Here is a 115,343-nt window from a genome sequence, read left to right as displayed (position 1 = left end):
GCTCGATGCCGAGGCGCGCGGCGATCTCGGGCCCCGCCACGTCCTGTTCGCTGCTGGACTGCCACGTCCCCCGCATGCCGTCCGCCGCCTGTTCCTGGCGGAAGGGGCTGGAGCCGCTGGGCGGCCGGTAGCCGGAGCGGGAGATGCGGCGCGGGACCGGGCGCTCGCGCACATACGTCCCCGACCCGGAGCGGCCCTCCACCAGCCCCTCGGCCATCAGCACCTTGCGCGCCTCCAGCGCGACCGTGTCGGAGACTCCGTACTCCTCGCGGATCCGGGCCTGCGAGGGCAGTCTGGTGCGGGGCGGCAGCGCGCCGTTGGCGATCTTCTTGCGGAGATCGCCGGCGACACGCAGATAGGCAGGCTGCTCACCAAAAGCCATTGACCACTCCCAACGGGTTGACAGACAGCAACAGCCTGGCAACCGTGGGTTGTTATCCGCAAGCATGGGCCAGGGTTTCACCCGAAGTGATGATTTGTACTTACGGAAGGCTTACGACGCGGACGAATGATCCGGACGTACCGGCGCCTTCCCGGCCATCGCCCCAAATCCCCTCTTGACCTCAATGGTCCAGACCAATACCTTTCCTGCCCATGAGCCTCACGCTGAGCAGCGCTCGAAGCGCAGGAACTCCCCGGAACACCCGAAGAACCCTTGGCAGGCTGGCCGTTGCCGCCTGCTCCCTGTCCCTCCTCGCCACGCTCTCGCCCGCGGCCTCGGCGGTCACCACCGCCTCGGCCACGTCGGCGTCCTCGGCGAAGCACGACGGCGGCAAGAGTGGCCGTGAGTACAAGCGTGTCGGCTACTTCACCCAATGGGGCGTCTACGGACGCAACTTCCAGGTCAAGGATCTGGACACCAGCGGGCAGGCGGCCAAGCTGAGCCACATCAACTACGCCTTCGGCAACGTGAACGCCGAGGGCAAGTGCTTCACGGGCAACGTCGCCGGCGAGGCCGACGCGTGGGCCGACTACGCGCGCCCGCTCGACGCGGCCGGTTCGGTGGACGGCGTGGCCGACACCGCCGAGCAGCCCCTCGCGGGCAACTTCAACCAGCTGCGTGAGCTGAAGGCCAAGCACCCCGGCCTCAAGGTGCTGATCTCCCTGGGCGGTTGGAGCTGGTCCACCCACTTCTCGGACGCGGCCCGCACGCCCGCCTCGCGCAAGGCGCTGGTCTCCTCCTGCATCGACCTGTACATCAAGGGCAACCTGCCCGTCGACGGCACGCGCGGGGGCGCGGGCGCGGCGGCCGGCCTCTTCGACGGGGTCGACATCGACTGGGAGTGGCCCGGTTCGGAGGGCGACACGGACACCGTCTTCCGGCCGGAGGACAAGCGGAACTTCACCGCGCTGGTGCACGAGTTCCGTACGCAGCTCGACGCCTACGCGAAGAGCCAGGCCCCGCGCAGGACGAAGCCGAAGCACTACGACCTGTCGGCCTTCGTGCCCGCCGCCCCCGCCAAGATCGACGCGGGCTTCGACGTCCCCCGGATCATGCGGGACTTCGACTTCGTGAACCTCCAGGGGTACGACTTCCACGTCTCGGGCGAGAAGACGACGTCCCAGCAGTCGGCGCTGTACGCGGCGCGCGGTGACTTCAGCGTCGACCAGACCGTCCGGGACTGGGAGCGCCGTGGCGCCCCGGCCCGCAAGCTGGTCGTGGGCCTGCCCTTCTACGGACAGGGCTGGACCGGGGTGACGGGTGGCGGCGACGGCCTCGGCCAGCCGGCCGCGGCGCCGGCGCCCGGGGTGTGGGCGCCCGGCACGGAGGACTACAAGGTCCTCAAGGGGCTTGCCGCCGCGGGGACGTACAAGGTCCACCGTGACGTCAAGAATGGCAGCGCGTGGCTGTTCGACGGCACCACGCTGTGGACGTACGACGACCCGCAGGTGCTGCGCGCCAAGACCGCGTACATCCGGCACAAGGGTCTGGGCGGCGCCATGGTCTGGTCCATGGACGGCGACACGGCGGACGGCGAACTGACAACGGCGATCGACCGCGGTCTGTCGGGTCGCTGAACCCGGCCGTCTCTGTCGGGGGTCGCGCGGCTTTCGGGCCGCGCGGCCCCTCGGCGGGTGGCTGTGTACGTGCCGTTGGCCTCGCCTCCCATGGGGATGACGGGGAGCGGTGAGCGGGAGCGCGCGGCGCGGCCGGCGACACGGGCCGTACAGGCGGTCAACGGCCTCACCGAGCGCTGGGCGGCGGAGCCGACGCTCTTCGATGTCGACGCGCCGGACGGGCCCTAGGGAGGGCGTGCGCTCCGGGATTCAGCCGTTCACCCCGCGCGCCCCGCACCTCCACTCCGGCCTCGCGTCCATACGGTCGTACGGTGAGCCTCTCGCGTACGCATCTCGCCGCCCCGCTGATCGCGGCGGCCCTCGTCGCCGCCGTACCGCCGCTCTCGTACGCGGAGACCGCGCGGACTGTCCCGTACCCACTCCCCCGCTCCGCCGCCCTCTGCGGCGAGGAGCGGGACCCCGGCTGGGCGCCCGCCGCCACGCGCCTCCCCGAACCCGCCGACAGTCACCACGCCTACACCGGCAACGGCTATCTCGGGACACGTGTGCCGCCCCTCGGCGCCGGGTACGACGAGCGCGGCGGCGCGACGGGCTGGCCGCTGTTCACGCCCCGCTACGACGGCGCCTTCGTCGCCGGGCTGTACGCGCACGAGCCCGCCACCACCGCCGACCGCCAGGTCCTCGCCGCCCTGCCGTCCTGGACGACGCTGGACGTACGGATCGGCGGGGAGACCCTGGGCCCGGAGAGCCGCGTCTCCCGCTACCGCCAGAGCGTCCTGCTGCGCTGCGGAGTGGTCCGTACGGCGCTGCGCTGGACCACGGCCGACGGCCGCGTCACCGACCTGACGTACGAGATCCTCACCGACCGCTCCGACCCGCACGCGGGCGCCGTGCGGCTGCGCCTCACCCCGCGCTGGAGCGGCGAGGCGACCATCTCCCCCGGTCTGGACTGGCGCGGCGCGCGCCGCCTCACGCGGACGGGCGGGGAAGCCGGGGGCACGGAGACGTTCCGCACGCTCGGCACGGACACGGCGGGCGCCGTCGCGACGACGCTGCGGCCGGACGTCCGTGGACCGGTCCAGGTCGAGGCGGACCGTACGTACACGCTCGTGAAGTACGTCGGCGTCGACACCGCCCTCACCGCCCCCGATCCGCGCGCCGCCGCGCGCGCCGCGTCCCGGCGGGCGGCCGCGCGCGGCTGGCGGGGGCTCTTCGCCGCCAACGCGGGCGCCTGGGCGCCCCTCTGGGACGCCGACGTCTCCGTACCGGGGCAGCCTGACCTCCAGGCGTGGCTGCGCGCGGCCCAGTACGGCCTGCTGACGAGCGCACGGGAAGGCGGCGGCGACAGCATCGCGCCGACCGGGCTGAGCAGCGACAACTACGCGGGCCTCATCTTCTGGGACGCCGAGACCTGGATGTTTCCCGGCCTGCTCGTCACCCGCCCCGAACTGGCCCGCCCGGTGGTCGAGTACCGCCACCGCACGCGCGCCGGCGCCGCCGCGAACGCCGAGAAGCTCGGCTTCAAGGGGCTGTTCCACTCCTGGACCAGCGGGGGGCGCGGCGAGCTGTGGACGGAATGCCAGAGCTGGAACCCGCCGCACTGCGTGACGCAGAACCACCTCCAAGGAGACATCGCGCTCGCGGTATGGCAGTACTACCTCGCGACCGGGGACCGCGGGTGGCTGCGTGAGCGGGGGTGGCCGCTGCTGAAGGGGAGCGCGGAGTTCTGGGCGTCGCGGGTCACCGCCAACACGGACGGCAGCTACTCGGTGAAGGAGGTGGCGGGCCCCGACGAGTACAGCAACGGCGTCACGGACGGCGTCTTCACCAACGCGGGCGCGGCGACGGCGCTGCGCAACGCCACCCGCGCCGCCGCGCTCGTCGGGGAGGCCGCTCCCGCGCGCTGGTCGGAGATCGCCGACCACATCCGTATCCCGTACGACGCGAAGCGGAAGATCTACCTCCAGTACGCGGGCTACACCGGCTCGCGGATCAAACAGGCGGACACCGTGCTGCTGACGTACCCGCTGGAATGGCCGATGCCGGCGGGGGCGGCCGCGGCCACCTTGGACTACTACGCGGAACGGACCGACCCGGACGGCCCGGCGATGACGGACTCGGTGCACGCGATCGACGCGGCGGCGATCGGGGAGCCGGGCTGCGCGGCGTACACGTACCTCCAGCGCTCGATCAGACCGTTCGTACGGGGCCCTTTCGCGCTCTTCTCCGAGGCCAAGGGCGACAAGGCAGGCGCGGACGATCCCCTGTCGGGCTCCCCCGCACAGGACTTCCTGACAGGCAAGGGCGGCTTCCTCCAGGTCTTCACGCACGGGCTGACGGGCCTGCGGCTGCGGGAGGACGGCGTACGGCTCGACCCGACGCTGCCGCCCCAACTGGCGGCCGGGGCCGACGTGCGGGGGCTGCGCTGGCAGGGCCGTACGTACGACGTCCTGATCGGCGCCCGGGAGACGACGGTACGGCTGACCTCGGGCGCCCCCTTCACCCTCCACACCCCCACGGGCCCGAGGCGCCTGACCTCAGCCCTCACCCTCCCGACCCGCCGCCCGGACCTCACCCCGACGACCAACGCGGCCCGCTGCCACCCGGCGACGGCATCCTCGGAGGAGCCGGGCCTGTACGCGAACGCGGCGGTGGACGGCAGCCGGGCCACCTCCTGGGTCCCCACCACGGCCACCGCGACCCTGACGGTGGACCTGACCCACCCGACCACGATCGCGGCGGTCACCCCGCACTGGACGACGCCGACCCCGCCGTCGTACCAAGTGGAGACGTCCACGGACGCCACGCACTGGCAGCCCCTCCACCCGGGCGCACGGACGCGACACATCCGCCTGAAGCTGACCCAAAGGCCCACATCGGAGCCAACCAGAACAGGTGTCAGGGAACTGACCGTCACCCGCACCGCACGTCCCTGAAGCCGGCGTGTGACGCACCGTACGAACGGCTGTGTGCGAACGCCCAGTTCGAGGGGCGAACAGTCGACGGGTCGCCTCGATGGGTGTTAAATGATCGACTTGGCCATCGAGGAGTCAGGGGTGAGCCAGTCGCTGACGGGCCATGAGTTGACGGGTGAGCGACAGGGGAGCGTGTAGCCGTGGCTGGAAACTACTCGGCCGACATCCAGGCGATCCTCGCCGGATCGAAGCACATCGCCGCCGCCGTCTCGTACGGCGAGAGGATGGTGCCCAACTTCGAGCAGGACAGCGAGGGGTACTCGGGCTGGTGGGGTGACGAAGGTGGCGACGACCTCTTCGCCAATCAGGTCGGCGAGCAGGTCAGGGACGAGCAGGAACGTGTGATCACGACGGCCAACGCCATCACCGAGGGGTTCCTTGCCCTGGTCGACGCGGTTGCCGGAGAGGCCCAGAACGTGCAGAGGCCGCAGGAGTTGGCGCTGGACGACATCACCACGCACGGTACGGAAAGCGAATCAAGGCGCTGAATGGCGATCATGTTCCCTCCCGCTCTGCGGGAGTTCATCGAGATCTGGGTGGGCGCCAACGTCGCCACCGGTAATGAGGACAGGGGCTACGACAGCCGCAGTGCCTACAGCCGGCTGGCCGACGACATCGAGGCGCTCTCGGATGCGATGAAGTCCGCCGTCGCCACGGCGGGGGACTCGCTTCCGCCCAGGATCGCCTCGGAGTTCGTCGCCGCGGTGAAGACCTTCGTGGACGACGGGGGGCGGAACCACCTCCAGGACTTCTCGACCGAGATCCGGGCGACCGGGCGCCGTCAGGTGGACCGCTCGATCCAGCTCTCGGAGAGCAAGTACCAGATCCTCCTCGAGTTCATCTTCATGAATCTCGAACTCGCCCTGATCGCCGCGCTCGCCGTGTTCACCGGCGGCACCTCGGTGACCCAGATCGCCGTGGTCAAGGCCCGCAGCGCGCTCGCCATCCTGCTGGTCCTCCAGAGACTGGGACGGGCCGTCCCCACGCCGCTGTCGGCGCTGTTCGAGGCGATCCAGGAAGCGTTCATCACCTTCGCCGCGCAGGTGATGTCCATGACGCTGCCCGACGTGCCCGACCGGCGGCGCAAGGGCTTCGACTGGGGGGACATCGGGCAGTCGGCGGTTCTCGGCGCGCTGGCGGGGGCGTTCGGCGGCTTCTTCTCCCAGGCGACCGCGCCGTTCTTCAAGGACTTCTTCAAGAGGAACCCGGGATGGAAGGAGGTGTACGAACTTCCTCACACCTTCATCAACGAGGGCCAGGCCGAGACCTTCGCGACGACGTTCACCAACCTCTTCTTCCTCGGGACGTTCGCCGTCAATCCCGCGACGTTCGTGAGCGCCGGACTCAGCGGGGTTTTGTTCGAGGGCGCTTCCGACGTCGCGGGGTACGGCGGGAAGTGGGTCAACAAGACGTTCTTCCCGGAGCTCAACTGGGGCCGGGGTGACGTCAATTACGGGGCGGACGGCGGTGGGGGCGGGCGCGGTGCGGACAACGACCCGCCGGCCGGCCACTCTTTCGACCCCCTGCCCCGCCCCTACACGGTCTCTGCGTACGAGAACCCCGAGAACTGGGACGCTCCCGATCCCGTCGGGACGGCGAACGGACCTGGGACGGGTCCCTACGTGGCGCCGTATCGGTCCGACCCGGACTACGACGACGACACCGCGTCGTTCGTCAGCGATCTTTCGTCCAGTTCCAGTTCCAGTTCCGCTTTCGATTCCGGTTTCGATTCCGATGTGGACTTCGGTCCCTACAGCTCCTACAGCGACACCTCGTCCGTAAGTGACTACGGCTCCGACTTCGCCGCCTATCCACCGCCGGGGCCGTTCTCCACCACGGGCCCGGGTGCGACGACCGGACTCGGCATGGGCGGTGCGGTCAAGCACTCCCTCCCTCAAGACGCCGCCGTCAGAGACGTGTGGGGGGATTCCAGCAGCGAGTCCATCGCCTCCGTGCTCAACCCTCCGGGCGTTCTGGGGGACTCCGGGAACAACCCGTACGCCGACGTGTTGTCGAACTTCCCCTCCACCGCGGGCTCTTCGACCCCCTCGGCCACGGAGTTCGTGAGCGAGCGGACGGCGGACGTCGACATGGGCGAGGACGCGGACGCGGATGCGCTCTCCGGTCTTCCCTCCGATGCTGAACGCGCCGCTCAGGACCCGGCGGACCGGCAGTCGCCGGATCTCCCCACGCAGGCGAAGGGCCAGCAGGCCGGCGACAGCACCACCCCTGCCCCGCGGACCGGATCGAGCCCCGGTACGGAGGAGCAGGCCGCATCGGACCTCGCTGCCGAGGAGGACGCCTCGGCCGACGCCGCCGTGGCTCCGGCGGTGCACGCCACGCCGACCGACCTCGCCTCCGCCCCGCACCGTCCCCTGGCCGGGGCACAGCAGCCGGGAGCCGGCCCGGGCGCCACAACCACCCAGGGCGACACGCTCCCTGATGAGGCATCAGGCCTTGTCCCGGAATCGGAGGAGTCGGCCCCTACGACGTCGGGTGACGTCGGCACCACCACCGGCATACCCGACGGCGGCTCCAGTACGGTCGACGCGCAGGCCACAGCCCCGCAGGGCCGGGAGGAAACACCGCCGCCGTATCGGGCCGTGCCGACCGAGTCCGAGGCGCCCCCGACCGTACCGACCATATCCACGGCTTCCGCCGACGCGACCGTGACGGGGTCGGAAGAGGCCGGCGGGGCCCTCGGGGCGTCGCCCGTCCCACCGCTTTCCGACGACGCGAAGCTGGATGTCGGCCGCGGGTTCAGCGCCGTCATGCGGGAGATCGGGCATCCCGTCGTTCTCGCGGGCGAGGACCTGGGCAGGGTGCAGTTCGAGAACCCGCGCCCCCTCGGCACCCTGGAGTTCCAACTCCCGGCAGGGGCAGGCCCGTTCGCCGATGACATCCACCAGGCCATCGCCCAGCGGTTGCCCGGGGTGTCGCCGGACGCCCTGCGCGTGGGCGCGGACGGGCGGTCGCTGACCGGAGTGGTCCAGGGTGCGGAGATCAGCGTCGGCACCGCCCCGCACTCCTTCGCCGACACCACCGAGACCGACGGCTTCACCGTCCCCGCCGTCACCGAGTCGCTGGCGGACATTGCGTACGCGCTGGCCCTCGCCACCGACGAGCGGCAGCGTGCGAGGGACCTGTTCGATCTGCTGTGGGGGCTGTCGCACGCCCCGGCCGGCCACCCGCTCCCGGCCGCCCGGCTGGAGGCCCGGCACGGCGACGCCTACCGTGCCGCACGCCCCGCCGGGGCCGCCCCCACACTGACCGCCCGGCTCAGCGAGTTGCTCGACGGGGTCGCGCGGAACGCCGACACCCGGTCGGTGTACGAGGCGGCGTGGTCGGCCCTCGGCGCCGTACCGAACGACCTGACGCTGCTCAACGACCAACTCACCACCCTCGCCGACGCCTTGCGCGCCTCCGAGGCGACGGCCTCCGGCCCGGTGGCCTCCGACGCGGTCGCCCCCGAAACGATGGCCCCCGACGAGTCCGCCGTACGGGAGGCCGAAGCGGAGCTGGCCCGTGCCGAACAGGCCCTCCGGGAAGCGGAGTTGCTGCCGACCGCTGAGCAGGTGCGGCAGGCGCGGCTGGCGTGGAGGCAGGCGCGCGCCGAGGCCCGGAGCATCGAGCGGACGGCCACGGAGAGCGGTCCCCAGCCGGGCCTGGAGGACGCTGAGAACGCTGCGGACGCTCAGGAGCGTGCCGCCATCGCCCATGAGCAGTTCCTCGGCCTCCAGCGGCGGTACGAGGGCGGCGCGGCGGCCCTCAGCGACGCACGGGCCGCGCTTTCCACGGCTCGTACGGCGGTGGACACCGCACGGGCGGCCCAGGAGGAGGGCCGTCCGGAGACCGACCGCGCCGTGGCCGAGGAGCGGCGCAGGGCCAGGGTGGTGTCGAGCCGGGCACGGTTCCGCGACGACAACCCGAACGGGTTGAGCGACGGCCGGCAACCGACCCCGGCCATTCCGACCACCCCTGTCAGCCTGGCCCTTCCGGCCACCCCGAACGGCCCGGCCACCCCGGTCGGCCCGGCCGGCCAGGACGAGACGGACGAGCTCCTCGTCTTCGCGCCGCCCGCCGGGCCGCCCGCCGTCTCTTCCACGGGGCCCGCTCCCACCCCCACCCCCACGCCCGCTCCCCGGACCACATCGGGTGCTTTCACCGGTGCGTCCGACCCGTTGCTGTCCGCGCAGACCTTGATGGCAGGCCCGTCGGCCGCGCGCCAGGGGCGGAACTGGACGGGGAAGCCGGTGGGTCGGGTACGGCCCGATCGGCTACGGGTCATCGAGACGCGGCCGGCAGTGCTGGCGAAGATCGTGTCCGAGGAGGACGCGCCCTGGCCCGATTCGACGTACGTCATCACGGCGGACGGCGACCCCGGCGGGATGCGCGTGTCCGACGGCCGGGTGCTGGACACGGAGACCCTGGCCGAAGTGCTCCTCGCCGACCCCGAGTTGGCCCGGCTGCCGAAAAGCGTACCGCTGCTCCTGGCCGTACCCTTCGCCCAGCGCTCCCTCGATCTCCAGCAGTTGGCGACCAGGCTGGACCGGCGCGTGGTCGGCCCCAGCGGTGACGGACGCCTGGTCCGTGACGGGTCGAAGAACGAACACCTCCCCGTGCTGGTCGACCGCGCCGCCGACAAACCGGTCGGCCTCTGGGCACCCTTCGATCCCCTGGGCACAACGCTGCCGTACGAGGACCGTCAGTGGACGGCCCTGGACGGGACCACGTTCCGGGACAGCGACGTGGACAGCCGGCCCCTGGTCTCCGGCGGGCACAAACAGCGATTCGGCCGGATCTCGGTGCAGGGCGGACACCTGCGGGAGTTCGAGCACCGGTTCAAGTCGTACCTCGACATGCGGCGCCTCGTGCACAAGATTCCGGCCGGCGCCGACCACCAGGACGGCGAGATCGAGGAGCTGACCCCCGATCCGGCGGTCTACGTCTACGCCGCTCACGGGAGTCCGGGCCGTATGACGCTCGCCCTCCGCGACGGCAGGACCGTGTGGTTGGGCAAGCAGGACGCCTCGCGTTACGTCGCCGGGCTGCGCGAGGTGCGCCAACTGCCCCCGGGCCACCGGCTGCACCTGGAGATCTGCTGGAGCGCGTCGGACGGCGACCCCCGGCAACAGCAGCCTCATCACGGTCCGCGGCCTCACGTCGACGACCCCTGGGCCGACGTTCCGTTCGGTCAGTACGCCGCCAACGAGAGCAGGCTGGAGACCACTTCGGCGACGAGACAGACCGGCATGACGAGCAAGGACCGCGTGCTGATCGCCGGGGCCGACGGGGAAAGAGGCCGTCGCGTCACGTTCCCGCCCGAGCCGCTCGAACACGAGCTGGACGGGCCGGCACGTGACGCCGGTCTGCACACGGGCCCGGGTCCCGTACCGGCGGAGACGCGCGCCACCACCCTGCGGTTGATACGGGGACTCCGCAGCCTCTTCGGCAACAGCGTCGAGCAAGACCGCGGCGTGCCGGGCGGACGGTACGAACGGCTGCTCAGCGGCATCGGCGCCCTGGAAACGATGCGTGCGAACGACCCGGCACTCGGCGGGGTCACCCCGCTGCGGGAGGACATGTTCACCTTCTACGCCCAGCAGCACAGCGGGGGAATCGCGGACACCGCCGCCTTCGAATCCCTCCTGGACTTCGCCCGCGACCGCGTCCTCGCGAACCCCGGCGCACAGCTCAGCACGGAAATACCAGCACCCGCCCTGAACGTAACCCTCAACGAACTCGGCACCTCCGGCGAAGCCCTGCTGCGTACCGTCCAGTCACTCCCCACAGCGGCGGCGGCGACCCCCGGCCAAGTGGCCTCCACCCTCTGGGCGATGGTCCGGGCCGGGAAGACGCTCTTCAACGAGATCCCCCCGGCCGACCGGGAAGCACACGGCCGCAGCGTCCTCCACCTCGACAACACCGACCCGTGGGACCTGCCGAAACAGAAATCACTCTGGGCCCTGACCGCCAAGGCCCTCACCGAGGGTCTGGACGTCACCGACCCCCACCTGCTGGCCGCCTACCACTTGCGGCAGACCGGTGCGTTCGGCCCGGCCGCGCTGCTGTGGCAAGGGGAGAACGTCCAAGGCGTCTATTGGAGCGACACTCCCGCGCCTGCGGGGATCAACTGGCGCACCGTGCGCCAAATGACAAACGGGACCAGCGGGACCAACGGGACCAACGAAACCGGCGGAACCACCACCCAACAGGTCGTACCGGAGTGGGCCGGCCCGGGCATGCCCAACCCCCTCCTGAACCTGATCAACGTGGACCAGGCCGGGACCATCGTCCTGCACCTGCCCGGCCGCCCTCCGCTCCCGGTGTCCGACGACGAGTTCCTGGCACTGCTGGACCTGGACCCGGCACTCCATACCACCCCGTTGGCCACTCCCGTCCTCTTCCTGACCTCCGGCCCCGGCACCCTGAGACCAGAGCTGGTACAGCGATTCGCCCAGCGCACCGGCCGCCCCGCCTTCAGCTACAGCGCACCCCTCACCCTCACCGCCCCCGACCCGTCGGCCCCGCTCACCATCGTCGCCCCCCTCGACCCGGCCACCCAGGCCCCCGGCCACTGGACCAAGGCCACCCGCCAGCCGGCCAACCCGTCCGGGGAGTCCACCGCGCCCTCGGGCTCCATCAGCATCCTGGGCCCCACCGATCCGCCCGATCCGCTGCTGGCGGCCGAGACCCTGATGCCTGGGCCGTCGGGCGCGCGACAGGGCCGTAACTGGACGGGCAAGCCCGTGAGCCGCGTGCGGCCCGGCCGGGTGCGGCTGTACGAGGTCCGCCCCGGTCGGACGCCGCTCATCGTGTCCGAGGAGGACGCGCCGTGGCCCGATTCGGCGTACGTCGTCGCGGGCCAGGGCGAGAACGGGGGTGTGCGGGTCCCCGACGGCCGGGTGCTGGACGCGGAGGCGCTGGCCGACGTGCTGGCCGCCGACCCCGAGTTGGCGTCGCTGCCGGCGGACGTACCCGTGGTGCTGGCCGTCCCGGACATGGGCCGCCAGTATCTGGACGGGGTGGCCCGCCGACTCGGCCGGAAGGTGTGGGCACCCAGTGGTGAGGGACGTCTGATCCCCGACGGCACGGGTGACGGGCATGTTCTGGGGCTGGTCGACCGTGACGCGGACCTGCCGTACGGCGCGTGGGTGCCGTTCGATCCGACACCCAGGACGGCGGCGCCGTTCGAGGACCGTGAGTGGACGGCACTGGACGGCACGAAGTTCCGTGACAGTGACGTGTATACGCGGCCGTTGGTCTCGAAGGACCACGAGCGGTACGGCGTGATCTCGATCCCGGACCGCGACGCGCTGCGGCGGCGGGAACAGCGGTTCAAGACGTTCCGGGAGATGCGGCGACTCGTCCATCTGGTGCCGGCCGGTGGCGACCGGCACCACGGGGAGTCCGAGGAGGTGACCCCGGATCCCGCGATCTACGTGTTCGCGGGTCATGGGAAGCCCGGTCTGCTGGCGCTCGCGCTCCGCGACGGCCGGATGGTACGGCTGGGCAAGCGGGACGCCGCGCGTTACATCGCCGGGCTGCGCGAAGTGCGTGAGCTGCCGCCGGGGCACCGGCTGCACGCGGAGGTGTGCTGGGGCGCCTCGGACGGCGACCCGGCGCGGCCTCCCCTGGACACCGCTCCCGCGCCGCATGTCGATGATCCGCTGGAGGACATTCCGTTCGGTCATGTCCTGGCGAACGAGAGCCACATGGAGACGTCGGCGGCCACCCGGTCGACGGGCCTGAACGACGATGCCCGGGTGGTGCTGGACGGCGCCGGCGGTGAGCGGGGGCGCCGGGTCACCTTCCGTTTCGACCCGTCGGATCCCCAGTTGGACCAGCTGGCCCGCGACATGGATCTGCACCAGGGGCCGGGTGAGGTGGCGCCGGAGACACGCACGACCACGCTGCGGCTGGTACGGGCCCTGCGGACCACGTTGGGCAACAGGTTCGAGGACAATCCGTTCCGGTACCGGCAGGCGCTCAAGGGCATCGGCGCGCTGGAGACGATGCGCGCGAACGACCCCGACCTGAGGAACCGCACCCCGATCCGTCTGGACATGCTCGATTTCCTGACCGAGGCGTACACCGGGAAGGCTCCGGACGCGGCCGGCCATCTGGCACTGCTCACCTTCGCCCGCCAGCAGATCGCGGCGGATCCGCGTGCCGAGCTGAGCAAGAAGATCGACTCACGTGCCCTGCGACTGGCTCTGGGCCAGTTCGCCACCAGCGGTGAAGCGGTGGTGCGTGCCGTGAAGGCCCTGCCGGGCCATGCGCCGGTACGCCCCCGAGAGGTCGCGTCCGCCCTGTGGGCGACCGTCCGTGCCGCGCAGCGGATCGGGCAGGTGCCGGTGCCGGACCGGGAGGCGTTCGGCCGCAAGGTGCTGCATCTGCCCGGCACCGAGACCTGGGACCGGGCGGCGCAGCAGACGCTGTGGGAGCTGACGGCCAAGGCCGTCGCCGAGGGCACGGACGTCACCGACCCCGACCTGCTGGCCGCCTACCACCTGGAGCAGACCAGCGCGTTCGGCCCGGCCGCGCTGCTGTGGCAGGGGCAGAACGTCCAGGGCGTCAACTGGAGCGGCACGCCCGCGCCCGCGGGGGTCAATTGGGGCAGCGTGCGGCGGATGACGCTGGGGCCGGGCGGGACCACCGTTCAGCAGATCGTGCCGGAATGGGCCGGCCCGGGGAGGCCCGCCCCCCTCCTGAACCTGATCCACGTGGACCAGGCCGGGAACATCGTCCTGCACCTGCCGGGCCGCACCCCGCTCCCGGTGTCCGACGACGAGTTCCTGGCACTGCTGGACCTGGACCCGGCACTCCGTACCACCCCCTTGGCCACTCCCGTCCTGTTCCTGACGTCCGGCCCCGGCACCCTGAGGCCGGAGTTGGTACAGCGGTTCGCCCGGCGCACCGGCCGTCCCGCCTTCGGCTACAGCGCGCCGCTGATGCTGACCGCGCCCGATCCGTCGGCCCCGCTCAACATCCTCGCCATCCTGGACCCGGCCACGAAGACCCCCGGCCGGTGGACCGGAGCCACCCGGCAACCGCCCTCGTCCACGCCACCTGCGGCCTCGTCCGAGGCCGACATCTTCGCCCCCACCGAAGAACCCACCGAACCTGCCGACCCGCAGCCGGTCGACCCGTTGCTGTCGGAGCGGACCCTGATGGCGGGTCCGTCGGGTCCGCGGCAGGGGCGGAACTGGACGGGCAAGCCGGTGGGCCGGATGCGGCCCGATCGGCTACGGGTCATCGAGACGCGGCCGGGCGTGCTGGCGAAGATCGTGTCCGAGGAGGACGCGCCGTGGCCCGATTCGGCGTACGTCGTCGCGGCGGACGGTGACTCCGACGGGGTACGGGTCCCTGACGGCCGGGTGCTGGACACGGAAGCGCTGGCCGAGGTGCTCCTCGCCGACCCCGAGTTGGCGCGGCTGCCGAAAAACGTACCGCTGCTGCTGGCCGTACCCTTCGCCCAGCGGTCTCTTGATCTCCAGCTGCTGGCGACCCGGCTGGACCGGCGCGTGATCGGCCCCAGCGGTGAAGGGCGTCTGGTCCGTGACGGGTCGGGGAACGAACACCTTCCCGTGCTGGTCGACCGTGACGCGAAGAAGGCGTTCGGTCTCTGGGTGCCGTTCGATCCCCTGGCGACGACGCTGCCGTTCGAGGACCGGGAGTGGACGTCGCTGGAGGGGATCACGTTCCGGGACAGCGACGTGGACACCCGCCCCCTGGTCTCCGAGGACCACGAGCGGTTCGGCCGGATCTCGATGCGGGACGGCGAGAGCCTGCGGAGGTCGGAGCAGCGGTTCAAGTCGTACCTCGACATACGGCGGATCCTGCACAAGGTCCCCGCCGGCGCCGGCCTTCAGGACGGCGAGATCGAGGAGATAACCCCTGATCCGGCGGTCTACATCTTCGCCGCACACGCGAAACCCGGCCGGATGGCGCTCGCCCTCCGCGACGGCAGGACCGTGCGGTTGGCCAAGCGGGACGCCTCGCGTTACATCGCCGGGCTGCCCGAGGTACGCCAACTGCCCCCGGGCCACCGGCTGGGCCTGGAGATCTGCTGGAGCGGAGCGGACGGCGACCCGCGTCACAATCATCCCTCGACCCTGCCGGTGCCCCACGTCGACGACCCCTGGAGCGACGTACCGTTCGGTCAGTACGCCGCCAACGAGAGCAGGCTGGAGACCGATTCGGTCACCACGCAGACCGGTATGGACGGCATCCGGCGCCTGGTCGTCGCCCCGGCCGACGGGGAGAAGGGCCGCCGCGTCAGGTTCCCGCCCGAGCCGCTGGAACACGAGCTGGACGGGCTGGCGCGTGACGCCGGTCTGCATACGGGCCCGGGTCCCGTACCGGCGGAGACGCGCGCCACCATGCTCCGGCTGGTACGGGGACTCCGCGGCCTCTTCGGCAACGGCGTCGAGGCGGACCGGGGCGTGCCGGGCGGGCGGTACGAACGGCTGCTCAAGGGTATGGGCGCACTGGAAACGATGCGGGCGAACGATCCCGCGCTCAGCGGGGTCACGCCCCTGCGCGAGGACATGGTCACCTTCTACGCGCAGGAACACAGTGACGGCATCGCCGACACGGCCGCCTTCGAAGCCCTCCTGGACTTCGCCCGCGACCGCGTCCTCGCCGACTCCGACGCGGAACTCAGCACGGAGATACCGACACCGGCTCTGAAGGTGACCCTCGCCGAACTCGCCACGTCGGGCGAGGCCCTGCTGCGTTCCGTCCAGTCACTCCCCTCAGCGGCGGCGGCAACCCCGGGGCAGGTGGCCTCCACCCTCTGGGCGATGGTCCGCGCGGGAAAGCTGCTGTTCAACGAGATCCCCCCGGCCGACCGGGAGGCACACGGCCGCAGCGTCCTCCACCTGACCGACGCGGACCCGTGGGACCTGTCGAAGCAGAAGAAGATCTGGGCCCTGGCCGCCAAGGGCCTCGCCGAGGGGCACGACGTCACCGACCGCGACGTGCTGGCCGCGCACCACCTGAGGGGTTTTGCCTTCGTCAAGGTCAATCTGCTGCGGCAGGGGCAGGTGATCCAGGGCGTCAACTGGAGCGACAAGCCCGCGCCCGGGGGGATCAACTGGCGCAGCGTGGACCGGATGACGCGAGGTCCGGGCGGGAGCTCCGTCGAACAGGTCGTACCGGAGTGGGCCGGACCGGACATGCCCGCCCCCGTCCTCATCCTGATCCATGTGAACCAGGCCGGGAACGTGGTCCTGCACCTGCCCGGCGGGCCCCCGATCGAGGTGTCCGACGACGAGTTCCTGGAGCTGCTGAGGCTGGACCCGGCGCTGCGGACCACGGCCCTGGGCACTCCCGCGCTGTTCCTGACCTCCGGCCCCGGGGCCCTGAGGCCGGAACTGGTGCAGCGGTTCGCCCAGCGCACCGGCCGCCCCGCCTTCAGCTACAGCGCGCCCCTCGGCCTGACCGGCGCCGATCCGTCGGCCCCGCTCACCATCGTGGCTCCCCTGGAACCGGCCACCCAGGCCCCCGGCGAGTGGACCAGGGCCACCCGGCAGCCGGCCAACCCGTCCGGGGAGTCCACCGCGTCCTCGGGCCCCGCGACCATCTTCGGCCTGTCGGACCCGGAGGACCCGGCGGAGTGGGCGGAGTGGGCGAAGTGGGCGGAGTGGGCACAGACGCCGGACGTCTGGGCACGGGAGAACGCTACGGAGTGGGACGCGCGGACCGGTATCGCCTATCCGGCGCCGGTCCTGATCAACATGACCCCCGTCTCCGCCGACGACCGGGCGGACGACCGGCCGGACGCCCCCGACACCACCGGCACCACGGATGATCCGGGCTGGTCGGTCTCGTCCTGGCGCCCCGCCGGATCGCCGGACCGGACGCGCTTCGAGAGCCTGTACCGGGACCGTGAGTGGCGCCGCCGCAGTGTGGCGCTGGAGTTCGTGTTCGCCGGGCTGATGAGCCAGGTCGTCCCCTTCACCGAATCGGCCCGTGACGGGCTGTTCCGCATGTACGAGGGGCTGGCCGCGCGTCACGGCGAGGCGGCGGCGAGGCGCGCCTTCTTCGCCCCGGACGCGGCTCCGGCCGATCCCGCCGCCGCGCTGGAGCGGCTGCGCACCCTGCCGCCCGGTCCGCTCACGCTGGACGAGCTGATGACCGCGCTCACGTACGCGGCGTACGCGGGTGCGGAGTTGCCGGGCCCGCTGGCCGAGGCGCTGTCGCGTCCGGCCGGCCGTCGTGCCCGTTACGCACCCGGCAGTGCCTACCGCTCGGTGCACGACAGCCGTGGTTTCCGCCGGGTGGGCGGTGAGGACGGTCCCGCGTCGCGGCTGCTGCGTACCTACGCCGCCCTCGGCGCCTCGCCCGCCCAGCTGCTCGCGTTCCGCGGCGCGCTCGTCGCCTGGACGGTCCCGGCCGACCTCCAGTCGCTGCACGAGGTCCTGCGCGCCTCCCACCCGTTCGGGGTGGGGAACGCGGAGGAACGCGGCACGGTGCTGCGTGACGGGGCGGGGCTGCACAACTGGGTGGCGGACTCGGCGCGGAGCGCCGGCTTCCAGAGGTTCGATCCGTACGGTCATCTGATCCCGCCGCACCGCCGGCTGTACGGCGAGCGGATGACGTACGGGGCGGACGTCACCGCCGGCGAGCTGGATCTCCCGGGCGACCTCGTGGGGCTGACCGGTGCCGCGCTCGCCGGGACCCTCCCGTCCGCCACCCGCAGGGAGCGGGCGCTCCACGCGTGGCTCCGTACATACGGTGACGTGGGCATGCGCGCGCTGTCGCGCCTGGCACCGGCCCACCTGACCGCCGTCCATCTCTACGGCGGGCCCGACTACCGGCTGATGAAGGCGTTCCTCAACGGTGAGCGGCTGGGCTCGGGGATGGGCCGCCGCCTGGTACGGCTGAACGTCTGGTCGCTGACCAGGAACGCGGTGGAGCTCGACGCGCCCGCGTTCCTGCCGACGATGCTCCGCGCCCACCCCGACCTCGACGAGCTCTTCGACGACCTGCGGGCCGGGCCGGACCTGGAGACCCCGGGCCCCGAGGCGGACGAACTGCGGGGCCGTTCGGACGTGATCGCGGACTGGCTGTACGCGCGGATGCCGCTGCACGTCGACATGGCGATCGAGGCGCTGGAGATCCTGCCGCCGGTGAACGCCGACGTCTGGTGGGGCGACCGCGGGATACGGGGTCCGCTGGACGGGCCGCCGGTGGACGGGCCGGTCTACGGCCGGTCCACGATCACGATGCCGTTCTTCCGCAGCACGTCGCTGGTGCGCGACCGGGCGCACGAGTTCATGACGTGGAGCAAGCAACCGCCCGCCGGTTCCCACCCCGGTCTGGTGCACGTCCCGCGCTCGACGGCGCGGGAGATCACTCCCTTCGTGGCGTCCCTGTCGGAGGCGGAGGTCACGTATCCGCCCGGTGCCTTCTTCCGCGTCGCGGGCCGGGGCGTCGTCCGGGACGGCGAGGGGACGGTGCCGTACGAGTCGATCACCGCCCAGGAGGCCTCCTGGGGCGAGGTCCCGCGTCCCGCGCCGGCGCTGCGGGAGATTCGCGGGGAGGACGGCCGGGTTGTCGGTGCCGCGTCGTTCGACGACGCGGACTGGGCGGTCCGGCGGGACGCGTACGCGCGGCTGGACGGCGCGACGGGGTTCGTGTCGTGGGAGCGTGACGCGCGGGGCCGTCCGGTGGCGACGCTCAAGGCGCTGCCCGGTGGCGGGACCGCGGGGGGGACGTTCTTCTTCGCTTCGCACGGCGGCGCCGAGGGGCTGGCGCTCGCCGAGGACGGCGGCGGCGTCCTGCGGGACGACGGGGCTTACGCGGGGCGGCTGTTGGCGGGCGTACGGAACCGTGGTTTCCGTAGCGTGACCGTGCTGGCGTGCGGTCCCGGCGACACGCCCGGGAGCATGGCGGAGGCCACGGCGCGGGCCGAGCGGCTGGCGGACACGGTGGGCCTGCCGGTTCACCTGGAGGTGGGCCGTACCGCGGTGACGGTCGGCCGCGACGGCGGTCCGGCGCTGATCCACGCGCTGGAGGACTCCGAGGGGCGGGCCACGGGGTGGGTGACGGCGTATCCGGGCCGCGGGCGGACCACCGGCGCACCGGCCCCGGACACCGGGCGTCCGGTCGAGACCGGCTACCCGGCCTCCGGCCTGATCAACTCCGACACCGCCATGGACATGGACCTCGATCCCTTCGCCAGCTCGGCGTCGGAGCCCGAAGCCGAACTCGAACCCCCCTACGACGCGTCCGAGTCCGGCGAAGTGTCCGACGCCGACTCCTTCAACTCCGCCGACTCCGAGGACAACTCGTACCTTCAGATCCCGTCCTGGCGGATCACCGGCGCGCCCGACACCCCCCGTTTCATGGGCTACTACGGGAATCCCCACTGGGGCCAGAAGAGCCTCGACTTCGAGTTCACGCTCGCGCAACTCCTCGCCGCGCAGCCCGAGGTGACCACCGCGGTCCGCCAGACCGTGGGCCGCGCGCACCGGTTCCTCGTCGAGCGGTACGGGGAGGAGGCGGCCGCCCAGGCGTTCTTCCCGCCGGACGACCCGAGGTGGGCGGCACCGGGCGGCCCTCTCGCCCAACTCGTCGGACCGGACGCAACGGCCCCCCTTCCCCACCTGATGGGGGCGTACGCCAACGCGGTCTTCGCCAACACCGGCAGCCCCGCGACCGTCAGCCGCGCCCTGCCCGGCCGGATCCGGCACGCCGGACAGCCGCTGCGGAGGCTGAACTCCGCCGACCCCGCGAGCTGGCGGCGGCACGACGCCCTGGGCTTCCGTCAGGTGGCGGGGGTGAACGGCCCCGCGCTGTGGCTGCTCCAGGCCACCCAGGAGCTCGGAGCCACCCCCGCCGAGATGGCGACCTTCCGTACGGCGCTGATCGCCTGGACGGTCCTGGAGGGCATCCAGTCCCTCCACGAGGTCCTGCGCGCCTCGCACCTGATCGGTATGGGCGGCCCGGACGAGCGCGTCGCGACGCGGCGGGACGCCGCCCGTACGCACGGGTGGGCCAGGGACCACCTCGTCCCCTGGCAGCGCATCCCGGAGACCCCCCAGGGCCTCGTGGTCCGCGACCGGCTGCGCGCCCCCCACGTGGCGCTGTACAGCGAGGGCGTGCGCTACCCCCGCCAGGCGACCGACGGCCTCGCCGTCCCCGACGATCTGCAGACGATGGTCGACGTCCTTCTCTCCGGCGCCCCTCCGACGTCCCCCGACGACGAACGCATGGAGATGGCACGGGAGTGGCTGGCACGGTACGGCGAGGAGGGCCGGGCCGCGCTGCTGAAGATGTCCCCCGCCCACATCACCGCCCTGTTCATCTACAGCATGCCCGACTACCGGCTCATGAAGGCGCTCCTGAACGGCGAGCGGTTCGGACAGCACGCGAGCCGGTGGCTGGTGCGTTCCGTCGCCTGGACGCTGGTCTCGCGCGCCGTCTACGTCGTCTGGTCGCCCGGCTCGGGGCCATGGGAGAGCCACGTTCCCCTGACGCTGCGGACCCAGCCCGGTTTCCAGGAGATCCTGCAGGAGTTGGTGGACCTGCCCGATCTGGAACCCGGCCCCGAGCTGTCGCGGCTGCGCCGCAGGCTCGACGTGATCGGCGACAGCCTCCACGGTCAGCTGAAGGTGCACATCGAGATGGCCGTCGAAGCCCTCGAACTGCTCCCCCCGGTGCGGCGCACCGTCTGGTGGGGCGACCGTGGCGTACCCGGGTCACTGGCCCGGCCGTCGGCCAACTCGCCGTTGTACAACGGCGTGGTGATCTCGGTGCCGTTCTTCCGCAGCACCTCCACGGATTCCGGCGCGGCCATCGCCTTCGCGGTGGCCAGGGGCAGCGGGCCGTCGCACACCCACCAGGGGGTGTTCGAGATCCCCGAATCCCTGGGCAAGGAGATCGCCATGTTCTCCGCCTTCGGCGGCGAGTCGGAGGTCCTCTATCCGCCCGGTTCGTACTTCCTCTCCCAGAACCGGACCATCCGTACGTACGACGAGGGCTCGACGAGGCACACCTACGCGTACTCCGTGGTCGCGGACGCCACCGCCGCCCGGCCGCCGGCGCTGCCGAGGCCCACGGCCGACCCGGCCGACCCGGCCGACGGCGAGATCCTCCGTACCTTCTACGCGGATCCCCGCTGGTGGACGGTGAGCCGGGAGTACGAGAAGGCCCTCGGCGAGGTGCTGGCCCACGAGCCCGCGGTGATGGACGCGGCGCGTGCGGCTGTCCGCGTCCTGTTCACGTATCTGTCGCACCACCTCGGCGCCCCGACGGCGGCGCGCGCCTTCTTCCCCGACATGTCCGAGACGGACGACCCGCAGGCCGAGATGGACCTGCTGCTCGACGAGGACATGGCGGTGAGCCTACGGACGTTCGTGCTCGCGCTCGTCGACGCCGGCTACGCGTCCGCGACCCAGGGGGCGGGGCCCTCGCTCAGCCGGCTGTGGGCGGACCGCCCCGAGCTGAACGTCCAGCACCAGCTCACCCTGATCGAGGACGCGACCCCGCACCGGCGTTCCGGCCCCTGGTACCTGGACCGGCACGACCGGCTGGGTCACCCCGTCGGCAACGGCCGCGCGACGGGCGTCGCCTGGCTGCTCCGGGCCTTCGGGAACCTGCCCGGCACCGACCCCGCCCTGCTGCTGGGACTGCGGAACGCCCTGCTGGCGGACCGGCTGATGTTCGGCGAGCACTCGCTGGCCGAGGTGCTGGAGGCCGCGCAGTCGGCCGGGGTACGCGACGAGGCCGAGCCCGAGCCCAAGGACGTCGAAGCGGCCCGGCTGTACGCCTGGGCGGACGCCGTCTTCGCGCCCGCACGGCGCATCGAGTCCGAGCCCGAACTGCGCACGGCGTACGCGGGCGACAGCACTCTGCGCGAGCGGCTGCGCCTGCCCCACCAGCGCATGTACCAGCAGCGCACCACCTGGCTCGCGCCCTGGATCACCGGCAACGCGGCCGAGCCCGCCGCCATCACCCAGCTCGCCGGTCTGGCGGGAAGCACCTGGAGCGCCGAGGATCTGCGGACGCTGCCGTGGCCCACGGGCCCGGCGGCCAGGGAACGGCGTTCCGCGCTGCGTGACTGGCTGCTGCGGCACGAGAGCCAGGCGCTCCTGCGCAACGTCACGGCGGCGCACGTGCCCGCGCTCTATCTGCTCAGCGGCGCGGACGCCGCACTGACCGACCCGCGGCTGACGACGGGCCCCGAGTCGCTGGACCGGCTGCGCCGGACGGCGGGCGCGCTGGTCGGCAGGCGCGTCGCCCAGGCCGCTCCGGACCAGGTGTTCCCGCTGACGCTGCTGCGCGACACCCGCTTGCGGGCCCTGGTGCGGCAGGCCAGGAACGTACCGCCGACGACCCCGCACCGACCCGCCGTACTGGCCCAGTTCGGTCAGCGGGCGGCGGCGCTCGCCGCCGAGCTGGCGCCCGGGATACGCGAGGATCTCGTCCTCCTGCGGCGCATGGGGCGCGAAGCCCTGCACCTGCTGCCGCCGGTGGACGCGCCGGTGTACTGGTCCGCCTGGGAGGCCGGGACCCTGGAGGAGGCCCAGGACGGGCCCATGGCGGGACTCTCCTTCACCGGTCCGCCCTTCCACACCGCCTCGACCTCGCGGAACGTCGGGCTGCGCATGCTGCCGGGGCCCCCGCCGCAGGGGGACAGCCATCCGGTCCTGTACGAGGTACGCCGGTCCTCCGCGCGGGACATCGCGCCGTTCAGCCGGACGCCCGCGGCGCGGCAGGCGATGTTCCCGGAGGAGACCCGTTTCGAGGAGGAGTCCCGCGAGGTCCGGTACGACGCCTCGCTGGGCCGCAGCCACATGCGGGTGGTCCTGCGCGAGGTGGCGGCTCCGGCGCCGGAGTTGTGGGACCGGGAGATCCTCACCCGTCCCGTCATCGCTCCCGACGGCACCTGGTCCGGCGTCACCAGCTATACGGCGCAGGAGTGGTCGGAGCGCCAGGACGCGATCGCCCATCTGCCCGGGCTCACCTACTTCAAGTACTACGACACCGAGGCCGAGACGTGGGAGAAGGACCGGGTCCCCGTGCCCTGGAGCCGGGGCTCCCTGTTCTTCGCCGCGCCCGGCGACGGCCGGCTGGTCCAGGTGGGCTCCCCGTACGGGTCCAAGCTCGCCACCGCCGGAGAGGTCGGCGGCTTCCTGCGCGAGCTGCTGCGGGACTCCCCCGCCGGGGGGCGCGCCGCGCTCGTCGTCTTCGGCTCGCCCGCCGGGGCCGGGCCGCTGGCCCAGCGGATGGCCGACCGCACCGGGCGCGACACCGCCGGCTCCACGGTTCCCGCCGAGACCTTCGAGCGGGGCAAGGACGCGGACCCGCGGTACGGACTGGAACTCGAACGGGATCCGGAACTCCCCGCTCCGCGGTTCCTGATCCGCACCCCGCGCGACCAGGACGGCACCGAGGACGAGGCATCCCGTGATCCGTCACGGCACGCGGAGCGTTTCGCCGCGGTGTACGCCGATCCGCGCTGGCCGGAGGCCGCCCGCGGCTGGGAGCGGGCGCTGGGCCGCGCCCTGGCGGGCGATCCGCGGGTCACCGCCGCCGCTCGCGCGGCGCTGGGGGCCGTCCACCGGTTCAGCGTCGGCCAGTTCGGTGAGGCGGGGGCCGCGTCGGCGTTCTTCCCGGTCGCCGACGACGACGCGGGCGTGGACCTCGACGCCGCCCTGCGACGGCTGCTGGACCCCGAAGGGGGTGCCGGGCTGCCGGAGCTGATGGAGGCGTACGCGCGGGGTGTGGGGCTCACCGTATGGTTCACGCCTCCGGCGCCGGTGGACCGGGAGGGCAACTGGTACCGGGAGTTCCACCACGACCGGGGCTTCCCGTTGGGCCACGGCCCGGCCGATGCCGCCCGCGAGGCGCTGTCGCGCTACTCGCGGCTGGCCGGCGTGCGGCGGGCGGACGTCCTGGCCTTCCGGGAGGCCGTCATCGGCTGGCAGTTGTCCCTGGACCGCCACTCCCTGATCGAGGTCCTTCTCGCCTCCCACGTCCTCGGCCTCGGGGACACCGCCGAGCGGGCCGCGGCTCTCGGCGACGCGGTCCACCTCTACCAATGGGCGGACGACGCCCTGACCCCTCGTACCCGTTCCGACCCGGCCGGGCAGGACGGCGGTCTGCGGCTGCCGCACCGGCGGCTGTACGGCACCGGCGTCGGCCGGTTTCCCCCGGAGGCCACCGGGGCCGGTACGGTGCCCGACGGTCTTGTCCTCGCCGTACAGCGCGGGGAGAGGCTGCTGGGCGGGGAGTACGACCCCGACGAGCTGCCGGGACGCGAGGAGGCGCTGCTCGACTGGCGGCGGCGGCACGGCGGTTCACCGCTCGACGGTCTTGACCGCGCCCACGTCACCGCCCTCCACCTGCTGGGCGGTCCGGACGCCGCGCTGCTGGGCACGCCCGACCCGGTGGGGCGGGCCGGGTCCCTCGTCGCCGGCGAACTCCGCGGCGGTGGCTTCGCGTTCCCCGTCCTGCTGATGAACGACCCCGGCTTCCGCGGCCTCGCCGAGCAGGCCGAGGCGATCGAGGAGTCCGCTCCCGACCGCTCGGAGCGGCTGGCCGCGCTGCTCGTCGCCCTGGGGCGGCGGATCGGCGAACTGGCCCCCCGCATCCGGGCGGAGGTGTCCCAGCACAGCGCGTTCGGAGCCGAGGCGCTGGACCGGCTGCCTGCCGTGAACGCTCCGGTGTGGTGGGCGGGCTGGCTGCCGGGGGACCTGCCGGCTGGTCCCGAGGGCACGGAACCGTCCGATCCCGACGGCATGGAGCCGTCCGATCCTGACGGCACGGAACCATCCGATCCTGACGGCACGGAACCATCCGGTCCGCTGGACGGGGTCTCCACCTCCTCGTTCCACGTGGCGCGGCGCACCGAGGAGACCGCGCTGGACCTGCTGGCGTCCGGCGGCGATGCGCCGGCGGGCAGGCACCCGGTGCTCTTCACGGTGGAGCGCTCCTCGGGCCGCGATGTCTCGGTCTTCGCCAGGGACCCGGAGGACGAGCCGGTGGTCTACCCCGAACCGGCCGACTTCACGGTGCTGCGCCGCTCCCTCCGTACCCATCCGGAGACGGGGCGTCGGTACGAACACGTCGTGCTCGCCGAGACCGCCGCCACCCGCCGGGCCCTCACCGCCCCGCCCATGTCGTCCGGAGCCGAAGCCCCGGCCTCCGTGGCCGGAGCCGGGGCCGTGGCCTACCCAGAGCCGGACTTCTGGAACGCGCCCTGGGAGGGACACAACACCGCCCGGTCCCTGGACGGGACCGTGGTCCAGGAGATCCGCGCCGACGGGCGGACGGTCGGCAAGGCGTCGTTCTCGCGGCACGACTGGTCGTTGCGTGAGCGCCCGTACGGCCGGCTGCCCGAGGCCACCGCGTACACGGAGTGGAGCCGTGGCCCCGACGGGGAACGGGTGGCCCGCCGCCGCCCGCTGCCCGCCACGGGCCGTACCGGTACGTTCTTCTGGACGTCCCACGGCAAGGACAGCGGCTACGCCGTCGTCGGCCAGGACGACCTGCCCGTCGGCGCCGACAGCGAGAGGGTGGGGCGGCTCCTCGGCCCCGACCTGGCCGCGGCCGGCTTCACCAGCGTCACGGTCCTCGCGTGCGCCCCCGACGTTCCGGGCGACCCCGGCACGCTGGCGCGCGCCGTCGAGCGGGCGCGGGGTGTCGCGGACACCACCGGCCTGGACGTGTACATCAACTCCGGCGGGGTGGCGGTCACCCCCGGCGAGGACGAGGACGGCGGCGCCACGGCCGACATCCACCTCCTGGAGTCGGCCGACGGCAGCCCGACGGCCTGGCTGCGGGTCCCCCCGCGGACCGGCGGGGACATCGGCGAGGACGGGGCACGCGAGACTCCGGCCTCGGTTGTCGGCCCCGACGAACGTGCGCCGCGCGGCACTTACCGGCGCACCGGACCGTACGCCGCCGAACTCGACGGCACTGTCTTCGCGTTGCACGAGTCGCCCGGGCACGAGTCGCCAGGGGAGGGCGACCGGTCCGCCGACGGCGCCCTTCTGCTGGCCCTCCGGTACGCGGCGCCCGAGGCGCTGGCGAACGCTGGAATCGACACGCCCGCCGCCCTCCACGAGTGGCTGGGGCAGAACGTCACCGACGACGGCCTGTCGCGGGAGACGCCGCTTCCGCTGGACGCGGGCCGGATGATCCCGCTGACCCTGCTGGACGAGATCGGAGCGCGGACCAACGCCTCCCAGCGCATGGAAGCGGTCCTCCTCGGCAGTCAGCTCCCGGCCCCGGACGTCGACCTGAGCCCGGCCGAGCGTTTCCGGCTGCTGCTGCGGGACCCGTCGTACGGAGGTGAGAACGGCACGGGAGCGCTGGCGGACGCGGTGATGGCGGCGGCCCCCCGCGCGCTCGGCGTCGGGCTGGCCGTGGTGGGCGCGGACGGACAGGTGACGTTCCACGGCGGCGCCCGGGACGGCGTCACCGCGGAAGGCGGCACCCCGGACGACCACACCGCCGTGGACGCGCCGCCCGCCCTCCTCGTCCGCGACGGCGACCGATACCTCGCCGGGCTTCCGCACGGACCGGGCGACACCACCGCCGCGAGCGAGGCACGGGTGCGCCGGGTGGTGGAGGCCGTGTCCTCCGCGCCGGTGTCCGTACGGCGGCGGCTGGCGACCCGGCAGGCACCGGCCTGGATCGGGGCGCGGATCCGCTTCATGGAGGAGGCCGAGCGCTTCGAGGAGCGGCTCGGCCGGTACCTCGGCGACCACGAAGCCGCCAACGCCCAGCTCGGCGTGATGGTACGCGAGGTGTGGCAGCGTGCCGTGGCGGCCGGCCGCTGGGCGGAGCTGGGCTCGGCCGATCCCACCACCGACGGCGCCGTGGGCACCGACCGGGACCGTATCGAGGCCGTGGTGGAGTCGGGCAACCTGCGGGAGCGCATGGGCCTGCTGTGGATCGGCGCCCCGCATCCGGCCGGGGGGCTGATCTCCGACCTGCTCGGCACCCCCGCGCCGATGCCGCGGTCGATCATCGAGGAGTACGGCGAGCGGCTGCCGTCGGGCGCGATCAACGCCTACCGGGCGGTGCGCGCACAGACGCAGGGCATGCCGCCCGAGGAGCGGGCGCGCCTGCTCGCCGAGGCCGAGCGGCCGCTGCGGACGGCGGTGCGCCCCGATGCCGTACGGCCGCCGCTGAGCGAGGCCGAACGGGCGCTGATGCCGGACGAGGACCTCGCGTGGATTCCGGGGAGGAACCGCTGGGACTACGCCATGAGCAGCCGGTTCCAGGCCGCGACCGAGCCGACCGGCGGCCTGGTCCTGGCCGGCACGTCCGGCTCGTCGCAGCGGCTGATGACCCAGGCCGTGGCGATGCGCGACGTGTGGGGTCTGGACCTCGACCTGAGCCTGGTGCGGATCGCGTTGCTGGCGGAGATGCTGACGGCGGAACACCACTCCCTGCACGAGATCATGCGGGGCTGCCAACTGGTCTTCGACCAGCTGCGGGAGCGCGGCACCCCGGAGTCGCCGGATCTCGACTACATCGACAACTGGGGCCGCTACTGGCACATCGCCCCGCTGACCGAGGCCGAGCTGCGGGACCACGTGGCTGTCGACGGGAGGTTCCCGGACGAGCACGCCCTGGAGGCGACGGGATGGCCCGCCGGCGCCGGGCCGGACGGGCTCGACGACCAGGACAACCAGGACAACCAGGAAGCGGAATGGCTGGCGGCCTACGGTGACACCCTGGAGGACATACGGAATGCCCTGCTGACACTGGCTCCCGACTCCGTAACCGACTTCGCACCCGGCTCCGTACCGGGCTCCGTACCCGACTCCGACGACGGGCCCCTGACACCCGATCCGCTGGAGCGCCTGATCGACGACTGGTTCCGCGCGCGGAACCTGGAACCCGTCGGCTCCCTGGCCGAGAAGCTCAGCCAGATACTGAACGACCGCACGTAACACCCCCGACGAGGAGCCCATGAACGACAACCCCGCCACCGGAACCACCACCACCGCCGACGCCCCGCCCGTCCCCGAGGAGATCAAGGAGGCGGCCCGGCTCGCCCCCGACCACTGGCTGGGCATGGTCGACCCGGCGTGGTCGGGGAAGGGCGATCCGCCGAACTGGGCGGTGGTGGGCCAGTGGAGGTCCGGCCTGGACGGGGAGATCGAGGAGTGGCGCGCCAACGAGGAGTACCGCCCCTCGCCCCAGGCACTCGGCTGGCCCGCGCCGACCGACGCGGTGGACGAGGCGGTCCAGCTCGCGGCCACCGGTTACGGCCCGGGGGACGCCGTACCACGGTCACTCGCCGGCGCGGAGGTGGCGGTACTGCTCGCTCCCGACGGTGCCCCCCTGTCGGCCACCTCCCCCGACGGCACGTCGGTGGTCCCCGTCTTCACCTCCCCCACGTACCTGCACGCGGCGGGCCGCTTCGGATACGAGCTGATGCCGGTGACCGAGCTGGCGGACCGAATACCGGACGGACACGTGCTCTACCTCAACCCCTCGGGCCCGGTGAGCATGACGGTGGAGACGGAGGCGCTGCGCCGGGCGGCCGAGGAGAAGACGCGGGCGGAGGACGGCCCCCAGGAAGCCGCTGGGAAGACCGCCGGAGAATCGACCACCTGAGCGCAGAACTCCGCAAGCCACCCCCTCCTCCACCCCGCACATCGACGGAGTCTCACCCCATGACGACCCCCATGACGAGCCCTTCCGGCACCCCGGCCGACGAGCAACAGAACACCGCGCAGGCGGATTCCACGGGCGACCCCGCCGACGGACACTCGGACCCGCCGGGGACCCAGGGCGGCCCCGACGCGGTACTCAAGGGCCAGGAGGGCTTCCGGGAGCCGCCCGAGGATTACGTCAAAGCAGCCAGGGTGGCCCCCAACCACTGGCTGTCCGTCATCGACCGCCACTGGAACGGCGAGGAGGACGAACCCCCGCCGCCCTGGGCGAGCCTGGGGCGCTGGCGCAGCGACGAGAGCGGCGAGATCGTCGAGTGGGAGGCGAACGCCGACTACCGCCCCTCCCCCGACGCGTACGGCTGGGCCCCACCGGTCAGCCCCGTGGACGCCGCCGTACAACTGGTAGCCACCGGTTACGCCTCGGAGGAACTCTTCGCCCTGATGCTCGCCGACGCCGAGGTGGCCGTCTGCGTGGACGAGACCGGCGCCTTGTCGGTCACCGAAGCCCAGGACGGCACGGCGGCAGTCCCCGTCTTCTCCTCATCACCAAGCCTGGCGGAGGACAAACTGCCCCCGCACGAGGTGATGTCGATACCCGCCCTACTGGAAAGACTCCCGGACGGAAAAGAGGTCCTGTTCCTCAGCTCCTCCGCCCCGGTGGGCCAACTGGTCACAGCAACCGCCCTACGAGAGAGCAAGGCCGACCTGGAACGATACGAGCCAGAAACCGTCAACGACGCCCCGTAGACCGGCAACCGGCGACTGGGAAGCCGAGGACCGCGCCCTGTGGCCCGACGGTGGCCCGACGACCGCTCGGTGCTCTGCTGGTGGCTCCCCCACTTTCCGGCGACGGGATCACGCATGACTACCCACATCGAGAAACTCATCCAGCAGCTCGATGATTCGACCGGCCCGTCGTACGACGCCCGCGCAGAACTGATCGGCATCGGCTCCGACGCCATCCCCGCGATCATCGACGGACTGCCTTCCCTCGGCGGCTTCGGTCAGCTGACCGCCATCGAGGTCTTCGAGGAGGTGGGGGACCCACGCTGCGGCTCCGCTCTGATCGCACTGCTGGGCAGCGACGACCCAACCATCCGGGAATGGGCGGCGATGGCCCTGGCGGGCCTGGAGATCGGCGACGCGATCGAGCCCGTGCGCCAGGCCTATCGTGCCTGCCTGGAACGGGCGACCCCACCGGACTGGAGCGAGCCCGTCGGCATCCGCTGGGCCCTGACGGAACTCGGCGCACGCACCCCCGTCATACCTCCGCTCACCGCCCGCCTGGGCAACACCGCTGATCCCTCCAGCCCCGGCTGGCCCTCGGCACACTTCGAGGAAGTGATCAACGACCTCGCCGACCACGGCCAGGTGAACCTCTACTCCCAGTTCTGGCGGGTGGCCGGAGGCCGCACGTACGGCATCTCCGACACCGGCCTGGACTGGCAACTCGACTGGACCGCACCCTGGGCGCACCTGGTCGAAGAGGCGCGCACATGGTCCCTGCTGGAAGCCTCCGAGGACCCCGTTGGCGACGACATCTTCGTCACCCCCATCTGGATCGACCGTACCGACCTACACCCCGAGAGGTGACCGGTGCCGTTCCAGCACCCCGAGAGGACACACGCCGAACGCTTCGCCCGGCACCTCATCGGCGGCGAGGCGGCATACGTCCTTGGCGAGCTCGTCACAGGCCGACGAAGAGGCGTATCCGCTCCCCCGTGTCGGATTCATCCCGCATGCTGCGGACTCTGTGCGGACCGTAAAGGCCGCCCGACCCGCTCCGCCGCAGGTCAGACGGCCTTTCGCCGAACCTGTCAGACGTTGAAGCGGAACTCCACCACGTCGCCGTCCTGCATCACGTACTCCTTGCCTTCCATGCGGGCCTTGCCCGCCGCGCGGGCTTCGGCCACTGAGCCTGTCGTGACCAGGTCGTCGAAGGAGATGACCTCCGCCTTGATGAAGCCCTTCTGGAAGTCCGTGTGGATCACGCCGGCCGCTTCGGGGGCCGTGGCGCCCTTCTTGATCGTCCAGGCCCGGGACTCCTTGGGGCCCGCCGTCAGGTAGGTCTGGAGGCCCAGGGTGCGGAAGCCCACGTGGGCGAGGGTGGCCAGGCCCGGTTCTTCCTGGCCCACCGACTGGAGGAGTTCAAGGGCTTCGTCGTCGTCCAGTTCCGCCAGGTCCGACTCCAGCTTGGCGTTGAGGAAGATGGCCTCGGCGGGGGCGACCAGGGCGCGCTGGGCGTCCTTGAAGGTGTCGTCCGTCAGCTCCTCCTCGTCCACGTTGAAGACGTAGAGGAACGGCTTGGCCGTGAGGAGGTGCAGGTCGTGGAGGGGCTCCGCCTTCTCCGTGCCCTGGACCAGGCCCGCCGAGAACAGCGTCTCGCCCTTCTCCAGGATGGCCTGCGCCTCCTCGATGGCCTTGACCTTCGGCAGGACGTCCTTCTTGATGCGCGACTCGCGCTGGAGGCGCGGGAGGACCTTCTCCACCGTCTGGAGGTCGGCGAGGATCAGCTCGGTGTTGATCGTCTCGATGTCGTCCTTGGGCGAGACCTTGCCGTCGACATGGACCACGTTCTCGTCCTTGAAGGCCCGGATGACCTGGCAGATGGCGTCGGACTCGCGGATGTTCGCCAGGAACTTGTTGCCCAGGCCCTCCCCCTCCGAGGCGCCGCGGACGATGCCCGCGATGTCCACGAAGTCCACCGTCGCCGGGAGGATCTTCTGGGAGCTGAAGACCTCGGCGAGCTTGGTCAGGCGCGGGTCGGGTACGCCGACCACCCCGACGTTCGGCTCGATGGTGGCGAACGGGTAGTTGGCCGCCAGCACGTCGTTCTTGGTCAGGGCGTTGAACAGGGTCGACTTGCCGACATTCGGCAGGCCGACGATTCCGATCGTGAGCGACACGTTGGCGACTTCCTGGGGAGAGGGGAGAGAGTGCGGGGAGAGAGTGGGTGGAGCGTGGGAAGCCCAGTTTACGGGCGGCGGTTCGCGCTCCACGACGGGTTCCGGCGCCCCTCGGCCCGCCCGTACGCCTCGAACGCAACGCCAAGCTCGCCCAAAGGGCGTGTCCTGTGCCGGATTCGTCCCCCTCTGCCACCTACGTTGGTCCGGTGGACCAGCACAGGACACGTCAGCCCCAGCGCCGGATCAGGCCGGGGACACCCCCTTCGCCCCGGGGCGCCGTCGCGGAGGCCGCGAGCGTCCACCGGGTGCCGCCCGCGCCGGTACGGCGGGTTCCGCCGGTCGTCGTCACCCTGCGCGGTCTGCCCAACCCCCGGTTCACCGGGATCGGCGCCGGACTGTTCGCCGCCGCCGTCATGCTGTTCGTCGCGTTCGTGGACGAGCTGCTGTTCGACGGGGCGCCCTTCCCGTACGGATTCATGTTCCTGCTGGTGAGCGCCGTGACCGCGCTCTGGGTGCGGGAGGCCGACCTGGTGACCGCCCCGATCGGCGTACCGATCGCCTTCGCCGTCGGCACGATCCCGATCGCCGGCGGTACGGGTGGGTTCGGCGGGAACCTCATGGCGGTCGTCACCGCGCTGGCCGTACACGCGGGCTGGCTGTACGGCGGCACACTCATCGCCGGGCTCATCGCGTCCGTACGCAAGATCCGCCAGATGGGGCGCCGCCAGCTCGCCCGCGACGTGGCGGCCGCCGCCGCGAACCGGGCCGCCGGCAAAGGGGCGGGTGCCGTTCCTCGCAGGGCCGTACCGCGCGGGTAGCCGGCGGGCCTCCCACGCCGGTACGGCCCCGCCCGCCTACCTGCCCGCCGCCGCCATCGCCGCGCCCACGATCCCCGCGTTGTTCTGGAGCTCCGCCGGGACGATCTCGGCCTTGATGCCCTCGATCAGCGGAATGAACTTCTCCGCCTTGCGGCTCACCCCGCCGCCGATGATGAACAGCTCGGGCGAGAACAGCATCTCCACGTGCGCCAGGTACTTCTGGACCCGGTGCGCCCAGTGGTGCCAGCTCAGGTCCTCGTCCTCCTTGGCCTTCGTCGACGCGTGCTTCTCCGCGTCGTGGCCGTGCAGCTCCAGGTGGCCCAGCTCGGTGTTGGGCACCAGCTTGCCGTCCACGAAGAGCGCGCTGCCGATGCCCGTACCGAACGTCAGCAGGAAGACCGTGCCCTTACGGCCCCGCCCGGCGCCGAAGGCCATCTCCGCGACACCCGCCGCGTCGGCGTCGTTGAGGACGGTCACCCGGAGGTTCAGCTTGTCGCCGAGCAGCTGGCCCGCGTCGACGTCGATCCACTTCTTGTCGACGTTGGCGGCCGTACGGATCACGGACCCGGTCACCACCCCGGGGAAGGTGATGCCGACCGGGCCCGACCAGCCGAAGTGCCGTACGACCTCGACCACGCCGTCGGCGACGCTCTCGGGCGTCGCGGGGTGCGGGGTGAGTACTTTGTGACGCGGTTCGACCAGGTCGCCGCGCTCCAGGTCCACGGGCGCGCCCTTGATCCCCGAGCCGCCGATGTCCACTCCGAAGACGTTCATGGACACAACGTTACGGGCAGACGACCGCCACGCGCGCCGTTACCCCTCGACCGTACGTACGGACTTCCCGGCCGACCACATGTACGTACGGTCCAACCACGCGTGCGATCAACCGCGTACCGCGTGTGCGCTCACTTCGCCGTGAGCGCCGCCGCCTCCGCGCGCAGGTCGCGGCGCAGCTCCTTCGGCAGCGAGAACACGATCGACTCCTCCGCCGCCTTCACGATCTCGACGTCCTCGAAGCCGCGCTCCGACAGGTACTCCAGGACGCCCTCGACCAGCACCTCGGGAACGGACGCCCCCGACGTGAGACCGACCGTCTCGACGCCGTCGAGCCACGCCTCCTCGATCTCGTCGGCCGCGTCCACCAGGTAGGAGGCGCGCGCGCCGGCACCGAGGGCGACCTCGACCAGGCGGACGGAGTTGGACGAGTTCTTGGAGCCGACGACGATGACCAGGTCCGCGTCCGCGCCCATCTGCTTGACGGCGATCTGGCGGTTCTGCGTCGCGTAGCAGATGTCGTCGCTGGGCGGCGAGATCAGCAGCGGGAACTTCTCCTTGAGCCGGTCGACCGTCTCCATGGTCTCGTCCACGGAGAGCGTGGTCTGGGAGAGCCAGACGATCTTCGACTCGTCGCGGACCTTCACGTTGGCCACGTCGTCCGGGCCGTCGACCAGCGTGATGTGGTCCGGGGCCTCGCCCGACGTGCCGATGACCTCTTCGTGGCCGTCGTGGCCGATGAGGAGGATGTCGTAGTCCTCGCTCGCGAAGCGGACGGCCTCCTTGTGGACCTTGGTGACGAGGGGGCAGGTCGCGTCGATGGTGGCGAGGTTGCGCTGCGCCGCCTCCTCGTGGACGACCGGGGCCACGCCGTGCGCGGAGAACATGACGATCGATCCCTCGGGGACCTCCGCCGTCTCCTCGACGAAGATGGCGCCCTTCTTCTCCAGGGTCCGTACGACGTACTTGTTGTGGACGATCTCGTGCCGGACGTAGATGGGCGCGCCGTACTGCTCCAGCGCCTTCTCGACGGCGATCACGGCACGGTCCACCCCCGCGCAGTAACCACGGGGAGCGGCGAGCAGGACGCGTTTGCCGGCGCGGCGCGCGGCGTCTCCACTGGGGGTGGCGGCGGGCGACGGGCGGGACGTGTCAGTCATGCGTCCCATCGTAAGGCCGCCCAGAACAGGCGGGGCGTCGCCCATGGACCCGACACTGGGCCTACGTGACGGGTACGTGACGGACGGAGGGACCCGATGGGCGGTACCGGCGACACCGGCATGGGCGGTACCGGCGACACCGGCGGCGACGAGGACGGACGGCCGGCGGCCGGTGGACCCGTGTGGGGCGGCGGCGCGGAGAGCCTGCGGGAGCCGGCGGGCGGGCAGCTGCGGCGGACGCTCGGTTTCCGGGACCTCGTCGTGTACGGGCTGCTGTTCATCGCCCCCATGGCCCCGGTCGGCGTGTTCGGGACGCTCGACGCGAAGGCGCACGGGGCGGTGGCGCTGGTGTACGTGGTGGCGACCGTCGCCATGGCGTTCACCGCGTTCAGTTACGCCCAGATGGTCCGGGTGGCGCCGCAGGCCGGGTCCGTCTTCAACTACGCGCGCAAGGGGCTCGGCGAGGGGCCGGGGTTCATCGCCGGGTGGATGGCGATGCTCGACTACCTGCTGATCCCGGCCGTGGCGTACCTCTTCGCGGGGATCGCGATGGAGGCGCTGGTCCCGTCCGTGGACCGGTGGGTGTGGACCTCGATCGCCGTCGTGGTCACCACGCTGCTCAATCTGTGGGGCGTACGGGCGGCGGCGCGGGTCGGCATGGCGGTGCTCGCGCTGGAGATCGTGGTGCTGCTGATCTTCGTGGTGGCGGCGATCGTGGTGCTGGCGCAGGACGGGGCGACGCGCGGCTGGTCCACGCCGTTCACCAGTGACCGGGGGTTCTCGCTGACGGCGGTCATCGGGGCGGTGTCGGTCGCGGTGCTCTCGTACCTGGGTTTCGACGCGATCGCCTCCTTCGCCGAGGAGGTGACGGGCGGTTCGCGGAAGGTGGCGCGCGCGGTGCTGTTCTGCCTGGTGCTGGCGGGGGTGCTGTTCATCGCGCAGACGTATCTGGTGGCGTTGCTGGAGCCGGTCAGCTCGGCGCGACTGGCGGCCGATCCGGCGGCGCAGGGCACGGCGTTCTACGACGCGGTGGATTCGGCGGTCGGCACGTGGCTGCACGACCTGGTGGCGTCCAGCAAGGCGATCGGCGCGGCGTTCGCCGCGCTGGCGGGTCAGGCGGCGGCGGGGCGGCTGCTGTTCGCGATGGGCCGCGAGCGGCGGCTGCCGCGCGGGCTGTCCCGTACGGACTCGGGCGTGCCCCGGGTGGCCCTGCTGCTGGCGGCCGTGGTGACGCTGGGGGCGGCGGTGTGGGCGGCGCAGCGGGGCGACGGTCTGGACAAGCTGGTGTCGGTGGTCAACATCGGGGCGCTGTCGGCGTTCGTGCTGCTGCACGCGTCGGTGGTGGGGTGGTTCGCGGTACGGCGCGCGGAGGGGGCGCCGCGGTGGTTCCGGCATGTGGTGCTGCCGGTGGTGGGGGCGGGGATCCTGATCGCGGTGATCGTGGAGGCGTCGGGGACGGCGCAGGTGGTGGGGGCGATCTGGCTGGCGGTGGGGTTGGCGGTGCTGGTGGGGCAGCGGGGGCGGGTGGCGGCGGGCTGACGGGGGGGCGTCGCGGACGGGGTCCGGGCCGGTCGGCTGACGCCGTGGGGGCCCCTGGGGACGCGGTCCGGCCCGGGGCCGCTCCTGCGCGGCGTACGGAGGCGGCCCGGGGGCCGTGCTGACGCCCTGTGGGTGCCCTGCTGACGCCGTGCCGGCGGCCCGCCACGCCGTCGGGGGCGGTCGGCCGAAGCCGCGCGGGGTCCTCACAGGCACCGTCCGGACGCCTCGCGCGCGTCCTCCGGGCGGCCCGCTCACCTCTTCCGGGCGCCCGGCGATGTCACAGGCTGCCGATACGCTCCTGGTATGGCTCTCAACACGTCCGCGGACGCCCCGCTGCCCGTCGGTGAGGTGTCGCGGCTCATCGGTGGGTGGATCGACCGGCTCGGGGCCGTCTGGGTCGAGGGCCAGATCACGCAGCTCTCGCGCAGACCGGGCGCGGGGGTGGTCTTCCTGACGCTGCGCGACCCGTCGTACGACATTTCGGTGGGCGTGACGTGCTACCGCCAGGTGTTCGACGCGATCGCGGACGTGGTCTCGGAGGGCGCGCGGGTCGTCGTGCAGGCCAAGCCGGAGTGGTACGCGCCACGGGGGCAGCTGTCGCTGCGGGCCACGGAGATACGGCCGGTCGGCATCGGCGAACTGCTCGTACGGCTGGAGCGGTTGAAGCAGGCGCTGGGCGCGGAGGGGCTGTTCGCGGCCGACCGCAAGAAGCCGCTGCCGTTCCTGCCGCAGCTGATCGGGCTGGTCTGCGGCCGGGCGTCGGCGGCCGAGCGGGACGTGCTGGAGAACGCGCGGCGGCGCTGGCCCGCCGTCCGCTTCGAGGTGCGCAACACCGCCGTGCAGGGGGTGAACGCGGTGGCGCAGGTCGTGGCGGCGGTCGAGGATCTGGACGCGCTGCCGGAGGTCGACGTGATCGTGGTGGCGCGGGGCGGCGGGAGCGTGGAGGATCTGCTGCCGTTCTCGGACGAGCAGCTGGTACGGGCGGTGGCCGCGTGCCGTACGCCGGTGGTCTCCGCGATCGGGCACGAGCCGGACTCCCCGCTGCTGGACCTGGTGGCGGACGTCCGGGCGTCGACGCCGACGGACGCGGCGAAGAAGGTCGTGCCGGACGTCGGCGAGGAGCTGGACCGGGTGCAGGCGCTGCGGGACCGCGCGCTGCGGACGGTACGGGGGCTGCTCGACCGGGAGGAGCGGGGCCTCGCCCACGCCCTCGGCCGGCCCGTGATGGAGCGGCCCCAGCGGATGGTCACGGAGCGCGCCGCCGAGGTGGACGCCCTGGCGGACCGCTCGCGGCGGGTGCTGCGGCATCTGCTCGACCGCGCGGACTCGGAGCTGTCGCACACCCGCGCACGCGTGGTGGCCCTGTCACCGGCCGCCACCCTGGAGCGGGGCTACGCGGTGCTCCAGCGCCCCGACGGGACGGTCGTACGGTCCCCCGAGGACGTCACCGCGGCCGACGAGCTGCGCGCGCGGGTGGCGAAGGGGGACTTCACGGTGCGGGTCGCGGAGTGAGCGCGAGCGGGACCGCTCGGGTCGAGGCCGTGGACGCCGTGGACGCCGTGGACGCCGTGGACGCCGTGGACGCCGTGGACGCCGTGGACGCCGTGGACGCGGCCCATGGGGCCCGCGCCACGGATGGCGCTCGTCCCACCGGTGCCGCCCGGCCGGCCGGCACTGCTGGCATGGCCCGCTTCACCGACGCCGACGCTGCCCCCGCCACGCCCGCTGGCGGGCCCATCGGCGCCACTCGCGCGGACCGCTCCGCGCGCTCGACTTGTTTCACCGGGCCGGCTCACCCGCCGGTTCGCCTGTCGGCTCGTACGCCGGCCCGTATGGAGGATGGATCGCATGGCCACGACGGATGAGAAGGCCGCGCTCGGCTACGAGCAGGCACGGGACGAGTTGATCGAGGTCGTGCGCCGGCTGGAGGCGGGCGGGACGACGCTGGAAGACTCGCTGGCGCTCTGGGAGCGGGGCGAGGAACTGGCAAAGGTGTGCCGCCGCTGGCTGGAGGGCGCCCGCGCCCGCCTGGACGCGTCCCTGGCGGACGACACCACGGGCTCCGCCCCCGCCGAGGACTGAGCGAGCCGGAAGGACCTCGGCCGACCGGGAGGACCGGCGGACCGCGACCGAATCAGTCGGCCGCGAGAGCGCCGGCCGACGGCAAGAGGCGCCAGTCGGCGCCGAACCGCGTCCACCGGCAGCTACCGACGTCAGCCCACGCCGAAGAGTGGCAGTTACCCGCCCGAGCACCGGCCGGCGGCGAGGACCGCCGACCCGAAAGGGCAGCCAGTCAGGCATGAGCGCCGGCCGGGACCGGCGGGCGTCAGTCTGGCCTGCGGCAAAGGGCGGCAGCCAGCCGCCAAGACCGCCAACAGATCGGCTGGCCGCGCGAGCACCGGGCGACCGGAGCGCCGGCCCAAGGGAGGAGCCGGTCAAACGTGAGTGCCGGTCGGCACCGGCGGGCGCCGGCCCGTCGCGACCTGCGTCAGCGACGGCAAGGAACGGTCGCCGCCCGCGAGCACCGGCCGGCGGCGAGGACCGCCGACCCGAAGCCGTTACCCCCGCAGCAGCCGCCGTCAGCCTCCGGCAAGAAACAGCAGCCAATGGCAAGAAGCGGCGGCCCGCCACGAAGAGCGCACACAGACGAGCCCGCCAGCCGCGCAAAGTGGCCGCCGACCGCGAAGAGCGCCCGCCGACCGCCCCGCCGACCGACGGCAACGCGCGTCAGCCCGCCGCCGGGTCCGTGTCCAGTGCCGCTGCCATCTGGGCCAGGCGTTCGTACGACGCCGTGCCCGTGACCACCGTCGTCGCCGTGCCGTCCGTGCGGACCAGCGCGTCGTACTTGGGGCCGTCCCAGCGTTGCCACGTCTCGCCGGCCACCCGCTGGGTCTTGCCGGTGTCCACGGCCCGCTGCGTGACGCCCGTGACGTACTTCTTCGCCGGCATCGTGGACTGCTCCACGGCGACGTACTCCCCGTCGGGGTCGAGGTAGCCGAGGTGCCACGCGTCCGCGTTCTGGCGTTCGTACGAGACCGACGTGGGCTTCCAGCCGGCCGTCAGGCCCGTCGGCGCCGCCACCGGGTACGGGGCCGCGCGCCGCGCCGTGAGGAGCTCGACGCGGTAGTCGACCGCCCGGACCGGGTCGGCCTTCTCGTCGTGCGGGATGAACACGTAGATCACGGCGACGACCGCGCCGATGACCACCATCGACAGGAACATGTCCCGTACGGACTGTCTGCCTCGCTTCTCTGCCTCTGCCACGGCCCCATCGTCGCATCAGGTACACGCCGCTCATCCGTGGGCCCCTCTGCTCAATCTGTCGATGTACGGATAGAGTCGTATCACCCTCTTTTCCGGTCGTCGCCGTACAGAAAGGTGCGCTCCGATGTCCGACAGTCAGCTGCCGCCCCCGCTGGAAGTGTCTCCCGAAGCCCCCGACCGCAACCTGGCGCTGGAGCTGGTCCGGGTCACCGAGGCGGCCGCCATGGCGGCCGGCCGGTGGGTCGGGCGCGGTGACAAGAACGGTGCCGACGGCGCCGCGGTGAACGCCATGCGCACGCTCGTCTCCACGGTGTCGATGAACGGCGTGGTGGTCATCGGTGAGGGCGAGAAGGACGAAGCCCCGATGCTGTTCAACGGCGAGCACGTCGGCGACGGCACCGGCGCCGAGGTCGACATCGCCGTGGACCCCATCGACGGCACGACCCTGAACGCCAAGGGCATGCCCAACGCGATCGCCGTGCTGGCCGCCGCCGACCGCGGCGCGATGTTCGACCCGTCCGCCGTCTTCTACATGGACAAGCTGGTGACCGGCCCCGAGGCCGCCGACTTCGTCGACATCAACGCGCCCGTGTCGGTCAACATCCGCCGGGTCGCCAAGGCCAAGCACGTCTCTCCCGAGGACCTCACGGTCGTGGTCCTCGACCGGCCGCGCCACGACACGATCGTGCGGGAGATCCGCGAGACCGGCGCCATGATCAAGTTCATCTCGGACGGCGACGTGGCCGGTTCGATCATGGCCGCGCGCGACGGTACGGGCGTCGATCTGCTGCTGGGCATCGGCGGGACCCCCGAGGGCATCATCTCGGCGTGCGCCATCAAGTGCCTGGGCGGCGTCATTCAGGGCAAGTTGTGGCCCAAGGACGACGAGGAGCGCCGGCGGGCGGTCGACGCCGGGCACGACCTGGACCGCGTCCTGTCCACCGACGACCTGGTCAGCGGCGACAACGTGTTCTTCGTCGCGACGGGCATCACGGACGGCGAGCTGCTGCGCGGCGTCCGCTACCGCTCGGAGACGGCGACGACGCAGTCCCTCGTCATGCGCTCCAAGTCCGGCACGATCCGTCAGATCGACTCGACCCACCGGCTGTCGAAGCTGCGCGCCTACAGCGCCATCGACTTCGACCGCGCCAAGTAGGACGAGTACGGACGGGTACGGACGAGTACGAAGGACGATCAGCCGGAGGGAAGGGGCGCCCCGCGTGTGCGGCGGGGTGCCCCTTCCGGCGTACAGGACGGTGTACGGGAACGGGCCCCGGCGATCAGCCCGCCGCCGCGATGTGGTCGTTCGCCGCCGCGGCCGTCCTCAACTCCACCTCACGGCGTCTGCGCCGCGCCAGCACCACACGCCGCTCGGCGGCGGTGAGGCCGCCCCACACGCCGTACGGCTCGGGCTGGAGCAGCGCGTGCTCCCGGCACTCGACCATGACCGGACAGCGGCCACACACGCGCTTGGCGGACTCCTCACGCGACAGCCGTGAGGCGGTCGGCTCCTTGGAAGGGGCGAAGAACAACCCGGCTTCGTCCCGGCGGCATACCGCCTCCGAGTGCCAGGGGCCTGCCTGATCCTCCCGGGCGGGACTCCGCGGGGACGGTACGGCGGCGACCTGCAAGGGCTGGTGCGGCGGATGCGGCACGGGTCTACTCCTGACGACGGCTTCGCGAGCGAGAGACGATGCAGCTGTCCTTACCCGCTGTACGCGCCGCTATGCACTGCGTGGCTCTCGGTTCCGGAGTCCGGAACCGAGTGCGGAATTCCGGACGCGTAACCACAACCGGACACCTTTGGCCGGAAAACATCGCACCCGAATCGGCTCGTCCGCCCGCCCGGCGGCACCGCCCCTCAGTGCCCGAGGTGCCTCCGGGACCCCCGGTGCAGATCGGTGATCCACTTGCCGCGCTTGGGCTTGGCCTCGATGTTCCCGAACACCGAGTAGCCGTTCACGACGACCACCGGCGCGTCGGGATCGGCGGCCTCCAGCGTCAGGACCTCGAAGTTGCCGAAGACGCCGGTGCCGCTGCCGCGCAGGGAGATGTTCTCGGGGACACGGACCTCGACATTGCCGAAAATGGACGTCGCGTTGATCACGGTTGTCCGCTGCCCGAAGAGCGCTTCCGTGAGATCGATCTCGACATTTCCGAAGAGCGCGAACGCGCGCGTGCTCCGGCCGATGCGCCAGCGGCCCTTGCGGGTCGAGCTGCTGAACACCGCGACCAGGCTCTCGGTGGGCGCCGTCGGGTCGTCGGGACCGTATCCGTACGCCCGGCCACCCGGGACCGCCGCGCCGGCGGCGTCCCCCGTGCCGGCCCCCGCCACCGGCAAGTCCCGTACCAGTGGTTGCAGTTCACCCAGGGTCTTCGCGCGGTAGACGGCGTCGATCCGGTCGGAATGCTCCTCGGCGTCCAGACGGCCCTCAGCCAGGGCCTCCCGGAGGATGTCCGCGATCCGGTCTCGGTCGGCGTCGGAGGCCCGGATACCCGCGGGCTCCACCGGTGCGACCGGCTTCTGGGAGTGCTTTTCGAGGTCCACACCCTCAGGGTAGCGAAACGCGATAGATCGCGACCAGAGGCAGTCCGCGAGCCGGACCGCGAGTCAGTCCGCAGGATGGTCCGTCAGTCCGGAAGCCGGACCGCGAGCCCGTTCGTGAGCCCGTTCGTGAGGCGCACCTCACCGGCACAGGCCCCGCCCGGCCGCCTACGCTGGGGGACGCGTCGCCAATGGAGGCCGCGCCACTGCCTGTCGAGTGAGGAATGGCCGTAATGCCAGAGTTTGTGTACTCCGATCTGCTCCCCCTGGGAGAGGACACCACGCCGTACCGCCTGGTGACCGCCGAAGGTGTCTCCACCTTCGAGGCCGACGGGCGTACGTTCCTCACGGTCGAGCCGGAGGCGCTGCGCACCCTGGCCGCCGAGGCCATGCACGACATCTCGCACTACCTGCGCCCGGCCCATCTCGCCCAGCTGCGCCGGATCGTGGACGACCCCGAGGCCTCCTCGAACGACAAGTTCGTGGCGCTCGACCTGCTCAAGAACGCGAACATCGCGGCCGCCGGCGTCCTCCCCATGTGCCAGGACACCGGCACGGCGATCGTGATGGGCAAGCGCGGCCAGCACGTCCTCACCCGGGGCGGTGACGAAGAGGCCCTGTCGCACGGCATCTACGACGCGTACACCAAGCTCAACCTGCGCTACTCGCAGATGGCTCCCCTCACCATGTGGGAGGAGAAGAACACCGGCTCGAACCTCCCCGCGCAGATCGAGCTGTACGCGACCGACGGCGGCGCGTACAAGTTCCTCTTCATGGCGAAGGGCGGCGGCTCCGCCAACAAGTCGTTCCTCTACCAGGAGACGAAGGCGGTCCTCAACGAGACCTCCATGATGAAGTTCCTTGAGGAGAAGATCCGTTCGCTGGGGACGGCCGCGTGCCCGCCGTACCACCTGGCGATCGTCGTCGGCGGTACGTCGGCGGAGTTCGCGCTCAAGACCGCCAAGTACGCCTCCGCGCACTACCTGGACGAGCTGCCGGCCGAGGGCTCGCCCACGGGCCACGGCTTCCGGGACAAGGAGCTGGAGCAGAAGGTCTTCGAGCTGACCCAGCGGATCGGGATCGGCGCGCAGTTCGGCGGGAAGTACTTCTGCCACGACGTGCGGGTGGTACGGCTCCCCCGCCACGGCGCCTCGCTGCCGGTCGCGATCGCCGTCTCCTGCTCGGCGGACCGCCAGGCCCTCGCGAAGATCACCGCCGAGGGTGTGTTCCTGGAGCAGCTGGAGACCGACCCGGCGCGCTTCCTCCCCGACACCACCGACGAGCACCTGGACGAGGCGGGGGACGTCGTACGGATCGACCTCAACCGGCCGATGGACGACATCCTCGCCGAGCTGACCAAGTACCCGGTCAAGACCCGGCTCTCGCTCACCGGACCGCTGGTCGTGGCGCGTGACATCGCGCACGCGAAGATCAAGGAGCGGCTGGACGCGGGCGAGGAGATGCCGCAATACCTGAAGGACCACCCCGTCTACTACGCGGGCCCGGCGAAGACCCCCGAGGGGTACGCGTCCGGTTCCTTCGGGCCGACGACGGCGGGCCGGATGGACAGTTACGTGGAGCAGTTCCAGGCGGCCGGCGGCTCGAAGGTCATGCTCGCGAAGGGCAACCGCTCGAAGCAGGTGACGGACGCGTGCGGCGCGCACGGCGGCTTCTACCTCGGCTCGATCGGCGGTCCGGCGGCGCGCCTCGCGCAGGACTGCATCAAGAAGGTCGAGGTGGTCGAGTACGAGGAGCTGGGCATGGAGGCGGTCTGGCGGATCGAGGTGGAGGACTTCCCCGCGTTCGTCGTCGTGGACGACAAGGGGAACGACTTCTTCACCGAACCGGCGCCCGCGCCGACCTTCACCAGCATCCCGGTCCGCGGCCCCGGCCTGGCCTGACCCGTACGGGTCCCATCCCCGGCCCCACCCCACCGGCGGCGCGCGGACGCGGCGCCGGTGGGAATACACCTGTCGGGCAGCCGCTTCGCCCTGACAGGAGGTCTTCACCCATGAACGCACAGGACACGCAGGACAGCCAGGACGCCCACGGCACCCACGGCACCCACAGCACCGACGACACCGACGGCACCCAGCACTCGCAGGACCCCGCCAACCCGGCGGAGTACCGGGTCGAGCACGACTCGATGGGTGAGGTACGGGTCCCCGCCCACGCCAAATGGCGGGCCCAGACACAGCGCGCCGTGGAGAACTTCCCGATCTCGGGCCAGCGCCTGGAGCACGCCCACATCGCCGCCCTGGCCCGGATCAAGGCCGCCGCCGCCAAGGTGAACGCCGACCTCGGGGTGATCGACAAGGATGTCGCCGGCGCCATCCAGGACGCGGCGGCCGAGGTCGTCGCGGGCCGCTGGGACGAGCACTTCCCGGTGGACGTCTTCCAGACCGGCTCCGGCACGTCCTCCAACATGAACGTCAACGAGGTCCTCGCGACGCTGGCCACCGAGCGGCTGGGCCGCGCCGTGCACCCGAACGACCACGTCAACGCCTCGCAGTCGTCCAACGACGTCTTCCCCTCCAGCATCCACATCGCCGCGACCGCCGCCGTCACCGCCGAGCTGACCCCGGCCCTGGAGCACCTCGCGGCCTCCCTGGAGCGCAAGTCCGTCGAGTTCGCGACGGTCGTGAAGTCCGGCCGTACGCACCTGATGGACGCCACCCCCGTCACCCTCGGCCAGGAGTTCGGCGGCTACGCGGCCCAGATCCGCTACGCCGTGGAGCGCCTCGCCGCCTCGCTGCCGCGCCTGGCCGAGCTGCCGCTGGGCGGTACGGCGGTGGGCACCGGCATCAACACCCCGCCCGGCTTCTCCGCCGCCGTCATCGCCGAGGTCGCCCGCGCGACCGGGCTGCCGCTCACCGAGGCCCGCAACCACTTCGAGGCGCAGGGCGCGCGCGACGGCCTGGTGGAGACGTCGGGCCAGCTCCGTACCCTCGCCGTCTCCCTCACCAAGATCGCCAACGACCTCCGCTGGATGGCCTCGGGCCCCCGCACCGGACTCGGCGAGATCTCGCTGCCCGACCTCCAGCCCGGCTCCTCGATCATGCCCGGCAAGGTCAATCCGGTGATCCCCGAGGCCGTGCTAATGGTCGCGGCCCAGGTCACCGGGAACGACGCGACGGTCGCCGCGGCCGGCGCCGCCGGCAACTTCGAGCTGAACGTGATGCTCCCGGTGATCGGCAAGAACCTCCTGGAGTCCGTACGGCTGCTCGCCAACGTGTCCGCCCTCCTCGCGGACCGTACGGTCGACGGCATCACGGCCCATGTCGAGCGGGCGCGGGCGTACGCCGAGTCGTCCCCGTCCGTCGTCACCCCGCTGAACAAGTACATCGGGTACGAGGAGGCCGCGAAGGTCGTCAAGCGGTCCCTGGCCGAGTCGCGGACGATCCGCGAGGTCGTCCTGGACTCGGGTTACGTGGAGCGCGGGGACCTCACCCTGGAGCAGCTGGACGAGGCGCTGGACGTGCTGCGGATGACGCGGCCGTGATCTGACACGTACCCAGGCGCCCTGGGCGCGCTCCCACTAAGATCTGCGCATGACAGACACGGCAGCGGCCGGGCCCTGGGCGCCCGGCACCCAGATCCTGTGGCGGTACCGGCAGAACGCCGGGGACCACGTCCACATCTGCCGCCCTGTCACGGTCGTCCAGGACACCGACGAACTGCTCGCGGCCTGGCTCGCGCCCGGTACGCCGTGTGTGAAGCCGGTCCTCGCCGACGGCACCCCCCTCCACCACGAGCCGCTGCCCACCCGCTACACCAAGCCGCGCACGGTGGTGCGCGACCAGTGGTACGGCATGGGCGTGCTCAAGCTGGCCCGCCCCGGGGACCCGTGGTCGGTGTGGCTGTGGTGGGAGCGGGGCTGGCGGTTCCAGAGCTGGTACGTGAACCTGGAGGAACCCCACACCCGCTGGGCCGGGGGCGTCGACTCGGAGGACCACTTTCTGGACATCGACGTCTATCCGGACCGTACGTGGCGCTGGCGCGACGAGGACGAGTTCGCCCAGGCTCAGCAGGACGGCCTGATGGACGCCCGCCAGGCGCTCCGGGTCCAGGAGGCAGGGCGGGCGGCGCTGGAGGTGATCGGCGCCTGGGGTACCCCGTTCAGGGACGGGTGGGAAAACTGGCGGCCCGACCCCGCCTGGCAGGTCCCCGAGCTGCCCGCAGACTGGGACCGGGACCCCGCAGGAACGCGGCGGGTCAACTCCAGCACCACGGCGTGACCTCTCGTGAGGGCGAATTCCGGCCCGATCCCGGTACTGGATCCCGCTCTTCCGGATCCGGGCTCATGAGACTCTTGCTACGACCACAGGCTTCAAACGTAGGATCGTCCTCCGCAAGGCCGCACCCGCTCAACGGTTCCGCGGAGCGCGCGACCTGACCGCACATCATCACGACCGCACATCACTACGAGGGGGTGGAGCCATGCGTGTCGGGCATCGCTCCGTCCGGTCGTACGCGCACGAACCGCCAGCCGATCCACGAAGATCGACCGGACAGGACCCAGTCGAAGCGATCGCATCGCACCACCGGCCCGGACGGACGGAATCCCACGCGTGACGGAGCATCCCACCTCCCACGAAGGCCGGCAGCCCCTGGTTGCCCGGCCGCAGGAACGCGCACGACCGCGGCAGGAGGCGGCGGGAGCCGCCGCCGTGCCGGGGCCCGCACTGCCCACCACGGCGTCGCTCGACCCCACGGGGACGGCCCGGCGCGAGGGCGACCGGCTGCGCTTCGTGGGAGCGGCCACCCGCAGGATCGCCCGCGGCATAGACCTGGACGAGATCGTCCTCGGTCTGTGCCGGGCGACCGTGCCCACGTTCTCCGACGCGATACTCGTCTATCTGCGTGATCCGCTGCCCGTCGGCGACGAGCGGCCGATCGCGCCCTTCGTCCTGCGGCTGCGCCGCACGGACCGGCTGCGGCTCACGGACGGCCGGATCGACTCCGAGGGGACCTTCCTCGGCGGGCTCCCGGTCCAGATCGCCGAGGGCGACCTGCTGCCGGTCCTGGACCCGCAGTCCGACGTCATGCCGGCGGCGGAGCTGTGCGAGGTGCTCTCCGGCGGCGCGCTCTCCGAGGTGCTGCGCGGGGTGCGCCCGGTCTTCGGCGACTCCGCGGCGGCCAGGGCCGCGCTGCCCGAGCTGCTGGGCGCCGACCGGACCGTACCGACCGGGCACCGCGCGATCCTGGCGCCGCTGCGCGGGCGGCGGCGGGTCATCGGGGCCGCCGTGTTCCTGCGCAGACCGGACCGGGCGGCCTTTGAGCCGAACGACCTGCTGGTCGCCGCGCAGCTGGCCACGCACACGGCGCTGGGCATCGACAAGGCGGTGCTGTACGGGCGCGAGGCCTACATCGCCGACGAACTCCAGCGCACGATGCTCCCGGAGAACCTGCCGCAGCCCACCGGCGTGCGCCTCGCCTCCCGCTATCTGCCGGCCGCCGAGACGGCCAGGGTCGGCGGCGACTGGTACGACGCCATCCCGCTGCCCGGCAGCCGGGTGGCGCTGGTCGTCGGTGACGTCATGGGCCACTCCATGACGTCCGCCGCGATCATGGGCCAGCTCCGGACGACGGCCCAGACCCTCGCGGGTCTCGACCTGCCGCCGCAGGAGGTGCTGCACCACCTGGACGAGCAGGCGCAGCGGCTCGGCACGGACCGGATGGCGACCTGCCTGTACGCGGTGTACGACCCGGTCTCGCACCGGATCACGATCGCCAACGCCGGCCATCCGCCGCCCATACTGCTGCACCTGGGCGGCCGGGCGGAGGTCCTGCGGGTGCCGCCGGGAGCGCCGATCGGGGTCGGCGGGGTCGACTTCGAGGCCGTCGAGCTGGACGCGCCGGCCGGCGCGACCCTCCTCCTCTACACGGACGGGCTCGTGGAGTCCCGGCTGCGGGACGTCTGGACCGGTATCGAGCAGCTGCGGGAGCGGCTGGCCGCGACGGCCCAGCTGACGGGCCCCGACCACGCGCCGCCGCTGGAGGCCCTCTGCGACGACGTGCTGGACGTACTGGGCCCGGGTGACCGGGACGACGACATCGCGCTGCTCGCGGCCCGTTTCGACGGGATCGCGCCGAGCGACGTCGCGTACTGGTTCCTGGAGCCGGAGGACGCGGCCCCGGGCCGGGCGAGACGGCTCGCCCGGCGGGCGCTGGCCCGCTGGGACCTGGAGGAGCTGAGCGACTCGGTCGAGCTGCTGATCAGCGAGGTCGTGACCAACGCGGTGCGGTACGCGGAGAGACCGGTGACGCTGCGGTTGCTCCGTACGGACGTACTGCGCTGCGAGGTCGGGGACGACTCGCCGCAGCTGCCCCGGCAGCGGCGGGCCCGCGACACCGACGAGGGCGGCCGGGGACTCTTCCTGGTCAACCGCCTGGCGCGGCGCTGGGGGGCGACCCGGCTGTCGACCGGCAAGGTGGTGTGGTTCGAGATCGCCACCGGCCCCACCGATCCGGCCGGCCCCTGAGGGCCGACAGCAGGCGATATATCGGGCGAATATTCTCGACAGGGCGCCCGGGGATCAATACGGGACAAATGTTGCCGACGGGGTGTCGCGGAGGTTCACTGGGGCAGGCGGCCGATGTGACCGCTGCCACGTCCGAGGTCACCCCGGCCCCCCGGGCCCTCTATCGACGGGAGGACGCTCGTGTCCGAGTCATCCCCTCAGACTCCTTTCACGACCAACAACGTCGGCATCCCGGTGGAGAGCGACGAGCACTCGCTCACCATCGGCTCCGACGGCCCGATCCTGATGCAGGACCACTACCTGATCGAGAAAATGGCCCAGTTCAACCGTGAACGGGTCCCCGAGCGGGTGGTCCACGCCAAAGGTGCGGGCGCGTACGGCTTCTTCGAAGTGACGAACGACGTCAGCCAGTTCACCAAGGCGGACATGTTCCAGCCGGGCAAGCGGACGGAGATGCTCGCCCGCTTCTCGACGGTCGCCGGCGAACTCGGCTCGCCCGACACCTGGCGCGACCCGCGCGGCTTCGCGCTGAAGTTCTACACGGAGCACGGCAACTACGACATGGTCGGCAACAACACGCCGGTCTTCTTCGTCCGTGACCCCATCAAGTTCCAGGACTTCATCCACTCGCAGAAGCGCCACCCGGCCACCGGGCTGCGCAACAACGACATGCAGTGGGACTTCTGGACCCTCTCGCCCGAGTCGGCCCACATGGTGACCTGGCTGATGGGCGACCGGGGCATCCCCAAGTCGTTCCGCCACATGAACGGGTACAGCTCGCACACGTACATGTGGGTCAACGGCGCGGGTGAGCGCTTCTGGGTGAAGTACCACTTCAAGACCGACCAGGGCATCGACTACCTGGCGCAGGCCGACGCCGACCAGATGGCCGGCTCCGACGCCGACCACCACCGCCGCGACCTGTACGAGTCGATCGAGTCCGGCGACGCGCCGACCTGGAGCCTCAAGGTCCAGATCATGCCGTTCGACGACGCGGCCGACTACCGGTTCAACCCGTTCGACCTGACCAAGGTGTGGCCGCACGGCGACTACCCCCTGATCGACGTCGGCCGGATGACGCTCGACAGGAACCCGGACAATTTCTTCGTCCACATCGAGCAGGCCGCCTTCGAGCCGTCGAACCTGGTGCCGGGCATCGGCCCGTCCCCGGACAAGATGCTGCTCGGCCGGCTCTTCTCGTACCCGGACACGCACCGGTACCGGATCGGCCCGAACTACACCCAGCTGCCGCCCAACCGGTCGCACGCGCCGGTGCATTCGTACGCGAAGGACGGCCCGATGCGGTACGAGGCGTCGGACGCGGCCATGCCGTACGCGCCGAACTCGTACGGCGGCCCCGCGGCCGACCCGGCGCGCTTCGGCGGTCCGGCGGGCTGGGCCTCGGCGGGTGACATGGTGCGCGAGGCGTACAAGCTGCACACCGAGGACGACGACTGGGGCCAGGCGGGCACCCAGGTCCGTCAGGTGCTGGACGACGCGCAGCGCGACCGGCTGGTGTCGAACGTGTCCGGGCACCTGGCGCAGGGCGTGTCCCGGCCGGTCCTGGACCGGGCGCTCCAGTACTGGCGCAACATCGACAAGAACGTCGGCGACCGGATCGCCCACCAGGTCAACGGCGGCTGACGGATCACACGGTTCAACGGGTGCGGGGCGGGCCTTCAGCGGCCCGCCCCGCACGCGTGTGCGCCTTCGGTCGTACGGATCCCTTCGGTCGTACGGATCCGGTCGCCGGACAGGCCCTAGTCGCCGCCCCGCCCGTCATCGGGGGGAGCGAACGGGTTGAACGTCTCGTCCGGCGGGGTGACGGGCGCCGTGACCGGCGGGGACTGGGTCGGGGACTCCGACGGGCTCTCGCTCGGCGGGGGCGGGGTGCTCGGGGTGTCCGTGGGCGGTTCCGGCGGCTTGGTGGAGTGGCTGGGCGACGGGGTCGTGGCGCTCGGCGTGGGGGTGGACAGGGTCGGCGAGGGGGTCGGCGTCGGCTTCTCCCGTACCGGCTTCCGGTAGTCCAGGTCGAACTTCGCGTCCGAGCCGCCGTTCAGCGCGGCCAGCGTGTAGTCCGCCCAGATGCGGGCGGGGAAGCCACCGCCGTTGGCGCGGCCCGAGTTGGCCGTACCGGTCAGGCTGACCTGGGTGCCGCCCTTGGGTGCCTCGCCGAACAGCGCCACCGCCGTGGTGAGTTGCGGGGTGTACGCGACGAACCACGCGGACTTGTTGTTCTCCGAGGTGCCGGTCTTGCCCGCCGCCTCGTACGCGCTGGTCCTGGCCGCGCTGCCCGAGCCGTTGGCGACGACGCCCTGGAGGACGTGGGTCACGGTGTCCGCCGTCTCCCGGTCGATCACCTGCTTGCCGATCGGGTCCGGCAGGTCGACCAGCTTGTTCTTGTGCTCGGCCGACTTGAGGATCGTCGGCGTGACCTTCCTGCCGTGGTTGTCGAGGGTCGCGTAGACCCCCGCCATGTCCCAGGTGGAGGCGTCCATCGTGCCGAGCGAGATGGCGGGGCGCTCGGGGAAGCTGTCCGCGACGTCCGTCATCCCGAGGTCGAGCGCGGTCTGCTTGACCTTGCCCGGGCCGACGTCCACGACCATCTGCGCGAAGACGGAGTTGATGGAGTCGCTCATCGCCTTCTGCACGTCGACCGGCCCGTAGCTGTGGTTGTCCTCGTTCTCCGGGGCGAACGGCGTGTCACTGCCCTTGACCGGGCGCTTGCTGGTGCCGTCGTACACGGTCCCGATGTCGATCTTCTTGCCGTCCTGCGTCTTCGAACCGTTCTCCAGCGCGGAGGCGAGCACGACCGGCTTGAACGTCGAGGCCGGCTGGTAGTCCTGGCGGGTGGCGTTGGACAGCCAGTGCTCGGTGGCGCCCACCCCGCCGTAGAGCGCGAGCACCTTGCCGGTCTTCGGGTCGACGGAGGTGGCCCCCGCCTGGACCGTGGCGTCGGTCTTGTTCTTCTTGCGGTCGATCTTGTCTTCCAGCTGCTGGTCGACCGACTTGACCAGCTCCCGCTGCTTCTTGCGGTCGATGTTGAGCGTGATCGTCCAGCCGCCCGCGTCGATCTGCTCCTTGTCGACGCCCTGGCGGACCAGTTCCTCGTCGGCGGCCTTGACCAGGTAGCCCGTCTGGCCCTCCATGCCGGGCGCGACCTTGGGCTCGTGCGGTACGGGGAACTTGAGGCCCGCGCGCACGGAGGCGTCCAGCCAGTGCTGCTCGACCATGTTGTCGAGGACGTAGTTCCAGCGGGCCGTCACCAGCTTCTTGCCGAGGGGGGTGGCCTCGGCCCAGTCGTACTGGCTGGGGGCCTGGAGCAGCGCCGCGAGGTACGCGCCCTGCGCGACGTTCAACTTGGCGGCGTCGACGCCGTAGTACGCCTGCGCCGCGGCCTGGATCCCGTACGCCGTACGCCCGTAGTAGCTGGTGTTGATGTAACCGGCGAGGATCTCGTTCTTGCTGAGCTTCCGGTCCACCTTCAAGGAAATGACCAGTTCCTTGAGCTTCCGCGAGACCGTCTGGTCCTGGGTCAGGTAGTAGTTCTTGACGTACTGCTGGGTGATCGTCGAACCGCCCTGCTTGCCCTTCCCCGAGAGCGTGTTGAGCACGCCGCGGGCGGTGCCTTTGATGTCGACGCCCGCGTCCTGGTAGAAGGTCTTGTTCTCGGCGGCGACGAAGGTCCGCTGGACGGGCTGCGGGATCTCCTCCAGGCCGACGATCTCCCGGTTGACCTCGCCGGTACGGGCCAGGACCGTGCCGTCGCCGTACTTGTAGACGTTGCTCTGCATCTTGGCCTGCGCGTTGGCGTCCGGCACGGACACGGTGAGGTACAGCACGACAAACGCGCCCATGACGAGCAGGCACAGGCCGAAGAACGTGCCGAGCATCTTCTTCCATGTGAAGAGCCGGCGTATGCCGCTCCTCCTGGGCTTGGGTGCCCGGCGGGTTCCTCGGTGCCGGGCCCGTCTCTCGTCAGCACGGCCCATCGCTGTGTCGCTCCGCTCCCGTGAACTTGTCGTTGACCTTGTCGTTGATCTTGTCGTTTCACCGGCTTTTACCGGAATCAGCTCAGAAAGCTAACATCCGACCCTGTGACAAAGGACGGGTGATCCGTTCTTTTGGGACGTGAGAATCAGCACCCGTCCCACTGAAACCGACTCATGAGGGTTACGGAAGGTTGCGGAGCGTTTCCGTCCTTGTGTCCGCTGTGCCACCATCGGTGACGCAACGCGAGCCCTCCGAACGCGCTGCAAGCTCCGAAAGCCCCGAAAGGGGACTTCCACCCCCCACAAGGAGTGCGTGTGCTCACTGTTGGTGACACGTTCCCGTCGTTCGAACTGACCGCCTGCGTCTCCCTCGAGAAGGGCGCGGAGTTCGAGGAGATCAACCACAAGACCTACGAGGGCAAGTGGAAGATCTTCTTCGCCTGGCCCAAGGACTTCACCTTCGTGTGCCCGACCGAGATCGCCGCCTTCGGCCGGCTGACCGGCGAATTCGCCGACCGCGACGCGCAGGTGCTCGGCTTCTCGGGCGACTCCGAGTACGTCCACCACGCCTGGCGCAAGGACCACCCGGACCTGCGGGACCTGCCGTTCCCCATGCTGGCCGACTCCCGGCACGAGCTGATGCGCGACCTGGGCATCGAGGACGCGGACGGCTTCGCGCGGCGCGCGGTGTTTGTCGTCGACCCGTCCGACGAGATCCAGTTCAGCATGGTGACGGCCGGCTCCGTGGGCCGTAACCCCAAGGAGGTGCTGCGGGTGCTCGACGCGCTCCAGACCGACGAACTGTGCCCGTGCAACTGGAACAAGGGCGACCGGACCCTCGACGCCGCCGCGCTCCTCTCGGGAGAGTGATCCACCGTGTCACTCGACGAACTGAAGTCCGCCCTGCCGGACTACGCCAAGGACCTGCGGCTGAACCTCGGTTCGGTCATCGGCAACAGCGAGTTGCCCGAACAACGCCTCTGGGGCACGGTGCTGGCCTGCGCGATCGCCTCCCGCTCGCCCCGCGTCCTGCGCGCGCTGGCGCCCGAGGCGAGGGCCAGGCTCTCCCCGGAGGCGTACACCGCCGCGAAGTCGGCCGCCGCGATCATGTCGATGAACAACGTCTTCTACCGGACCCGGCACCTGATGTCGGACCCCGGGTACGGGGTGCTCCGGGCCGGCCTGCGGATGAACGTCATCGGCAGCCACGGCGTGGAGAGCGCCGACTACGAGTTCTGGTCCCTGGCGGTCTCCGCCGTGAACGGCTGCGGCCAGTGCCTCGACTCGCACGAGGAGGCGCTCCGCAAGGCGGGCGTGGACCGCGAGACCGTCCAGGAGGCGTTCAAGATCGCCTCGGTGGTCCAGGCGGTGGGCACGACGCTGGACGCGGAGGCGGTGCTGGCGGAGGTGGAGTGAGCGGGGGCGGGTGACGTGGTCGGGCCCTCGGCCCGCCGTCACCCGCCCCGGTCACCTCGTGAACGTGCTCGTTCCGGGCGTGGTCACTTCTTGAGCGTGGCCATCAGATCCCTCATGTCCCCGATCATCGACGGCTCGATCCCCGCGAGGTCGATCCCGTCCGGCACGGTCATCTCGCCGGTGACCGGGTCCTCCTCGCCCACGACCACACCGCTGACCACGAGGCTCAGCTCGACCTGGCCGTCCAGGACCCGCAGCTCTTTGCCGTCCCCGTTGACACCGCTGAGCAGGTAGGCGCGCTCCCCCAGATCCGTTACCCGCCGCGCCTTGTTGTCTGTGATGTACCAGGCGCTCGGGGCGGTGACCGAGGCGTCGAACTCCGGCTCCGGGTCGGTCACCTTGTGCCGGATGTAGGCCAGTTCGACGGAGGCGTACGCCGTGGCGCTCGACTCGCCCTTCCTGGGACGTACCAGATCGACCGAGCAGACGGCGTGGTCCACCTCGGGCCGCTCGTCGACCCGGTGGGTCCCCGTCTCCTCCCTCTCCCCGTACGCGGCCGACAGGGCGGACAGCTTCGCGTCGTCGCACAGGTCGCGGCTGATCCGGTACCCCCGCAGGTCGGGTTCGGCCTGGCTCTGCGCGTACGCCCAGGCACCCCAGACGGCGGAGGCGGCCAGCGCGCCGCCGAACGCCCACAGCCAGGGCCGCAAGCGCCCGGAGACGTCCCGTACGCCGCCGTCACCGATGACGGTCCCGGAGCCGGGTTCGGCCCCGGAGCCGGGATCCGCCCCGGAGCGGGGATCGGACGTGGAGCGGGGGCCGGACCCGGAAGCCCCGCCGGGCGGCGGCTGTGCGTCGTCGTCGACCAGTTCGAGGTCGGAGATCATTCCTGCCCCGCCAGCGTCTCCGTCGCGACAGGCGCCGACGGGGGAGCGGGTACCGGCGTGGGAGCGGGTGCCGGCGTCTTCGTCGGCTCCGGTGGTTCGGGGGCCGCCGCCTCGGGGCCGTCCTCCGGCGGCGGCGGGTCCGCCGCCGCGGACGCCTGGCGCAGCGCCTGCTCCTGGCTGTACGAACGGAGGTAGCCGACCACCGTGTTGGTCACCGCCACCAGCGGCACCGCCACCACGGCTCCCCCGATCCCCGCGACCAGCCCGCCCGCGGCGACCGACAGGACCACGGCGAGCGGATGCACCCGTACGGCCCGGCCCAGGATGAAGGGCTGGAGGATGTGCCCCTCGATCTGCTGGACGGCGAGCACGACGGCCAGGACCATCAGCGCCGTGAACACCCCGTCGGTGACCAGCGCGACCACCACGGCCAGGGCGCCCGAGATCACCGCGCCGACCAGCGGGATGAACGCGCCGAGGAAGATGAAGACCGCCAGCGGCACGGCCAGCGGGACATCGAGGAAGTAGAGGCCGAGGCCGATGAAGCCCGCGTCGATCAGGGCCACCAGGACCGTGCCGCGCACATAGGCGGTCAGGGTGTGCCAGGCACGCGGCCCGGCCCCCGCGACGCCTTCCCGCGCCTGCGCCGGGACCAGCTTCAGCGTCCAGCGCCAGATGCGCTTGCCGTCGTACAGCAGGAAGAGCGTCGAGAACATGGCGAGCAGCGCGCCCGTCAGGAACTCGACCATCACGGTCACGCCCTGGAGGCCGGCGGAGGTGATCTCCTCGGTGTTCGTGCCGACCGCGTCGCTCAGGTTGTTCGCTATGTCGTTGATCTGCTTCTCGGTGACATGGAACGGGCTGTTGAGCAGCCAGCGCTTGAGCTCGTCGATGCCGTCCGTGACCCGGTTGGAGAGGTCGTCGAGGTTTTCCAGGACCTGCCACACCACGAACCAGCCGATGAGTCCCATCAGGACGAACCCGGCGATCGCGGTGAGGGCGGTGGCGAGTCCGCGCGGGACGCCGAACCGCTTGAGCCAGGCGACCGTCGGCTGGAGCAGCGCCGTGATCAGCAGGGCGGCGGCGAAGGCCAGGACCACCAGCTGGACGGCGCTGATGACCCGCATGAGGACCCAGAGGGTGCCGGCCAGCACCAGCAGCCGCCAGGCGGCCTCACCGGCGACGCGGATCCCCCACGGTATGGCGGCGACGGGATCGGGCCTGGCGGCCACGGCGGGGGCGTACGCGGGCGGCGGCGGGACGCTCTCCCGCGCGGGCGCGGGCGCGGGCACGGCCGCCGGCGGCAGGCCGGCGGTGACGTCGTCCTCGGCCTCCGCCTCGACCTCGGCCTTGCGCCGGTCCAGGCGCTCCCCCATGAGGGTCAGCCCCGTACCCACCCGCCCCAGCCACCCCGGCAGTCTTGACATGATGCTTCCTCTTCCCCCCGACTGTCTCCCCACGCGTCCCTCCGGGGGCCGCCGGAAACGACCGTACACGGGCGAAGCCCCCCACCGTAGGACGGTGAGGGGCTTCACACGGTTGAGCGCGGGACGGAGGCGGTCCGTCTAGTACCAGTTGTTGGCCTGCCAGAACGACCAGGCGCCGCACGGGCTGCCGTAGCGGTCGTCCATGTAGCCCAGGCCCCACTTGATCTGGGTGGCCGGGTTGGTCTGCCAGTCGGCGCCGGCCGAGGCCATCTTGGAGCCGGGGAGTGCCTGGACGAGGCCGTACGCGCCCGAAGAGGCGTTCTGGGCCTTGTAGTTCCAGGTGGACTCGTGGTTCACGATGTTGCTGAAGCACTGGAACTGGTCGGCGGGGACCAGCTGCCGGGCGATCGCCTGGACCTCGGCGACGGTGTAGGAGCTCTGGGCGGAGAAGGAGGCGATCGAGACCGTCGACTCCTTGGCCTTCTTCTCGGCTTCGGCCTTGGCCTTGGCCTCCGCGGCTTCCTTCTTCTCCTGCTCCGCCTTGTCGTCGGCGGCCTGCTTCTTGGCCGTCGCGTCCTTGGCGGCCTGGAGACGGGCGCTTTCCTCGGCGGACTTCTGCGCGGCCGTGTCGGCGGCGGAGGCCTGTGCCTCCGCCTGCTGGGTCAGCGACGCGGTCTGGACCTGCGCCTGCTGGCCGGCGGGGATGTCTGCGAGGAGCGTCGTGTCGGCTGCGGTGGCCTCGAAGTTGTCGTCCGAAACCTGCGCGGTGGCGCCCGAGGCGACCCCCACGACTGCGCCGACGGTGGTGACCGCGGTGGCAGAAGCCACGGCGAACCCCCGGACCGAGATCCGGCTCACACGGTGTCCTTCCAGCATCGCCCGCATAGGTGACCTCGCGGACGCGATCGTGCCCCTGGCACTGGACTCCGCACTACTCGGTCACGGGAGACTCGGGCCCGACGGGCAATCCCCCTGCGGGGATCGCCACTTGGTGCTCGGGCGGCATGCGGCGGCAAGTGTGGAGTTGTGTGGTGCTGCACCTCTGGAGGTGCGGGTGTGCCGCATGCGGGGGCCTGACGGAAGCAAGACTCTGCCGGAAGCCGACACCGCGAGGCAATTAATCGTTACGTGGGATAGCTCACACCTCGTTTGCCCCAGGAGATTTCAGGAAAAGGGAGCGCGGCACAACGCCGCCCGGCTAAGCTCCTGGGCTTCGCCGGGCGGCGCCAACTGGGGTGATACGTGCCTAGATCTGGCCGTCCTCCAGCATTTCGGTCACGAGCGCGGCGATCTCCGAGCGCTCGGAGCGGGTGAGGGTGACATGCGCGAAGAGCGGATGGCCCTTGAGCTTCTCGACGACCGCCACGATGCCGTCGTACCGCCCCACTCTCAGGTTGTCGCGCTGCGCCACGTCGTGCGTGAGCACCACCCGGGAGTTGGCCCCGATCCGGGAGAGGACCGTCAGCAGGACGTTCCGCTCCAGGGACTGGGCCTCGTCGACGATGACAAACGCGTCGTGCAGGGACCGGCCGCGGATGTGCGTGAGCGGCAGCACTTCGAGCATGCCGCGCCCCAGCACCTCCTCGATCACGTCACGGCCGGCGACCGCGGAGAGCGTGTCGAAGACCGCCTGCGCCCAGGGGCTCATCTTCTCGGCCTCGGAGCCCGGCAGGTAGCCCAGCTCCTGGCCGCCGACCGCGTACAGCGGCCGGAAGACCATCACCTTCTGGTGCTGCCTGCGCTCCAGAACCGCCTCCAGGCCCGCGCAGAGGGCCAGCGCCGACTTGCCGGTGCCGGCCCGGCCGCCCATCGACACGATGCCGATGTCCGGGTCAAGGAGGAGGTCGAGGGCGATGCGCTGCTCGGCGCTGCGGCCGTGGATCCCGAAGGCCTCCCGGTCGCCGCGGACGAGCCGTACGTTGCCCTCGGGGGTGACCCGGCCGAGCGCCTTGCCGCGGTCGGACTGGAGCACCAGCCCGGTGTGCACCGGCAGGTCGCCCGTCTCGGGCACGAAGACCGACTCTTCCGAGTAGAGGAGATCGATCTGGTCGGCGGCGAGGGTCAGCTCGCTCATCCCCGTCCAGCCCGAATCGGTGATGGCGAGCTCGGCGCGGTACTCCTCGGCGAGGAGTCCGACCGACGACGCCTTGATGCGCAACGGCAGGTCCTTGGAGACGACCGTGACGTCGTACCCCTCGGCCTGCAGATTTCGCGCGACCGCGAGAATCCGTGAGTCGTTGTCCCCCAAGCGGAAGCCGGCGGGCAGGATGCCGGGATCAGAGTGGTTGAGCTCGACACGGAGGCTGCCGCCCAGATCGCCCAGCGGGATGGGGGCGTCGAGGCGGCCGAACCGGATGCGGAAGTCGTCCAGCAGGCGCAGGGCCTGCCGGGCGAAATACCCCAGCTCCGGATGGTGCCTCTTGGCCTCCAACTCCGTGATCACCACGATCGGCAGCACAACCTCGTGCTCGTCGAAGCGGGACATGGCGTTCGGATCGGCCAGCAGGACGCTGGTGTCGAGAACGTAGGTGCGCCGGTCAGGCATGCGGCGCTTCGAGCTTGTCACCACGGAAGGACGTACCCCCTCGGATGAGGTCGGGGTGCGACGGCGTCGCGGGCGGGTGGACCGGGCTGCGGACCCCATGCGCGGGCCGAGCTCCGGCCCTCCACGTCGCCCGTACGTCTGACCGTACGGTCGTCCTGGTGCAAAGGGCCTCCCGGGCGGACGGCCCCATGCCGTCCGCTGAGATGCGACATCCGCCCGGCAGCTGCTCCCGGAAGGCTTTTCGGACGTCGACCTGGAAGCTGTATTCCCTGGAACGCGCTCAGCCATGCCATGGCATATGACGGACGGCGGGTGAACCTCGGGTGAAAGGGACGCGGGCCACGGGGGTACGGGCCGGGCCTGACGGCGCTACCGGGGCGCGGAGGCCTTGGGGAACAAGGGCTCGGTCAGGTTCCGGTCAGGTTCCGTAGCGGCGGTGACGCGCCGCGTAGTCGCGCAGGGCGCGAAGAAAGTCGACTTTACGGAAGGCCGGCCAGAAGACTTCGCAGAAGTAGTACTCCGAATGGGCGCTCTGCCAGAGCATGAAGCCGGAGAGCCGCTGTTCTCCGCTGGTGCGGATGACCAGGTCGGGGTCGGGCTGGCCGCGGGTGTAGAGGTGCGAGGAGATCAGGTCGGTGTCGACGATCTCGGCGAGCTCCTCGAAGGAGGTGCCCTTGCTGGCGTGGTCGAGGAGCAGGGAGCGGACCGCGTCCGCGATCTCCTGGCGGCCGCCGTAGCCCACGGCGACGTTGACGAGTATTCCCTTGTTCCCGAGGGTGGCCTGCTCGGCCTCCTTGAGAACGGTCTGGGTACGGGCGGGCAGGAGGTCGAGGGTGCCCACGTGGTGCACCTGCCACTGGCCGTCGGCGGCCAGCTGGCGGACCGTGTTCTCGATGATGCCGAGGAGGGGGACCAGCTCGTTCTCGGGGCGGTCGAAGTTGTCCGTGGAGAGCATCCAGAGGGTGACGACCTGGACGTCGGTCTCGGAGCACCAGCCGAGCAGTTCGAGGATCTTGCTGGCGCCCGCCTGGTGTCCTTGCTCGGCCGTACCGCCGGACGCCTTCGCCCAGCGACGGTTACCGTCCAGGATGACGCCGATGTGCTTGGGCACCTGGTCGTGGTCGAGACGGCCTTCCACCCGGCGTGCGTAGAGCCTGTACACCAGGTCGCGCAGGTTCACTGAGTCCACCTCTCGATTCCGTGGGGACCGGCGCGTCCACTAAGTCCACTGACGGGATCCTGGGGCCGGCCCAGGGACCCCGAAGCCGTCACAGTACTGCGCGGGCACCACGGGCACCCAACCCGCTCTGTCACAAGTCCGTGATAAGGAAGTATGCGTGACTGATTTCCCTACTTACCTCGCAGCCAACGACCGGTACGACTCCATGGAGTACCGGCGCAGCGGTCGCAGCGGCCTCAAACTGCCCGCGATCTCGCTCGGCCTCTGGCACAACTTCGGTGACGACTACGCATTGGAAGCACAGCGCTCGATTCTGCGCCGTGCCTTCGATCTGGGCGTCACGCACTTCGATCTGGCGAACAACTACGGGCCGCCGCCCGGCTCGGCCGAGCTGAACTTCGGCAAGATATTCGGCCAGGACTTCAAGGCCTACCGGGACGAGCTGGTCCTCTCGACCAAAGCCGGCTACCTGATGCACCCGGGTCCTTACGGCGAGTGGGGTTCCCGTAAGTACCTGCTGTCGTCGCTCGACGCGTCCCTGGCGCGGATGGGCGTCGACTACGTCGACATCTTCTACTCGCACCGCCCGGACCCGAACACTCCTCTTGAGGAGACGATGGGCGCGCTGGCGTCGGCCGTGCAGCAGGGCAAGGCGCTGTACGTGGGTGTCTCGTCGTACAAGGCGGCGGAGACCGCCGAGGCGGCCCGCATCCTCAAGGAGATGGGCGTTCCCGCGCTCATCCACCAGCCGTCGTACTCGATGATCAACCGCTGGATCGAGGACGAGGGGCTCCTCGACACGCTGGAGCAGGCGGGGATGGGCTGCATCTCCTTCGTCCCGCTGGCACAGGGCCTGCTGACCAACAAGTACCTCAAGGGGATACCGGAGGGGTCGCGGGCCACGCAGGGCAAGTCCCTGGACCCGCACCTGCTGTCGGAGGAGGTCACCCGGCGCCTGAACGGGCTGAACGACATCGCGGGGCGGCGCGGCCAGTCGCTGGCGCAGCTGGCGCTGAACTGGGTGCTGCGTGACCCGCGGATGACGTCGGCGCTGATCGGCGCGTCCAGCGTCAAGCAGCTGGACGAGAACGTGGCCGCTCTGTCGGCGGGGCCGCTGTCCAAGGACGAGCTGGCGGAGATCGACAGCTTCGCGGTGGACACCGAGGGCACGAACATCTGGGCCGGGCGGAACTGAGGCTCGGCGTCGTGCCCGAGGGTCGCCCCCGGACATGAAAAAACGGGCCGGTCCGTGGGGGGGGATACGGACCGGCCCGAGGGGGGGGAGTTCCACCATAACCCTTCGTAAGGGTTGGTGCGCCCGTTGGTGCGCCCCGAGGGGCCCGGGTTGGCGGGCGGGCAGCGGTTCGACCCCTTGCGGGGCCCGGGATTCCGGGCTTTTTCGCGGTACGGCCCCGGGGAAATGGCGAGAACTCGCCACGCCTTGTCGTCACTCTCAGGAGCGAAAGGGTGACGGCGCAGGCTTGACGCGGCGGCGGGGCAGGGCGGGGGCTGCTCAGCCGGGCTTGACGGCCTCGATGAGGAAGCGTGTTGTCGTCGCCACGAAGGGGCCGTCCGAGGCGATACGGCGGTGCAGCTCAAGGAGCCGGTCCCGGTACTGCTCGACCGTGAAGCCGGGGACCATCCAGATCACCTTGCGCAGGAAGTAGACGACGGCGCCGATGTCGCGGAACTCGGTGCGCAGGGCGGCCGTACGCAGATCGATGACGTCGAGTCCGGCGGCTTCGGCCTCCTTCGCCGCGCGGTCGGGGTCACGGCCGGAGCGGATCTCGGGCGGCATCGGGCCGAGGAAGTACTCGACGAGCTCGAAGACGCTGGCCGGGCCGACCTCCTGGGAGAGGTACGTGCCGCCGGGCCGCAGCACCCGGGCGATCTCGTCCCACCAGGCCCGCACGGGGTGGCGGCTGACGACCAGGTCGAAGGCGGCGTCGGCGAACGGGAGCGGGGGCTCGTCCGGGTCGGCCACCAGCGCGACGCCGAGGGGGTGGAGGAGGGCGGTGGCGCGGGCGACGTTGGGGGGCCAGGACTCGGTGGCGACGGTGAGCGAGGGCTTCGGCCGGCCGGCCGCGAGGGCTTCGGCCAGGACTTCGCCGCCGCCGGTCTGGAGGTCGAGGGCGGCGGTGGCGCGGGAGACCCGGTCGGCCAGCAGGCGGGCGTAGCCCCAGTCGGGGCGTTCCTCGGTGGCCCGGCCGTCGAGCCAGGAGAAGTCCCAGCCGTCCACGGACGCGGCTTCGGCCTCCGCGATCAGTTCTTCGAAGGTACGGGCACCGGTGTCAGACATGGGGAGATCGTGGCATCGGGGCGGCGAGTTGGCGACTGTTTTCGCGGGCCGTATGGGCTTTCACAGGTTTTCACAGGGATTTACGGCCGCTAGCGGCTCGTCAGGCCCGCTGCGAGCAGGCCGAGGAGCGTTCCGGCGATCATGAACGGGCCGAAGGGGAGCGTGATGCCACGGGTCGTCCGGCGGCGGAGCATCAGGGCGGAGCCGTACAGCGAGAACAGCAGGAAGCCGGCGAACGCGCCGCCGAGCAGCGCGCCCCAGCCGTACCAGCCGAGGGCAAGGCCGAGAGCGAGGGCGAGCTTGACGTCGCCGAAGCCGAGGCCGTTCGGGTTGACCAGGAAGAGGACGAAGTAGCAGGCGCCGAGGGTGAGTCCGCCGAGGAGGGAGGTCGTCCAGGAGCCGCCGCTCCGGCCGTCCTCGCCGGGGAGGAGCGCGACGACGCCGAGCAGCGTGGCGGTGGCGGCGGCCAGCGGGAGGGTCAGCACGTCGGGGAGGCGGCGGACGGCGGCGTCCACGCGGGCGAGGAGCGCGGCGAAGGGCGCGAGCAGGAGCCAGACGGCGAGCGCGGGACGGGGGCCGGTGGCGGCGGCGAGGGCGGCGCAGGAGAGGGCGGTGAGGACGGGGAGGAGGAGGGAGGGGGCGTAGGGGGTGCCGGGGTGGGGGGCGGGGCTGTGGTCAACGCCGGTGGCGTCGCAAGGGGCGCACCGTGTGGTGCCGAGCCAGCCCGCGGCCGGGCCGGTGATCAGGTGTCCGGCCGGGCAGTCGGCGCGCCAGGCATCCTCCGGCTCGACCGAGAGCCGGTACGCGGCGCGCGGCACGAGCACCCCGGTGACGGCGCCCCAGAGGGCGGCGACGGCGATCAGCGTGGCGTACACGTCACTGACTCTAGGGCGGGACTCGGGTCTACGGTCGGGACATGGGGAACTGGCGGGACGGCAGAGGGACGTTGACGGTCGGGGCCGGTGCGGGGAGGGAAGCGGAGGTGGATCTGGAGATCGCCGCTTCGTACGGGGCGAGGCGGCGCGGTCTGCTGGGGCGGGACGGGATCGACGGGGCGCTGCTGATCACCCCGTGCGGCAGCGTGCACACGTTCCGGATGCGCTTCGCGATCGATGTTGCTTATCTGGACAGGGAGTTGACGGTCCTCGACGTCCACACGCTGAGGCCGGGCCGTCTGCCGCTGCCCCGGTGGCGGGCCCGCCATGTGCTGGAGGCGGAGGCGGGGACGATGGCGGGGTGGGGACTGCGGGTGGGGACGCGGGTGGGGGTACGGACGGCGGGATAGCGGAACCCCGCCCGGGGTTGGTGGTTCGGGGCGGGGTTCCGTGCGGGTGCCGGTACGACTGACCGATACAGGTACCGGTCAGTCGTTGCGGGGGAAGGAGACCTCCACGCGGCGGTTCTTCTTGCGGCCTTCTTCCGTGCCGTTGTCCGCGATGGGGTAGTCCTCGCCGTAGCCACGGATCTCGTACGTGATGCCGGCGGAGGCCAACTCCGTGTCCAGGACGCCGTGCACCGCCTCGGCGCGCTGCTTGGAGAGCACGTCGCCGTGCCCGGCCGAACCGAGGTTGTCCGTGAAGCCGAAGACGCGGACCTTGGTGGAGCCCTGCTGCTTGATCTCGTCGGCGATGGCGGCGATGCGGGAGGTGGCGGCGGGGGACAGCTTGGCGCTGTCCTTGCCGAAGAGGACCTCGGCCTGGAGGGCGAACTTGACGTTCTCGTTGGTGTCTTCGCGGCGTTCCTCGCCGCCCTCGGTCTCGACGATGGAGATGATGTCGAGGACCTTGGCGGGCGCGAGGGTGGCGCCGTCGCGCAACTTGAGCCCGGAGGCGCCGGCGTCGACCTCGGGCGGCGGCGAGGTCGACCCGGTCCCGGGCGGAACACTGGGCCCGTCATCGGCGCGGGCGCCGGCGGCGAGGGTGAACTGCATGCCGGCGAGGAGGACGACGGCGGCGAGGGTGGCGGTCAGGGGGCGGGGGGTGCGTGCGTACGGCGTGGGGGCACGCCCGCTGCGTGCGCGCGGCAGGGGGGCACGCATCAGGAGATCGCAATCGTTGCGGTGGGCATCATCGGAAGCTGGAGGTCCACCTGCGACGTCGAATCCGGCGGGGCGGGGAACTGGGCGAAGAACGCCACCCCGTCGCCGGGCTTGACCGCCACGATCCCGGTGGTGGTCAGCGGAAATCCGTCGGTGTCACGCAGCACGTAATAGCGCTTCTTCTCCGCCTTGTCCACGAGCGTCATACCGGCCAGGGAGCGGCCCGTCCGCTGGACCTGGGGCTCCTGGCCGTTCCATTCGACGGGAGCGACCTCGCTCTTGCCGCTGCTGGTCCTGATCGTGCCCGTGACGGTCAGGAATCCGCCTTCGTCACGGTCCGCGGTGTGAATCACAATCTGAAAGCCATTGCTGCCGTTGATAGTTGTCAACGTCTTGCTGGTGTCGGGCACGGTCGGGCCGCTGCTCTCCGCCGTGGGCGTCTCCTCGGCGGGGGCCGAGGACGCCGGTTTGCTCGCCGACCCTTTCTCGTCGCCGTCGGCGCCGCTTCCGCTCCCGCTGCCACACGCCGCGAGGGACACCATCAGGGCGAGAGCCGACAGGGTTGTCCCCGCGACCCTGCTCGCCTTCGCTCCATGCCACATTCTCATGAGTGCTGTTCCTAACGTCGCTCGCGGTCAGTCCTGGGCCAGTCGGACGGTAAACAGGTCGGCCATGTCCGGTAGGAGGTCAGGCTCCGGATCGACGTGCACGAGGGTGCCCTCGCAATGAAGGTCACCGGGAGACTTCGGCGGGTCGTCGGCGGGGTCGTCCTCCCCAGGCTCTCCCGGCCCTCCCGGCCCTCCCGGCCCTCCCGGCCCTCCCGGCTCTGCCGGCCCTCCCGGCTCTGCCGGTTCCCCGGGCTCCGTGGGTTCCCCGGGCGGGTTCTCCTGGTCCTCGGCGATCTCGAAGCTGCACCGGGGCTCGACGATCGCGGTGGCCCGCGCCTCGCCGTGCTTGGTCTCGGTGCCGGGCAGGATCGTATTTCCCACCGGCTCCTGAGTGACGACGTCGACGGTGAATCCCCATCTCCCGTCGGTGAGGGCGGCGCAACCGCTGACATCGGAGCCGTTCTGCCCGGCGAAGTAACCGGCGGCCGCGCAGCCTTGGGCCGATCCCACGGGATTTCCGTTGAACACGTCGTCCAGAAAGCCCGGTGTCAAAAGATCCTTGATGAGATCGTCCTTGAACAGGTCCCTGGATTCCTGGGCCGCCGCCAATGCCGCGGCATCGGCGCCCGACTGGGCGCCGTTGCGCGTGGCACCGGCCTGCCCGACCGCGAAAAAAGCGAGCGCGAGAAAGAGCAGGCTCGCCACCATCATGATGTAGAGGGGCGCCGCCTGCCCTGCCTCACGGGAACTCCGCGATATCACCCGCCGAGGATGTTGTTCACCTGCGTCGCGAGGCCGTTGGCGATGGTCCCGGCCACGCCCGACCCCACCAGCGCCGCGATGATCAGCGCCACCAGCACGATCACCCCGACATACTCCACCGCGCCCTGGCCTTTGTCGCCCCGCCGTTTCATCGCGGTGATCGCCGTGTTCGTCCAGGTGCCGACGTAGTGTTTTGTCGCGGTGGCGGCCTTCAGCGGGATGTTCGACATGGCGTTCCCCTCCGGTGTCGGCCGGCCGACTGCCGGCCGGCTCGTGCGCTTCCTGTGCGTCGCGCGCGCTACCGGCTTCCTCCCGGCCGGTCTCACGCGTGACATGAGAAACGTACGCCGGGGCAGCCCCTCTCGCCATGGGTCCTTGGGCCCAACGCGGGGCCCAGCAAGGGGTGGCGGGGGCTTTCGTTCCGATCGGGACGGTGTCGGTCATGGCTCACCGATCTTCCCGGGGCCTCCCGGTCTTCCCGGCGCGACCCCGTGCCACCGGTCGATCGCCTCACCGCGGTTGCGCGCGTTCAGCTTGGCGAAGATGCGGTTGATGTGATTCTTCACCGTCTTCTGGCTGATGAAGCACGCCGCGGCGATTTGCTGATTGGTCATTCCCGACGCGATCAACTCCATGATCTCCCCCTCCCGCCGGCTCAACTCCGCGCACAGGACAGCGGGTGGCAACTGACGCCCCCCGGAAGAATGTCCCACATTCGATTGCGTATGCAAAGGGTGTTGCGTGAATTGCCGTACATTCGCCAGCAGCGCACCCGCCGCCGAGTGGCTGAAATGCGCCCGCCCCGCCGTGATGTCCCCCACCGCCCGCACCAGTTGGTCCGCCGTGAACTCGCCATGCACGAGATACCCGCCCGCGCCGCGCCTGAGCGCCTCGTACACGATCTCGTTCTCGCGGCTGTACGTCAGCATCAGGACGGGGGCCACCGGCACCAGGCGGGGCAGGGCGGCGAGTCCGTCCACGCCCGGCATCCGTACGTCCAGCAGGATGACGTCGGGGCGGTGGCGTACGGCCTGGTCGTAGGCCTCCCGGCCGTCCGAGGCCTCCGCGACCACCTCTATGTCGTCGCGCCCCGACAGCAGGACCGCCAGGCCCGCCCGTACCACTGGATTGTCGTCCGCGACCACGATCCGCAGCGGCCGCGCCCTCTCCTGGGGGTCCGGCATCCCTAGGGCCTCCTCGCCGGCGGTGCGGTGTCCGTCGTCCCCAGCGCGGCGGACGGGACCTCCAGCCGTACCTCCGTGCCGTTCGCCGCCCCGCCCCGGCCGATGCGGATACGGGCCCCGATCGACGCGGCCCGCTCCACCATGCCCACCATGCCGAAGTGGCCGGTCCGGGCGAGGGAGTTGAGGGAGATGTCCGGCGGGAGGCCCTGGCCGTCGTCGTACACGCTGATCCGCAGGACATCACCCGTCAGCCCGGCCGAGACCGAGATCTCGGCGGGGTTCGCGTGGCGGTGGGCGTTGTCCATCGCCTCCGACGCGATCGTCAGCGCGTGCCGCGCGGCCACCGGCGGGAGCAGCGGCACGGCCGCGTCCCCCAGCCGGTGGAAGGTGGTCCGTACCCCGTGCCGGGAGGCGAAATGGCTTGTCTGTAATCGCAGTTCGGCCAGGATGTCCACCCCGGCCGCCGACTGGCGCGGCGGGCCGGGGTCCGTCCTCAGGTCCGCCAGCAGCTCCCGTGACTCCGCCGCCGCGCGCCGGGCCGCGCGGGCCACCAGTTCGGCCTGGCGGCGGACCGTGAGCGGGTCCGTACGGTCCACCGTGCTCGCGAGGCCCTCCGCCGCCATCGCCAGGCCGTGCAGGGTCTTGGCCACCGAGTCGTGCATCTCCCGGGCCAGACGGGCGCGTTCCTCCTCGACGGCGCCGTGCGCGGCGAGTCTCGCGCGGGCCTCGGTCAGGGCCTGGCTCGCCATGCCGAAGCCCAGGACCAGGTTGCGCAGCGTGCTGCCCACCGCGCCCGCGATGACACAAAGGCCCGGCAGGAACAGGGCGTTGAAGCCCGCCTCCACCTCGCCGTTGACGGCGTACGCGGCGGCGATGATCAGCGATTGCAGTACGGCGAACAGGGCCGCGCCGCGCCAGCCGTACACCAGCCCGGCCAGGAGCGGGGTGCAGATGGTGACGTACGCGAGGGTCGAGTCGGGCGACGCCGTCGCCAGCAGGAGCGCGCCGAAGAACATGTCGGCGGCGAGCAGGGCCGGGTGGCGCAGCAGGACGGGGCCGAAGCGTTCCCAGTCGCGGAGCAGGACGTACGACACCATGAACGTGACCAGGACCGCCGAGCCGACCAGCCAGGTCCCCGGCGTGCTCAGCACGCGGTCGAGGGCGAAGGGCGCGGCCAGCGCGATCATCGCGAGCCGGAAGCCGAAGGTCTGGCGGCACAGCGCTTGCAGGGCGTTGACCTGGATCGGGAGCGGCGGGACATGCGGTGCCGTGGTCGCCGCCATGGTGGTCGCCATGGTGGTCGCCTCCCTTCGGGTGTCCGGTGGTCGCTCGTACTGCCCGGTGCTTTCCGGTGTGCTTCCTGTCAACGCCCCATCAGCCCGAGAGGACACTTCCGAAGTCGACTCCCGAGCCGTAGTAGAAGCTCAGGACGATCAGGATCATGGTGGCGGGGAGCATCACCATCGTGACGACGAGGGTGGTCTTCGGCACCGCCTGGGCGGCGCTGCGGCGCGCGTTCTGCGCGTCCGTACGGCGCATGTCGTTGGCGATCTGTATCAGCGTGTCCACGATGGGGGCGCCCAGCTCCTCGCCCTGCTGGAGGGCGGTGACGAACATCGACACCTGCTCGGAGGCGTTGCGCCTGCGCAGCTGCTCGAAGGCCTCGCGGCGGCTGACGCCCATGTCCATCTGCCGCAGGGTGATGCGCAGTTCGTCGGACCAGGGGCCGGTGTACTTGTCGGCGACCCGCTCCAGCGCCTGCCGGAAGCCGAGTCCGGCGGAGACGACCACCGCGAGGACGTCGAGGAAGTCGGGGAGGGTCCGTTCGATGTCCGCCCTGCGCCTGCGCACGTGCGCCCGGATGATGACGTCGGGCCAGACCAGGCCGAAGGTGAGGGCGACCACCGCGATGACGGTCTGGCCCCGCGCGACCATCCCGAGGGCGGCGAACGCGCCGAGGATCCCGTAGACGGCCCGGCGGGCGGCGAAGCGGTCGACGGTGATGCCGCCCGGGTTGCCCGCCATGTCGAGCCGGTGGCGCAGGGCTTCGACCCGCTTGGGGCCCATCAGGCCGAGCACGGTGGGGGCCCAGCGCATGCCGAGGCGGTCGATGCCGGAGCCCACGGCCGTGGTGCGGGTGGCGCCGATCTCCAGGGCCACCGCCAGGTCGCCGGGAAGCTTGGCGTCCGCGCGATAGAGGCGGATGCCGTGGAAGACGCCGTACACCGCCACGCCCATCGCGACCGCGAGCAGGAGCCCCAGTCCCGTTCCTGATCCCATCAGTTGCTCTCTTCCTCTCTTCTTCCCGGTCGCGTTCTTCCTGTTCCCGGGCCGGGTTCAGACCTGGATACGGGACATGCGGCGGATCAGGATGTAGCCGGCGGCGTACATGGCGAAGGCGACGATCGTGCCGATCTGGCCGATCACCGAGCCCGTCATCTTGTCCAGGGCGCCCGGCGCCATGGCGTTGATCATCAGCAGGAAGCCGAGGCCGAGCAGGGGCACCGCGAGGGCCGTGACCTTGACCTGCGCCAGCATGGTCGTGACCTCCCTGCGGGTCTCCTTGCGCTCCTCCAGCGTCTCGGTGAGGTTGCGCAGAGAGCTGACGATCTGGCCGCCCGCCCGGCTGGAGAGCACCACCGTGGTGACCAGGACGACCAGTTCGCGGGAGGGCAGCCGGTCGGCCAGTTCGCCCAGCGCGTCGTCCAGGGAGTGGCCGATGTTGAGCTGGTCGGCGACCCGGCGCAGTTCCTCGCCCGCGGGGTTGTCGAGTTCCTCCGCGGCCATCGCCAGCGCCGTACGCATCGCCAGGCCGGCGTGGGTGGCGTTGGCCAGGACCCGCGTCAGCTCGGGGAGTTGGCCGATGAAGGCTTCCGTACGCTTCACCCGCTGCCAGTTGAGGAACGCGTTGCCGCCCCACAGGCCGACCAGCGCCGCCAGGAAGCCGAAGAACGGGGCGAAGACCGCGCCGACGACGAAGTAGAGGGCGAGCAGGCCGGCCGCCACGTAGACGGTGTACTCGCCGGGGGTCAGGTCGAGGCCCGTCGCGGCGATCTTCTGTTCGATGCGCTTGCCCGTGGTGGTCCCGCGCAGCCGCCGGTCGACCCCGGTGAACCGCCGGCGGCGGCCGGTGTCCGCCGCGAGCTGGCCCGTCTGGGTCATGCGGTCGACGAGCGCCCGGTGTTGGGCCCTGCCCGACGCGTAGACGTGCACGCCGACGACGGCGAGCACACCCGTGGACAGGGTGAGGCCGACCGTCAGGAGCGGGAGGTTGACCATGGCGTACGGACCTTCTCGGTGGACGGGACAGGGACGGGGGCGGGACGGGGACTTGGGCGGGACAGGGACTTGGGCGGGACGGGGGCTCGGGCGGAGGGCGCTCGCCCCCGGCGGGTGCGTCAGGCCGGTGAGTTCCGTATCGCCAACTGCGCTTCCGTACGGGCGACTCCGAAGGCCGGCGGCACCGGTTCGCTCTTGAGGTAGAGGCGCTCGGCGACCCGGCGCGGCAGCGGGTAGTACTCGAACTTCCCGTAGATCCGGCCGTCGGGTGCCATGGGCTGGGCGAGGAACTTGCACACGGAGACGATCCGGTACTCCTCCCTGCCCTGAGAGTCGACGATGGCGATCTCGGTGACCCGGCGGGAGCCGTCGGCGTGCCGGGTCAGCTGGACGATGACGTCGACGGCGCTGTTGATCTGGTCCTTGATCGCCACGAAGGGGATCCCGGCCTCCGACATGGAGGCCAGGGTCTGGAGCCGCATCAGCGCGTCCTCCGCGTTGTTGGCGTGGACGGTGGCGAGCGAGCCGTCGTGACCGGTGGACATCGCCTGGAGCATGTCGAGGGTCTCGCCGCCTCGTACCTCACCGACGATGATCCGGTCGGGTCGCATACGGAGGGAGTTGCGGACGAGGTCGCGGATGCTGACCTGGCCCTTGCCCTCCACGTTGGCCGGGCGGCTCTCCAGCGTGATGACGTGGGACTGCTGGAGCTGGAGTTCGGCGGAGTCCTCGATGGTGACGATGCGCTCGCCCTCGGGGATCAGTCCGGAGAGGGAGTTGAGGAGGGTCGTCTTGCCGGTGCCGGTGGCCCCGGAGACGATGACGTTGAACTTCGCGCGTACCAGTCCGCCCAGGAGCAGCATCATCTGCTGGTCCAGCGAGCCGAGGCCGATCATCTCCTGGAGGGTGAAGGCCCGGGGGAAGCGGCGGATGGTGAGGATCGGTCCGGTCAGGGACAGCGGCGGAATGATGACGTTGACACGCTCGCCCGAGGGGAGCCGGGCGTCGACCATCGGATTGGCCTCGTCCACACGGCGGTTGACGGTCGACACGATGCGCTCGATGGTCTGCATCAGCTGTTCGTTCGACGCGAAGCGCAGGGGCAGCATCTCCAGCCGTCCCCCGCGCTCGACGAAGACCTGGTCGGCGCCGTTGACCATGATCTCGCTGATGGAGGCGTCCTCCAGCAGCGGCTCCAGGATGCCGAGGCCCAGGGCCTCGTCCACGACGCGGCGGATGAGCTGGGAGCGCTCGACGTTGGAGAGGACCGGGCCCTCCCGGCTGATGATGTGGCCGAGGACGCGCTCCAGGCGGGCCCGGCGTTCGGCCGCGGCCAGCGCGGACATCTCCGCGAGGTCGATCTCTTCGAGGAGTTTCGCGCGGTAGACCCCGACGAGCAGGCTCTCCTCGCCGTGCCCGTTGGACGGCTCGGGGCTGTTGATGCGTGCCCGCAGGCTCATGTCCTCAACTCCCACGTTTCGCTCATGTGTTGCCGATGTGCCGGATCGCGCTCGTTGCTGTCGTATGAGATTGGTTGTCAGTCCTTCGGCATCGTCGCGCTCCTGATCGCGGGGCCGAAATCGAAAAGGGGCAGGACGGACGGCACGGGGACGGTGGCGGTCGCCGTTACCGCGTCCCCGCCGTCCCCCACGCTGATGGCGGGGTTCAGCCAGCCGCTGACGGCTGCCTCCCCCGCTACCGCGGGGTCCATGTCGGCCTGCCGGTACGACGCCGTACGGGCCGCCGCCCGCGCCGCCGTCCCGGCCTGCTGCACCGCGTAGGCGGCCAGGCCCAATTGCACGGCGGAGAGCCCGACGATGAGCAGCAGCGTGATCACGCCGACAAATTCGAGGGCCGCCTGGCCCTTCTCCCGATCCCTCCGCGCGCTCATGGCGTGGTCTCCCTCAGGGCGGAGCCGTGGGCCGTGATGTTGACCGGGATGTTGAAGCCGGGGAAGAGTACGGGGGTGTTGAGGCCGATGTCGACGGTGACCAGATCGCCGCCGCCCCCGCCGCAGTTGACCCCGCCCAGACTCCAGGCGCCGGGCAGGTCCTCCGCCGCCGCGGCGCCGCACGGCTCGCCCACCGCAGCCGCCCGCGCGGCCTTGTCGGCCGCGTTGCCGGCGAGCGAGAACGTGTAGCCGATCAGTGCCGCCTGCCAGAGCAGCACCAGGGTGCCAAGGATGATCGGGATCATGCCGGTGAACTCGAACGCGGCCTGGCCCCGGTCCTCGCGCAACCGCGCGCCGAGCCTCTCCGCGTACGGAACGTCGCCGGACGGCATGTCCCCGGAGGGCATGCCCCCGGACGGCGCGTCGCCGGACGGCGTGTCCCCGTAACACGTGTCACCGGACCGTGCCTCTCCGCGCCGCACTTCTCCGTACCGCGTACGTATCCCCGTAGGTGTCCCAGGACGGTTCATGGCTCGATCTGCCCTCTCGCCCGTCTCGCTCCGATCGCGCTCGGTCCGGGGTTCCTGACCCGGTCCCGGTCTGCCCTGTTCCTGGTCCTGCCCGGTTTGCCGTGCTTCCGCTCGCCCTCCTGCGCCTTCACCAGGCCCAGTTCCCCCGCCAGGCCCCAGATCGCCTGTTTCACGGTGGACTTGGACTCCAGATCCTGCAACCGGCCCGCGTCCACGACCGCCTGGAGTTCCTTGAAGTTCGCGGGGATCGCCGACCGGGAGACCCGGGTGCCGGTGATCCGCTCGATCAGCTGGGGCTGGATCTCGGTGTTCTTCGTGTGGCGGTTGACGACCGTCACGGTCTCCTCCGCCTTGCGGATCTGGAGCCGGTCCCACAGCCGCACCATGCGCTTGGTCGCCCGCACCGACACCACGTCCGGGGTGGTCAGCAGCAGGGTGGTGTCGGCCATCTCGATCGCCGCCGCGTTCGCGCTGTTCATCTGGGTGCCGCAGTCGATGACCACGACGTCGTAGCGGTGCCGCAGCGCGCTGACGATCTGCCGTACGGACCGCTCGTTGACCTCCTCGCCCCGCTCCCCCTCCCCCGGCGCCAGCAGCAGGCCGATCCCCGTGTGGTGGATGAAGACCGCGTCCTGGAGCACCCGTGGCGATATGTCCTGGATGGTGGCGAGGTCCACGATCGACCGGCGGAACTGCACATCGAGGTACGAGGCGACGTCCCCGGCCTGGAGGTCCAGGTCGGCGAGCGCGGTTGTCATACCCGACGCCCTGGCCGCTAGGGCGAGTTGTACGGCGGTCAGGGTCGTCCCGACGCCGCCCTTCGCCCCGCTGACCGTGACCACGATCCCCCCGGGGCCGCTGAACACCTCGGCGCCCTGGCCGAGATGGCGCCGTACGCCCACCGACCACCCGGCGGCGGCCTGGACGCGCTGCGCCAGCTCCTCGTACGAGAGCGGCAGTCCGACCAGGCCCCGGGCGCCGGAGTCCATGGCGGCCGAGAAGAGCATGGGGCTGGCGTCGGAGGTGACCAGGACGACGCCGACGGCCGGGAAGCGCAGGGCCACTTCCCGGATGAGTTCGAGCGCGGGCACCGGTCCGATCCGCTCGTGGACCAGGACCACTTCCGGCAGCTCGTCGATCGACTCGGCGGCCAGCCGGGCCAGGGTGTCGATCAGCGAGGTCGAGTCGCCGACCGGCGCGGCCGGCTCCGCGTCGGGGAGCTGGCTGAGCAGGGTGGTGATGGACCGGGCGGCGTCGGCGTCACCGACGACCGGAAGGATTCGGGTGGTCATGCGTCCCTCACTTGTCCCCTTCGAGCGTGTAGGTGCTCTCCCCGGGGCGCAGCGTTGTCGGATTGCCGTCGGGGAGGAGGGCGAGCCGCACGTGGTCCGCGAAGGACTCGGCGTACGCGACCCGTTGGGCGTCCTTGGTCTTCAGCGCGAAGGTGATGGGGACGGCCTGCTGGAGTCCGGTGCGGGTCCGGTCGCTCTCCTTGGCTTCGAGGGCGGTGAGTTTGCCGACGTCGAGAACCCTGGCGTTGGGGACGATGATCCGGGACTGCGCCGTGGCGCCGTCGTTGTCGCCGGGGAAGGTCGCGAAGATGTTGACCAGATCGCCCGGCCTGATCTTGCCCGCGACGCCGGTCTCCGCGTCGATCATGATGGCGATCTCCTGCTCGTCCGAGGCGAGTTCGGGGCGTTTGACGATCATGTCGTCCTGGAGCAGGGATCCCTTTTTCAGGGTGGTGACGGCGATCTTTCCGTTGAGTACGGAGAGGTCGGTCACCGCGTTCTCGGACAGCCAGCGCTCCGGCATCTCGATCTTCTCGAACTGCCCGCTCTGGAGCGGTGTGTAGGGGGCGACATCCACCTTCAGCCGGTACGCGTCGACTTCGGGGCCGACCTTCGAATTCACGTCCCGTATCACCGAGAGCACACCGGCGAAGGCCGCGACGGCGCAGAGAATCGAGAGGAGAAGGAGTATGACGCCGCGGCGTTGCCGTGAATTCATGGGAGGGGCAACCTCGTTCGAAGACGTGGGTCAGGGAAGCGTGACAGATCGGAGCGGGTACGGGGAGGTCGCCGGGTGTCCGGCCGGCGGGCTACGCCCCTTGGCGCGTAGGGCTTCCCCTGGTCAGCACACCGCTGACGCGGCCGCGGGTCTCGGGCGGACCGAGGGGCGCGGAGCAGAATCCGCAGCGGTCTCCTATGAGTTCCGATCCGCACCAGCCGCACACCTCGCGGCGGACCGACGCGACCAATTGGTAGAGCACGGAGATGTCCGGCAGGAACGCGGCGAATTCGATCATCTTCGCCGTACCCCACCAGGCCGGCGATTCCGCCGGCAACGCGCACTCCTGGACACCTTGGACGCGCCAGGCGGGTGCGAGGGTCTCCGTCACCCAGTCGGACTGCAACGATCCCTGTCCGACGACAAGATGGGTGGCGAAATCGGGTCCGGTGAGTTCACCGGCGCCGATCTTGATCAGCTGGGGAGTGGGGTTCGCGAGAACGCCGAACTGCGCCCCGGGGACCCAGGACTTGGCGTGCGACTTGAGGCTCACCGGCACCCGGTCGAGCCGGGCGACCGAGTTCAGGAGGGCGCCCGCGTGGATGTAGTGGGAGAGCAGCCGGGCGGCGGAGGCGATGATCCCCGGGTGGAAGTCGCAGAGGGACAACTGCCGTAGCTGGCGCACGAGAACGGCCACCGCGAGCGGCGGCAGGTCCACCTTGAGCAGCGCGATCCGGTCGCTCTCCAAGAGATTGCGGACGGTGTGCAGCCGCCGCTCGTGCGGGGTGGGAATGGTCGCGGGATAGACGGCGACGACATAGCCGTACTGCTCGACGAGCACCTGCATGTCGGCCAGCGCGTCGCCCAACGGCTGTGCGTCGGGCGGCTGGAGCAGGGTCGCGGTGGGCGTCTGCTGGTCGGTCGGCGGCAGCACCAGATCCGGGCTGGTGACAGCGATCGCGGTCGGCACGTTGGTTCCCCGTTCAGCCCGGGACGCCGGAGCCCCGGCGACCGCAGATCTCTCCTGCTCCGTTCTCCTGCCCCAGCACTTTATCCACGTCTTACGGTGCAGAGAACACCTTTCGGATACCCGGGCTGTGGCCGTCACATGACGGGCAGCTACAAAATCGGGCGAAGCAGCGCGCCGGGCGTCTTCCGGGCCGGTCGGGAGCGCTCCCGTATACGACCTTCTGCCAGAGGTCTTGACAACTTGATTGGTCTGGACCAGTTTCTACGTCCAACGGTGGCCACCGTTCCTCTCACTCTTTACGTACCTCCATCCCCGAACCCCCAGCGGAGGCAGCAAGTGGAACGTGCACCAGGCTCCAGAGGACGCGTCAGAACGTGGATCGGCGGGGCGGTGGCCGTCGCGGCCGCCGGAGCGCTGAGTGTGACCGGGCTCGCCGGGACCGCGCAGGCCGCCGACATCAACGTGGCGAAGAACGCGGGCTTCGAGTCCGGGCTCGGGAGTTGGACCTGTTCCGCCGGCAGCGGCTCCACGGTCGGCTCCCCCGTGCACGGTGGCGCCGCCGCCCTGAAGGGCGCGCCCAGCGGCCAGGACAACGCCAAGTGCTCGCAGGTCGTCGCCGTACAGCCCAACTCGACCTACACGCTGAGCGCCTGGGTGCAGGGCGGGCTCGCCTACCTGGGAGCCGAGGGGACCGGGACGACCGACGTGTCGACCTGGACGCCGGACAGCACCTCGTGGAAGCAGCTCACCACCAGCTTCAGGACGGGCGCGTCGACCAGGTCCGTGACCGTCTACACCCACGGCTGGTACGGCACTCCCACCTACTTCGCCGACGACATCTCCGTCTTCGGCCCCGACGGCGGCGGTGGCAGCGACCCCGGCCCGACGATCCCCGGCTCGCCCGCGGGCCTCTCGGCCGGCTCGGTGACCTCGTCGTCCGTGACCCTGAACTGGGGCGGGGTGTCCAACGCGACCGGGTACAACATCTACCGCAACGGTACGAGGGTCCAGTCGTCGACCTCCCCGTCCGCGACCGTGACGGGCCTGGCGGCCAGCACGTCGTACTCGTTCCAGGTGTCCGCGACCAACGCGGCCGGTGAGGGCCCCAAGTCGGCCACGGTCAACGCGACCACCTCGGCGACCGGCGGCGGGGGCGGGGGCGGCACCAACCCCACCGTACCCAAGCACGCGCTGACCGGTTACTGGCAGAACTTCAACAACGGCGCGGCCGTCCAGAAGCTCCGTGACGTGCAGGCGCAGTACGACATCATCGCGGTGTCGTTCGCCGACGCGACCGCCACCCCCGGCCAGATCACCTTCAACCTGGACCCGGCCGTCGGCTACGGCTCCGCCGCCGAGTTCAAGTCGGACATCGCCGCGAAGAAGGCCGCCGGCAAGTCGGTCATCCTCTCCATCGGCGGCGAGAAGGGCACCATCTCCATCAACAACGCCGCCTCCGCGACGGCGTTCGCCAACAGCGCCTACGCGCTGATGCAGGAGTACGGCTTCAACGGCGTCGACATCGACCTGGAGAACGGCCTCAACTCCACGTACATGAGCAGCGCCCTGCACCAGCTGGCCGCGAAGGCCGGTTCGAGCATGGTCCTCACGATGGCGCCGCAGACCATCGACATGCAGAACACGGGCGGCGAGTACTTCAAGACCGCGCTGGCCGTGCGGGACATCCTCACCGTCGTCAACATGCAGTACTACAACAGCGGTTCGATGCTCGGCTGCGACGGCAAGGTCTACTCGCAGGGTTCGGTGGACTTCCTCACCGCGCTCGCCTGCATCCAGCTCGAAGGCGGCCTCGCCCCCGCCCAGGTCGGCATCGGCGTCCCCGCCTCCACGCGGGGCGCGGGCAGCGGTTACGTCTCCCCGACGATCGTGAACAACGCGCTGGACTGCCTCACCCGGGGCACCAACTGCGGTTCGTTCAAGCCGTCGAAGACCTACCCGGGCCTCCGTGGCGCGATGACCTGGTCCACCAACTGGGACGCGACGGCGGGCAACGCCTGGTCGAACGCCGTCGGCCCGAAGGTCCACTCCCTCCCGTAACGGAACCCCGTAACGGAAGTCCCGTAGCGGACCCGCACGACCGAAGACCCCCCACAGGGCCGGCAGCGCCGTCGAACCCCACCCGACGGCGCTGTCGCGCGTCCGGCCCCGGACGCACCCCGCACGCACCCCGCACGACGGGCCTACCAGATCAGATCCTTGACCTGCTTCGCGCACAGCACGACGAACAGCAGCCCCGCGACCGTGAGCATCACATTGCTCAGCACCCCGTTGCGCCACTCGGCGGGCGTACGGGAGGAGTTGAGCAGCCAGACCAGCGTCAGCGCCAGGAACGGCATGAAAAACGCGCCCAGGACGCCGTACACCACGACCAGTCCGAAGGGCTCGTCGAGGAAGAGCAGCCCGATCGGCGGGAAGGTCAGCCACAGCAGGTACGCGCGGAACATGAAGGACCGCTCCCGCTGTCCGGAGGCGACCATGTCCACCATGTCCTCCGTGTCGACCCCGAAGCGCTCCCTGATGAAGCGGTCCACGAAGTCGGCGAACATCAGGCTCACCCCGTGCCACACCCCGATCAGCGCGCCGAACGACGTGGCGAAGAAGCCCACCAGGAAGAGCTTCGCGGTGACCACCCCGAAGCGGTCCTCCAGGATCGTGCCGAGGTCGATCAGCCCCCGGTCCCCCGAGGTCAGCGCGATCTGGGAGGAGTGCAGCAGTTCGGCGCCGATGATCAGCATGGCGACGACGAAGAAGCCCGTGGTGACGTACGCGACGCGGTTGTCCAGCCGCATCACCCGCATCCAGCGCGAGTCGGTCCACCCCTTGGCGTTGACCCAGTAGCCGTACGCGGCCATCGTGATCGTGCCGCCGACCCCGCCGATCAGCCCCAGCGTGTAGAGCAGCGAGCCGTCCGGCAGGACCGGTACGAGCCCCGCGAACGCGTCGCCGAGGCGGGGGGCCACCCGGATCGCTACGTACATGACAATCAGGAACTTCATCCCGATCAGCACCGTCATGACCTTCTCGAAGACGGCGTACCGGTTGAACCAGACGAAGACCAGCCCCACCAGACCGGTGATGACCGCCCAGGTCTTGAGGCCGGGCCCCTCGGGGAAGAGCGCGACGAGCGGCAGGGCGCTGGAGGACATGGCCGTCGCTCCGTACACGAAGCCCCAGACCACCACGTAGACGGCGAAGTAGACCGTCGTCCAGTGACCGAGGCTGCGCCAGCCCTCGAAGAGCGTGGTGCCGGTGGCGAGATGCCAGCGTCCGGCGGCCTCGGCGAGCGAGATCTTGACGACGCAGCCGATGATCGCGGCCCACAGGAGGGTGTACCCGAACTTGCTGCCCGCGATCAGCGTCGCGACCAGGTCCCCCGCCCCGACCCCGGTCGCGGCGACCACGATCCCGGGACCGATGTACCGCCAACTGGACCTGCGGGGGCCGGGGGTGGCGGCGGTCTTTTCGGGCGCCAGGCCCGCCCGATCGGGTGCGGCCCCGTCCGTACCGCTGTACTCACCCGTGCCGCTGTCCGTGGTGCCTGCCATGCGTATCGCGCCTCCACTCGTCCCCGTACGTGACCCACGTCACGAAAGCGGGGCGAGCGGTGATCGCGCAAGAGGGCGTGCGGCGCCACGGACAGCGGTCCGGGTGAATACAGGGGTACGGAGATTGAGGCCGTGCGGACTCGTCTAGATGACCAGGCTCAGCAGCGCCGCCACCACGAACCCCGCCACCGACAGGACCGTCTCCAGGACCGTCCATGACTTCAGTGTGTCGCGCTCCGAGATGCCGAAGTACTTCGCGACCATCCAGAACCCGCCGTCGTTGACGTGCGAGGCGAAGATCGAGCCCGCGGAGATGGCCATGATGATCAGGGCGAGGTGGGCCTGCGAGAAGCCCTGGCCCTCGACCAGGGGGACGACGATGCCCGCGGTGGTGACGATCGCGACGGTCGCCGAACCCTGGGCGACCCGCAGCACGACCGAGATCAGCCAGGCCAGCAGGATGACCGGCAGTCCGACGTCGTGGAAGGTGTCGGCGAGGGCGTCCGCGATGCCGCTGCCCTTGAGGATCGCGCCGAAGACACCGCCGGCGCCGACGACGAGCAGGATGTTGCCGACCGGCTTGAGGGACGCCGTGGAGACCCGCTCCAGCGACTGGCGCGACCAGCCGCGCCGCAGGCCCAGCAGGTAGTACGCGAGCAGCAGCGCGATCGTCAGCGCCACGAACGGGTGGCCGAAGAACTCGATCACCGAGCGGCCGGTCGACGGCTCCAGCGCGATGGACGAGAACGTCGCCAGCAGGATCAGGAGCAGCGGGGTGCCGATGATCGCGAGGACCGTGCCCAGGCCGACCGGCGCCTCCTGGGGGGCGACCCCGGCGGCGCGCTGTTCCTCCGCCACGGCGGACTTGGCCTCCTCGGCGGCCTCCAGCATGTCCTGCGGGACCTCCACGTAGAGGCGCTTGCCGATCCAGGCGGCGTACACCCAGGCGGCGAGGACGGCCGGGATCCCGACGAGCGCGCCCATCAGGATCATCCAGCCCAGGTCCACGTGGAAGAGGCCGGCGGCTGCGACGGGGCCCGGGTGCGGGGGCAGGAACGCGTGGGTCATGGAGAGACCGGCGAGCAGCGGCATCGCGTACAGGACGATCGACTTGCCGGAGCGCTTGGTGGCCGCGTACACGATCGGCGCGAGGACGAAGATGCCGACGTCGAAGAAGACGGGGATGCCGAAGATGACACCCGTGACGCCCATGGCGAGCGGCGCGCGCTTCTCGCCGAAGAGGTTCAGCAGCCGGGCGCTCAACACCTCGGCGCCGCCGGACACTTCGAGGATCGCGCCGAGCATCGTACCGAGGCCGATGATGATCGCGACATGGCCGAGGATGCCGCCCATGCCCGACTCGATCATCGAGACGGAGGTGGACCGCTGGACCGTACCGAAGAGTTCGGTGACGGAGAGACCGGCGGCGAGGCCGACGGCTATGGAGACGCCGAGCAGGGCGACGAAGGGTTGGATCCTGACCTTGATGATCAGGAACAGGAGGAGTGCGATACCGAGGGCGGCGACGGTGAGCAGCCCGCCGGTACCGCCGAGTATGAGGAGGAAACCGCCGGTGTGGGGCGGGGTTTGAGGGGGCGCGTCGGCAGCGAGCAGCATGGGGGGCCTCTTGTTCTGGGCACTCTGGGCAGCGGGAATCGCGGTACGGCGCTCCCTCGGACGAACGTGAGGGTGGCGCCGTACCGGGCGGTGGGGGGTAAGGCGGAAGGGCTCACCGGGGGTAAGACGGAAGGGCTCAACCGAGGACGGCCAGCGCGTCGATCTCGATCAACAGCCCCTTGGGGAGGCCGACATAGACCGTCGTACGGGCGGCGGCGGCCTCCTTGAGGCCCTGCTCCTCGAAGTACTGGTTGTAGATCGCGTTCATCTCGGCGAAGTGGTCCACGTCCGTGAGATAGACACGCACCATCATGACGTCGTCCCAGCTCGCGCCGCCCTCCTCCAGGATCGCCTTGACGTTGGCGAAGGTCTGGAGCGTCTGCTCGCGCAGGGTCGGGCCCGCCGGGACCGGCGGCCTGCCGTCCACCGCGGGCAGGAAGCCGACCTGGCCCGCGACCTGGAGGATGTTGCCCTTGCGGACGCCGTGCGAGAACTTCGCCGGCGGCGCGGTGTGCGTGGCGGGGGTCAGCGCGGTCTTCGGGAGCTGGGGCGTGTTCTCGCTCATGTGCGTGCTTCCTTGGAGTGGGTGGTGCCGGAGTACTCCCGGCTGATCACGTCGGCGGTGCGGCGCAACAGCGGGAGCAGGGTGAGGAGTTCCTCGGCCGTGACGACGACGTTCGGCGCGGAGACCGACATGGCGGCGACAACTCTGCCGTCCGTACCCCGGATCGGGGCGCCGATGCAGTTGATGGACTCCTCGTGGCCGCCGAGGTCGGTGGCCCAGCCCTGTTCGCGTACGGTGGCCAACTCCCGCAGGAAAGCGGCGGCGTTGGGGATCGAACGGGGCGTGTACAGGGGGAAGTCGAGCCGCTCGGCGAGGGCGCGGCGCTCGGCCTCGGGGAGGTCGGCGAGGAGCAGCTTGGCGACGGCGGCGACCGTGATGGCGACCGGTTTGCCGATCCTGGAGTACATCCGGACCGGGTAGCGGCTCTCCACCTTGTCGATGTAGAGAACCTCGTTCTCCTCGTGCACCGCCAAGTGGACGGTGTGGCCGCACTGTTCGTTGAGCTTGACGAGGTGGGGGTGGGCGATCTCCCGTACGTCCAGGTTCTCCACGGCCTCCTGGGCGAGCGCGAAGAGGCGGGCGCCGAGGCGGTAGCGGTTGTCCTGCTGGCGGTAGACGAGCCCGTGCTCGTGGAGGGTACGGAGCAGTCGCAGCGCGGTGGACTTGTGCACGTCGAGCCGCTCGGCGACCTGCCCGAGGTCGGCGGGCCCCTGGGCGAGCAGGGGAAGGATGCTCAGCGCGCGGTCGACGGTCTGGCTCATCGGGTACGTACCTCCTGCTCGATGGCCGCCGTCCAGCCGGGGCCGAGACGAAGTCTCTCCCAGGCGCGCCCGTCCAGGCCCGCGAGGCGGTCGGCGTCGGCGCGGGCGGGCGGGACGCCGAGGTCGCCGGGGACGGTGAGGGTGGCGGCGGCCATGAGGTGGCCGTGGCGCAGGCGGGCGGCGGCGGGCAGGCCGCGCAGGGTCGCGGAGAGGAAGCCGGCGGCGAAGGCGTCCCCGGCGCCGACGGGCGCGACGACGTCGACGTGGAGGGCGGGCATGTCGGTGACGGTGTCGGTTGCCTGGTCGTGCGCGGTGTCCTCGGTGCCGTCCGCCCCCTCCCGCGTCAGCACCGTCGCGCCCGCGCTCCCCCGCTTGACCACCAGCGTCCGCGGCTCGGGCAGCGCCGCGCGGATCGCGTCCACGCCCCGCAGCCCCCACGCCTGCGCCGCCTCGTCGTCGCCGACGAAGACCAGGTCGGCGCCGCGCGCCAGCTCCAGCAGGACTTCCGCGCCCGAGCCGTCGCGCCACAGCCCCGGCCGGTGGTTGACGTCGAAGGAGACGAGGGGCCGGCCCGGCCCGCGGCGGGTCAGCTCGCGCATCAGGGCCAGGCAGTCGGCGGAGAGCGCGGCGGTGATCCCGGACAGGTGCAGGACCCGCCCCGCCCACAGGTCGCGGTACGGCACGGTCGCCGGGGACATCGCGGAGGCGGCGGAACCGGCCCGGTAGTAGGCGACCTCGTGCGCGTCGGTCGCGCGGTCCGTCGCCGTACGGAAGTAGATGCCGGTGGGGCGCTCCGGGTCGCGCCGGACCCCCGACGTGTCGACGCCGTACGCGGCCACGGCGGCCACCAGATGGTCGCCGAAGCCGTCCGCGCCGACCCGGCTGACCCACTTCACCGCGTGCCCGGCGGCGGCCAGCGCGCACGCGACGTTGGACTCGGCGCCGCCGATGGTCCGGTCGAAGGACGGCACGTCGGCGAGGCGTCCGGGCCGGGAGGGCAGGAACGTGACCATGGACTCGCCGAGGCAGACGACGTCCACGCGCGGGGACACCACCGGGGCGTCCGTCGCCACGAGTCCGGTTCCGGTCACTCCGGTCACTCTGGGGCTCCTCGCCGCTCGGCCGATGCGTGGAGGGGCCACCATTGACCCGACATCGGCTCGGATGTTAGACAGCGTCAAGCGATATGCGCAATGGGTGTTGCAAATGTTGCAACGACGGTGATCAAACCGACCCCACTTCGACCACGGAGGCCCCTATGGCGACCGACCGACCCGGCCCGCTCGGCGACGAGCACGTGGAGCACCTCGGCGACGGACGTGTCGGCCACCTCGGCGACGAGCAGGTGGACCACCGCTTCAAGGGGCTCCCGCCGGACGCCGAGGGTCTGACGGTCGGCGCACTCGCCGCCCAGCGCCGCGACCTGTTCACCGGCGGCTTCACCACGCCCGTGCTCGCCCTGTCCGCCGAGTCGCTCGCGCACAACCTCACCCTGCTGGAGACTTACGCCGAACGCCACGGCCTCGCCTTCGCCCCGCACGGCAAGACCTCCATGTCCCCCCAGCTCTTCGAGCGCCAACTCGCCCACGGCGCCTGGGGCATCACCGCCGCCCTGCCCCACCAGGCGCGCGTCTACCGGGCGTTCGGCATCCGGCGGATCTTCCTCGCCAACGAGGTGGTCGACGCGGCGGCGCTGCGCTGGCTGGCCGGCGAACTGGACCGCGACCCCGACTTCCGCTTCCTCTGTTACGTGGACTCCGTGCGCGGGGTCGAGTTGATGGACGAGGCCCTGCGCGCGGCCGGCGCCACCCGCCCGGTGGAGGTCGTCGTCGAACTGGGCGCGGGCGAGGGGGCCCGTACCGGAGCGCGTACGGAGGCGGACTGCGCGGCGGTCGCCGACGCGGTGGCCGCCGTCACCACCCTCCGCCTGGCGGGAGTCGCCGGGTACGAGGGCGAGGTGCCGGACGCCGACGGTGACCGGGTGCGCGCCTGGCTGCGCCGACTGGTCGCGCTGGCCTCGGAGTTCGACAAGGCGGGCCGCTTCTCCGGACCGGACGGGGCGGACGGACCGGACGGGGCAGACGGACCGGACGAGATCGTGATCAGCGCGGGCGGCAGCGCCTGGTTCGACGCGGTCGCGGACGTCTTCGCCGGGATCCCGCCGCTCTCCCTCCCCGTACTGAAACTGCTGCGCTCCGGCGCGTACGTGTCGCACGACGACGGCCACTACCGCCGCCTCACGCCCTTCAACCGCGTGCCCGAGGAAGGCTCCCTGGAGCCGGCGTTCCGGCTGTGGGCGCAGGTGGTCTCGCGCCCGTCCGCCGGGCAGGCGTTCCTCAACGCGGGCAAGCGGGACGCGGCGTACGACCTGGACCTCCCGGAGGCCCAGGTGGTCCGTGACGGCCGTACCGGCGAGGTCGGGCCCGCCACCGGGCTGACCGTCACCGGCCTGTCCGACCAGCACACGTGGGTGTCCACGGCCGAGGGGACGGACCTGGAGGTCGGTGACTGGGTCGGCCTCGGGCTGTCGCATCCGTGCACGTCGTTCGACAAGTGGCAGCTGATCCCGCTGGTGGAGGCGGACGGCACGGTCACGGACCTGATCCGTACGTTCTTCTAGAGACCCGTCTTTCTAGAAACCCGTCCAGAGAGCCGCAAGGACTCAGGACCCCGGACCCGGACCCAGGACCCAGGAGCGCAGGCCATGGATCTCGTCATCCAGGACGTACAGGTCGTCGACGGCACCGGCGGACCCTCCTACCGCGCGGACGTCGGCCTCACCGACGGCCGTGTCGCGGCGATACGGCGGGAGGGCGGCGGCCCCCGCCTGAGTGCCGCGCGCTCCCTCGACGCCGCCGGGCTCGCCCTCTCCCCCGGCTTCATCGACATGCACGCGCACAGCGACCTCGCCCTCCTGCGCGACCCCGACCACTCGGCGAAGGCCGCGCAGGGGGTGACGCTGGAGGTGATCGGGCAGGACGGCCTGTCGTACGCGCCCGTGGACGACCCGACCCTCGCGCAGGTCAGGCAGTCCATCACCGGCTGGAACGGCGACGGTTCCGACATCGACTTCGACTGGCGGACGGTCGGCGAGTACCTGGACCGGCTCGACCACGGCTTCGACGGAGAGGGCATCGCGGTCAACGCCGCGTACCTGATCCCGCAGGGCACGGTCCGCATGTACGCGGTCGGCTGGGACGACCGCCCGGCGACCGGCGCCGAACTGGCCCGCATGGAACGGCTGGTGGCCGAGGGTCTGGAACAGGGCGCGGTCGGCATGTCCTCCGGGCTCACGTACACGCCCGGCATGTACGCCGACGACGCCGAACTGACCGCGCTCTGCCGGGTGGTGGCGCGGTACGGCGGCTACTACTGCCCGCACCACCGGTCGTACGGCGCCGGCGCGCTCCAGGCGTACGAGGAGATGGTGACGCTCACCCGGCGGGCGGGCTGCGCGCTCCATCTGGCCCACGCCACCATGAACTTCGGCGTCAACGAGGGCAAGGCCCCTGATCTGCTGGCCCTGTTGGACGGGGCGCTCGACGCGGGCGCCGACATCACGCTCGACACCTATCCGTACACCCCGGGCTGCACCACCCTCGTGGCGATGCTGCCCAGTTGGGCGAGCGAGGGCGGCCCGGACAGCATCCTGGCGCGGCTGCGCGACCACACCACCGCCGAGAAGATCCGCCACCACATGGAGGTCGTGGGGGCGGACGGCTGCCACGGGGTCCCCATCGAGTGGGACACGATCGAGATCTCGGGGGTCTCGGCGCCGGGACTGGACCCGTACGTGGGGAAGACGGTCGCGGCGTCCGCGGCCGAACGCGCGGAGGCCCCCTGGGTCACGGCCCGCAGGCTGCTGATCGAGGACGGTCTCGGCTCGACGATCCTCCAGCACGTGGGCCACGAGGAGAACGTCCGGGAGATCATGCGCCACCGCGTGCACACGGGCGGCAGCGACGGCATCCTCCAGGGCGCGAAGCCGCATCCGCGGGCGTACGGCACGTTCCCGCAGTATCTCGGCCGGTACGCAAGGGAGTTGGGCGTCCTGACCCTGGAGGAGTGTGTGGCGCACCTGACCTCGCGCCCGGCCGCGCGCCTCCGCCTCCCCGACCGCGGACTCGTCCGGGAGGGCTACCGCGCGGACCTGGTCCTCTTCGACCCGGCCACGGTCGCGGCCGGGTCGACGTTCGACTCCCCGCGCACCCTGCCGACGGGCATCCCGCACGTGCTGATCGACGGCCGCTTCGTGATCGAGGACGGCCGACGCACGGACACGCTGGCGGGGCGGTCGGTGCGGCGTACGGGGTGAGGGGGTCGGCCGGTCGACGCCCGATCGACGCTCAGGCCGAGGCGAGCCGCAGCACAACCGCGGCGACGGCCAGCACCACGAACACCCCGGCCGGGGCGATCTCGTGGTCCTTGGCGCGCAGGTGGGTGATGACGGCCCCGACGAAGTAGAGGAGAACCCCGACCGCCGCCGCCCCGCCTATCAGCGGCACCCACAGACCCACGACCAGTCCCACCGCGCCGAGCGCCTTCAGCGTGGCCAGCCGCGGAAGCCAGGACTCCGGCACACCGAGTCCGAGCATCGACCCGATGACCTTCTCGTTGCGGGTGAACGTACCGACGGCGGACATGGTCAGTCCGGCGGCGAGCAGCAGGCCGACGACGGCATAGGCGATGAACACAGGTGCCCCTCTGGAGAAGGTGAAGGTGGAGGTGAAGGTGAAGAAGGCCCGACTACGGGCCCGGCCTCCGCACAACCTGTCGTGACCACGAGCACCGAGGAAGCCCCGGCCGAGGCGGGTACTGGCAGGGCTACGATCCACCGGCCGATCCGGCGTAAATTGCTGTGGTGAGCCACAACGAGCTGGGCCTCTTCCTGCGCGCCCGCCGCGAGGCCGTGACGCCGGCCCAGGTGGGCCTCCCCGCCGGCAGCCGCCGCCGTACGCCCGGCCTGCGCCGGTCCGAGCTGGCGATGCTGGCCGGCATCAGCGTCGAGTACCTGGCCCGCCTCGAACAGGGCCGGGGCCGCCACCCCTCGCCCCAGGTGCTCAGCGCCCTCGCGGACGCGCTGCGGCTGACGGCGGACGAGCGTTTCGCGCTGATGCGCGCCGAGAAGGTCACCACCGGCACGCTGGGGCTCTGCCCGGGCGCGGGCAGCCCGCCGGCCCGTACCGTACGGCCCACGGTGCAGGCCCTGCTCGACCGGCTGGAGCCCACCCCCGCCGTCCTGGTCAACCGGCTGACCGAGGTGCTGGCCTTCACGCAGGGGTACGAGCGGCTCGTCGCCCCGCTGGGGCTGCTGGACTCCCCCTCACCGAATGTCGCCCGCTATGTGTTCACGGACCGGCGGGCCCGTACGGTCCTGGTGGACTGGGAGCGGGAGGCGGACGTCCTGGTCTCGCGCCTCAAGACCGACTCCGTACCGGAGGACGACTTCCTGGCGTCGTTCGTGGAGGAGCTGTCCGACGCGGCGGGCGCTCTTTTCACGGACCGCTGGGCACGCGCCGTCCGGACGCCCGAGAACCCGTTGACGCAGCGGGTGGCACACCCCCTCGCGGGCGCGCTCAGCCTGGCGAGCGAGACGCTGGACCTGCCGGGCCTGGACGGCCGGCACCTGGTGGTGCACCTGCCGGCGGACGACGCCACGTCGGCCGCGCTCGACAACCTGACGGGGCGGAGGCCGGGGGCGCTGCACGCGGTGGCGGGCTGACCCTGCCGCCCCTTCCCCCTTCTTGGTCTCCCCTTTCTTGGTCTCCTGCGCGAGAGTCGTACGGCCGAAAAGGGCACTGGTGAGCGAGCGGGTCCCACGAACTTATGACCATCCGGTGATGACCGGATCCTCCCGCCCCTTCCGCTCGTCTCTCTCCGAGGACGACGCGAGGCGACAGCGGGAGTGGTGGGGACGATGACACGCACGGGCATGCGACCGGCTCGAACGGCAGGGGTACGGGGGGTCCGGGCCGCCTTGCTCGTCCTGATCGCGGCGGTCCTGGTCACCGGGTGCGGCGGCCAGCTCGCGGGCGGGTCCCAGGGCGCCGGCGGCCCCGACGACAAGGGCTCCACGGTCCGGTCCGGAGCCACCGGGCAGGCCCCCGCCTCCGCCTCCGGCACTCCAGCCACCCCGACCACCCCGACCACTCCACCCACCCCAGCCACGCCATCCACTCCCCCCGCTCCCCCCGTCCCACCCGTCCCACCCGGCCAGACCTCCTCCCCCGACCCGAAGCTCCCCCCACCCCGGGTGAGCATGGACATCGCCCACGCGGTCGAGGGCGGCGGCCGGGCCGTGAACATCACCATCGACGACGGGCCCGACCCCACCTGGACCCCGAAGGTCCTGAAGATTCTCCGGGACAACGGGGTCCGGGCGACCTTCTGCATGATCGGCCCGCAGGCCGCCGCCCACCCCGGCCTGGTCAGGCGGGTGGTGGCCGACGGCCACCGGCTGTGCGACCACACCGTCACGCACAACACCTCGATGGACCACCGCTCGAAGCCGTACCAGAAGGACCAGATCCTGGCGGCGGCCGAGCAGATCACCCGGGCGTCGGGAGGTGTCGAGCCGGTGTACTACCGGGCGCCGGGCGGCGCGTTCACCCCGTACAGCAGGCAGATCGCCGCGTCGGCGGGCATGCGCCCGCTGGGCTGGAACGTGGACTCGAAGGACTACGAGGAGCCGGGCGTGGGCGCGATCCTGCACGTCGTGAGGCACGAGCTGGACAACGGCCCCACGCTCCTCTTCCACGACGGGGGCGGCGACCGCTCCCAGACGGCGGCGGCGCTGAGGAAGCTGCTGCCGTGGCTGCGGCACCACGGATACGGTTTCGGCTTCCCGGTCCGCTGACGCCGGGGGGCGCGCGAAAAGCTCCGTAGCCATCGCCGTAACCATCGCCGTAACCAGTACGGAGCAACGTGGGCAAAAACACGACGCGGCCCTCGTCACCCGGCCGTAAGGTGGCGGACATGCAGGTGATCCAGTCGACGAAGCTCGCCAATGTCTGTTACGAGATCCGGGGCCCGGTCCTGGAGGAGGCGACGCGGCTGGAGGCGGCGGGCCACCGCATCCTCAAGCTCAACACCGGGAACCCGGCGGCGTTCGGCTTCGAGTGCCCGCCCGAGATCCTTGAGGACATGCTCCGCAACCTCGGGGACGCGCACGGCTACGGCGACGCGAAGGGCCTGCTGTCCGCGCGGCGCGCGGTGATGCAGCACTACCAGACCAAGGGCATCGACCTGGACGTCGAGGACATCTACCTCGGCAACGGGGTGTCCGAGCTGATCCAGATGTCGATGCAGGCGCTGCTGGACGACGGCGACGAGGTGCTCGTACCGGCCCCGGACTATCCGCTGTGGACGGCGAGCGTGTCGCTCGCCGGGGGCACGGCCGTGCACTACCGGTGTGACGAGCAGGCCGAGTGGATGCCGGACCTCACCGACATCGAGCGCAAGATCACCGACCGCACGAAGGCGATCGTGATCATCAACCCGAACAACCCGACGGGTGCGGTGTACGGGGACGAGATGCTGGCCTCGCTCACCGAGATCGCCCGCCGGCACAACCTGATCGTGTGCTCGGACGAGATCTACGACCGGATCCTGTACGACGGCGCCACGCACACCCCCACGGCGGCGATCGCACCCGATCTGCTCACCCTGACTTTCAACGGGCTGTCGAAGAACTACCGCGTCGCCGGTTTCCGCTCCGGCTGGATGGCGGTGTGCGGGCCCAAGGCGCACGCCACCTCGTACATCGAAGGCCTGACGATCCTGGCCAACATGCGGCTGTGCGCCAACATGCCGTCGCAGCACGCGGTGGCCACGGCGCTCGGCGGCCGGCAGTCGATCCAGGACCTGGTGCTGCCGGGCGGCCGGATCCTGGAGCAGCGGGACACGGCGTACGACCTGCTGACCCAGATCCCCGGGGTGACGTGCGTGAAGCCCAAGGGAGCGCTGTATCTCTTCCCGCGCCTCGACCCGAAGGTCTACAAGATCAAGGACGACCGGGAGATGGTCCTGGACCTCCTCCGCGCCGAGAAGATCATGGTGGTGCACGGCACAGGCTTCAACTGGCCGGAACCGGACCACTTCCGCATCGTGACCCTGCCGACGACCCAGGACCTGACGGACGCGGTGACCAGGATCGGGAACTTCCTGGACGGCTACTCACAGCCGTAGGCCGTCGCCCGCGCCCAGCCCCTTCCCTCCCCCGCTCCCCCTCCGCTCCCCCTCCGCTCCCCCTCCCCGCTCCCCACCCTCTCCCCTCGATCCCGACGGGGCTCAACTTTAGACCGATTCCAATGTAGGATGGTTTCCTGACCCTGCCAGGAGGCCATCCCATGTACGAACCGATCCGCGCCAAGTCGGTCCACACGATGGCCGACGCCGACTTCCCCCATCGCAGCCGGGAGGAAGAGCTGGACATCCAGCTGGCCGGTCACCTCTCCGCACTCCTTGCCGTGACCGACGAGCTGGGGCTGGACGAGGCGGGTGGGAGCATCGCGCGCCAGATAACCCGGCTGCGGGGCGCGGAGCCGGTGCGCCTGTCCCCCGCGAACGACACGGACGACACCCCCACCTCAGATCTACCGCATGCCCACCGCGCCGAGCTGCACGCCCGCGCCCTCGCCCTCGCGGGTCGCGCCCTGGTGGTCGCGGCCTCCCGTGCCGACACCGCCGCCGCGATCCTGTCCGCCGAGCGGATGGACGCCCACACGGCCGCGCTCGCCGAGCCGCCGGCCACCCCCGGCACCCCCCGCCGTCTCGTCGGCGCCCACTGACGGCCCCGGTCCACGGGCCGCGGAGGCGCGCGGACCGGGTGCCACGCACCGCACGTCTCCGGGAGCACGCCCACGCGCGCTACTCGAAGGAACCGTCACAAGCTCCTCTGACGGATGAACCTCTCACCCCTCACCCAGCGGAACGCTCCCGCCCAGGCCCAGCAACACCCGCTCCAGCAGCCGTCGATGGGCCGACTCCGGCGGGTCCGCCGTCAGCGTGAAGACCAGCCCCTTCCCTGTCATCGTCGTGACGACGGTCCACCCCGGCGCGAGGAGGTCAAGTAACTCCAGCCCGCGACCGTGGCTGTCCCACGCGGTGTGCGGGCGCCGCTTGGGCTCGGCCTGGCTCCGGTCGTGCACCTCGATCTGGACCGAACCCCGCACCGGCGAGTGGCAGATGAGGTCGAACCCGCCACCGCCGGCATGCAGTACGGCGTTGGTGGCGGTCTCGCTCACCAGCAGCTTGACGGTGTCGCGGTCCACCCACGGGTACGGCGCGTAGACGCGCCCCGCGAGGGCCCGCGCCTCCCCGACCGCGAGGGTGGTACAGGGGTACCGCTCGACCGCGAGTACGTATCGACGCTGGTCCACCACACCTACCTCCGGCAGTAGAGGTCATGACGGCCGTCGGGCACGCATGACACAGGGATACGCATCCCGGGCATGTGGCGCCGGTGCGCGACACCCAGCATGAGTCGCGCGACTCGTCGCGCGCAAGCTGATCGCGGGAAGTCGCCCGGAAGAGTCGTCCGCGCGGGCCCGCGCGCTACGCTGCTGCCATCGGACGTCATGCCACCCGGAGGGACACCGGTGCCCGTCAGCGTCAACACCAACGCGATCTTCGCCATGCGGAAGGTCGGCGGTGAGCTTGCGCGACTGCGTGAGCACGCGCACCTCCGGCAGGACGACATCGCGGTGCGTCTGGAGTGCTCACGGCACAACATCAGCAAGATCGAGCGGGGCAAGGCGTTCCCGAACCCCGACCAGCTCGAAGAGATGCTGGAGGCGTACGGAGCGAGCGTCGACGAACGCGCCGCGCTGAGGGCCGCGATCGACCAGGGCCGGTCGTTCGGCCGCGCGTGGTATGAACGGCCCGAAATCCAGGCCGTGTTCACGGCGGACTCGTACCGCTACCTCTACCTTGAGGACGCGGCCGAGAAGATCTTCTGCCACAGCGGCACGTACGTACCGGGCCTCCTCCAGACCAGAGAGTACGTAGCCGCCCTCGTCGAGTTCGGGCAGCAACACGAGGCCACGGAGCACCGCGAGATCTTCATCGACGTACGGCAGAAGCGTCAGGGCGTACTCACCGGTGAACACCCCGCCACCCTGGACTCGTTGTGCCTGGAGTCAGCCCTGAGGGCGGTGGTCGGCGGACGGGACGCCATGCGAGCCCAGTTGGACCACTTGCTGACCTCGGCCAGACGCCAACACGTCAACCTGCGCGTGATCCCGTTCGAGGCGGGCGCGGCCAGCGTCTCCAGCACACCGTTCACCATTCTCGACTTCCCCGGCGTCGAACACCGCAGTGTGGTCTCGTCCGAGATGCAACGGGGAGACTCCGTGACCGACGAAGCGGCAGCAGTCCGGCATTCGCGACGGAGGTACGCCGACCTGGCGGCCTTCGCCCTGAGCCCCGTACTCACCGTTCAGCTCATCGAAGACATCAGGAAAGAACTGTCGTGACAGCCGAATCGAAGTCAGACCTGTACGAGCAGCCCCTCCACGGCGAGTGGGAGAAGTCCGCGTTCAGCAGTGGTTCGAGCGAGAATTGCGTCCTTGTCATGGCGATCGACGGCGGCGTCGCCTTCGGCGACTCCAAGCACCGCGACCGCGACGGCGCACTCCGCTTCACGGACCAGGAAATGCTGGCGCACATACTCGCGGTCAAGGCCGGCCAGTACGACCACCTCATCCCCCAAGGAACCGAGCTCTAGGCCGACCGGCATGAACACAGAAACCCGCGACCCAGCCGAGTTGGCCCCCCTCCGGGAGATCTTCGCGTCCCATCCCGAGGCGGTGCCGCCGGCCGGTTGGGAGGCGGTGCGGTCCTTCGAGGCGGAGCACGGCATCGTACTCCCGGAGCCGTACCGCACGTTCGTGGCGGAGATCTGCGACGGACTGCGCGCGGGACCGCCCCACTACGGTCTGCTGCCCTTCGCGCAAACGCCCCCGGACTGGGGCTCGTACCGCCCCGAGCGCCTGCTTGCCGAGCCCTTTCCGCTCACGGCGGCGTGGTTGTGGGAGGAGGAGGGCGACGAAGCGGCGCTGTCGGACGAGGAGTTCGAGGCCCGGACGGCCCCCGTCTTCGACCACGGCTCGCTGCTGCTGGGCACCGACGGCTGCGGTATGTACTGGCACTTGATCATCACCGGCCCGCAGCGCGGTCACGTCTGGTTCATCGACGAGTTCGGCGCGGTGCCCTTCGGCACCCGGCCGGACACCTCCTTGATGCCGGGCACGCCCGGTTTCGCGGGGTGGGTCCCACTGGGCCCAGGGCCGCTCCTGGTTCGCGAGCACTTAGACGCCGTCTCACGTGGCATTGGACGCTGTCTCACGGGGCAATTTCCGCGAGCTTCTTCAGTAGCTCGGGGCGGTGGCCACAGCCAGGTTTCGGCGCTGCCGGTCGTTCCGGTCCACGTACGGGATCTTGAGGCCACGAGCAGCCCATGGCAGGCTCATGCCGCATGATCGATGAATTCGCGAAGAGCACCCTGCACGGCAGACTGCGGCGGGACCGCGAGGCGCTGCTCTGGAAGCTCGACGGCCTGTCCGAATACGACGCCCGCCGACCTTTGACAGTGACCGGGACCAACCTTCTCGGCCTGGTCAAACACGTGGCCGGCGTCGAGGCCAGGTACTTCGGCGAGGTCTTCGACCGACCGTCCCCGGAACCGCTGCCCCGGTGGCAGGACCACGACGGCAGCGACCTCTGGGCGGCTGAGGACGAGGCGCGCGATCAGATCATCCATTCCTACCGGCGCACGTGGGAACACTCGGACGCGACAATCGACGAGCTTGCCCTTGATGCCCCCGGCCACGTGCCGTGGTGGCCGGAGCCGTATCCCGACACGAACCTGTTCGCCATCTTGGTCCACGTCCTCGGCGAGACCAACCGGCATGCCGGGCACGCCGACATCCTGCGCGAAGGCGTGGACGGCCGAACCGGGATGCGCCCCGAACACGAGACGCAGATCGATGAGGACGCCCGCACGGCCTACTGCGCGAAGATCGAGCAGGCCGCCAGATCGGCCGCATCAGTCAAGGCATAGAGGGCTGCCCCACGTGACTTGACGCTTGATGTTCGAGCGGCATGATGCGAGCCGTGAGTGCTGATCTGTCGAGCTGTCTGGTTCCTGATGAGCTCTGGGAGCTGGTCGCCCCGTCACTGCCGTCGTTCGCGGCTCGACCGCAAGGTGGCGGGACCGCTCCGCGTGACGAGCGGGCCGTGTTCACCGCAGTGGTGTACGTGCTGACCAGCGGCTGTGTCTGGCGGCATCTGCCGCCAACGTTCGCACGTCCTGCCCATGCGAACCGTCAGTCCTGACGGACGACGTTCTTCCCGGCGCCGCCGGAGAGCGTGTCCTTGCCGGCGCCCCCGTACAGCTTGTCGTTGCCGGTGTTCCCGTACAGGGTGTCGGCGCCGTTGTTTCCGTACAGGACGTCGTTGCCCTTGCCGCCGTAGAGCGAGTCGTTGCCGTCACCGCCCACGCTTGTCCCGTACTTGCCCACCATGATGGTGTCGCTGCCGGCCTGACCCGTAACCTGATTGCCGTCAATGCCACTGTTTCCGGTCAGCCTGTCGTTGCCGGAGCCCAGGTCGATCCTGTTGAAGAGGAAAATCTGGCCGGTGGTGTTGTTGACGGTAACGGTGTCGTTGCCGTCGCCGAGGTCCATCTCCAGTGCGGCGTAGGGATCCTGGCTGTCCTCACCGCTGACCGTGCAGATGACCTTGGTGCGGTCCGTACTGACGGGGTGGACACAACCAGCCCCCACGCCGATCGGGACGACGTCGTCGATCACATAGGTGACCTCCGTACTGCCCTTGACCAGCGACTCCTTGACAGTCGGCTTGTTCGTCTGGCCGGCGGCAGCCGTGTAGGTGAGTTGCCAACCGTACGTGTTGACCTCGGCGGTCGCGGATGATGCCGCAGTGGCGGACGGTGCCGCGGCGACGGCTGTGGTGGCCAGGGTGGCGGGAACGGCCAGTCCCGCGCCGAGAACCAGAGTCAGCGCCGAGGCGGCACGCAGATATCGGCGACTGATGAGATACAAGGGCATGTCGGGTTCTCCATCATGCAGTTGTGGACTCGTCCAGTAGCTCGAAAAGCACTGCAACCATCTGCCTGTCCTGCTCGGGCGTGAGATACCTGACGTCCGGCAGTGAGCCATCCCGATAAACCTCACACAGTACGAGCAGAGGCCAGAACAGCTCCGGTCTGCCTTTCTTCCTGAGCAGTAGCCAGCTGTGGAATTCCTTCAGGAAGTAGCGGCCCGATCCCAGCTCGTACCCCGAAAGGAACGCGCAGGTCCCTTCGTAAGTCTGCCGCATAACGTAGATACCATGATGCTTTTTCAGTTCAGGAAGAAAATCACGTAGCGGCTCACCCATGATCAGAATCCAAAGTCAAATACTTTCCCGGGTACGGAAGTGAACCCTCGCGACGCAGCGGGTCGCCCCCATAACGGTATGGGGGCGACCCTCACAACGCCGCGAGGCGTGGTGCCGAACGTCCGGAACCCAAGAGATCCGCCGGACAAGCCCTCGCGGTCGGTCAGCCGACGTTGAGCGCGGTGTCGTCCACCACGAACGACGTCTGGAGCTTGGAGCCTTCCGTGCTGGTGAACTTCAGCGTCACCGACTGGCCGGCGTAGGCGCTGAGGTCAAGGGTGCGCTGGGTGTAGCCGGTCGCCGCGTTGACGTTGGAGTACGTCGCGGGGGTGCCGAGTACGGTCCCCGAGGAGTTCAGCACCTGCACCTTGAGCGTGTCGTAGACCGTGGTGCCGGTCTCGGCGGTGTCGATGTGCAGCCAGAAGCTCAGCGAGGCGGGGCAGCCGGCGGGGATCGTCACCGACTGGGAGAGGGTCTTCGTGCCTGCCGTACCCGCACCGCCGAGCCATGCCTTGTACGAGCCGGAGTGGGACGCCTTGGCGGTGCTGGAGGTGATCACGCCGGACGTGGCGCTCCACCCCGAAGTACCCGACTCGAAGCCGGGGTTGGCGAGCAGCTGGCCCGACGTGGTGCAGGTTTCGCCGCCACCGCCGCCACCGCCTCCGGTGCCCGTGCCGGACAGCCACGCCGTGGCGTTCAGGGCGAGGGCGGCGTTGGTGGCCGACGAGTCGTTCCAGCCGTCGTAGAGGGTGTCGCCGGAGGCGCCCGTACCGTCGTCGACCGGCGAACTGTCACCCCAGATCGCCACCCGGCCGCTGCCGAAGGTGCTGGTGACGAAGAAGGCTCCGGTGGTGCCGGTGGTGCTGTAACCGGAGCGCCAGAGAAGGCCCTTGACGGCCGGGTTGTCGGCCGGCTTGAGGGTGAAGGTGGTGCCGTTGGCGATCAGGCTGCCGGTCACCTTGCCGAAGGAGCCGTTCAGCACCGGGTTCGAACTGTCGCTGATCGCCTTCGGGTTGCCGGAGGCGACGTTGAGCTTGTCGACCGAGAAACCGAACGGGTTGGTGTTGTCGACCCCGTTGCTGGTCATCAGGTCGTTGATGATCATCGGCGAGTCGTAACCGTCGTTGTTGCGGTCACTGACGTCGTGGTCGGAGATCAGGAACAGACCACCGCCGGCCTGCACGAACTTCATGACCGCGGTCTTCTCCGCCGTGCTGAGCCGGATGTTGGGCTCGGGCAGGACGAAGGTGTCGAAGTTCTTGAGGTCGAGCGTGCCGGAGCCGCCGTAGGTGATGGTGTTGCCGGACGGCAGTGTTTTCAGCGAGTAGTCGCCGGTTCTCTGGAGCGCGACACCCCACGCGGACAGGCCACCGGTCCAGTCGGTCTCCTTCGTGGGGGTGGAGTCCTGTCCGAGCGGGTCGGGCTGGCTGGAGCCGATGACCCAGTCGGCGTTACCCGCCTGCTCGGCCTTCGAGTTGTCGAAGAGCACCCGGTGCGTGGCGGCAGCGGCGGCGGGAGCCGCGGGGACAGCGGCCGGGGCGGCCGGACCGGCCGCCTGGGCGGAGTAGCCGGCGCCCGCGGTGACCAGACCGAGGGACGCCGTGGCGGCGATGAGCAGGCAGCGGGACTTCACGGATCCAAGCATCCGTCAACCTCCGTGTGGGGGTGGAGTGATGGGACGAGAGGCGGTGCGAGGGACCACTCTGCGCGCGTAGACCCCGGCTTGGAAGACCTTTTTGCCAAAGCTCGATGAACGTTGTACGTCCCTCGGGCACCAGACCGTACCGAGAAGGCCGTACCGGACAATCCGACCGACGGACTCGACACGACGCGCTTCACTCTCGCCAGGACCGCGCACCATGCACATGAGTACGAATCGCAGCAGCAGGAATCGGCCTTCCCCTCCCCCACACAGGAGAACGGGCTCTGAGAACGCCCAGCATTCCCGACAACGCACCCGCGCGGCTCCATGGCGCTCCCCGGCTTTCCCCAGGTGGGGACAGCCCCACCCCCGACCCCGGAATTCGCGAAACCACGTCCTGCTCAACCCACACAAAACGGGCCCTCACCTCCGTACAGCCGGCCCCTACGGCCGTACGGTTCTGGCCGCAACCACAGAAAGCCGGCCACGACGGCGGTCGCGCCGACCGATCACCCGCCATGTATGCCTCGCTCAACCCCGCACCCACACCAGCCCAGCTATCTCTGTCGTTACGGCCCCAGCCGGACGTGCCCGCCTCCGGGGAGAGACGGGCACGGTGTGAGGGGTGGCTGCGGTACGGCTAGTTCTTCGCGTACACCGGAGCCACCGCGGGCTGCGGCGCGGCCGCCGGGGCCGCTTCGCTGAGGCCGAAGCGCTGGTGGAACCTGCGGAGGAAGCCCGGGGCGTACCAAGCCGAGCCGCCCAGGAGGCGCATCGCCGCCGGGACCAGGATTCCCCGTACCGCCACCGCGTCGATCAGGATCGCCAAGCCGCTGCCCAGGCCGAACATCTGCATGAAGCTGAGCTTCGCCGTGCCGAAGGCGAAGAAGCTCACCGCGAGCAGACACGCCGCCGCCGTGACGATACGGCCGGTGTGGCCGAGGCCGTGGGTGACGGCGGACTCGTTGTCCTCGCCCTGGTCGTGGAGTTCCTTGATGCGGCTGGTGACGAACACCTCGTAGTCCATCGACAGGCCGAAGGCGATGCAGAACATCAGCACGGTCATGGACACCTCCATGGGCTGCGCGGTGAAGCCGAGCAGGGAGGAGAGGTGGCCGTCCTGGAAGATCCAGGTCATCACGCCGAGGGTCGCGCCCAGGCTGAGCATGTTGAGGACCAGCGCGCGCAGCGGCTGCACCACACTGCCGGTGAACAGGAAGAGCAGGAGGAAGGTGGTGACGGCGACCAGGGTCACGGCGATCGGCAACCGGTCGCCGATGGAGGTCTTGGAGTCGACCAGTTCGGCGTCAACTCCGCCCACCAGGGGGTGAGTTCCTGTGGGCGGTGCGACCGCCCGCACCTTCCCGACCAGGCTCTGGGCCTCGTCCGACTTCGGGGGCAGGGCGCTCACAACGTTGAGTTGTTGGGCGTCGGGGCGGCCCAGGGCCGCTGCGGCGGGGGTGGACGCCCCGGGCCGTCCCTCGGCGTACGTCCCCGCGCTCGTCTCGACGCGGATGACGCCCTGGAGCGTGGACAGTTCGGTCGCGTACGACGCCAACGGGGCCTGCCCCAAGGGCTTGTCGATGACCACACGCAGCGCCGCGTCATCATTGCCGTTGAACTTCTCCCTCAGCACCGACGACACCTGGCGGCTCTGCGCCTCCTCCGGCAGCACCCGCTCGTCCGGCGTTCCGAAGGTGATGCCGAGCAGCGGGCTCGCGGCCAGCAGCAGGACGGCGAGCACCGGCAGCGCGGTGAGCGCGGGACGCCGCATGACAGTGCCGGCCAGACGGCCCCACAGGGGTGCCCGGCCGCCGAAGCGCGGCTTGTTCCCCCATGGCATCCGCCCGCTGTTGACGCGGTGGCCCAGCACGACGAACAGCGCCGGCATCACAAACAGCGTGCTGAGCGCGGCGATGACAACCACGCCGATCCCCGCGTAGCCGAACGAGCGCAGGAAGTACTGCGGGAACACCAGGAGCGCCGCGAGCGCGGCCGCCACGGTGGCGGCGGAGAAGGCGACCGTACGGCCCGCCGTGCTCACCGTCCGCCGTACCGCGTCGTCCACACTCGCCCCCGTCGCGAGCTGCTCGCGGAAGCGGCTGATCATCAACAGGGCGTAGTCGATGCCGAGTCCGAGGCCCAGCGCCGTCGTCAGGTTGACTGCGAAGACCGACACATCGGTGACACTGCCGAGCACGAACAGCTCCGCGAACGTACCCGCGATCGCGATGAGTCCGATCGCCAGCGGCAGCAGCGCCGCGACCGCGCTGCCGAAGACGAGCAGCAGCAGGATGAGCGTGAGCGGTACGGCGATGGCCTCGGCCAGAATCAGGTCCTTGCCCGACTGCGTACCCATCTCGCTGGTCACGGCGGCGGCGCCACCCGCCTGGACCGTGAGCGTGTCCTCGTACGGCCCGTTGTAGGCGTCGATCACGGCCTTCGCGTTCTCGTCGCGCTCGATGCCGTCACCCTTCACGTGGGCGAGGACCACGGCGTCGCGGCCGTCCTTGGAACGGAGGTCAGGACTGGCCGTGTCCCAGTACGAGACCACGTTCTCCAGGTTCGTCTCCTCCTTGAGGTCGGCCACCAGGTCCCGGCCGCTCTTCCGCGCGGCCGGAGCGTCCACACCACCATCCGGGGTACGGACCAGCAGAACCAGATTCGTCTCCCCGCCGAACTTCTTGTCGATGACCTCCTTGGCACGGCTGGACGCCGAGGCCGGGTCGTCGTACCCCCCTCCCAGCAACGTGCCGAACGCGCCCGCGCCCAGGACGCCCATGAGGGCCACAGCCACGACGGCGACGATGAGTACCAGCCGGGAGCGGCGAATCGCCACCTCGGCTATGCGTTCGAACACGCGCGATCTCCTTCACATTCGATGTTCCGTACGGCGAAAAGGGCGCGCGACAGCCCGAGTTGACGAACAAGGAGCCGGCGCGGTGTGCGGTGTCGCACTCGCTGTCGCTGTCGCTGTCGCCGTGAGAAACGTTAGTGACGGGTCAGGGGATTTGGCAGTGTTAGATTTTCCTCACACTTCGCCACCGACGGGACCAGCGGCCGTACGGTCGTCACATGCCCGCACAGGAACACCCAGAGGAACACCCCCTGGCCGCCGCCCAACCCTCCCTGCGCGAACGCCGCCGCGCCACCGCCACCCAAGAAATCCTGGACGCCGCCGAGCGCCACATCACCGAACACGGCCCCGCGGCCCTCTCCCTGCGGGCGGTCGCGCGCGACCTCGGCATGACGGTGCAGGCGCTCTACCACTACTTCCCAAGCCGGGACGCGCTCGTAACAGCGCTGGTCACCAAGGGATACAACGACCTCGCCGCCGCCGTACAGACCGCCGTCGACACCGCGCCGGCCAACTCCCCCATACCGCGCCTAGTCATCGCGGCCGAGGGCTACCGCCACTGGGCCATCGCCCACCCCGAGCGCTTCCAACTCCTCTACGGCACACCGCTGCGCGATTACGCGGCACCCACCGAAGGCCCAACCACCCAGGCAACCCGCCGGATGAGCGCGATCTTCGAACGCGAGATGTTCGGCGGCTTCACCGAGGCACAACTAGCCGCCGCGGAAACCCCCGCACTCTCCCCGCCACTCCACACCTACCTGAACCAACTGCCGCACTACGGCGAGGGCCATCTCCCACCCCCCGCAACCGCGCTCCTGATGAGCGCATGGGGCCACCTGCACGGCCTGGTCGTCCTGGAGGTGTTCGGCCACACATCATTCCTGGGCGACCACCAAGCCGAACTCTTCCGCCTGGCGATGGGAAACCTGCTCACAGACATCCACCGCCGCATCCCGCTCACCTGACCCCGGCGGCCCGAACATCACCACACGAGCGCCGTCACAGAACCCACGGATCCGGCCACCGGGCAGCAATACGACCGTCTTCGCCCGGCACCACCGCCTGCGTGAACGCAACGCCCTCGTCCGGCCACAAGAAGAAGCCGAACTCGTCGCCCGGAGGCAGTTCGGCACCGCTCGGCAAGGGAACCCCCTCCCCGCACGTCAGTGTGCGGAGGGGACCTTCGTCCGACCGCAGGAAGATGACCACACGAGGATCGTCATCGGCGCCCCACAGCGTTTCCACTGCCCGCAGAAGGGCGTTCCGGGCGGCCCAACGGATCTCCACGCCGAAAAAGGCCGTGACCAAGGACTGGCGCCTCACTGATCCGGCGACCGAAGGGAGGCCGCCGTCCTCGACGAGATACCACCGGTGACCGTACGTCCCCTGCGCCTGGCGTTCCAGGATGAGCGTCGGTGTGCTGTCCACCGCGGCCCGGGCTGTCACATCTGCCCAGAACCTACCGTCCGTAGGACGAGAGACTGCCGGCTCCTCCTCCTCTGCCCAGCAGGGAACCCTCAACGGATACAACCCCATCTTCTCGATCTCCGCCAGAGATTCGAGCGCACTCTCCTGAATCTGCACCGACAGGCAGAAATCCGCATCAACCGCTACCCGCAACACATCGCCGCTCTCCAGCAAGGCCGAGGTCGTGCCATCGCGCAGACTCTCCCTGAGCAGCCGCAAGCCGGCCGCCAGGTCGACCACCCGCCCGTCGTACATCTCTCCGAGCCACGACGGCTCCGGTACATTCAGGAAGACGTGCCGCAGGACAAAACGATCCACCCCGACGGCCTTGGCCAGCAGCTCGACCGCCGAGATGTAGAGATCCTCGGTCCGTTGATACTCCTCGGCGGTGAGGATACGGCCGCCGAACGCTGCTCCGATGTCGTCGTACGACGTCCAGTCGTCGACCTCACCATCACGTCGCGATTTGTCGTACTTGGAGATCAGGAGAAACACAGTCACGGGCCAACTTATTTCAACGATAGGCCACCAATCCTGGATTAAAATGCCCGATGGAGATTCATCGAAGCTCTTGAAAATCCCACACCACCGAAGCCGTCAAGGATCGCGCGCCATTAATTCCGAAAAACCCATCTTTTGATTTCCTGAAGCGAACGATGAATAATTTACCCGAAAACTACTCAAGTTCCTCCGTAGCGAAATCTCCGATTGCTACAGCCCATCGAATTTCATACCAATAACCTCCCTCGAAAAATGCAGCGGGGTCAATGCCCTGAATCATTTCTTCAACCTCGCGAGCGACCACTTCCCAGCGATCCTCTTCATCAGCCGAATAGAAAGGGAATCGTCCGATAAACCCCTGCACGCATTCACTAAATTTTTCGATCGTCGAGTTGACAAGAGTAGCGCCAGTGCGATCCTTTCCTACCTCCATCACCCTGCCGGAATCAGGGTCAAGAACAACCCGCCCAAAAATCCCCGTCGAGCCAAAATCATAATATCGGACACCGTCAATTCGCACCTCCTCCAATTTCTGAGACGCACGATAAGCCTGCCCGAGAGACTGAGCGGGAACCTCAACCGAGAAAGAATCACCTCCGCCATTTTCCCCTCGCGCCGAAAGGAGGACCGTGCGAAAAATCGGAGCATCAGAATTTCCAGAATTCATTTCTTCGCCTTTCAGAACAATGAGGGTGGCATCCAGTAGAGATGGACGGCACCCTCATGCGGGAAACACTCAAGGAGAGGCGAAAAGTATAGATCCGTTATTTTTCGATCCCCAGCTTTTCGAATTGGACCTTCTTCTGCATGTGCACCACCTGACGACTTTCCAACTATGATACTCCCATCTTCGGGGCTAGCCGCCCCATAATTTCCGCCTCTCTTCTTCTTATCAAGAAGCCGCTGACGCTGAACGGACTTGCTGAGATCGTTCCCTCCATACCCTACTTGGCTCTGAGATCCGCTGCCGCCACCGCCCGACGTACTATCGTCAGCCTTAGAGAATGCCTTGTCGAGTTTATCCGCGCCCTCACTACTTGCGGCGAAACCTGGGTGAGCCCCAGTCCGCCAGCAATCGACGGCGCTCCTGCGAAACAGAGAACTACCGCCCCGCATTCGATTACACCAGATGCTGTCAGCGCCAACCCTCCGCCCCCGGCTGCGCCACCCGAAAGGAAGAGCCCTATCCCGTCCCAAAAGTTTCCGTCAGAAGCAAGACTGCTCCCGTAGTTCACGACACTGTTGGACGCCCCCTTGAGCCATTGCGTTGTGCTATTCCACGCACTGCCAGCTCAACTGCCACCATCATTGGTGTTTCCGGTGCTGGTGGTGCTAGCTGTTCCACTTCCTCCTCCTACGCTGCCGCCTCCGCCGCTCGACGCGGGCAACTCTTGCTGCGACCCGCCCTTTCCGGTGGAGTTGCAGCTGGCCGAGTGGTTTCCGTTGTAGCAGTTGTCGCTTCCCGGGGTATTGCCGCCCCTATCCATGGGCATTTGCATGCCGGTGGGGTCGGACGAGGTGACCGGGGTGTTGTTTGCGTACGCGTAGCCGTTGAGTGACTGGTGCTGGTCGAGGGTCAGGAGTGGGTCGACACTGATGAATTGGCCAATGCCCGGGTCGTATTCGCGGGCGCCGATGTGGGTGAGGCCCGTGGTGGTGTCGGCCGGCTTGCCGAGGAAGGCCTTGTCGTCGGGCCAGCTGGTCGGCTTGGTGCCGCGGGGGGCGCCGAAGGGGGTGGTGTATCGCTTGGTGATGGCGTAGGTGGTGGCGTCGAGGAGGACGCTGGAGCTGGAGGTGCCGTGGTGATCGGCTGCCAGGAAGTTGAGTTTGCTGCCCGTTGTGCCGGCGACGGCGGTGCGGACGGCGATGGTCTGGCCCGCGGCGCTGTAGTAGCGGGTGCCTGCGAGGGTTTTTGTTGTGCCCTTGGTGGTGAGGCGGACCTCGGTGCCACCCAGGTATAGGACGGTGTCGCCGTCTCCGGTGGTGTTGCGGCTGATCAGCAGTTCGCCGTCGGCGTCGTAGAGGTAGCTGGTGCCGGTGGCGGGTTTAGAGCCGGCCCCTCACGACATGGAAAAGCCCCCGCCGGCCGTCGGGATCATGCAGGCCGGGCGGGGGTTTCGGCGGCGTCAGGCCAGGCGGTTCACCAGGGCGTCGTACTCGTCCCACAGGCCCTTCGGGGTGTGGTCTCCGAAGGTGTTGAGGTGGCGGGGGATGAGGGACGCCTCGTCGCGCCAGACCTCCTTGTCCACCGAGAGGAGGAAGTCCAGCTGGGTGTCGGTGAGTTGCAGGCCCGCCGTGTCCAGGGACGCCCTGGTCGGGAGGATGCCGATGGGGGTTTCCACGCCCTCCGCCGTGCCCTCCAGGCGCTCCACGATCCACTTCAGGACGCGGCTGTTCTCGCCGAAGCCCGGCCACACGAAGTGTCCGTCGTCGTCCTTGCGGAACCAGTTCACGTAGTAGATCTTCGGCAGGGACGCCGGGTCCCTGCCCTCGGCCACCTCCAGCCAATGGGCCATGTAGTCACCCATGTTGTAGCCGCAGAACGGCAGCATCGCGAAGGGGTCGCGGCGCAGTTCGCCGACCTTGCCCTCGGCCGCCGCCGTCTTCTCGGAGGCCACGTTCGCGCCCAGGAAGACGCCGTGCCGCCAGTCGAAGGACTCCGTCACCAGCGGTACGGCGGAGGCGCGCCGGCCGCCGAACAGGATCGCCGAGATCGGCACGCCCCGGGGGTCCTCCCACTCGGGCGCGATGATCGGGCACTGGCCCGCCGGGACGGTGAAGCGGGCGTTGGGGTGGGCGGCGGGAGTGTTCGACTCCGGGGTCCAGTCCTGGCCCTTCCAGTCCGTGAGGTGCGCGGGCGCCTCCTCCGTCATGCCCTCCCACCAGATGTCACCGTCGTCGGTGAGCGCCACGTTCGTGAAGACGGAGTTGCCCCACAGCGTCTTCATCGCGTTGGCGTTGGTGTGTTCGCCCGTGCCGGGCGCGACGCCGAAGAAGCCGGCCTCGGGGTTGATCGCGTACAGCTTGCCGTCCTCGCCGAACCGCATCCAGGCGATGTCGTCGCCGATGGTCTCCACCGTCCAGCCGGGGACGGTCGGCTCCAGCATGGCGAGGTTCGTCTTGCCGCACGCGGACGGGAACGCGGCCGCCACGTACTTCGACTCCCCCCGGGGCGGAGTGAGTTTGAGGATCAGCATGTGCTCCGCGAGCCAACCCTCGTCGCGGGCCATGACGGACGCGATGCGCAGCGCGTAACACTTCTTGCCCAGCAGGGCGTTGCCGCCGTAGCCGGAGCCGTACGACCAGATCTCGCGGTCCTCGGGGAAGTGCGAGATGTACTTGGTGGAGTTGCAGGGCCACGGCACGTCCGCCTCGCCGGGGGCGAGCGGCGCGCCCAGCGTGTGGACGGCCTTCACGAAGTCGCCGTCCTCGGCCAGCTCTTGGAGTACGGCACTGCCCATGCGGGTCATCGTGCGCATCGAGACGGCGACGTACGCGGAATCCGTGATCTCGACGCCCATAGCCGAGAGCGGTGAGCCGATCGGGCCCATGCAGAACGGCACGACGTACATCGTCCTGCCGCGCATCGCGCCCCGGAAGACGCCGTCCTCGCCGGCGAAGACCGCCCGCATCTCGGCCGGGGCCTTCCAGTGGTTGGTCGGGCCCGCGTCCTCCTCCTTCTCGGAGCAGATGAACGTACGGTCCTCGACGCGCGCCACGTCGGACGGGTCCGAGGCGGCGTAGTACGAGTTCGGCCGCTTGACGGCGTCGAGCTTGGTGAACGTGCCCTGTGCGACGAGCTCCGCGCACAGGCGCTCGTACTCGGCCTCGGACCCGTCGCACCAGACCACCCGGTCCGGCTGGGTGAGGGCGGCGATCTCGCCGACCCAGCGGTTCAGCTCACGGTGGGGGGACGGGCCGGTGGTGGGGGTGGAGACGGTGGAGAGGGTGGTGCTGGGGGCCGTTGTCGGGAAAGTGGAGGGAGCCGCGATGTCGCGCGCCACGATTGCTCCTAAATGAGGGATTTGAGGTTGTCTACCCCGTGGGGGCCTCGACCCGGACGCCTTCGTAGCCCGCTCATCCGGTGCCGACCGCACTCATTTGATCATCCGACGATAGCGCCCATCTGTCCATAGGGCCTCACATGTGAGCATGACCACTGCCGCGCGGCACGCCTCACAGTCACGCGGCACGCCTCACGGTCACGCACACCACCTCCCCGTCACCCACTCGACCGCTTTGTACTGAAACGTAACCTACGGTGGCGTAGGTAGCATGACCGTATGACTCCCGCCGCATCCGACTCCTTCGCGAACCCCCCACAGCCCGCCGAAGGGGGACCGGTCGAGATCCAGCTGCCGAGCCCGGTCAAGCCGAAGCTGCGCGGCTGGCTGCACGCGGGCATGTTCCCCGCCGTACTGGTCGCGGGAGTGACCCTGATCGTCCTGACGGACTCGGTGCGGGCCCGGGTCGCCTGCGGCGTCTACGTCCTGACCGCCTGCCTGCTCTTCGGCGTCAGCGCCATATACCACCGGGGCACGTGGGGGCCGCGCGGCGAAGCCGTACTGCGCCGGCTCGACCACGCCAACATCTTCCTCATCATCGCGGGCACCTACACCCCGCTGACCATGCTGCTGCTCCCCGACGCGTCGGGCCGCGTGCTGCTCTGGGCCGTCTGGATCGCCGCGCTGGCCGGCATAGCCTTCCGGGTCTTCTGGGTCGGCGCCCCGCGCTGGCTGTACACCCCCTGCTACATCGCGCTCGGCTGGGCCGCCGTCTTCTTCCTGCCCGACTTCATGCGCGCCGGCGGCATCGCCGTCCTCGTCCTCGTGGTCGTCGGCGGTGTCCTCTACAGCGCGGGCGGTGTCATCTACGGCCTCAAGCGCCCGAACCCGTCACCGCGCTGGTTCGGCTTCCACGAGGTGTTCCACTCCCTCACCCTGGCCGCCTTCATCGTGCACTTCATCGGCATCTCGCTGGTGGCTTACGAGTACTCCTGATCCCCCCACCACCTCCTGTCCTCTTTGGCAGCCGCTGTCATTTGACAGCGGCTGCCAAAGAAGGCCGTGCCGGACCGTCGTGTCGTACAGCCGTGCCGGACAATGGGGATCATGGCCGCCCCCTCACGTCACCCGCTCCAGGACCCCCCGCCGCGCCCCGGCCTCCGCGAGCGCAAGAAGCTCAGGACCAGGACCGAGATCCGCCGTGCCACCTACCGGCTGATCGCCGGGCAGGGGTACGAGGCGACCACCGTCGAGCAGATCGCGCAGGCGGCGGAGGTCTCCCCCTCCACGGTCTTCCGCTACTTCCCGGCCAAGGAGGACATCGTCCTCTCCGACGAGTACGACCCTGTCCTGGCGGCCGGGCTGCGGGCGCGGCCCGACGGGGAGGCGCCCCTGGACGCCTTGCGGTCCGCCCTGACCGACAGCCTGCGGACACTCCTGGCGGAGGAGCACGACGAGTTGGTCCAGCGCACCCGGCTGATGGTGGAGGTCCCCGCGATCCGCGCCCGGACAGCCGAGACCATGGCGGTGACGGGCAGGCTGCTCACCGGTGTACTGGCCGAGCGCACCGGCCGGGACCCCGGGGACCTGGAACTGCGCGTCCTCACGGCGGCGGTGCTGGGAGCGCTGGGCGAGGCGACCCTGTACTGGGGCGAGCACGGCTGCCGCGACGACCTGCTCAGTCTGGTCGGCCGCGCGTTCGACACGCTGGGGAGCGGGCTACGGCTCTGAGAACGGCGACCACAACCGTACGTAAGACCCTCACCCGAACCGGGGCGTCAGCCGTACCCGCGCCGTGATCGTCTTGGGCCGCTGGTACTCGTACAGCGCCAGCGTGCTGAGGTCCGTACCGTGCCCCGACGAACCCCTGCCCCCGTGCGGCAGCTCCGCCGTCTGGACCAGGTGGCAGTTGAGCCACGCCTCCCCCGCGTTCAGCCGCGCCGCCAGGTCCAGCCCCGCCGCGATGTCCCGGGTCCACACACTGGCGGCCAGCGCCTGTGGCACCCCGTTCGCCAGGGCGACGGCCGCGTCGACACTCTCCGCCGCCTGTACGGTCAGCAGCGGGCCGAACACCTCTTCCACCACCGCCGGATCGTCGTCGGGCAGCTCGGAGAGCACCCGCGCCGCACGCCAGTAGCCGCCCTCCTCCCCCTCCGCCGGGGCGAGTTGGCCGCCCGCCGACACCTTCGCCGCCGAGCGGGCCACGATCCGGTCGTAACGCGCCGCCTGGTCCGCGTTGTTGAGCGGGCCGAAGTGCCGCCCCGCCTCCCGCTCGCGCATCGCGCCCGTCAGGTGGGCGACCACCGACGCGTGGTTCTCGCGCAGGGTGATCACCCGGGCGGGTACGGCGCAGCTCTGCCCGGCGTTGTACGTGGTCGCCTCGGCCAGCTCCTTCCATGTGTCCTCCGGGGCGTCCGGCAGGACAACAACCGGGCTGTTGCCGCCCAGTTCGAGGCTGACGCGCCTCGTGCCGGCCCGCGCCGCGACCTCGGCACCGGCGACCGCGCTGCCGGTGAAGGCGATCAGGTCCACGTCGGCCGCCACGAGCAGCCGCCCGGTGTCCCGGTCGCCCGGCAGTGTCTGCACGACGCCGTCGCCGAGCGCCTCGCGCGCGTGCTCGGCGAGGAGCAGCAGCGAGTCGGGGGTCGTCTCGGCGGGCTTGACGACCACCGCGTTCCCGGCGGCGACGGCGGGGGCGCAGCGCCAAGCGGCCATCATCAGCGGGTAGTTCCAGGGCACGACCACGGCGGCGACCCCGAGGGGTTCCCAGCGGACCCAGCTCTCGTGGCCCGCGACCAGGCCGCCCGCCGCCGGGGACGACTGGGTGCGGGCCGCCCAGGCGTAGAAGCGGAAGAGGTCCGCCGCGTTCTCCACCTCGCCGGCCGCTTCGTGGAACGGCTTGCCGGTGCCCGCGCGCTCGGCGGCGACGTACCTCTCCGCGTGCTCCTCGATCAGGCCCGCGAGCCGGTCGAGGCGCCGGGAGCGTTCCCTCGGGGTCAGGGCGCGCCAGCCCGCGTGGGCGAGGCGGCCGGCGGCGACCACGGCGGCGACGCGCCGCTGCCGCGCGGCGGCGGAGCTGCCCCGTACCTGTCCTGTACGGGGGTCGAGCAGCGGGACCGGGGCGGCGAAGTCGGTGTCGGCAACGCCCTCTTCGGCATCCATCGTGTCCTCCGTCAGACGGTCGTCCATGGTGTCCCCCGTCAGTTGATGTCGTAGGCCCGCAGCCACAGTTCGAGGGTGAGTACGAGCCAGAGCTTGCCGCCCTGGCGGGGCAGCAGCGCGCCCTCGCCCCGCATCCACGCGCGCACGGTGTCCTGCCGGAAGAGCCCCCGGGCGCGTGCCTCCCGGCCGAGCAGCAGATCGCCGGCCAGCTCCCGCAGGGGCCCGCCGAGCCACTGCTGGACCGGGACCCGCATGCCGCTCTTGGGCCGGTCCACGACCGTGTCGGGCAGCAGGTCCCGTACGGCCTCCTTGAGCACCCACTTCTCCACCGCCCCGTTCAGTTTCCACCGGGGCGGCGTCGCGAAGGCGTGGTCCACCACCCGGCGGTCGAAGAGCGGGGAGCGGCCCTGGACGGACTGCGAGGAGGTCAGCCGTTCGACCTTGGTGAGGATGTGGTGGGCGCCCTTCGTCCGCAGATTGCAGTGGAGGAGCTGGTTAAGGAGGTGGTCCATCCGGCCGTCCCTGGGCGCGGGCCGCAGGTAGGGCGTGACAAAGCGCTGCGGCGCGGGGGCGGTGGCCAGAGCCTCCAGCGCGCCGGGGGTCAGCAGGTCGGGCAGGTCGGTGAAGCACTTGCGGTACGACCGCAGATACGCCGTCTCGCGCGCGTCCCCGGCTTCTGCGCCCGGCAGTTGGCGGCGGTGCATCTCGTTCACCAGCATCGGCAGGTTCTTGGGGCCGCCGAACACCGGGTCGCCGCCCTCCCCGTTGAGAACGACCCGCAGCCCGTCGCCCGCCACGGCCTCGGCGAGCATCAGATTGGGCACGGTCAACGGATCGCCCACGGGGCTGTCGAGCAGGGCGGCCGCCTCCGCGAGACGCGCGGCGACCGCGTCCCCGGACACCGAGAGCACCTGGTGCCGGGTCCCGCAGTGGGCGGCGACGAGGCCCGAGTACCCCAGTTCGTTGGGGAGTTCGGCGCCGAAGCTGATGGAGTACGTGTGCACGGGGTGGGAGTGCAGCTTGGCGGCGAGGGCGGTCACCAGCGAGCTGTCCACCCCACCGGACAGCAGAACCGCCACCGCCTCGGCCTCGGGCAGCCGCATCGCGGTCGCCTCCTCCAGCAACCCCCGCAGCCGCAGGGCGTACGACTCGCCCGAAGCCCCGCCGGAGTCACCGGCGTCGGGATCGAGCCGTTCGCGAGGCTCCCAGTAGTGCTGCTCCGACACCGAGCCGTCGGCCGCGAGCCGCAGACAGCGGCCGGGCAGCACTTCCCGTACCCCCCGCAGCAAGGTCTCCTCGCCGGGGAGGTAGGCGAAGGTCAGGAATGACCGTACGGCCGCCAGTTCGAGGCCCGTGCCGAGCGCGGGCCACCGGCGCAGGGCCCGCAGCGAGGTCGAGGCGGCCCAGCAGCCCCCCGCGCGGGCGTAGAAGAGGGTACGGGCGCCCACCTGGTCCCGGATCAGGACGAGATGGCCGTCCTCCTCCACGGCGAGCGCGAACATGCCCTCCGCCGCGAGGATCCCGGCCGTGCCGAGCCGCGCCCAGCAGCGCAACAGCAGTTCCCCGTCCGGGCAGTCGGGCGGAGCGGGCGAACCGGCCCCGGCGAGGGCGGCGAACAGCACGGGCCGGTTGTGGAGCGTGACCTCCCCGACGGCGGTACGCCCGTACGCGCTGAACGGCCCGGTGGCGTATCCGGGTTCGTCCTCGATCAGCACCAGCGGGGGCGCGCCGTCGCGCACCGGGACGCCCATCGAGGCCAGTTGGTCCCTGGCCCGTCCGGGCTCCGCCGCCAGGCAGGCGCAGAACCGCGCCATGGTCACCTCTCCCGCTCGTCGTGCCGTACGTCCGTGAACACCACCGCCGCCCCGAACTCGCCCTGGCACAGCGCGCGTTCGAGACGGGCCGGCTCACCCGAAGTCGTCGTCGTTCCAGCCGTCGCCGTCGTCGGAGTCCCAGTCGGCCGTGTCCGCGTACCCGCCGCCCGAGTCCCCGCCGGACGAACTCTGCGACGCCTCCTGCCGCTGCCGCAGTTCCTCCTCCTCTTCGGGGGTGAGGCTCTCGGGCGGGTAGTGGGCGGCCGTGACCGCGAGGGCGGCCAGGCCCAGTCCGCCGAGCACGACGCCGACGCGCCCGCCGAAGGAGGTCCGGTTGACCATGACCGTCTCGCCCTGGCCCCAGACCGTACGGCCGTAGCCGATGTCCCGGCCGTAGGTCACGCGCCCGTCCTCGTGGACCCGTTTGATGATGCGCTCGCCGAGGAGTTCGTCGGTGCCGGAGGCGCCCTGGTTGTCGCGCCAGCGCACCTTGCCGCCGTCGCGCCGCCGCCACTCCTCGCGCCCACGCCGGAAGTCGCCGTCAGGGTCCGCGTCCGGGTACGCGTCCGGGTACGCGTAGACGCGGTGGACGGTGCCGTCGGCGAGCAGGTTGTCTCTGTACGGGATTTCGCGTGGCCGGTTCATGGTCTCTGGTCCTCGGTTCGCCTGGTCCTCGGTTCGCCTGATCGGTTTTCTACCGGGACGGTCAGTTCGCCGGCCAGGTCATGAACCCCGCCGTACGAAGCTCCCGCAGCCCGGTCCATACGGAGTGGACGGGCGTTCGCGGCCCGCGCACGAGACGCTGGACCGTACGGAGCAGCCGCGCCGGATGTACGGCTTCCACCTCGGCCGAACGCCCCCGCGCCAGCCAGTCCCGCTCGCGCCGGTCGAGCCCGGCGGGGAGCGCGGTCTCGGCGGGAAGCCCGCTCTCGGGTGGCACGCGCGCCGGGGCGCGCGCCGCGTTGAGCCGCATCGCGATCGCGTGCCGGGGGACGAGCCCCAGCGAAGCCACCCGTACCCCCGGATGGTCGGCGCGCAGGCGCGCGGTCAGCGCGATCCCGGCCACGCTCGCGTCGTGCAGGACGTGGACCGTGGCGCCGTCCACCCGCGCGAGTCCGGCGAGAAGCCGGGGGTCGAGCGGCAGGTCGCCGGCGGCGAGCACGGGGCACGCGGCCTCCAGGTGCAGGTCGTTGGCGAGGAGCATGCGGGCCACGGAACGGCTCTGGCAGACGAGCAGCCGGGGCAGGCCGTAGTCGTAGAGGTCAGGCTCGGGCTCGGGCCCGGGGGAAGCTCCTGCCTCGGGGGACGCACCGCCCGGCACCCCGGAACCGGGCGCCGGATCCGGCCCCAGCAGCCCCGGCACCTCACCGCGCCGACGGGCCAGGGCTTGCTCGAACCGTTCGTACGGTACGGGCGGGGCCGGGGTGAACGGGAGCAGGCGCGGCACCCAGCCGACGGGACGTACCACCCGGCACAGCTCGTAGTAGAGCTGACGCTCGGTGAACAGGATCCGCCCGGGCGCCCCGGCGCGCGCGGCGGCGGTGTCGAGCGCCCGGCCGAGGAGCCGCCCGCGCACGCCGGGCGCGCCACCCCCGCCACGCACACCCCTGCCACGTACACCCCCGCCACGTGGACCCCGTACACCCTCTCCCCCCGCACCCTCTTCCCCCGTCGCCCCCCGCGTCATCGCGGCCCCTCCAGCGCCGACGCCGCCCGCCGCAGCCCCGCCGCCAGGCGCTCCCGCACGGTGGTGGTGCCCACGCCCTCGACCCGCTGGACCCGTTCGATGTCCCGCAGGGCGGCGGCGAGCAGCCCGAAGTCCGTCCCGACGCGGCTGACCGTGCCCACGGCCCTGCGCGGCTCACGCACGACGTCCTCGGTGGCCCGGCGTTCGGCCTCCGACGCGGTGATCGCGTAGTCCTCGTGGTCGATGCCGAAGCCGGTGTTGGCGGCGAGGATGTTCAGCGGGCGCCCGCCCCGGTTGGCGAAGGAGTGGGGCATCATCTCCGGGATCCGGATCATCGCTCCCGGGACCAGCCGGATCTCGGTGACCCGGCCGCGAGCGGCGTCGTACAGACCGCAGGACGCGTGGCCGAGGCTGAGGACGACGTGCTCGCCGCCGTGCGCGTGCGGAGTGAACGCGCTGCGCGGGCCGACCACCCCGAGTTTGAAGGTGGCGTTCGACGGACGCTCCGGGGAGGTCCCCGCGTCGCCCACGAGGTAGTGGGCGAACTGCCCGTCGTCGATGAACGGCAGGAACTCCTCACGCGGCCCCAGCTCCCGCGCCCCCTCCCGGTCCGCGAACAGCACCCCGCCGTCGGCGCCGAGCCGGAACACCTCCACGCCGAAGGGAAGGCGCTGGGAGAGCCGCTCCATGTCCCGCACCGCACCGCGCACCCAGCCCCGCGGTCCCTGCCCCCGCCCGTGCCCGTGCCCCTGCCCGTGCCCCTGCCCCTGTTCCTGGCTGCCGGGGCCGGCTTCCGTGTCGGACATCAGCGCCCCTCCCCTCTGTTGGTACGAAGCTCGTGCGGCGCTGCTCTGTTGGTACGAAGCTCATGCGGCGCTCTGCCGGTACGAAGCTCACGCGGCGCCGCCCCCGTCACGCCGCGCCCGCGTCCGGCCACGTCAAGAAGCCCAGCGCCGCGGCCTTCCGCCGGTCCGGGTCGCCCCCCGGGTCCGTGACCCGTTCCAGGACGGCCGAGACGGCCTTCAGCAGCGTCGCGGGCCGCACGCCGACCAGCGGGCTCCACCAGCCGTCGAGCAGCCAGAACAGCTCCTCGGACGTCAGCGTGCCGGCCGCCCGCAGCCGCCGGATGTCCCCCGGCGGAGGGGCGGTCCCGTGGGCCACCACCGCGCCCGGCACGTCCATGACGACACGCGGGCGCAGCCCCGCGTCGACCACGCGCCGTCCCGGCAGCGCGTCCCGGACGGCGAGCACCCCCACACTGCCGATCGCTCCCGCGTCGTGCAGCACGACGACGGGCACGTCGTCCGGCAACGCCTGGACGGTGGTGGCGATCTCGACTCCGTACCGCGCGGGAATGTCGTTGGCGGCCAGGAAGGACGCGACGGCCAGGTCCGCGCAGAGCAGCGCGGCGCGCGGCCGTTCGGGCCGCGGGGTGCGGCGCAGGGTCGCGTCGTCCACGACGCCGGGCGGCAGCCCTCCGTACGCGAACTTCCAGCGGGCCATTGCCTGCTCGCGGAAGGGGCTGAGCGGAAGCGTGTCGTACCGCTTCCTGCCGTCCCGTACGTTCCCCACCGCGGCCACGGGGGCTGCCAGGACGAGGATCACACCGAGCGCGGCCAGGAGATACCCCCCGCCACCGAGGGCCACCCCCGCGACGGCCAGCCCACCGCCCACCGGCAGCCCGAGCGCCAGGCACCCGATCGCCGAGGGGACCCCGCTCGCGGGGCCGCGCACGGAGTGCAGTGTCTTGCGGGACAGCGCGAACCAGAGCTGGCTCTCGGTGATCTTCAGCCGGCCGTGGTCGGACAGCTTCGTGGCCACGCGCAGGAAGCGGGCGTCGTGGAGCCGCAGGGAGTTGGCCCTGGGCTCCAGGGCGAACACCTTATGGCACTTGGAGCAGGTGTAGGAGGGGCGTTCCTTGTAGAGAACATTCTCCTGGCAGTGCGGGCATATCACCGAGGTCCCCCCGTCGGTCCGTCGATCAAGGCCACACCGTCACGATCACGGCCACGATCACCGCCCCATCGTAGAACCGTGCCCGGAACGCGGCCAGAGCCGGTCGTACGACTCTCTGGGAAAGCCGTCATGAACAATTCCCCGGAGGCGCGGGCATACGAGTGCCCGCCACAGCCGCGGGGCGGCGGCTGTGACGGACACCCGGGACTTCGAAGCCCACCGGCCCCCATCTCAGGACTTGGTGCTCTCCACATCTCCCTTCCCGCACGCCGAGCCGTCCCTGTTCGGGTCGAGCCTGAGCGGGTCGTCCTTGCCGTTGACCTTCAGCCGGCCGTACTCGTTCGCCGCCAGCCAGGCGCAGCGCGCCTTCGTCGTCGCCTTCACCGTGTCGGGGAAGACCGTCGGGACACAGACGTTCGCCGAGCCGTAGTGCCGGTCGCAGCCCGCGATCTGCTTGCTCACCGGCGCCGAAGTCCGCTTCTTCTGCGGCTTCTTGGCGGGCTTCGCCAGGTCACCGGCGAAGTCGTGGACGTTCGCCGAGTCCGCCGCCTTCGCGGCGAGCGCCGGCGGGCCGCCCAGGTGCACCCACTTGGCGATGGACGGAATGCCGTTGGCGTCGACCGCGAACAGCATGTACCAGCCGGGGGGCGCCAGATTGGGGTTGCTGGTGACGTTCAGGTCGATGTTGTTCCCGTCGACCGTAAGCGGCAGGTCCACGAACCGCTGGTTGGGGTCCGACGAATGTGTCACCGCGGCGGGCCGGATCAACTCCGCCTTGGCGATGGGCCGGTCGACCGTGATGCGCTGCGTGTCGCCGTACAGCCACTCGGAGTCGATCAGCGAAGTGATCTGCGGGCGCGGGCCCTTGAGCAGGTACGGCGGCGTGTAGAGCGAAACGGCGTGGTTCCAGGTGCCATTGCCCGGGTTGTCGCCCGTCGTCATGACCCGGCCGTCGGGGAGCAGGAACGCGGACGAGTGGTAGCCGCGCGCCTCCGGGTCGGCCGTGACCGGGTCGAAGGTGTTGGTCACGGGATCGAACAGGGACGACTCGTACACCGGGTTGGCGCGGTTGTGCAGCGCCCCGCCCGTCTCCAGCACCTTGCCGTCGGGCAGCAGCACGGCGGAGCCGTACATCTTGCCCTGGTCGCCGGTCTGCGGCTGCGGCCCCGCGCCGAGGTCGACC

Annotated in this window: 86 protein-coding genes and 2 pseudogenes (2 of these 88 cut by a window edge); 37 read left to right on the top strand and 51 right to left on the bottom strand. The window is 70.7% G+C overall.

Annotated features, from left to right (window positions below; translation table 11 throughout):
• Window positions 1–382 carry the 5' portion of a GntR family transcriptional regulator gene (locus ACIO1C_RS30660; protein ID WP_401869549.1) on the bottom strand. It extends 371 nt beyond the left edge of the window, so the window shows 382 of its 753 coding nt (coding positions 1–382); the start codon lies at window positions 380–382; its stop codon lies beyond the left edge, outside the window.
• 212 nt (window positions 383–594) lie between these two features.
• On the opposite strand from ACIO1C_RS30660, the gene ACIO1C_RS30655 reads away from it, so the two are divergent.
• The 8 genes from ACIO1C_RS30655 to ACIO1C_RS30620 all read left to right on the top strand — a co-directional run bounded on the left by ACIO1C_RS30655 (window position 595) and on the right by ACIO1C_RS30620 (window position 30,241).
• Window positions 595–2,019: a glycoside hydrolase family 18 protein gene (locus tag ACIO1C_RS30655; RefSeq protein ID WP_161307654.1), complete on the top strand. Its 1,425-nt coding sequence runs from the start codon at window positions 595–597 to the stop codon at window positions 2,017–2,019.
• Between the two features lie 90 nt (window positions 2,020–2,109).
• The gene (locus tag ACIO1C_RS30650; protein ID WP_401869546.1) at window positions 2,110–2,247 is read left to right on the top strand and encodes a hypothetical protein; all 138 of its coding nucleotides are present in this window, start codon (window positions 2,110–2,112) and stop codon (window positions 2,245–2,247) included.
• A gap of 83 nt (window positions 2,248–2,330) precedes the next feature.
• Complete coding sequence (locus ACIO1C_RS30645; RefSeq protein WP_401869545.1) at window positions 2,331–4,955, top strand: discoidin domain-containing protein; 2,625 nt, start codon at window positions 2,331–2,333, stop codon at window positions 4,953–4,955.
• Between the two features lie 179 nt (window positions 4,956–5,134).
• Complete coding sequence (locus ACIO1C_RS30640) at window positions 5,135–5,482, top strand: hypothetical protein (RefSeq protein WP_401869543.1); 348 nt, start codon at window positions 5,135–5,137, stop codon at window positions 5,480–5,482.
• A 9-nt stretch (window positions 5,483–5,491) separates the two neighbouring features.
• Window positions 5,492–27,919 carry a lonely Cys domain-containing protein gene (locus ACIO1C_RS30635; RefSeq protein ID WP_401869542.1) on the top strand — a complete coding sequence of 7,476 codons (22,428 nt, stop codon included), beginning with the start codon at window positions 5,492–5,494 and terminating at the stop codon, window positions 27,917–27,919.
• Window positions 27,920–27,938: 19 nt separating this feature from the next.
• Window positions 27,939–28,589 (top strand): type VII secretion system-associated protein, encoded by a 651-nt coding sequence (locus ACIO1C_RS30630; RefSeq protein WP_401869539.1) that lies wholly within the window; start codon window positions 27,939–27,941, stop codon window positions 28,587–28,589.
• A 59-nt stretch (window positions 28,590–28,648) separates the two neighbouring features.
• Window positions 28,649–29,395, top strand: coding sequence for a type VII secretion system-associated protein (locus tag ACIO1C_RS30625; protein WP_401869536.1), 747 nt, complete (start codon window positions 28,649–28,651; stop codon window positions 29,393–29,395).
• 114 nt (window positions 29,396–29,509) lie between these two features.
• Window positions 29,510–30,241 carry a HEAT repeat domain-containing protein gene (locus tag ACIO1C_RS30620; protein WP_401869533.1) on the top strand — a complete coding sequence of 244 codons (732 nt, stop codon included), beginning with the start codon at window positions 29,510–29,512 and terminating at the stop codon, window positions 30,239–30,241.
• Window positions 30,242–30,465: 224 nt separating this feature from the next.
• Here the strand turns inward: ACIO1C_RS30620 and ychF are convergent, their stop codons facing one another.
• Window positions 30,466–31,554: a redox-regulated ATPase YchF gene (gene ychF / locus ACIO1C_RS30615; RefSeq protein ID WP_401869531.1), complete on the bottom strand. Its 1,089-nt coding sequence runs from the start codon at window positions 31,552–31,554 to the stop codon at window positions 30,466–30,468.
• Window positions 31,555–31,760: 206 nt separating this feature from the next.
• On the opposite strand from ychF, the gene ACIO1C_RS30610 reads away from it, so the two are divergent.
• Entirely contained in the window at window positions 31,761–32,372 is a 612-nt protein-coding gene (locus ACIO1C_RS30610) for a DUF6542 domain-containing protein (protein ID WP_401869528.1), read from the top strand.
• Window positions 32,373–32,408: 36 nt separating this feature from the next.
• Here the strand turns inward: ACIO1C_RS30610 and ppgK are convergent, their stop codons facing one another.
• Both ppgK and ACIO1C_RS30600 read right to left on the bottom strand, forming a co-directional pair.
• A complete protein-coding gene (ppgK, locus tag ACIO1C_RS30605) occupies window positions 32,409–33,146 on the bottom strand; it encodes a polyphosphate--glucose phosphotransferase (RefSeq protein ID WP_161310514.1) in 738 nt (245 codons plus the stop codon).
• Between the two features lie 131 nt (window positions 33,147–33,277).
• Complete coding sequence (locus ACIO1C_RS30600; protein ID WP_401869525.1) at window positions 33,278–34,306, bottom strand: 4-hydroxy-3-methylbut-2-enyl diphosphate reductase; 1,029 nt, start codon at window positions 34,304–34,306, stop codon at window positions 33,278–33,280.
• 96 nt (window positions 34,307–34,402) lie between these two features.
• Between ACIO1C_RS30600 and ACIO1C_RS30595 the strand changes: the two genes are divergently transcribed.
• The 3 genes from ACIO1C_RS30595 to ACIO1C_RS30585 all read left to right on the top strand — a co-directional run bounded on the left by ACIO1C_RS30595 (window position 34,403) and on the right by ACIO1C_RS30585 (window position 37,927).
• The gene (locus ACIO1C_RS30595) at window positions 34,403–35,845 is read left to right on the top strand and encodes an APC family permease (RefSeq protein WP_401869523.1); all 1,443 of its coding nucleotides are present in this window, start codon (window positions 34,403–34,405) and stop codon (window positions 35,843–35,845) included.
• 303 nt (window positions 35,846–36,148) lie between these two features.
• Entirely contained in the window at window positions 36,149–37,357 is a 1,209-nt protein-coding gene (xseA, locus tag ACIO1C_RS30590; RefSeq protein ID WP_401869520.1) for an exodeoxyribonuclease VII large subunit, read from the top strand.
• A gap of 336 nt (window positions 37,358–37,693) precedes the next feature.
• Window positions 37,694–37,927, top strand: a complete 234-nt coding sequence (locus ACIO1C_RS30585) for an exodeoxyribonuclease VII small subunit (protein ID WP_401869518.1) — start codon at window positions 37,694–37,696, stop codon at window positions 37,925–37,927.
• A 645-nt stretch (window positions 37,928–38,572) separates the two neighbouring features.
• Here the strand turns inward: ACIO1C_RS30585 and ACIO1C_RS30580 are convergent.
• Complete coding sequence (locus ACIO1C_RS30580; RefSeq protein ID WP_401869515.1) at window positions 38,573–39,109, bottom strand: DUF4245 domain-containing protein; 537 nt, start codon at window positions 39,107–39,109, stop codon at window positions 38,573–38,575.
• Window positions 39,110–39,233: 124 nt separating this feature from the next.
• On the opposite strand from ACIO1C_RS30580, the gene glpX reads away from it, so the two are divergent.
• Window positions 39,234–40,265, top strand: a complete 1,032-nt coding sequence (glpX, locus tag ACIO1C_RS30575; RefSeq protein ID WP_167027743.1) for a class II fructose-bisphosphatase — start codon at window positions 39,234–39,236, stop codon at window positions 40,263–40,265.
• A gap of 124 nt (window positions 40,266–40,389) precedes the next feature.
• Here the strand turns inward: glpX and ACIO1C_RS30570 are convergent, their stop codons facing one another.
• Window positions 40,390–40,764 (bottom strand): WhiB family transcriptional regulator, encoded by a 375-nt coding sequence (locus ACIO1C_RS30570; protein WP_161309903.1) that lies wholly within the window; start codon window positions 40,762–40,764, stop codon window positions 40,390–40,392.
• A gap of 206 nt (window positions 40,765–40,970) precedes the next feature.
• Window positions 40,971–41,657, bottom strand: coding sequence for a DUF1707 domain-containing protein (locus tag ACIO1C_RS30565; RefSeq protein WP_401869511.1), 687 nt, complete (start codon window positions 41,655–41,657; stop codon window positions 40,971–40,973).
• 221 nt (window positions 41,658–41,878) lie between these two features.
• On the opposite strand from ACIO1C_RS30565, the gene ACIO1C_RS30560 reads away from it, so the two are divergent.
• The 5 genes from ACIO1C_RS30560 (at window position 41,879) to ACIO1C_RS30540 (ending at window position 49,783) form a co-directional block, all read left to right on the top strand.
• Complete coding sequence (locus ACIO1C_RS30560) at window positions 41,879–43,555, top strand: fumarate hydratase (protein ID WP_401869509.1); 1,677 nt, start codon at window positions 41,879–41,881, stop codon at window positions 43,553–43,555.
• A gap of 110 nt (window positions 43,556–43,665) precedes the next feature.
• On the top strand, window positions 43,666–45,156 hold the full coding sequence (locus tag ACIO1C_RS30555; RefSeq protein ID WP_401869506.1) for a class II fumarate hydratase: 1,491 nt from the start codon (window positions 43,666–43,668) through the stop codon (window positions 45,154–45,156).
• A gap of 49 nt (window positions 45,157–45,205) precedes the next feature.
• On the top strand, window positions 45,206–45,892 hold the full coding sequence (locus tag ACIO1C_RS30550; protein WP_401869503.1) for a DUF402 domain-containing protein: 687 nt from the start codon (window positions 45,206–45,208) through the stop codon (window positions 45,890–45,892).
• Between the two features lie 333 nt (window positions 45,893–46,225).
• On the top strand, window positions 46,226–48,139 hold the full coding sequence (locus tag ACIO1C_RS30545; protein WP_401869501.1) for a SpoIIE family protein phosphatase: 1,914 nt from the start codon (window positions 46,226–46,228) through the stop codon (window positions 48,137–48,139).
• 180 nt (window positions 48,140–48,319) lie between these two features.
• Window positions 48,320–49,783: a catalase gene (locus tag ACIO1C_RS30540; protein WP_401869499.1), complete on the top strand. Its 1,464-nt coding sequence runs from the start codon at window positions 48,320–48,322 to the stop codon at window positions 49,781–49,783.
• Between the two features lie 116 nt (window positions 49,784–49,899).
• On the opposite strand, the gene ACIO1C_RS30535 is transcribed toward ACIO1C_RS30540, so the two are convergent.
• Window positions 49,900–52,131, bottom strand: coding sequence for a transglycosylase domain-containing protein (locus tag ACIO1C_RS30535; protein WP_401869496.1), 2,232 nt, complete (start codon window positions 52,129–52,131; stop codon window positions 49,900–49,902).
• A gap of 315 nt (window positions 52,132–52,446) precedes the next feature.
• Between ACIO1C_RS30535 and ACIO1C_RS30530 the strand changes: the two genes are divergently transcribed.
• Window positions 52,447–53,001 (top strand): peroxiredoxin, encoded by a 555-nt coding sequence (locus ACIO1C_RS30530; protein WP_401869493.1) that lies wholly within the window; start codon window positions 52,447–52,449, stop codon window positions 52,999–53,001.
• A gap of 6 nt (window positions 53,002–53,007) precedes the next feature.
• Window positions 53,008–53,547 carry an alkyl hydroperoxide reductase gene (locus ACIO1C_RS30525; protein WP_401869490.1) on the top strand — a complete coding sequence of 180 codons (540 nt, stop codon included), beginning with the start codon at window positions 53,008–53,010 and terminating at the stop codon, window positions 53,545–53,547.
• A gap of 83 nt (window positions 53,548–53,630) precedes the next feature.
• Here the strand turns inward: ACIO1C_RS30525 and ACIO1C_RS30520 are convergent, their stop codons facing one another.
• From ACIO1C_RS30520 to ACIO1C_RS30500, 5 genes are all read right to left on the bottom strand, one after another.
• Window positions 53,631–54,434, bottom strand: coding sequence for a hypothetical protein (locus ACIO1C_RS30520; RefSeq protein ID WP_401869487.1), 804 nt, complete (start codon window positions 54,432–54,434; stop codon window positions 53,631–53,633).
• Window positions 54,431–55,861 carry an AI-2E family transporter gene (locus ACIO1C_RS30515; RefSeq protein WP_401869485.1) on the bottom strand — a complete coding sequence of 477 codons (1,431 nt, stop codon included), beginning with the start codon at window positions 55,859–55,861 and terminating at the stop codon, window positions 54,431–54,433. The genes ACIO1C_RS30520 and ACIO1C_RS30515 overlap by 4 nt, the downstream gene beginning before the upstream one ends.
• A 138-nt stretch (window positions 55,862–55,999) precedes the next feature.
• Complete coding sequence (locus ACIO1C_RS30510) at window positions 56,000–56,719, bottom strand: lytic transglycosylase domain-containing protein (protein ID WP_401869482.1); 720 nt, start codon at window positions 56,717–56,719, stop codon at window positions 56,000–56,002.
• Between the two features lie 388 nt (window positions 56,720–57,107).
• Entirely contained in the window at window positions 57,108–58,430 is a 1,323-nt protein-coding gene (locus tag ACIO1C_RS30505) for a PhoH family protein (RefSeq protein ID WP_401869479.1), read from the bottom strand.
• Between the two features lie 394 nt (window positions 58,431–58,824).
• Complete coding sequence (locus tag ACIO1C_RS30500; RefSeq protein ID WP_401869688.1) at window positions 58,825–59,586, bottom strand: isoprenyl transferase; 762 nt, start codon at window positions 59,584–59,586, stop codon at window positions 58,825–58,827.
• Window positions 59,587–59,743: 157 nt separating this feature from the next.
• Between ACIO1C_RS30500 and mgrA the strand changes: the two genes are divergently transcribed.
• Window positions 59,744–60,781, top strand: a complete 1,038-nt coding sequence (gene mgrA / locus ACIO1C_RS30495) for an L-glyceraldehyde 3-phosphate reductase (protein ID WP_401869476.1) — start codon at window positions 59,744–59,746, stop codon at window positions 60,779–60,781.
• A 318-nt stretch (window positions 60,782–61,099) separates the two neighbouring features.
• Here the strand turns inward: mgrA and ACIO1C_RS30490 are convergent, their stop codons facing one another.
• Complete coding sequence (locus tag ACIO1C_RS30490) at window positions 61,100–61,885, bottom strand: class I SAM-dependent methyltransferase (RefSeq protein ID WP_401869473.1); 786 nt, start codon at window positions 61,883–61,885, stop codon at window positions 61,100–61,102.
• A gap of 89 nt (window positions 61,886–61,974) precedes the next feature.
• Window positions 61,975–62,760: a prepilin peptidase gene (locus ACIO1C_RS30485; RefSeq protein ID WP_401869470.1), complete on the bottom strand. Its 786-nt coding sequence runs from the start codon at window positions 62,758–62,760 to the stop codon at window positions 61,975–61,977.
• A 41-nt stretch (window positions 62,761–62,801) separates the two neighbouring features.
• Here ACIO1C_RS30485 and ACIO1C_RS30480 point away from each other — a divergent pair, with 41 nt between their 5' ends.
• On the top strand, window positions 62,802–63,170 hold the full coding sequence (locus tag ACIO1C_RS30480) for a DUF192 domain-containing protein (protein ID WP_401869468.1): 369 nt from the start codon (window positions 62,802–62,804) through the stop codon (window positions 63,168–63,170).
• A gap of 78 nt (window positions 63,171–63,248) precedes the next feature.
• On the opposite strand, the gene ACIO1C_RS30475 is transcribed toward ACIO1C_RS30480, so the two are convergent.
• From ACIO1C_RS30475 to ACIO1C_RS30410, 14 genes are all read right to left on the bottom strand, one after another.
• The gene (locus ACIO1C_RS30475; protein ID WP_401869465.1) at window positions 63,249–63,923 is read right to left on the bottom strand and encodes an OmpA family protein; all 675 of its coding nucleotides are present in this window, start codon (window positions 63,921–63,923) and stop codon (window positions 63,249–63,251) included.
• Window positions 63,923–64,531: a hypothetical protein gene (locus ACIO1C_RS30470; protein ID WP_401869462.1), complete on the bottom strand. Its 609-nt coding sequence runs from the start codon at window positions 64,529–64,531 to the stop codon at window positions 63,923–63,925. Before ACIO1C_RS30470 ends, ACIO1C_RS30475 begins: the two co-directional genes overlap by 1 nt.
• 27 nt (window positions 64,532–64,558) lie before the next feature.
• Window positions 64,559–65,293 carry a pilus assembly protein TadG-related protein gene (locus ACIO1C_RS30465; protein WP_401869460.1) on the bottom strand — a complete coding sequence of 245 codons (735 nt, stop codon included), beginning with the start codon at window positions 65,291–65,293 and terminating at the stop codon, window positions 64,559–64,561.
• Entirely contained in the window at window positions 65,290–65,523 is a 234-nt protein-coding gene (locus ACIO1C_RS30460; RefSeq protein ID WP_401869458.1) for a hypothetical protein, read from the bottom strand. Before ACIO1C_RS30460 ends, ACIO1C_RS30465 begins: the two co-directional genes overlap by 4 nt.
• Window positions 65,524–65,733: 210 nt before the next feature.
• Window positions 65,734–66,477 carry a response regulator gene (locus ACIO1C_RS30455; protein WP_401869455.1) on the bottom strand — a complete coding sequence of 248 codons (744 nt, stop codon included), beginning with the start codon at window positions 66,475–66,477 and terminating at the stop codon, window positions 65,734–65,736.
• 2 nt (window positions 66,478–66,479) lie between these two features.
• On the bottom strand, window positions 66,480–67,772 hold the full coding sequence (locus ACIO1C_RS30450; RefSeq protein ID WP_401869453.1) for a sensor histidine kinase: 1,293 nt from the start codon (window positions 67,770–67,772) through the stop codon (window positions 66,480–66,482).
• 79 nt (window positions 67,773–67,851) lie between these two features.
• Complete coding sequence (locus ACIO1C_RS30445) at window positions 67,852–68,739, bottom strand: DUF5936 domain-containing protein (RefSeq protein WP_401869686.1); 888 nt, start codon at window positions 68,737–68,739, stop codon at window positions 67,852–67,854.
• A 75-nt stretch (window positions 68,740–68,814) separates the two neighbouring features.
• Window positions 68,815–69,756 carry a type II secretion system F family protein gene (locus ACIO1C_RS30440; protein WP_401869451.1) on the bottom strand — a complete coding sequence of 314 codons (942 nt, stop codon included), beginning with the start codon at window positions 69,754–69,756 and terminating at the stop codon, window positions 68,815–68,817.
• A 119-nt stretch (window positions 69,757–69,875) separates the two neighbouring features.
• On the bottom strand, window positions 69,876–71,216 hold the full coding sequence (locus ACIO1C_RS30435; RefSeq protein WP_401869448.1) for a CpaF family protein: 1,341 nt from the start codon (window positions 71,214–71,216) through the stop codon (window positions 69,876–69,878).
• Window positions 71,217–71,293: 77 nt separating this feature from the next.
• Window positions 71,294–71,647, bottom strand: coding sequence for a TadE/TadG family type IV pilus assembly protein (locus ACIO1C_RS30430; RefSeq protein ID WP_401869445.1), 354 nt, complete (start codon window positions 71,645–71,647; stop codon window positions 71,294–71,296).
• A complete protein-coding gene (locus ACIO1C_RS30425; protein ID WP_401869444.1) occupies window positions 71,644–72,039 on the bottom strand; it encodes a pilus assembly protein in 396 nt (131 codons plus the stop codon). Before ACIO1C_RS30425 ends, ACIO1C_RS30430 begins: the two co-directional genes overlap by 4 nt.
• Window positions 72,040–72,173: 134 nt before the next feature.
• A complete protein-coding gene (locus ACIO1C_RS30420; protein ID WP_401869441.1) occupies window positions 72,174–73,469 on the bottom strand; it encodes a CpaE family protein in 1,296 nt (431 codons plus the stop codon).
• Window positions 73,470–73,476: 7 nt separating this feature from the next.
• Entirely contained in the window at window positions 73,477–74,187 is a 711-nt protein-coding gene (gene cpaB, locus ACIO1C_RS30415; protein WP_401869438.1) for a Flp pilus assembly protein CpaB, read from the bottom strand.
• A 91-nt stretch (window positions 74,188–74,278) separates the two neighbouring features.
• Entirely contained in the window at window positions 74,279–75,157 is an 879-nt protein-coding gene (locus ACIO1C_RS30410) for a hypothetical protein (RefSeq protein WP_401869435.1), read from the bottom strand.
• A gap of 336 nt (window positions 75,158–75,493) precedes the next feature.
• On the opposite strand from ACIO1C_RS30410, the gene ACIO1C_RS30405 reads away from it, so the two are divergent.
• Window positions 75,494–77,215, top strand: a complete 1,722-nt coding sequence (locus tag ACIO1C_RS30405; RefSeq protein ID WP_401869433.1) for a chitinase — start codon at window positions 75,494–75,496, stop codon at window positions 77,213–77,215.
• A 143-nt stretch (window positions 77,216–77,358) separates the two neighbouring features.
• Here ACIO1C_RS30405 and ACIO1C_RS30400 read toward each other — a convergent pair whose 3' ends face one another.
• From ACIO1C_RS30400 to ACIO1C_RS30380, 5 genes are all read right to left on the bottom strand, one after another.
• Window positions 77,359–78,723, bottom strand: a complete 1,365-nt coding sequence (locus ACIO1C_RS30400) for an Nramp family divalent metal transporter (RefSeq protein WP_401869431.1) — start codon at window positions 78,721–78,723, stop codon at window positions 77,359–77,361.
• A gap of 144 nt (window positions 78,724–78,867) precedes the next feature.
• Window positions 78,868–80,340 carry a GntP family permease gene (locus tag ACIO1C_RS30395; protein WP_401869428.1) on the bottom strand — a complete coding sequence of 491 codons (1,473 nt, stop codon included), beginning with the start codon at window positions 80,338–80,340 and terminating at the stop codon, window positions 78,868–78,870.
• A gap of 136 nt (window positions 80,341–80,476) precedes the next feature.
• Window positions 80,477–80,905 (bottom strand): RidA family protein, encoded by a 429-nt coding sequence (locus tag ACIO1C_RS30390; protein WP_401869425.1) that lies wholly within the window; start codon window positions 80,903–80,905, stop codon window positions 80,477–80,479.
• The gene (locus ACIO1C_RS30385) at window positions 80,902–81,666 is read right to left on the bottom strand and encodes an IclR family transcriptional regulator (protein WP_401869423.1); all 765 of its coding nucleotides are present in this window, start codon (window positions 81,664–81,666) and stop codon (window positions 80,902–80,904) included. Before ACIO1C_RS30385 ends, ACIO1C_RS30390 begins: the two co-directional genes overlap by 4 nt.
• A complete protein-coding gene (locus tag ACIO1C_RS30380) occupies window positions 81,663–82,811 on the bottom strand; it encodes a sugar kinase (RefSeq protein WP_401869420.1) in 1,149 nt (382 codons plus the stop codon). The genes ACIO1C_RS30385 and ACIO1C_RS30380 overlap by 4 nt, the downstream gene beginning before the upstream one ends.
• Before the next feature lie 113 nt (window positions 82,812–82,924).
• Between ACIO1C_RS30380 and ACIO1C_RS30375 the strand changes: the two genes are divergently transcribed.
• Window positions 82,925–84,286: an alanine racemase gene (locus tag ACIO1C_RS30375; RefSeq protein WP_401869417.1), complete on the top strand. Its 1,362-nt coding sequence runs from the start codon at window positions 82,925–82,927 to the stop codon at window positions 84,284–84,286.
• Between the two features lie 84 nt (window positions 84,287–84,370).
• A complete protein-coding gene (locus ACIO1C_RS30370; RefSeq protein ID WP_401869414.1) occupies window positions 84,371–85,981 on the top strand; it encodes an amidohydrolase family protein in 1,611 nt (536 codons plus the stop codon).
• Between the two features lie 31 nt (window positions 85,982–86,012).
• Here the strand turns inward: ACIO1C_RS30370 and ACIO1C_RS30365 are convergent, their stop codons facing one another.
• The gene (locus ACIO1C_RS30365; protein ID WP_401869412.1) at window positions 86,013–86,360 is read right to left on the bottom strand and encodes a DoxX family protein; all 348 of its coding nucleotides are present in this window, start codon (window positions 86,358–86,360) and stop codon (window positions 86,013–86,015) included.
• Window positions 86,361–86,527: 167 nt separating this feature from the next.
• Between ACIO1C_RS30365 and ACIO1C_RS30360 the strand changes: the two genes are divergently transcribed.
• The 4 genes from ACIO1C_RS30360 to ACIO1C_RS30345 all read left to right on the top strand — a co-directional run bounded on the left by ACIO1C_RS30360 (window position 86,528) and on the right by ACIO1C_RS30345 (window position 90,455).
• The gene (locus ACIO1C_RS30360; protein WP_401869410.1) at window positions 86,528–87,388 is read left to right on the top strand and encodes a helix-turn-helix domain-containing protein; all 861 of its coding nucleotides are present in this window, start codon (window positions 86,528–86,530) and stop codon (window positions 87,386–87,388) included.
• A gap of 210 nt (window positions 87,389–87,598) precedes the next feature.
• Window positions 87,599–88,522, top strand: a complete 924-nt coding sequence (locus ACIO1C_RS30355) for a polysaccharide deacetylase family protein (protein WP_401869408.1) — start codon at window positions 87,599–87,601, stop codon at window positions 88,520–88,522.
• Between the two features lie 119 nt (window positions 88,523–88,641).
• Entirely contained in the window at window positions 88,642–89,853 is a 1,212-nt protein-coding gene (locus tag ACIO1C_RS30350; protein ID WP_327234741.1) for a pyridoxal phosphate-dependent aminotransferase, read from the top strand.
• A 161-nt stretch (window positions 89,854–90,014) separates the two neighbouring features.
• On the top strand, window positions 90,015–90,455 hold the full coding sequence (locus ACIO1C_RS30345; RefSeq protein ID WP_401869405.1) for a hypothetical protein: 441 nt from the start codon (window positions 90,015–90,017) through the stop codon (window positions 90,453–90,455).
• Window positions 90,456–90,578: 123 nt separating this feature from the next.
• Here ACIO1C_RS30345 and ACIO1C_RS30340 read toward each other — a convergent pair whose 3' ends face one another.
• Entirely contained in the window at window positions 90,579–91,046 is a 468-nt protein-coding gene (locus tag ACIO1C_RS30340) for an ATP-binding protein (RefSeq protein WP_401869404.1), read from the bottom strand.
• Window positions 91,047–91,265: 219 nt separating this feature from the next.
• On the opposite strand from ACIO1C_RS30340, the gene ACIO1C_RS30335 reads away from it, so the two are divergent.
• From ACIO1C_RS30335 to ACIO1C_RS30315, 5 genes and pseudogenes are all read left to right on the top strand, one after another.
• Window positions 91,266–92,141, top strand: a complete 876-nt coding sequence (locus ACIO1C_RS30335) for a helix-turn-helix domain-containing protein (RefSeq protein WP_401869401.1) — start codon at window positions 91,266–91,268, stop codon at window positions 92,139–92,141.
• Window positions 92,138–92,392 carry a DUF397 domain-containing protein gene (locus tag ACIO1C_RS30330; protein WP_401869398.1) on the top strand — a complete coding sequence of 85 codons (255 nt, stop codon included), beginning with the start codon at window positions 92,138–92,140 and terminating at the stop codon, window positions 92,390–92,392. Before ACIO1C_RS30335 ends, ACIO1C_RS30330 begins: the two co-directional genes overlap by 4 nt.
• A 10-nt stretch (window positions 92,393–92,402) precedes the next feature.
• Window positions 92,403–92,979 (top strand): annotated as a pseudogene (locus ACIO1C_RS30325) (SMI1/KNR4 family protein).
• A gap of 163 nt (window positions 92,980–93,142) precedes the next feature.
• Complete coding sequence (locus ACIO1C_RS30320; protein ID WP_401869395.1) at window positions 93,143–93,727, top strand: DinB family protein; 585 nt, start codon at window positions 93,143–93,145, stop codon at window positions 93,725–93,727.
• Window positions 93,728–93,768: 41 nt separating this feature from the next.
• Window positions 93,769–94,002 (top strand): transposase, encoded by a 234-nt coding sequence (locus tag ACIO1C_RS30315; protein ID WP_401869392.1) that lies wholly within the window; start codon window positions 93,769–93,771, stop codon window positions 94,000–94,002.
• On the opposite strand, the gene ACIO1C_RS30310 is transcribed toward ACIO1C_RS30315, so the two are convergent.
• The 4 genes from ACIO1C_RS30310 to ACIO1C_RS30295 all read right to left on the bottom strand — a co-directional run bounded on the left by ACIO1C_RS30310 (window position 93,993) and on the right by ACIO1C_RS30295 (window position 99,569).
• Window positions 93,993–94,736 carry a calcium-binding protein gene (locus tag ACIO1C_RS30310; RefSeq protein ID WP_401869389.1) on the bottom strand — a complete coding sequence of 248 codons (744 nt, stop codon included), beginning with the start codon at window positions 94,734–94,736 and terminating at the stop codon, window positions 93,993–93,995. The two genes, ACIO1C_RS30315 and ACIO1C_RS30310, sit on opposite strands and share 10 nt — an antisense overlap.
• Before the next feature lie 13 nt (window positions 94,737–94,749).
• On the bottom strand, window positions 94,750–95,067 hold the full coding sequence (locus ACIO1C_RS30305; RefSeq protein WP_401869386.1) for a hypothetical protein: 318 nt from the start codon (window positions 95,065–95,067) through the stop codon (window positions 94,750–94,752).
• Window positions 95,068–95,230: 163 nt separating this feature from the next.
• Window positions 95,231–96,712 carry a hydrolase gene (locus ACIO1C_RS30300; protein WP_401869384.1) on the bottom strand — a complete coding sequence of 494 codons (1,482 nt, stop codon included), beginning with the start codon at window positions 96,710–96,712 and terminating at the stop codon, window positions 95,231–95,233.
• A gap of 637 nt (window positions 96,713–97,349) precedes the next feature.
• Window positions 97,350–99,569 carry an MMPL family transporter gene (locus ACIO1C_RS30295; protein WP_401869381.1) on the bottom strand — a complete coding sequence of 740 codons (2,220 nt, stop codon included), beginning with the start codon at window positions 99,567–99,569 and terminating at the stop codon, window positions 97,350–97,352.
• A gap of 215 nt (window positions 99,570–99,784) precedes the next feature.
• On the opposite strand from ACIO1C_RS30295, the gene ACIO1C_RS30290 reads away from it, so the two are divergent.
• Window positions 99,785–100,534 carry a TetR/AcrR family transcriptional regulator gene (locus ACIO1C_RS30290; RefSeq protein ID WP_401869378.1) on the top strand — a complete coding sequence of 250 codons (750 nt, stop codon included), beginning with the start codon at window positions 99,785–99,787 and terminating at the stop codon, window positions 100,532–100,534.
• A gap of 34 nt (window positions 100,535–100,568) precedes the next feature.
• On the opposite strand, the gene ACIO1C_RS30285 is transcribed toward ACIO1C_RS30290, so the two are convergent.
• The 4 genes and pseudogenes from ACIO1C_RS30285 to ACIO1C_RS30270 all read right to left on the bottom strand — a co-directional run bounded on the left by ACIO1C_RS30285 (window position 100,569) and on the right by ACIO1C_RS30270 (window position 105,541).
• The gene (locus ACIO1C_RS30285) at window positions 100,569–101,537 is read right to left on the bottom strand and encodes a hypothetical protein (RefSeq protein WP_401869375.1); all 969 of its coding nucleotides are present in this window, start codon (window positions 101,535–101,537) and stop codon (window positions 100,569–100,571) included.
• Between the two features lie 175 nt (window positions 101,538–101,712).
• The gene (locus ACIO1C_RS30280; RefSeq protein ID WP_401869372.1) at window positions 101,713–102,204 is read right to left on the bottom strand and encodes an SUKH-4 family immunity protein; all 492 of its coding nucleotides are present in this window, start codon (window positions 102,202–102,204) and stop codon (window positions 101,713–101,715) included.
• An 831-nt stretch (window positions 102,205–103,035) separates the two neighbouring features.
• A pseudogene (locus ACIO1C_RS30275) lies at window positions 103,036–103,570 on the bottom strand (RHS repeat-associated core domain-containing protein); the annotation flags it as partial.
• Window positions 103,571–103,663: 93 nt separating this feature from the next.
• The gene (locus ACIO1C_RS30270) at window positions 103,664–105,541 is read right to left on the bottom strand and encodes a phosphoenolpyruvate carboxykinase (GTP) (RefSeq protein ID WP_401869369.1); all 1,878 of its coding nucleotides are present in this window, start codon (window positions 105,539–105,541) and stop codon (window positions 103,664–103,666) included.
• Between the two features lie 279 nt (window positions 105,542–105,820).
• Between ACIO1C_RS30270 and ACIO1C_RS30265 the strand changes: the two genes are divergently transcribed.
• Complete coding sequence (locus ACIO1C_RS30265; protein WP_401869365.1) at window positions 105,821–106,537, top strand: hemolysin III family protein; 717 nt, start codon at window positions 105,821–105,823, stop codon at window positions 106,535–106,537.
• Between the two features lie 111 nt (window positions 106,538–106,648).
• Window positions 106,649–107,272 carry a TetR/AcrR family transcriptional regulator gene (locus ACIO1C_RS30260; protein ID WP_401869362.1) on the top strand — a complete coding sequence of 208 codons (624 nt, stop codon included), beginning with the start codon at window positions 106,649–106,651 and terminating at the stop codon, window positions 107,270–107,272.
• A gap of 30 nt (window positions 107,273–107,302) precedes the next feature.
• On the opposite strand, the gene ACIO1C_RS30255 is transcribed toward ACIO1C_RS30260, so the two are convergent.
• From ACIO1C_RS30255 to ACIO1C_RS30225, 7 genes are all read right to left on the bottom strand, one after another.
• Window positions 107,303–108,730: an aldehyde dehydrogenase family protein gene (locus tag ACIO1C_RS30255; protein ID WP_401869359.1), complete on the bottom strand. Its 1,428-nt coding sequence runs from the start codon at window positions 108,728–108,730 to the stop codon at window positions 107,303–107,305.
• An 11-nt stretch (window positions 108,731–108,741) separates the two neighbouring features.
• Window positions 108,742–110,517 carry an asparagine synthetase B family protein gene (locus ACIO1C_RS30250; protein ID WP_401869356.1) on the bottom strand — a complete coding sequence of 592 codons (1,776 nt, stop codon included), beginning with the start codon at window positions 110,515–110,517 and terminating at the stop codon, window positions 108,742–108,744.
• Window positions 110,518–110,610: 93 nt separating this feature from the next.
• On the bottom strand, window positions 110,611–111,162 hold the full coding sequence (locus ACIO1C_RS30245) for a hypothetical protein (protein WP_401869353.1): 552 nt from the start codon (window positions 111,160–111,162) through the stop codon (window positions 110,611–110,613).
• A gap of 61 nt (window positions 111,163–111,223) precedes the next feature.
• The gene (locus ACIO1C_RS30240; protein WP_401869350.1) at window positions 111,224–112,093 is read right to left on the bottom strand and encodes a hypothetical protein; all 870 of its coding nucleotides are present in this window, start codon (window positions 112,091–112,093) and stop codon (window positions 111,224–111,226) included.
• A 107-nt stretch (window positions 112,094–112,200) separates the two neighbouring features.
• Window positions 112,201–113,010, bottom strand: coding sequence for a cupin domain-containing protein (locus tag ACIO1C_RS30235; protein WP_401869347.1), 810 nt, complete (start codon window positions 113,008–113,010; stop codon window positions 112,201–112,203).
• 106 nt (window positions 113,011–113,116) lie between these two features.
• Window positions 113,117–114,085, bottom strand: coding sequence for a hypothetical protein (locus ACIO1C_RS30230; protein WP_401869344.1), 969 nt, complete (start codon window positions 114,083–114,085; stop codon window positions 113,117–113,119).
• A 306-nt stretch (window positions 114,086–114,391) separates the two neighbouring features.
• Window positions 114,392–115,343, bottom strand: the end of a protein-coding gene (locus ACIO1C_RS30225; protein ID WP_401869685.1) for a galactose oxidase-like domain-containing protein. The gene runs 1,493 nt beyond the window's last position; 952 of the gene's 2,445 nt are visible here — the last part of the coding sequence; its start codon lies beyond the right edge, outside the window; the stop codon is at window positions 114,392–114,394.

Source organism: Streptomyces sp. NPDC087420, from assembly GCF_044744165.1.
GTDB lineage: Bacteria > Actinomycetota > Actinomycetes > Streptomycetales > Streptomycetaceae > Streptomyces.
This window is presented reverse-complemented; position numbering and strand designations above follow the sequence as displayed.

Coding starts and splice junctions, on each gene's coding strand:
- ACIO1C_RS30440 (WP_401869451.1), bottom strand. CDS start 69,756: ATGGTCAACCTCCCGCTCCTGACGGTCGGCCTCACCCTGTCCACGGGT.
- ACIO1C_RS30560 (WP_401869509.1), top strand. CDS start 41,879: ATGGCCGTAATGCCAGAGTTTGTGTACTCCGATCTGCTCCCCCTGGGA.
- ACIO1C_RS30310 (WP_401869389.1), bottom strand. CDS start 94,736: ATGCCCTTGTATCTCATCAGTCGCCGATATCTGCGTGCCGCCTCGGCG.
- ACIO1C_RS30300 (WP_401869384.1), bottom strand. CDS start 96,712: ATGCTTGGATCCGTGAAGTCCCGCTGCCTGCTCATCGCCGCCACGGCG.
- ACIO1C_RS30475 (WP_401869465.1), bottom strand. CDS start 63,923: ATGCGTGCCCCCCTGCCGCGCGCACGCAGCGGGCGTGCCCCCACGCCG.
- ACIO1C_RS30235 (WP_401869347.1), bottom strand. CDS start 113,010: ATGTCCGACACGGAAGCCGGCCCCGGCAGCCAGGAACAGGGGCAGGGG.
- ACIO1C_RS30255 (WP_401869359.1), bottom strand. CDS start 108,730: ATGGACGACCGTCTGACGGAGGACACGATGGATGCCGAAGAGGGCGTT.
- ACIO1C_RS30515 (WP_401869485.1), bottom strand. CDS start 55,861: ATGTCAAGACTGCCGGGGTGGCTGGGGCGGGTGGGTACGGGGCTGACC.
- ACIO1C_RS30490 (WP_401869473.1), bottom strand. CDS start 61,885: ATGTCTGACACCGGTGCCCGTACCTTCGAAGAACTGATCGCGGAGGCC.
- ACIO1C_RS30535 (WP_401869496.1), bottom strand. CDS start 52,131: ATGGGCCGTGCTGACGAGAGACGGGCCCGGCACCGAGGAACCCGCCGG.
- ACIO1C_RS30375 (WP_401869417.1), top strand. CDS start 82,925: ATGGCGACCGACCGACCCGGCCCGCTCGGCGACGAGCACGTGGAGCAC.
- ACIO1C_RS30430 (WP_401869445.1), bottom strand. CDS start 71,647: ATGAGCGCGCGGAGGGATCGGGAGAAGGGCCAGGCGGCCCTCGAATTT.
- ACIO1C_RS30250 (WP_401869356.1), bottom strand. CDS start 110,517: ATGGCGCGGTTCTGCGCCTGCCTGGCGGCGGAGCCCGGACGGGCCAGG.
- ACIO1C_RS30655 (WP_161307654.1), top strand. CDS start 595: ATGAGCCTCACGCTGAGCAGCGCTCGAAGCGCAGGAACTCCCCGGAAC.
- ACIO1C_RS30355 (WP_401869408.1), top strand. CDS start 87,599: ATGCGACCGGCTCGAACGGCAGGGGTACGGGGGGTCCGGGCCGCCTTG.
- ACIO1C_RS30625 (WP_401869536.1), top strand. CDS start 28,649: ATGACGACCCCCATGACGAGCCCTTCCGGCACCCCGGCCGACGAGCAA.
- ACIO1C_RS30460 (WP_401869458.1), bottom strand. CDS start 65,523: ATGTCGAACATCCCGCTGAAGGCCGCCACCGCGACAAAACACTACGTC.
- ACIO1C_RS30585 (WP_401869518.1), top strand. CDS start 37,694: ATGGCCACGACGGATGAGAAGGCCGCGCTCGGCTACGAGCAGGCACGG.
- ACIO1C_RS30435 (WP_401869448.1), bottom strand. CDS start 71,216: ATGAGCCTGCGGGCACGCATCAACAGCCCCGAGCCGTCCAACGGGCAC.
- ACIO1C_RS30280 (WP_401869372.1), bottom strand. CDS start 102,204: ATGAATTCTGGAAATTCTGATGCTCCGATTTTTCGCACGGTCCTCCTT.
- ACIO1C_RS30650 (WP_401869546.1), top strand. CDS start 2,110: ATGGGGATGACGGGGAGCGGTGAGCGGGAGCGCGCGGCGCGGCCGGCG.
- ACIO1C_RS30290 (WP_401869378.1), top strand. CDS start 99,785: ATGCCCGCACAGGAACACCCAGAGGAACACCCCCTGGCCGCCGCCCAA.
- ACIO1C_RS30260 (WP_401869362.1), top strand. CDS start 106,649: ATGGCCGCCCCCTCACGTCACCCGCTCCAGGACCCCCCGCCGCGCCCC.
- ACIO1C_RS30455 (WP_401869455.1), bottom strand. CDS start 66,477: ATGCCGGACCCCCAGGAGAGGGCGCGGCCGCTGCGGATCGTGGTCGCG.
- ACIO1C_RS30595 (WP_401869523.1), top strand. CDS start 34,403: ATGGGCGGTACCGGCGACACCGGCATGGGCGGTACCGGCGACACCGGC.
- ACIO1C_RS30350 (WP_327234741.1), top strand. CDS start 88,642: ATGCAGGTGATCCAGTCGACGAAGCTCGCCAATGTCTGTTACGAGATC.
- ACIO1C_RS30320 (WP_401869395.1), top strand. CDS start 93,143: ATGATCGATGAATTCGCGAAGAGCACCCTGCACGGCAGACTGCGGCGG.
- ACIO1C_RS30480 (WP_401869468.1), top strand. CDS start 62,802: ATGGGGAACTGGCGGGACGGCAGAGGGACGTTGACGGTCGGGGCCGGT.
- ACIO1C_RS30630 (WP_401869539.1), top strand. CDS start 27,939: ATGAACGACAACCCCGCCACCGGAACCACCACCACCGCCGACGCCCCG.
- ACIO1C_RS30550 (WP_401869503.1), top strand. CDS start 45,206: ATGACAGACACGGCAGCGGCCGGGCCCTGGGCGCCCGGCACCCAGATC.
- ACIO1C_RS30620 (WP_401869533.1), top strand. CDS start 29,510: ATGACTACCCACATCGAGAAACTCATCCAGCAGCTCGATGATTCGACC.
- cpaB (WP_401869438.1), bottom strand. CDS start 74,187: ATGAATTCACGGCAACGCCGCGGCGTCATACTCCTTCTCCTCTCGATT.
- ACIO1C_RS30400 (WP_401869431.1), bottom strand. CDS start 78,723: ATGGCAGGCACCACGGACAGCGGCACGGGTGAGTACAGCGGTACGGAC.
- ACIO1C_RS30395 (WP_401869428.1), bottom strand. CDS start 80,340: ATGCTGCTCGCTGCCGACGCGCCCCCTCAAACCCCGCCCCACACCGGC.
- ACIO1C_RS30305 (WP_401869386.1), bottom strand. CDS start 95,067: ATGGGTGAGCCGCTACGTGATTTTCTTCCTGAACTGAAAAAGCATCAT.
- ACIO1C_RS30425 (WP_401869444.1), bottom strand. CDS start 72,039: ATGCCGTCCGGCGACGTTCCGTACGCGGAGAGGCTCGGCGCGCGGTTG.
- ACIO1C_RS30315 (WP_401869392.1), top strand. CDS start 93,769: ATGATGCGAGCCGTGAGTGCTGATCTGTCGAGCTGTCTGGTTCCTGAT.
- ACIO1C_RS30385 (WP_401869423.1), bottom strand. CDS start 81,666: ATGAGCCAGACCGTCGACCGCGCGCTGAGCATCCTTCCCCTGCTCGCC.
- ppgK (WP_161310514.1), bottom strand. CDS start 33,146: ATGAACGTCTTCGGAGTGGACATCGGCGGCTCGGGGATCAAGGGCGCG.
- ACIO1C_RS30555 (WP_401869506.1), top strand. CDS start 43,666: ATGAACGCACAGGACACGCAGGACAGCCAGGACGCCCACGGCACCCAC.
- ACIO1C_RS30370 (WP_401869414.1), top strand. CDS start 84,371: ATGGATCTCGTCATCCAGGACGTACAGGTCGTCGACGGCACCGGCGGA.
- glpX (WP_167027743.1), top strand. CDS start 39,234: ATGTCCGACAGTCAGCTGCCGCCCCCGCTGGAAGTGTCTCCCGAAGCC.
- ACIO1C_RS30450 (WP_401869453.1), bottom strand. CDS start 67,772: ATGGCGACCACCATGGCGGCGACCACGGCACCGCATGTCCCGCCGCTC.
- ACIO1C_RS30470 (WP_401869462.1), bottom strand. CDS start 64,531: ATGAGAATGTGGCATGGAGCGAAGGCGAGCAGGGTCGCGGGGACAACC.
- ACIO1C_RS30600 (WP_401869525.1), bottom strand. CDS start 34,306: ATGACTGACACGTCCCGCCCGTCGCCCGCCGCCACCCCCAGTGGAGAC.
- ACIO1C_RS30345 (WP_401869405.1), top strand. CDS start 90,015: ATGTACGAACCGATCCGCGCCAAGTCGGTCCACACGATGGCCGACGCC.
- xseA (WP_401869520.1), top strand. CDS start 36,149: ATGGCTCTCAACACGTCCGCGGACGCCCCGCTGCCCGTCGGTGAGGTG.
- ACIO1C_RS30245 (WP_401869353.1), bottom strand. CDS start 111,162: ATGAACCGGCCACGCGAAATCCCGTACAGAGACAACCTGCTCGCCGAC.
- ACIO1C_RS30390 (WP_401869425.1), bottom strand. CDS start 80,905: ATGAGCGAGAACACGCCCCAGCTCCCGAAGACCGCGCTGACCCCCGCC.
- ACIO1C_RS30380 (WP_401869420.1), bottom strand. CDS start 82,811: ATGGTGGCCCCTCCACGCATCGGCCGAGCGGCGAGGAGCCCCAGAGTG.
- ACIO1C_RS30635 (WP_401869542.1), top strand. CDS start 5,492: ATGTTCCCTCCCGCTCTGCGGGAGTTCATCGAGATCTGGGTGGGCGCC.
- ACIO1C_RS30265 (WP_401869365.1), top strand. CDS start 105,821: ATGACTCCCGCCGCATCCGACTCCTTCGCGAACCCCCCACAGCCCGCC.
- ACIO1C_RS30520 (WP_401869487.1), bottom strand. CDS start 54,434: ATGATCTCCGACCTCGAACTGGTCGACGACGACGCACAGCCGCCGCCC.
- ACIO1C_RS30420 (WP_401869441.1), bottom strand. CDS start 73,469: ATGACCACCCGAATCCTTCCGGTCGTCGGTGACGCCGACGCCGCCCGG.